Below are 112,833 nucleotides of genomic sequence, written 5' to 3'. Positions count from 1 at the left end.
CTGCCCTGGGCCGGCCACAGCGCGCGCCACGCGCTTCCCGAAATCTACGAGCTGATCAAGGCCAACAGGACCACGCTCGTCTTCGTCAACACCCGCAGCCAGGCCGAGATGCTGTTCCAGAATCTCTGGAGCATGAACGACGACAACCTCGCGATCGCGCTGCATCACGGCTCGCTCGACGTCGCCCAGCGCCGCAAGGTCGAGGACGCGATGTCGGCGGGCAGATTGCGCGGCGTGGTCTGCACCTCCTCGCTCGACCTCGGCGTCGACTGGGGCGATGTCGATCTCGTCGTCAATATCGGCGCGCCCAAGGGCGCCTCGCGCCTGATGCAGCGGATCGGCCGCGCCAATCACCGTCTCGACGAAGCCTCGCGCGCCGTGCTGGTGCCGGCCAACCGTTTCGAGGTGCTGGAGTGCCGCGCCGCGATCGATGCGATCGCCGAGAATGCGCAGGATACGCCACCCTTGCGCACCGGCGCACTCGACGTGCTGGCCCAGCACGTGCTCGGCCGCGCCTGCGGCGAGCCGTTTCTGAGCGATGATCTCTACGGCGAGGTGCTCACGGCCGCGCCTTACTCAGATCTCGCCCGGCAGGATTTCGACGACGTCGTCGATTTCGTCGCCTCCGGCGGCTACGCGCTGAAGACCTATGAGCGCTTCGCCCGCATCAAGCAGGACAAGCAGGGGCGCTGGCGTGTCGCCAATCCAAAGGTGCGGCAGAGCTATCGTCTCAATGTCGGCACCATCGTCGAGGAGCCGATGCTGAAGGTGCGGCTCGTTCGTGGGCGCTCCACCGGCAGCGGCTCGACCGGCGTCATCGCGCGCGGCGGCCGCGTGCTCGGCGAAATCGAGGAATATTTTATCGAGGGCTTGATCGCCGGCGACACCTTTGTGTTCGGCGGCGAAGTTGTGCGCTATGAGGCGTTGGCCGAGGATCAGGTCTATGTCTCCCGCGCCAACGACAAGGACCCGAAAGTGCCGTCCTATATGGGCGGCAAATTTCCGCTCTCGACCTATCTTGCCGAGCGCGTGCGGCGCCTGCTCGACGACCGCCGTGCATGGAATGGTTTGCCCGAGCAGGTGCGCGACTGGCTGTCGTTGCAGAAAGACGTCTCACGTGTGCCCGGCGTGCGCGAGCTGCTGGTCGAGACCTTTCCACGCGGCAACAAGCATTATCTCATTTGCTATCCCTTCGAGGGCAGGCTCGCGCACCAGACGCTGGGCATGCTGCTGACGCGGCGGCTGGAGCGGATGCGCGCCCGGCCGCTCGGCTTCGTCGCCAATGAATATGCGGTGGCGATCTGGGGGCTTGGCGATGCCTCCTTCATGATCCGCAACGGCGAGCTTAATCTCGACGCGCTGTTCAACCCGGACATGCTCGGGGACGATCTCGAAGCCTGGCTCGCGGAATCCGCGCTGATGAAGCGCACCTTCCGCAATTGCGCGCTGATCTCCGGCCTGATCGAGCGGCGCTTCACCAGCGAGGACAAGAGCCGCCGCCAAGTGCTGTTCTCGACCGATCTCGTCTACGACGTCCTGCGCAAGCACCAGGCAGATCACGTGTTGCTGCGCGCCGCCCGTGCCGATGCCGCCACCGGGCTGCTCGACCTGCGCCGTCTCGGCGCCATGCTTGCCCGCATCCAGGGTCGTATCACGCATCGGGAACTCGATCACGTCTCGCCGCTCGCCGTCCCCGTGATGCTGGAAATCGGCCGCGAGTCAGTCTATGGCGAAGCTGGTGACGAGCTCCTGGCGGAAGCCGCCGACGAGCTGGTCAAAGAGGCGATGTCGTAGAGAATTTTACCAGTGGTGCGCGCAACTCCATCCACATCGTCATGCCCGGGCTTGACCCGGGCATCCACGTCTTTGCTTCCGCGGCAAGAACGTGGATGGCCGGGACGAGCCCGGCCATGACGGAGCAAGTGGCACTATCAATCACTTCAACGCTTGCACTGGATATCGCCGGTGTGACCTTCGCAACCGATCTCTCCGGTGCGCTGTTCTGGGAAGAGCAACGCCTGCTCGTCGTCTCCGATCTGCATCTGGAAAAAGGGTCCAGCTTCGCCACGCGCGGTGTGCTGCTGCCGCCTTACGATACGTTGGCAACGCTGAGCCGTCTCGCTGCTGTCATCTCCCGCCATAATCCCCGAACGGTTGTCGCGCTCGGCGACAGTTTTCACGACCGAACCGCGCATGAGCGGTTGTCGTCCGACGATCGCGATGCTGTTGCCGCACTCCAGACCGGCCGCGATTGGATCTGGATCTCGGGCAATCACGATCCGATGCTGCCGCGCGATCTGGGCGGGACCGTCGCCGACGAAGTCGCGATCGGCCCAATCACCTTCCGTCATGAGCCGACAGGTGCGCGCGGCGAGATCGCCGGCCATCTGCATCCGAAGGCGCGCGTCTCCGCACGCGGCCGCTCGATGGAACGCCGCTGTTTCGCCAGTGACGGGATGCGCGCGGTGATGCCCGCCTTCGGCGCCTATGCCGGCGGTCTCAGCATCCGCGATGCCGCGTTCGCAAAGATCTTTCCCAGTAATGGCTTTGTCGCCCATCTGCTCGGTGACCGCCGCGTCCACGCTATTGCGGCCTCGCGCTGTTATTGAGATCCCGGCCTCGCGCGAACCCGGATCCATCGGGCTCGTCAACGGAAAATAGGACAGGACTACGTCCAGTACTTATCCGGAATCGCCTAAGTCCATAGGTACCTCTAACTTGCCAATTGCCGGGGCTGGATTTCATCCCGAACACGATTGCAACCGGCAAAGGGGTCGCTGCGAGGCGGCCCCTTTCGATTCCGCCAGTCGGACTTTGTCCCCAGATCCGGAACAAATTAAGAACACTTTAGCAAGTCTTTGATATATCATTGTGATTCGGCGCGTTGCCGACACAATATCTAGCGTCCGTCAGACTTTGCGAGGACTACATGTCCACCATCGCCTTCGATCAATTTGCCCTCACCCGGATCGCCGATTTCGCGCGCTCGCTGTCGCGGCTGCATCAGGCCGCGCGGCGCTACGCGGTCGATGACGACCAGTTCGACCGCGAGTTCAACGCGGTGTGCCAGTCGATCTGGGGCTACACCATCGACGACGTCAGCGACGATCTGTTCTCGACCGAGGATCATCTGTTCCTCGACACGCTGGACGAAGCGCATGCGCGCATCTTCGCAGCCGAGCAGGGTTACGATCTCATCGGCGAGGCGGGCATGCTCACCGACTGGTGGGGCTTCTGCTGGATGATCCTGGCCGAGAAGCGCGGCCTGCTGACTCAGGAAAACCGCGCCGCCGCGCGCGCGGCGATCGAGGAGAAATATCTGGCGGCCCCGAACGTGATCGGGGTGATCATCGGGAGATGACGCAGCACTCTCCGTCACTGCGAGCGTAGCGAAGCAATCCATAATCTGTTCGCGGTGACAGACTGGATTGCTTCGCTGCGCTCGCAATGACGACTTTGATTCAGTTGGGGCTTAGTCCAGCCCCGCCCGCTTCGCCGGCTTCTGTGCTGGGGTCTTCGGCACCGTCACGTCAGGCAGCGCCTCGCGCACGATCTCGACTGAGGCCGGCGCATCCGCCGCGACCGTCTCCGCGCGCACCGGTGCCACCTTCATCTCGCCGAGCCGCGCGCGGACCTGCGCGGTGAGGCCCGGGTAGGAGGCAACCGGCGTGAAGTCCGCAGCCTGGTCATTGCCGACGCGGATGCCGGTATAGGCGACGAGGCCGTCGCTGGTCGCGATCACGTCGCCGGCTTTCAGCGAGGAATCCAGCGCGAGATCGACCGGGGCGAGGCCGACCGGCTCGCGGCCGTTGCAGGTGCAGTCGGCACGCAGCGCCTTGCGATAGGCGAACGCGTTTTCGCTGTCGGCGTAGCGCTCGCCGGTCTGCGAAGCGGCGCCGTCGATCGAAGAGCCGAAATAGACCTTTGTCGTGGTGGCAGGACAGAACGCCTGACACATCTGGGCGGGCGAGGCGAGGCCGCGCATCAGCGGGAAATATTTGCCGTCGCAGGTGCGCACGCAGAAGGCCGGGCCCGAGCCGCCGGCCGCCGCCGCGCGTGTCGGTGGCACATATTGCGGGTTTGCGGGATTCTGCTGGCTGGCGAAGGGATCGGCAAAGGAGTTCGACTGCTGCGGAACCTCACGCTGCGGCCGGGGCCGCTGCATTCCGCCGAAGAAGAAGTCGAACAGGCCTTCGGCCGAAGCCGGGGCTGGAGCCGCAAGCAGCGGGGCCGCCAGGCTGGCGGCCACAAGCATCGCGCGACGCGCATGGGACAAGGCTGTACGCAATGCTCACTCCGACGCTACTGAACCGGCCGGAACCTTCCGAGGTCTCGGCACATGATTCACCATAGTGCTGGATGGTAAATGAGCAGTTGAGCGGAGGCGATTTCAAGTCGAGGCCGTGACCTCTTCAAGGCCGGGCACAGCTTCCGGCGGATGGTTGCTTCCGGGCAACGCCCGGGCATGGACGGACTGTCTCGCGGCCTTAAGCCTTCAGGAACTCCGACGCCTTGTACAGCGAGCGGAACGGCAGGCCGGCCGCGCCAAACGTATCGGTGGCCCCTTCCTCGCGGTCGACCATGGTCAGCACCAGCACCACCTCGGCGCCGGTCTCGCGCACCGATTCCACCGCCTTCATCGCCGAGCCGCCGGTGGTGGTGACGTCCTCGACGATCACGACGCGCTTGCCTTCGAGCGTCTCGCCCTTGGGCAGACCTTCGATCGCGAGCTTCGCGCCGTGCTCCTTCGGTTTCTTGCGCACGAAGAACGCTGCGATCGGATGGCCCTTGATCCAGGAGATCTGCGCCAGCGCGCCGGCCAGCGGCACCGCGCCCATCTCGAGCCCGCCGATGAAGTCGAGCTGGTCGTCCTTCAGCGCCTCATAGGTCAGCTCGGCGAGCAGCGTCGCGCCCTCGGGGTCGAGCATGGTCGGCTTGAGGTTGAAGTAGAAATCGCTCTTGCGGCCCGACGCGAGCGTGACGTCACCGCGGCCGAAGGAGCGCCGGCGGATGATTTCGAACAGGCGGGCGCGGGAGGCAGATTTCGACACGGCGGTCCCTCGGGGCTTTTTGGAGGTGGCGGAATTTATCCGCGACGGCCGCGACATTCCAGAGGGGACCGGTCGAGTCAACAGGGATCGGCCATCCCGGTCCGCCAGTTGTGGGGGTGCAACCTTCTGGAGTAGTTGGATGCCAGATATCTCGGGGAAGGAAATGCCTGAATGACCATCGAGCTGCACACCTGGAACACGCCGAACGGCCGCAAGATCTCGGTCGCATTGGAGGAAATGGGGCTGCCTTACAAGGTGGTGCCGGTGAACATCACCAAGGGCGAGCAGATGGCGCCGGGCTTCCTGAAGCTCAGCCCCAACAACAAGATCCCCGCGATCGTCGACCCCGAGGGGCCGGACGGCAAGCCCGTCAGCATCTTCGAGTCCGGTGCGATCCTGCTCTATCTCGGCGAAAAGACCGGCAAATTCCTGCCGAAATCGCTCGCCGGGCGCATCCCCGTCTATGAATGGCTGATGTGGCAGATGGGCGGCTTCGGCCCGATGCCCGGCCAGGTGCACCATTTCATCGCGCTCGAGAACGAGCAGGATCGCGCCTATGGCCTGAAGCGCTACATGGCGGAGACGCGCCGGCTCTACGGCGTGCTGGACCGCCGGTTGGAGGCCCACGACTTCGTCGCTGGCGACCTCTCGGTTGCCGATTTTGCCATCCTGGGCTGGGCCTGGCGCCACCCTCGCCACAAGGTTGAGCTGGCCGATTTTCCCAACGTCAAGCGCTGGTATGAGGCGCTGATGGCCCGTCCCGCGGTGAAGCGGGGCATGGACGCGAAGCTGGATTGAGGGGCCTTTTTCCCTCCCCCCTTGTGGGGGAGGGTGGCTCGCCGCGCAGCGGCGAGACGGGTGAGGGGTCTGTCTCCGCGAGTCCAGCTGTCTTCGAATGCGCGGAGAAAGACCCCTCATCCGGCGCTTCGCGCCACCTTCTCCCACAAGGGGCCTGTTGCGTAATTCGTCAATTGTGATTCCCTAGGGCAAAGCCTTGGAGGGTAGCGATGGCGGTCAAGCGGACGGGACAGCCGAGCTTTGTGGAAGCGCTGATGCCGAAGGGAGCCGGCGCCAATGCGGCGCTGGATCGGCTGGCTGGCCTGGTCAAGTGGTACCGGTTCGAGAAGCTGATCGGCCATTTGCGGGATGAAGGGGGGCCCGGTCGACCAGGCTATCCGGTGCTGGTGCTGTTTCGTGCTGTGCTGTTGCAGTCGCTGTATGGTCTTTCGGAGCGCGAACTCGAGGAAGCGCTGGGCGACCGGTTGTCGTTCAAGCGCTTCGTCGGTTTGAGCCTTGAGGATGCGACGCCCGACCACACGGTCCTGAACCGCTTCCGGAACCAGCTCGTTGAACAAGGCCTGCTGGAGAAGCTGTTTGGCGAACTGGATCGTCAGCTTGAGAATGCCGGCGTGATCCTCAAGCGCGGCACGATGCTGGATGCGACCTTGATCCAGGCAGTCTCGGCTCCGCCCAAGGAGGATCGCCCCTCAAACGATCCTGATGCCCGGTTTGCCAAACGGCAGGGCAAAAGCGGCTCGACCTTCGGCTACAAGGCCCATGTCGGTGTCGACGAAGGATCCGGCTTGATCCGCGCGGTGTTGACCACACCCGCTAACGTCAACGATACGACACCGGCGGACGCTTTGATCCGCGGCGATGAAGCCGTGGTCTGGGCCGATGCGGCTTACGACACCCATGCCCGACGGGCCCGGCTGAAGGCGGAAGGCAAGAAGCCCCGCATCGCTCGTCGGCCCAACAGACATCACCCGGAACTGCCGCCCAGGCTCAAACGCTACAACCTCCTCATCGCGCGTCGACGAGCCCAGGTCGAGACCACCTTCGCTACTCTCAAACGCCGCATGCGGCTGACCTGCATCCGCTACGTCGGTCTGATCAAGGCGACCGGGCAAGTCCTGCTCGCCTCGATCGCCTTCAACATGAGGCGGTGGGCCACGATCGCCGCGTGAGCTGCCCGCTCAGGGCGACAACTACAGATCTTGCCAGGCAATTGCCGGGACCAGGGCACTCGCTCCTGACGTCTTCAGCCTCAAGAGCCGATAACGCAACAGGCCCACAAGGGGAGAAGGAAGAAAAATAATCACACCTTCTTCGCTTCCACCGCCATCCGCACCGCAAGCCCGGCCAGCACCGTGCCCATCAGCCAGCGCTGCACCAGCATCCAGCTCGGCCGGCTCGCCAGGAACAGCGCGATCGACCCTGCTGCAAGTGCGATCGTCGCGTTGACGCTGACGCTGATCGCGATCTGGATCGCCCCCAACACCACCGACTGCGTCAGCACGCTGCCGGCGGTGGGATCGATGAACTGCGGCAGCAGTGCCAGATACAGCATCGCGATCTTCGGATTGAGCAGATTGGTGACAAAACCCATCGCGAACAATTTGCGCGAGCTGTCGATCGCAAGCTGCTTCACCTGGAACGGCGAACGTCCGCCCGGCTTCACCGCCTGCCAGGCCAGCCACAGCAGATAGCCCGCGCCGGCAAAGCGCAGCGCGTCATAGGCAAAGGGAATGGCGAGCAAGAGCGCGGTGATGCCGAACGCCGCGCACAGCATGTAGAACACGAAGCCGAGTGCCACTCCGCCGAGCGAGACGATGCCCGCCGCCGGCCCCTGCGTGATCGAGCGCGAGATCAAATAGATCATGTTCGGCCCCGGCGTGAGCACGAGACCAAGGCAGACGAGAGCGAAGCCGAGCAGGGCGGAGGTGTGGGGCATGCGTGAACCGGTGTGGGAGACGACACCGTTCTAATGTGCGCCGCGCGGCGGAGCCATCGCGCAATTGCACGGAGGACAATTCGAGTCCCGCATCTCACCCCAACGTCGTCCCCGCGAAAGCGGGGACCCATACCCCCAGGGAGGAGTTTGAGGCTGGATCGTCATGGGCAATCTTCGCCCAACTCGATCCTGTGGTTATGGGTCCCGGCGTTCGCCGGGACGACACCGTGCTGGTGGAGACATCAATGCGCCTCGTCCCAATTCTTCGCCGCGCGCGCATCGACATGCAGCGGCACCGACAGGTTCACGGCCGGGAACGGCGCGTCCTGCATCACGTGCTGCACCACCGGGAGCGTCGCCTCTACCTCGGCGTCAGGCACCTCGAAGATCAGTTCGTCGTGCACCTGGAGCAGCATCTGCGCCGACAGCTTCTTCTGGACCAGGGCATCCTCCATCCGCGTCATGGCGCGGCGGATGATGTCGGCGGCGGTGCCCTGGAGCCGCGCGTTGATCGCGGCGCGCTCGTTGAAGGCGCGCACCGAGGCGTTCGAAGCCTTGATGTCGGGATAGTACATCTTCCGGCCGAACAGCGTGGTGACATGGCCGTTGCTCCGGCAGAAGTCGCGCGTCTCGTCCATGTAGGCGCGGATGCCGGGGAAGCGCTCGAAATACTTCTTGATGTAGGCGGAGGCTTCCTCGCGCGCGATGCCGAGCTGGTTGGCGAGGCCGAATGCCGAGATGCCGTAAATGATGCCGAAATTGATCGCCTTGGCGCGGCGCCGGATTTCGCTCGGCATGCCCTCGATCGGCACGCCGAACATTTCGGAGGCCGTCATCGCGTGAATGTCGAGCCCGTCCTTGAACGCCTGCTTGAGGACGGGAATGTCGGCGATCTCGGCGAGCAGCCGCAGCTCGATCTGCGAATAGTCGGCGGAGACGAGCTTGTGCCCGGGTGTCGCGATGAAGGCGCGGCGGATCTTTCGCCCGTCCTCGGTGCGCACCGGGATGTTCTGCAGATTCGGCTCGTTCGACGACAGCCGGCCCGTCGTGGTCGCGGCCAGCGCGTAGGTGGTGTGGACGCGATGGGTCTGCGGGTTGACGTAGGTCGGCAGCGCGTCGGTGTAGGTCGATTTCAGTTTCGAAACCTGGCGCCACTCCAGGATCTTCTTCGGGAAGTCGTGGCCTTGCTCGGCAAGTTCGTCGAGCACCTGCGCGGTCGTCGACCATGCGCCGGTCTTGGTCTTGGTGCCGCCGGACAGTCCCATCTTGCCGAACAGGATGTCGCCGATCTGTTTGGGGCTGCCGACATTGACGGGCTCGCCCGCGATCTCCTGGATCTCGGCTTCGACGCGCGCCGCGGTCTGGGCGAAGTCGCCTGATAGCCGCGACAAGACCTGGCGGTCGATCGAGATGCCGCGCCGCTCCATGCGCGCGAGCACCGACACCAGCGGCCGCTCCAGCGTCTCGTAGACGGCGGTCATGTGCTCGGCGACGAGGCGCGGCTTCAGCACGCGCCACACGCGCAAGGCCATGTCGGCGCCTTCCGCCGACAGCGGTGCGGCCTTGTCGATCGGCACCTGGTCGAACGTGATCTTGCCCTTGCCGCTGCCGAGCAGCTCGCTCTCCTTCAGCATGGCGTGGCCGAACCAGCGCTCCGCGAGCGCTTCGATCGCGTGCGAGCCGCGGCCGGCATCGAGCACATAGGAGATCAGCTGCGCATCGTCGGCGTTGCGCAGCGTGATGCCGTGCTGCGCCAGCATCACGGCGGTGAACTTGACGTCGAAGCCGATCTTGAGAATGCCCGCCGATTCCAGCACCGGCCGCAGCGCTTCGATGGCGTCGGCATGCTTGACCTGGTCCGGCGCGAGGCCCGTGTCGAACAGGCCGGCGCCGCCGCCGGACTGCTTGTGCGCGAGCGGCACGTAGCAGGCCTCGTTCGGCGCCAGTGCCAGCGCGATGCCGCACAGATCGGCCTGCATCGGATCGATGGAGTTGGCTCTCGTCTCGATCGCGACATGGCCGGTGTCATGGATGCGCGCGACGAAGGCATCGAGCTCCTTGAGCGTCTTGATCGCCTGGTATTTGCTGCGGTCGACCGGCAGCTTGCGCAGCGCCTCTTCGCGCGCGGCGGCCAGTGAAATCGGCGAGCCCTTGAGACCGGCCGACTTATCGCCCTTGTCGCCGCCCGTTGCGGTCGCGGCTGGAGCGGCGAAAAGATCGCCGGAGATCTCCGACGTTTTTGCCTTGGCGGCGTCGCCGCCGGCCCTGGCGCCGCTGCTGTTCGACGCATCGGCATCGACATTGGCGGGATCGATCTGCGAATAGTCGGCGACGCGGCGTGTCAGCGTGGTGAATTCCATCGCCTTCAGGAAGGCAATCAGCTTGCGCGCGTCGGGCTCGTGCACTGCGAGATCGTCCAGCGGCACCTCGAGTTCGACCTTGTCGTCGAGCAGCACCAGCTGGCGCGAAATCCGCGCCTTCTCGGCATTCTCGATCAGCGCCTCGCGCCGCTTCGGCTGCTTGATCTCGGTGGCGCGGAACAGAAGCTGCTCGAGATCGCCATATTCGACGATCAGCTGCGCCGCGGTCTTGATGCCGATGCCGGGCACACCGGGCACGTTGTCGGTGGAATCGCCGGCCAGCGCCTGCACTTCGACAACTTTCTCCGGCGGCACGCCGAACTTCTCGATCACCTCGGGGATTCCGATACGGCGGTCCTTCATGGTGTCGTACATCATGATCTTGTCGTTCACGAGCTGCATCAGATCCTTGTCGGAGGACACGATGGTCGTGTGGGCGCCGCGGTCGCTGGCCTGTCGCGCATAGGTCGCGATCAAATCGTCGGCCTCGAATCCGCTCTGTTCCAGGCAGGGCAAATCGAAGGCGCGCACGGCTTCGCGGATCAGCGCGAATTGCGGGATCAGATCATCGGGCGCGGGCGGCCGGTGCGCCTTGTACTCGGGATAGATCTTGTTGCGGAAGGTGACTTCCGACTTGTCGAACACGATCGCCAGATGCGTCGGGCGGTTGTCCGCGGGCATGTCGCGCAACAGCTTCCACAGCATGTTGCAGAAACCGAGCACGGCGTTGACCTGCAAGCCATCGGACTTGCGGTTCAGTGGCGGCAGCGCGTGATAGGCGCGGAAGATGTAGCCGGAACCGTCGACCAGGAAGATGTGGTCGCCCTTGCCGGCCACCTTCGCCGCGACCGGTTTGGCAGCAGGCTTGTCAGCAGCGGGTTTGGTGTCGGCTTTGGCGGCGGTCTTCGGGGATGTCGTTGGGGAGCTTTTGGGCATGGCCGCAATGTATGAATTTTTGCGGGCTTTGACAGCCTTGAGCGGGGGATTTTTGGGCCGCTGGTGCCGCTATCCCCACTGTCGTTCCCCACATCCCCGCTGTCATTCCCCGCGAAGGCGGGGAAACCAGTACGCCGCGGCTTCTCGGCTCGATCACTGGCGTCTCGGCGTACTGGGTCGCCCGGTCGAGCCGGGCGACGACACCGAGAGGGCGGCTACTCCGCCGCCTGCAACACTGGCCCCGCCTTCTTCGGCGCGATCCAGAACGTCTGCGGCCGTTCGAACAGGAAGCGGGCATTGAGCCGCAATGCGACGTACCAGATCGCGAGCGATCCGATCACGCCGACGATGGTGACGATCAGCGACACCGTGCCGATGTCGGCAATGATGCCGGCGCGCAGCAGCAGCGTTCGTGTCGCCGCCATCGGCAGGAAGAAGGCGAGGTAGATCACGATCGAATGCTCGCCGCAGAAGCGGAAGAAGTTCAACCACTGTGCGCGCGCGAGCAGCGTGCCCATCGTGATGATGGCGCAGGCGCCGGCGAAGCCGAGCGCGAGCGAGACGATCTTCCATTCGCTGGCGCCGAGCGCGACGAGGCCCGCATTGACCAGCGCCCAGGTCGCAAGCGCCGCCAGCGCGAGTGCGGGATGGTTGCGCGCGCGATCGGACAGCGCGAACACGTAAGGCGCGAACAGATATCCCGAATAGAAATAGACGAAGCGCGCGCAGAATTCGTCGATCGCGGTCCAGCCGGTCGAGATGCGCGCCGTCTCCAGCGCGGCAGCGATGAGCCAGATCGCCAGCGGCGGGACTCGCCGTGTCAATTTTGTGACCACGAAGAAGATCGGCAGCAGGTAGATGAACCAGAGCGTGCCGAACGGTTCGACGAAGGATTCCAGATACAGCAGGCCGGCCTCGCGCCAGCTCGTCTCCGCCGCGAATGCCGGTGCCTTGAAGCCGAACTGGATTGTCACCCAGACGACATAGAAATAGGCGAAATGCACCACCTTGCGGTCGAGATAGGTTCGCCAGTCCCGATCGATCACCAAGGGCAGGAACAGGCCCGAAATCAGGAAGAAGTCCGGCATCCGGAACGGCTTTGCGAAGGCCACGGCGACATGCATGAAACCGGTCTGGCCGGCCGCGATCTCCACCCCCAGCACCGAGTGCATCATCACGACCATGACGATGCAGATGCCCTTGGCATAGTCGACCCAGTCGACACGTGCGGGCGAGGGGGCCTTGGAAAGCCCGCTCGCGGCGATTGTGCCTGATAGTGCCATGGTGTCCCGTTTCGAGGCGCGGTCCGCCCGGCTCTGTGCGGACGTGGCGCAGTGTGAAGCCTTGCGGTTTAAGGTTTCTTTACCGGTACAATTCGCGTGCCGGTTTTTGCATCCGGGCTGTTCTCTCCCCTCAGGAAAATGCTAAACCGCTCGAGTTGGGGTTTCGTTAACCAAGCTGGAACAGGGTTTTTCATGCGAATCGCGATGATCGGAACGGGCTATGTGGGACTGGTGTCCGGAGCCTGCTTTGCGGATTTCGGTCACGACGTCACCTGCGTCGACAAGGACGAGAAGAAGATCGCGGCGCTTCATCGCGGCGAGATTCCGATCTACGAGCCCGGCCTCGACGAACTGGTCGCGACCAATGTGAAGGCCAAGCGGCTCGACTTCACCACCGATTTGTCGAAGCCGGTCGCGGACGCCGATGCCGTCTTCATCGCGGTCGGCACGCCCTCGCGCCGCGGCGACGGTCACGCCGATCTGTCCTATGTCTACGCCGCCGCGCGCGAGATCGCGCAGTCGCTGTCGGGCTTCACCGTCGTCGTGACCAAGTCGACCGTCCCGGTCGGCACCGGCGACGAGGTCGAGCGCATCATCCGCGAGACCAACCCTGCGGCGGACGTCGTCGTCGCCTCCAACCCCGAATTCCTGCGCGAGGGCGCGGCGATCCGCGACTTCAAGTATCCCGATCGCGTCGTCGTCGGCACCTCCGACGAGCGCGGCCGCAAGGTGATGGGCGACGTCTATCGCCCGCTGTCGCTGAACCAGGCCCCGCTGATGTTCACGGCGCGCCGCACCGCCGAGATGATCAAATACGCCGCGAACGCGTTCCTCGCGACCAAGATCACCTTCATCAACGAGATCGCCGATCTCTCGGAAAAGGTCGGCGCCGACGTGCAGGAAGTCGCGCGCGGCATCGGCCTCGACAACCGCATCGGCACCAAGTTCCTGCATGCGGGGCCCGGCTTCGGCGGCTCCTGCTTCCCGAAGGACACCAAGGCGCTGATCAAGATCGCGCAGGACTATGACGTGAGCCTGCGCATCGTCGAAGCCGTGCTGGCCGTCAACGAGAACCGCAAGCGCGCGATGGCGCGCAAGGTCAGCCAGGCGCTCGGCGGTAGCTTGCGCGGCAAGACCATCGCCGTGCTCGGCCTCACCTTCAAGCCCGACACCGACGACATGCGCGATGCGCCGTCGATTCCGCTCGTCACCGGCCTGATCGACATGGGCGCGACGGTCAAGGCTTTCGATCCCGTCGGCATGGAGCAGGCCAAGGGCGAGCTGCCGAACATCACCTATTGCGAGGACGCCTATTCCTGCGCGCAAGGCGCCGATGCGCTCGTCATCGTCACCGAATGGGTGCAGTTCCGCGCGCTCGATCTCGGCCGGCTGAAGGCGACCATGACGCAGCCCGTCGTCGTCGATCTCCGCAACGTCTACCGTCCCGAAGACATGGAAGCCGCCGGCTTCACCTACGAGAGCATCGGCCGTCCGCCGGTGCAGGGCTGACGGTCCACTGCCGCAACGATTTCGTCATGGCCGGGCTTGTCCCGGCCATCCACGTCTGTTTCTAGTCGAAGACGTGGATGCCCGGCACAAGGCCGGGCATGACGAATGGATAGGCCTTGCCCCGCAGCTTCGACACGCCCCTCCCGATCGACGCCGTGCTCGACGACCTCTCGCGCACGCTGGAGGTGCATAACGCCGCTGTGCTGGTGGCGCCGCCCGGCGCAGGCAAGACCACGCGGGTGCCGCTGGCGCTGCTGGATGCGCCCTGGGCCGCGGGCAAGAAGATCATCGTGCTGGAGCCGCGGCGTATCGCTGCCCGGGCGAGTGCCGAGCGCATGGCCAAGTCGCTTGGCGAGCGCGCCGGCGAAACCGTCGGCTACCGCGTCCGCTTCGGCTCGAAGATCTCGCGCGCGACGCGCATCGAGGTGGTGACCGAGGGGATCTTCACCCGCCAGATCCTCGACGATCCCGAGCTCTCCGGCATCGCGGCCGTCCTGTTCGACGAATTCCACGAGCGCTCGCTCGATGCCGACATGGGCCTCGCGCTGGCGCGCGACGCGCAAACCGGCCTGCGCGAGGATCTGCGCATCCTCGTGATGTCGGCAACGCTCGACGGCGCGCGCGTGGCAAAGCTGCTCGGGGAAGCGCCCGTTGTCGAGAGCGAGGGCCGCGCCTTTCCGGTCGAGACGCGCTATCTCGGCCGCAAGGCGGATGCGCCGGTCGAGCGGCAGATGGCGGATGCGATCGCGTCCGCGCTGCGCGCCGACAGCGGTTCGGTGCTGGCGTTCCTGCCCGGCGCCGCCGAAATCCGCCGCACCCAGAATTTCCTCAGCGAGCGCGTCCAGGATGCCAGCATCGAGATCGTGCCGTTGTTCGGCGCGCTCGACGCTGCCGTGCAGGACCGCGCGATCGCGCCCGCGCCGAAGGGCACGCGCAAGGTGGTGCTGGCGACCTCGATCGCGGAGACCTCGCTCACCATCGAGGGCGTGCGCATCGTGGTCGATTCCGGTCTCGCCCGCGTGCCGCGCTACGAGCCCGACATCGGGCTGACCCGGCTCGAGACCGTGCGCGCTGCGCGTGCGGCGGTGGACCAGCGCCGCGGCCGCGCCGGCCGCACCGAGCCCGGCGTCTGCTACCGGCTCTGGGATGAGCCGCAGACGGCCTCGCTTGCGCCCTACACCCAGCCGGAAATCCTCAGCGCCGACCTCTCCTCGCTGGTGCTCGACCTCGCGCAATGGGGCGTCGCCGATCCTTCGGCGTTGTCATTCCTCGATCCGCCGCCGCTGCCCGCCTGGAAAGAGGCGAAAAGCCTTCTCTCCGAGCTCAACGCGCTTGATGGCGACGGCCGCATCACCGCCGAAGGCAAAAGCCTGCGCGCGCTGGCGCTGCCGCCGCGGCTGGCGCGCATGATCGTGGATTCGCATCGCGTGGGCAGCGGCGAAGCCGCCGCCGAGATCGCGGCCATCATCACCGAGCGCGGGCTCGGCGGCGACAGCGTCGATCTCGAGTACCGGCGCGACCAGTTCCGCCGCGATCGCTCGCCGCGCGCCGCGAGCGCGCGCGATCTCGCGCGGCGCTGGGCTTCGCAGGTGGCGGCGTCGGAGAAGGCCGCAACCGGACAGGACGATCTCTCGACCGGCCTGATGCTCGCCTACGCCTTCCCGGACCGTGTCGCGCGCAACCGCGGCAATGGCACCTTCGTGCTCGCCAATGGTCGCGGCGCCGCGGTGGAGCAGACCTCGTCGCTCGCCCGCGCGCCCTACATCGCGATCGGCGAGATGACGGGCACGGCGGCGAGCGGCCGCGTTCTGCTGGCAGCGCCGATCGGCGAGGACGACATCGAGCGGCATTTCGCCGAGCATATCGAGACCGTCGACGAGATCTCCTTCGATCGTGGCGCGATGGCGCTGCGCGCGCGGCGCAAGCGCGCGCTGCATGCGATCACACTGTCGGAGGCAACACTCGCGGTGTCGCCTTCGGAGGACACCGCGCGCATCTTAGCAGATGGGCTGATTGCCGCAGGTCTCGACCGGTTGCCCTGGTCGAAGGCCGCAAAGCAGTGGCGCGACCGCGTGATGTTTCTGCGCAAGGCCGAGGGCGACAGCTGGCCCGATTTGTCCGACGACGGACTGATCGCGCGGCGCGACGACTGGCTGGTGCCGGCGCTCTACGACAAGATCGCACTCAAAGACATCTCGGCCGGCGATCTGTCCGACGCGCTGATGGCGCTGCTGCCCTGGGAGATGCGCGCAAGGCTCGATCGCGAGGCGCCGACGCATTTCGAGGCGCCGACCGGCAGCGTGCTCGCGATCGACTACGAGGCCGAGCAGGGGCCGACTATCGCGGTGCGGCTCCAGGAATTGTTCGGGCTCAACACCCATCCGTCGATCGCCGCCGGCAAGGTGCCGCTGGTGCTGGAATTGCTGTCGCCGGCGCAGCGCCCTGTGCAGGTGACGCGCGACCTCCCCGGTTTCTGGCGCGGCAGCTACGCCGCGGTACGCTCCGACCTGCGCGGCCGCTACCCGCGCCATCCCTGGCCGGAGGATCCGGCGAGCGCGCTGCCGACCCGGCGGGTCAAGCCGCGCGGGACGTGAACCGCAAGTAGACCCTCATGGTGAGGAGCGCGGAACGCGCGTCTCGAACCATGCAGGCCCAACTTTCGCCCGCGGCCATCCTTCGAGACGCCCGCCGTTGGCGGGCTCCTCAGGATGAGGATCTGTCGTACTGGCGACACTGCGCCATTAACCCTCCGCTCATCCTTTTCGTCAAAATAGCGGCGCTCTGACCGCAGCGTCGCTCGCGGCCAGACGTGTCGCGTGGTGAAATCGAGCTTTCCGGCTCGGAAGTGGTGTGATGCGTAACATAATGATCCTCGCGGCCATCATGATCGGCCTCGGCACGTTCATGGCGCAGATGGCGGACAGGATGAGTTCCGCCTCCGCGACGTCAGCGCCGCGCACGACGATCACGGTTGCTGCGACGGCGCCGGCCGGTGGGCGCAGCCTCGCCATCTCCCGCGATGGCCGTGGCCATTTTCAGGCCGAAGGCCGCATCGACGGCCAACGGATCGGCTTCATGATCGACACCGGCGCCTCCGTGGTCGCGCTGAACGAGAGCTCGGCCGCCCGCTTTGGCCTCCGTCCCTCGCGCGGCGAGTACAACGCCACCGTCTCGACCGCCAACGGCACCATCAAGGCGGCGCGCACGCGCATCGCCATGCTCGAGGTCGGCGGCCTCGTCGTGCGCGACGTCGACGCCATGGTGCTGCCGGACGAGGCTCTGTCGGAGAACCTGCTCGGCCTCTCCTTCCTGTCCCGCCTCAAGCGCTTCGAATACGCCAACGGCCAGATGGTGCTGGAGCAGTAAGCCGCCTCAAAGGCGCTCACCGCGCCGACGAACGGTCGTTCGCACGGATTTTTTCAGGACGGCATTGGCGGAAGTCTCGCGCCGGGCCGCGTTTTCCCGTTACCAAACTGCCGCAATTATAAGCCATAAGCTGCCATTCCCGCCTTCCGCTGCGGCCCGGCATTCGCTAAGGCTGCATCAATTCCCGCCATTTTCACGAGACCGTCTCAATGTTCCCCAAGCCGAAATCCGTCTTGTTGCCCAACACCTATGCCTTCGAATCCGAGCCGATGGTGAAGGCCACGGGTTTTCGCGAATACGACGCGCGCTGGTTGTTCCAGAAGGAAATCAACCTGATGGGAATCCAGGCGCTCGGCATGGGGCTGGGCGCGCTGATTGCGGAGCTCGGCGTCAAGCAGGAGATCGTCACCGGCCATGATTTCCGCGGCTATTCGGCCTCGATCAAATATGCGCTGATTTCCGGCCTGATGGCTGCGGGCTGCAAGGTGCACGATATCGGGCTCGCGGTGACGCCGATGGCCTATTTCGCGCAGTTCGATCTCGACGTGCCCTGCTGCGCCATGGTCACGGCCTCGCACAACGACAACGGCTGGACCGGCGTGAAGATGGGCGCCAACCGCCCGCTGACCTTCGGCCCCGACGAGATGACGCGGCTGAAGGAGATCGTGCTCAACGCCGAATTCAAGAACAAGGCCGGCGGCTCCTACCAGTTCCACGAGAATTATCCGGCGCGCTATATCGCCGATCTCACCGGCCGTCCGAAGCTGACCCGCAAGCTCAAGGTCGTCGCCGCCTGCGGCAACGGCACTGCCGGCGCGTTCGCGCCGCAGGTGCTGGAGGCGATCGGCTGCGAGGTGATCCCGCTCGACACCGAGCTCGACCACACCTTCCCGAAATACAATCCGAATCCGGAAGACATGGAAATGCTGCACGCGATCCGCGACGCGGTGCTGCATCACAAGGCCGATGTCGGTCTCGGCTTCGACGGTGACGGCGATCGCTGCGGCGTCGTCGACAACACCGGCGAGGAAATCTTTGCCGACAAGGTCGGCGTGATGCTCGCCCGCGACATGTCGGCGATCCACAAGGATGCGCATTTCATCGTCGACGTGAAGTCGACCGGTCTGTTTGTCACCGATCCCGTGCTGCAGAAGCAGGGCGCCAAGGTCGCCTATTGGAAGACCGGCCATTCCTACATGAAGCGCCGCACCCACGAGACGGGTGCGCTCGCGGGCTTCGAGAAGTCCGGCCACTTCTTCTTCAACAAGCCGTATGGACGCGGCTACGACGACGGCCTGGTGTCGGCACTCGCGATCTGCGACATGCTCGACCGCGCGCCGGGCAAGTCGATGGCCGATCTGAAGAACGCGCTGCCGAAAACCTGGTCGTCGCCGACCATGTCACCGCATTGCGCCGACGAGACCAAATACGGCGTCATCGACCAGGTGGTGAAGCATTTTGAAGGCTTGCAGGCCAAGGGCGCCAAGATCGGCGGCCAGGCGATCCGCGATCTCGTCACCGTCAACGGCGTACGCGTCACGGTCGAGGACGGCAGCTGGGGCCTGGTGCGCGCGTCCTCCAACAAGCCCGAGCTCGTCGTCGTGGTCGAGAGCCCGGTCTCCGAGCAGCGCATGCACGACATGTTCGAGATGGTGAACAGCGTGCTCCGCACGCATCCCGAAGTCGGCGCGTACAATCAGACGATTTGAGGGGCATCAGGGAGCACAACCCGCGCCGCAAATCTCCGCTGTCATGCCCCGGCTTGACCGGGGCATCCAGTACGCCGCAGCTTCTCCGTATCCAATCGCCGCCTCTGGAATACTGGATCGCCCGGTCAAGGCCGGGCGATGACAGCTTCCTTGTGGTGAGACCTGAGAACTAAGCCTCTAAGCCGCCACCACCGCCGGGATCGGCAGCGCGGTGACCGACTTGATCTTCTCCATCGCGAAGCGCGAGGTGACGTTCTTCAGCGGCACGGCGCTGATCAGCTTCTTGTAGAACACGTCATAGGCCTGCATGTCGGCGACCACGACGCGCAGCATGTAGTCGACGTCGCCGGCCATGCGGTAAAATTCCATCACCTCGGGCATGGCACTCACGGCCTCGGCGAACTTCTTCAGCCAGGCGTCCGAATGGTCGGCGCTCTCGACTGACACGAATACGGAGATGCCGAGCCCGATCTTGTTCTGGTCGACCAGGGCGACGCGCTTCAGGATCACGCCGTCGGCCTCGAGGCGCTGGATGCGCTTCCAGCAGGGGGTCGAGGACAGCCCGACGCGGTCGCCGATCTCGGCGACGGAGAGGGACGCATCCTCCTGGAGCACCATCAGAATCTTGCGGTCGATGGCATCGAGGCGGCGGCTGGTCTCGGGGAGTTGCACGGCGAGGTCAGTCATTTGAAGAACTTTGTTCCATTTCAGGGGCTGATTTCCCTGATATAGAGAAAATCTTTCCACGGCAAGCCTATAATCTCGGCGTAACAGTGGAACTTCTCTAGAGCCTGCCTCGTAAAAGCTCTTCAACTTCAACGCGTTGTGGGGCGGCCATGCCGCCACCGTGGCGGGTGCATTTCAGCGCTGCGGCGGTCGCGGCGAATCGCAGCGCCTCCCGCACCTCCGCGCCCTCGGCGAGGCCAAGCGTGAAGGCGCCATGGAAAACGTCGCCGGCCCCGAGCGTATCGACCGCCTGAACCGGGAAGGCCGGGGTCTCCTCCAGCTTGCCCGCCTCGTTCAGCCAGATCGTGCCGCGCGGGCCGCGCGTGGCGGCGAGAAGGGCCGGCGTCAGCCCTGCCAGGCGCTTCAATGCCTCGCCGTCATCGGCGACACCGGCCGTCTCCTGCACCTGGTCGCTGGCGAACAGCACGTGCGAGGCGGCCGTGAGCAGGCCGTCCTGCAACGACATCGCGCGATCGACGCCGACGATGACAGGAATGCCGCGCCGTCGCGCCTCGGCGCAGAGATCGATACAAAGGGCGCCGCAGCGGCTCTCGACGAGGACCGCCCGGCAATCGGCGAGCAGCGCGTCACCGTCCGGCAGCTTCACGCTCCACAGGCCGGGATCGCGATAGATCGTCAGCGTCCGCTCGCCCGAGGGCTCGATCAGGATCGCGGAGACCGGCGTGGTCAGGCCGGGCACGCGCACCACGTGCGTCGTGTCGATGCCTTCACTGGCCATCTGTTCGAGAATGAAGCCGCTCGACGCTTCCCGTGCATCGCCCATCGGTCCTGCGAAGGAGACCCGGCCACCGAGCCGCGCGATGGCGATCGCAGCATTGAGCGCGTTGCCGCCGCAGATCTCGGCGAGATGCGTGGCGTTGGCCTTGCTGCCGCGCGCGGGCACGGCCTCGACGCGAAAGGTGAGGTCGCGCACGGGAATGCCGATGCAAAGGATGTGCGGCGCGGTCCCTGATATGGCCACCGGCGGCCCCAGCTTACGCGCCGGTCTTGTCGTGCACCCAGCGGCCGAGCAGGTGGTGGGCGATCGCGAACGGATGCGGGCCGGCGAGCCCGTCCGGATGCGTCCGCGTCAGCATCAGCGCGGCCTCCTCGCGGGTGAACCAGCGCGCGTCCTCCAGCTCGGAATGATCGACGACGACGTCCTCGTTGAGCGCCCGCGCGCTGCAGCCGATCATCAGCGACGATGGATAGGGCCAGGGCTGCGTCATGTAATACTGCACGTCGGTGCAGCGGATTCCGGATTCTTCGAGGATTTCCCGGCGTACCGCGTCCTCGATGGTCTCGGCGGCCTCGACGAAGCCGGCGAGACAGGAATACATCCCCGGCGGGAACTGCTTCTGGCGGCCGAGCAGGCACTTCTCGCCGGAGGCGACCAGCATGATCACGACGGGATCGGTGCGCGGAAAGTGCTCGGCCTTGCAAGCAGGGCACTCGCGCTTCCAGCCGCCTTCCTTCATCGCGCTCCGCGTGCCGCAATTGGCGCAATAGCCGTGGCGCTGATGCCAGCTCACCATCGACTTCGCCATCGCGATCGCCGAGAGCTCGCCGGGCGGAATCGCGCCCTGCATCGCCATGCCGCGCAGCTCGGTGACGGTGTAGTCCTCGCGGCCGATCAGCTTCTCGGCCGCCGCCTGCGACATCCCCATGCCGAACACCGCGGCGCCGTCGCGCAGGCCTAAGAAGATCGTGCCGGGGTTGGCGCCGCATTTCAGCGCCTCGTCTACTCCCAGCAGCGCGCGCGCCTTGTCGCCCTCGCGCTTCACCAGCAGCGAGTCGCGGTAGACGACATAGGCGCGCGACAATGGCTTCTGCTCCATCGCGAACAGCTTTTCGTCGTCGCGGCGCAGATGCGCGGCGCGATCGAGGACGTTGGTGACGAAGGCCGGCTGTCCCAGCGGAAACGAGTCGAATGCTGACATTTCTTGTTCTCAACCCAACCAGATCTTGCGGCGAAGCGCGCTGATGAAAGTCTGCACCTCGGTGGCGTCATGCGCCAAGGGCTTCATCACGCCCCAGACCGGCCGCGGCCATGCAGCGTCGCTGGTCCGGCGTGCGATGATGTGGACGTGAAGCTGCGGCACGAGGTTGCCGAGCGCGGCGACATTGAGCTTGTCGCATTTGGTGATCTCTTTCAGCGCGCGCGAGACGCGGGAGATCTCCGTCATGAGTTGCGCCTGCTCCACCTCGTCGAGATCGATGATCTCGACCGCATCGGGTCGCCGCGGCACCAGCAGCAGCCAGGGATAATGCGCGTCCTTGATGACCAGGACCTTCGAGAGCGGCAGGTCGCCGATGTCGATGGTGTCCTCTTTCAGGCGGGAGTGCAGCGACCAGGCGGGTTCAGACATATGCGTTTCCGGATGGCCCGATGGGGGCGGGCTTGTTTGGCCGGACCATACGATACGGAGTTAGCTAGGGGAAGGTTAGGGACCGCGGGGGCGGCATGCTCCGCTGTCGTCCCGGGGCGCGCAAAGCGCGAGCCCGGGACCCATAACCACAGAGAGAAGTTTGGCGAAGATGCGTGGTGACCAGCTCGCGCGACAACCCCTCCCTGTGGTTATGGATTCCGGGCTCGCGCTACGCGCGCCCCGGAATGACGAACTCACGCCTCCGCAAGCACCCGCGCATTGGCGCGGACGGAGGCCTCGCTGACGCGGATCCCGAGGCCCGGGCCGTCGGGCACCACGACATGGCCGGCGCGGTTGGCAACGCGCTCTTCCAGCACGTCCTCGGTCAGCACGTGATGCGGCATGTAGAATTCGCAGCCGAGCGAGATGCCCGGCGTTGCCGCGATCAGCTGCGTCCCGGCGGCAAGCCCGATGCCGCCCTCCCACAGCGTGCCGCCATAGCCGGGCAGGCCGGCGATGTCGGCGATCGCCATGATCGCCTGCGCCTCGAACAGGCCGCCGGCTTTCATCAGCTTGATCGAGACGGCATCGGCGGCTTCGCGGCGCACCACCTCCATCATGTCGCGGCGGTCGAAGCAGCTTTCGTCGGCGAGAACGGGTGTTTCCAGCGCCGCGGTGAGCTGCGCCATCACGTCGAGATATTTGCGCGGCACCGGCTGCTCGATGAAGGTCGGTGCGAATTCCTCGATGTCGCGCAAAATCTTGATCGCGCCGAACGGCGCCAGCGCCTGGTTGTAATCGACGCGCAGATCGACCTTGTCGCCGAATTCCTTGCGGATCGCTTCGAGATGATCGAGATCCTCGCGATGCGGCTTCACGCCGGTCTTGACCTTGTAGATGACGTTGCCGTCCGGAACCATTTTTCGCATGCGTTCGAGATCGGCGGCGAAATCGGGATCGGCGATGGAGAAGGAGAGGGGAATCGTGTCGCGCACGCGGCCGCCGAGCAGGTCGGCGACCGACAATCCCGACGACTTGCCGACGATGTCGAGCAGCGCCATCTCGATCGCGACCTTGGCCTCGGCATGACCGACCAGCGCGCGGTCGAGCTCGGTCATCAGCGCGCGGATGCGGCGCACGGGTTTGCCGAGCACGATCGGCCGCAGATAGATGTCGAGCGCGGAGAAGGCCGCTTCCGGCGTCCCCGTGAACACTTCCCACGGTGCCGCCTCGCCCCAGCCGATCACGCCGTCGCTCGCGGTGAGCTCGATCAGCACGCGCTTCACCGTGCCCTTGACGTTGCCGACGCCTTGGAGGCGCGCCATCTTGATCGGGCTCTCGATCAGGAACAGCCTGATGCGTTCGACGGTTGCTTCGGTCATGTCAGGCCTCCATTGACGTGCCAGACCTGGCCGGTGACGTAGGACGCCTTCGGTGATGCCAGGAAGGCGATGATCTCGGCCACTTCTTCCGGCCGCCCGCGGCGGCGCATCGGGATCAGCGCCTCGGTGGTGGCGATCTGCTCGGGCGAGAGCCGGCTCTCGCTCGGCTTGTCCTTGATGATGAGGCCGGGTGACACAGCATTGACGGTGATGCCGTCTTTTGCGAGCTCGATCGCGGTGAGACGCACCAGCGCTTCGAGCGCGGAGCGGCTTGCCGCCGTTGCGGCAAAGGGTGCGAATTCCGGCCGGATCGCATGCGCGACGAAAGAGGACACCGCCACGATCCGCGTATCGCGCCCGGCACGCAGCAGCGGCAGCGCGGCGTCGACCAGCCGCGTGAACGCCAGCGCCGATTCGTCCATCGCCTGCCGGAACTGATCCGCCGGCGTGCCGATCGCGCTGCCGCGGCGGGCATGACCGCCGACCAGGATCAATCCGTCGAGCCGTCCGAAAACGCGTTGCGCGGCGGCGACGGCGTCGGTAACGGCTGCTTCCTCGGCGAGATCGCCGAGGCATTTTGCGACGGCGGCGCCTTTCGCTTCGGCTTCGGCCGCGGCGGCATCGAGACCTTCCGCGTTCGAGCGGGTGTGGAGCAGCAGCGCGGTGCCGGGGGCCGCGAGCAGTTTTGCGGTGGCGCGGCCGATGCCGCTGGCGGCACCGGTAACGAGATAGGCGCGATCGATATCAGGCATCACGGTGCTACGTTGGCCGGCGGCAACGCGCCGGTGCGGTGGAAATGGCTGAGGAAGGCGCGCGTCGCGGCTTCCTGCGGATTGTCGATCACCTGCCGCGCCGGACCTTCCTCGACCACGACGCCGTCGCGCATGAAGATGAGGCGGTCGGCGACCTCGCGGGCGAAGGCGATCTCATGGGTCACGATCACCATGGTCATGCCTTCCGAGGCCAGCCGCTGCATGACGGCGAGCACCTCGCCGACGAGCTCGGGATCGAGCGCCGAGGTGGCCTCGTCGAACAGCATCACGTCCGGCTCCATCGCGAGCGCACGTGCGATCGCGACGCGCTGCTTCTGCCCGCCGGACAGCGTCGCCGGATATTGGTCGGCCTTCTCCGCAAGGCCCACCTTGGCAAGCTGCGCGCGCGCGAGCTTCTCGGCGTCCGCCCTGGCCATGCGGCGCACCGTGACGGGCCCCTCCATGACGTTCTGAAGCGTCGTCATGTGCGGGAACAAATTGAAATGCTGGAACACCATGCCGGTGGTGGTGCGGAATTTGGCGAGTGTCTTCACGTCCGGAAGCTTGGCGCCTTCGCCGAATTGGAAGCTTGTGTCGCCGACGCGGACGCTGCCGCCGTCGGGCACGACCAGCAGATTGATGCAGCGGAGCAGTGTCGACTTGCCGGAGCCGGATGGGCCGATCAGCGCCACCACGCCCCCCTTGGCCACGTCGAGGCTGATGTTCTTCAGAACCTCGTTGCTGCCAAAGCTCTTGCGAAGGCTGCGGATCTCGATCTTCGAAGTGTTCCTGGATGGCTCGCTCATTCGCTGACCGCCAGTCGCTTCTCGCCGCGGCGGACGATGATGGTCAAGGGAATCAGGATCGCCGCATAGGCGACCGCGACCGCGGTGTAGGTCTCGAGCGGCCGGTAGCTGTCATGGGCGGCGACCTGGCTCTGGTAGACGAGGTCGGGCACGGCGAGCACCGAAACCAGCGAGGTGTTCTTGAACTGGATGATCGACTGGTTCATCAGCGCCGGGATCATGCGCTTGATCGCTTGCGGAAGCACGATGCGCCGCATGCTCTGTCCCGGCGTCATGCCGAGCGCGGCGCCGGCTTCCGACTGGCCTTTGTCGATCGAGATGATGCCGCCGCGGATGATCTCGGAATAGAACGAGCCGCCATAGAGCGAGAGTGCGAGCGCCGAGGCCGTGATCGGCGTCATCTCGACGCCGGCCAGGATCGGCAGCGCGTAATAGAACCAGATCAGCTGCACCAGGATCGGCGTGCAGCGGAACGCCTCGATGAAGGTGAGGGCGAGGAGACGCACCGCCTTGAAGCGCGACAGGCTGCCGAACGCGCCGAACAGGCCGAAGACGAGACCGAGCACGACGATGACCACGGTGAAGCCGACGGTGACGCCGAGCCCGTTGAGAAAGAGCCAGCGATAGCTCCAGAGGATGCCGAAGTCCCACTGATACATGCGTGCGTTACTTTTACCCGATGTCAGTTCAGAAACTTGTCGTCATGCCCGGGCGTAGCCGTCCGAAGGACGGCGTCGCTTCCGCTCGCCTATGTCCCGGGCATCCACGTTCTTGGTGCCGCGAGTCAGGCGTGGATGGCCGGGACAAGCCCGGCCATGACGGTGTGGATACTTCAGGCGCTCATCACCTACAGCGAAACGCCCGGCGGAATGTCCGCTTCGGTCACGCCCACCAGCTCCATGTTGGTGATGATCGCGTTGCGGATGAAGCCGAGGCCCTTGTTGAAGTCGATCCAGGTGTTGACGTAGTCGCGGAAGGTCTTGTCGTTCTCGCGGCGGAAGCCGGCGTTCGACGTGGTGGCGAAGATCGGCGTCGGCAGCACGAACTGGCCGAGCGAGGGATTCTTCTTCAACACGGTCAGCGACAGCATGGTGATCAGGCACTGCGCGTCGACGCGGCCGGTTTGCAGCGCGGCGGTGGCATCGTCGGCGGTCTTCAGTCGCGAGATCTGCGCCTTCGGCGTCAGGCGGCTGACGACCTGGTCGTGCGACGAGCCCTGGTCGACGGCGATCTTGACGTCGGGCGAGTTCAGCTCGGCCCAGCTCTTCGGCTTGAAGTCCTTCTTGCAGAGGATGCCGAAGGCGTTGTTGAAGACCGGCACCGAGAAGTCGACCACCAGCGCGCGCTTCGGGGTCGGGTTGAGGCCGAAGAAGATGTCGATCTTGTTGGACTGCAGATCGAGCACCGAATTGCCCCAGGTGGTCTCGGTGATCTCGAGCTCGGCCTCCATGTCGTCGGCGAGCGCCTTGGCGATGTCGATGTAGAAGCCCTTCCACTGGCCGCTGGCGAGGTCCTTCATGTAATAGGGCGCGCCGCCGCCGACCGCGCCGATCCGCATCTTCTTGGTGCGGCGAATGCGGGCAAAGGTCGATTCGTTGGAATCCGCTGCGGTCTGCGCCACGGCCGGTGAGGCCAGCGTGGCTGCAGCCATCGCGCCAAGTCCGACAATCGATGCGACATCACGACGTGTAACCATTTTGAGGAATCGCTTTTCTGGTTGGATGAAGGTGAGTGGTTGATCTCGCGCGAAAAATTCGCCCATCAATCGGCGTCAGCCGGCTGAAAAATGCTCAGGATCGGATTTTCGCGCACCCTTTGTTTCGGTTCCGGCAGGATTTCATAGAAAGGCGCTGCCGGGCGGGCCCTGTCAAGACTCGATTGCCTCAGGGATGTGCGGGGCCTCGAAGATAGGCAGGGAGCCCATCGGCCATGACGCTTTCCGAGGCGAACGTCCGCATCTGCACTTCGCGACGATGCGCGAGGGAAGGCCCGGCGAGCGCGTCGGCTCGAGCTATTTTCGCGAGAAAATTGAGAGGTTTCGGCGGTTCGCTTTAAAAATGCGAACGGCGCCCTGTCGGCGCCGTTCGCCGAAGACGGCGAGAGGTCGGTGCGGATCGACCGACCCTATTCCGCGGCCTTTTCCGTTCCCTTGGCACGAACGGTCGCGAGGCGCGTCAGCGCGTCGCGGACGCCCGCGCCATAGGCGGGATCGGCCTTGGTGCAATTGGCGATGTGCCGTTCCTGGATCGCGATGGCCGCCGCTCCGACGGCGCGCGCCGTGTTGTCGAACAAGGCCTGCCGCTGGGCTGCGTTCATCTTGCGAAAGAGGTCGCCGGGCTGCCGATAGTGATCGTCGTCGATGCGGTGATCCCAATGTGCGGCTGCACCATCGATCTCGAGCGGCGGCTCGTTGAGATCGGGCTGGTCCGTCCACTCGCCACGGCTGTTCGGGAAATAGGTCGGCGTCCTCCCGAGATTGCCGTCGGTCCGCATTGCGCCATCGCGATGGTAGCTGTGATACGGGCATTTCGGCGCGTTGACCGGGATCAGATGATGGTTGACGCCGAGGCGATAGCGCGCCGCGTCCCCGTAGGAGAACAGCCTCGCCTGCAGCATCTTGTCGGGCGAGAAGCCGATGCCCGGAACGACGTGGGCCGGCGAGAAGGAGGCCTGTTCGACCTCGGCGAAGACGTTTTCCGGATTGCGGTTCAGCTCGAAATAGCCGACCTCGATCAGCGGGAAGTCCGCCTTCGGCCAGATCTTGGTCAGGTCGAACGGGTTGAAGGCAAACGCCTTGGCCTGATCGTCGGTCATGATCTGCACGAACATGGTCCAGCGCGGGAAATCGCCGCATTCGATGCTCTCGAACAGGTCGCGCTGGTGAGTCTCGCGGTCCTTGCCGATGAGGGCTTCGGCCTCGGCGTCGGTCAGGTTTTCGATGCCCTGCTGCGTCCGGAAGTGAAACTTCACCCAGGTCCGCTCATTGGCGGCATTGATGAAGCTGTAGGTATGGCTGCCAAAGCCATGCATGTGCCTGAAGCTTCTGGGAAGGCCGCGCTCGCTCATCACGATGGTAACCTGGTGCAGAGCCTCCGGCAGCAACGTCCAGAAATCCCAATTGTTGTCGGCGCTGCGCATTCCGGTTCGGGGATCGCGCTTGATCGCATGATTGAGGTCGGGAAAGCGCAAGGGATCGCGGAAGAAGAACACGGGCGTGTTGTTGCCCACCATGTCCCAATTGCCTTCCTCGGTGTAGAACTTCAGCGCAAAGCCGCGGATGTCGCGTTCGGCGTCGGCTGCGCCGCGCTCGCCGGCAACGGTCGAGAACCGCGCGAACATCGGCGTCTGCTTGCCGACTTCCGAGAAGATCTTCGCCTTGGTGTATCGGGTGATCTCATTGGTCACGGTGAAGGTGCCGAAGGCGCCGGAACCCTTGGCATGCATCCGTCGCTCCGGGATCACTTCGCGATCGAAATGTGCTAGCTTCTCGATCAGCCAGACGTCTTGCAGCAGCGCGGGCCCGCGGCGGCCCGCGGTCATGATGTTGAGGTTATCGCTGACGGGCGCGCCCGTCGCATGGGTCAAACGTTTCGGCTCATCGGCCATGGGATGCTCCTGAATATGGGGTCATTGGCTATTGCTGCCCGCGTGCGAAATCTCAGGCTCGCATGGGTCCACAGCAGTCGATTTCGAGATCGCACTGTCCTTGCGCGAACGCCGGTCAACCGTGCCAATGCGAGTTGCGGATGACGCTGCAGAAATTGCCGCGATGGAAATGCGGCTCCTTGTCGGCGATGACGTCGGCCTTGACGTTGCCGAACGTCGTATCGGGCCGATGCTTGATGCCGTCGTAGAAGGCCTGGATGATGTCTTCCTTGAAGTGCGGCGTGCGCGGAAAGGCGTTCACGACCGCCTCGCGCTCCGCGTCGGAATATTCGTCGTAGGTGAGCCCGAGCACGTCCATCTCGACGCCCGCGGTCACCAGCGCGACGACGGGGTGCATGTGCTGGGGGACGCCCGGCGTGGTGTGCAGGGCGATCGCGGTCCACACCGTGTAGGCGTCGGCTTCCGAAATGCCGTGGCTGCGCAGGAAATCGCGCGCGGCATGCGCGCCGTCGACCTCGAACCGCTCGTGTTGGCTGCCATGGCCCGGCATCAGGCCGATGTCGTGAAACATGGCGCCGGCGTAGAGCAGTTCGCGGTCGAACGTCAGCCCACGGCGGACGCCGGCCATCGCGCCGAACTGGTAGACGCGGCTGGAATGGTTGAAGAGCAGGTCCGTTTCGGTATCGCGGACGTATTCGGTGATGGCGCGCGCCAGCTTGCTGTCGGGAATGACGGCGGCCTCGGTGATTTCTGACATGAGCAGCTCCTGAAATTTTGGATCGCGTCCACTGTAAATCCGGGCTACGTTGTCTTAAATCGACGTAATACGTCAAAAACGGACAAATCCGGATCGAGGCGGACATGGGTGCAAAGCCGAAACCAAGGACGGTTGTGATCGTGGCGCTGCCAGGCGTGCAGCTGCTCGATGTCGCAGGGCCGCTCGATGTGTTCGCCGAGGCGAACGTGCAGGCCGGCTATCCCGCCTATGCCTTGTTCGTGGCGGGCGCGGAGCCAGGGCCGATCCGCAGTTCCTCAGGCGTCCAGCTGATGCCCGACCGAATCGTCGACCGCGACTTCCAGGAGCCGATCGACACCTTGCTGGTGGCGGGATGCCCGAACGCGGCCGAAGTCCCGGCGGACGGGAGCGTGATCGACTGGCTGCGGCGGCGGGCTTCGCGGACCCGCAGATTCGGCTCGGTTTGCAGCGGGGCCTTCTTCCTTGCCGCCGCCGGTCTCCTTGATGGCAGGCGGGTCACGACGCATTGGGCGGTCGCAGACATGCTGGCCAGCAAATTCCCGTCGGTCACCGTGGACAAGGATGCCATCTACGTCACCGACGGCAAGCTCCGCACGGCCGCCGGCGTGACCGCAGGGCTCGACCTCGCGCTGGCACTGGTCGAGGAAGATCTCGGGCGCGACACGGCCATGAGAGTCGCAAGCCAGCTCGTGATGTTCTTCAAGCGCCCGGGTGGGCAGATGCAGTTCACCCGCAAGGGCGAGGCTGTTCCCGCCGGCCGCGCCGCATTGCAGGAGCTGCAGCGCTGGGTCGCCGCCAATCCCGGGCTCGACCACAGCGTTGCGAGCCTGGCGACGCGCATGGAGCTCAGCCCGAGGCACTTTGCACGGCTGTTCCGCGCCGAGGTGGGCGTCACGCCTGCGACCTGGGTCGAGGAAGCCCGCGTCAATGCGGCGAGGCGGCTGCTCGAGTTTGGCAATGAAGCCCCGAAGCAGGTGGCGCTCCATTGTGGATTCGCCGATGCCGATACGCTGCGCCGCGCGTTCAATCGTCACGTCGGCGTGACGCCCGCCGAGTATCGCAAGCGGTTTGCGCGAATCACGTAGGTTCCAGCTCGCCAACACTGAGCCGGCTTCCGCGTCCAAATGGGCCGGCGGGGGCCGCCCAGCGGGGTGTGCGGGACCTACGGATACCCGCTTGCTTTCCCGACCTTTTGGCCCCAAATAGGGACCGGGAGATTGGCGGTGGACGAGCCACTCGCCAACCGGGTCAGGTCCGGAAGGAAGCAGCCCTAACGAGGTCCGGATCGGGTCGCTCGTCAGTCTCCTACCTGTTTTTCCGAGCGAATTGCGCCGGCGGGCTTCCCGTCAGCGCGCTCCTTTCCGCAAAAGCCGGGCGAAAGACATTCCATTGCGGATCGACCGATGACCGACGCTGGCGCCCCTCCCAACCCCGACAGCGCCGGCCAGGCCAGCACGCCCTACCGGGTGCTGGCGCGCAAATACCGGCCCTCCAGCTTCGACGATCTGATCGGCCAGGAGGCCGTGGTGCGCACCGTCTCGAACGCGTTCGAGACCGGGCGCATTCCGCAGGCCTGGATCCTCACCGGCGTCCGCGGCGTCGGCAAGACCACCACCGCGCGTATCCTGGCCCGTGCGCTCAACTACGAGATGCCGGACGGATCGGTGAAGGGCCCGACCATCCACATGCCGACCCTGGGCGTGCATTGCCAGGCGATCATGGAAAGCCGGCACATGGACGTGCTGGAGATGGACGCGGCCTCGCACACCGGCGTCGACGACGTCCGCCAGATCAATGACAGCGTGCGCTACGCGCCGGCCAGCGCCCGCTACAAGGTCTACATCATCGACGAAGTCCACATGCTGTCGACGGCGGCGTTCAACGCCTTCCTGAAGACGCTGGAGGAACCGCCGGAGCACGCCAAATTCGTGTTCGCGACCACCGAGATCCGCAAGGTTCCGGTCACCGTGCTGTCGCGCTGCCAGCGTTTTGACCTGCGCCGGGTCGAGGCCGACGTGCTGATGAAGCACCTCGCCAATATCGCGGCGAAGGAGAACGTCGAGATCGAGCCCGAGGCGCTTGGCATCATCGCGCGCGCCGCGGAAGGCTCGGTGCGCGACTCTCTGTCGCTGCTCGACCAGGCGATCGCGCACGCGGCAGGCACCGTGAAGGCGGATGCGGTCAGGCAGATGCTGGGCCTCGCCGACCGCACCCGCGTCATCGACCTCTTCGATTCGCTGGCGCGCGGCGACATCGCTGCCGCTTTCAAGGAGTTCCGCGACCAGTACGACGTCGGCGCCGATCCGATCGTCGTGCTGTCGGACCTTGCCGAGTTCGTCAATTTCGTCACCCGCGTGAAGATCGTGCCGGCGACCGCCGACAACGTCGCCTATGGCGAGACCGAGCGCGTGCGCGCGCGGGATTTTGCCTCGAAGATCTCGATGCGCGTGCTGTCGCGGATGTGGCAGATGCTGCTCAAGGGCATCACCGAGGTGCAGGCCGCGACGCGCCCCGCAGCGGCCGCCGAGATGGTGCTGGTGCGCATCGCCTATGTCGCCGACCTGCCGACGCCGGACGAAGCGATCAAGATGCTGGAGCAGAACGGCGGCGGCTCGCCGGTCGTGGGCGGCGGAAGTGCCGCGCGCAGCGGCGCGCCGGGTGCGCCGGTGGCCTCCGCGGCGCCGGTTGCCTCGGCCGCGCCCATGCGCGCACCGACTTCGTCACCGTCCGCGTTCGGCGGCGGCGCCGCCCGGCCGCAGATGGCGGCGCCCGCGCCGGATCCGCAAGGAGCCGCGCCCCAGCTGCGCATCACGAGCTTCACCCAGCTCGTCGCGGTCGCCGGGCAGAAGCGCGATCTCATGATCAAGGCCGCGCTCGAAGGCGACATGCGCCTCGTCCGTTTCGAGGAGGGCCGGCTGGAAGTCGCGCTCGAGCCCAACGCCTCCAAGACCATGATCTCCGAGCTTGCGCGAAAATTCGAGCTCTGGACCGGCCGGCGCTGGACCGTGATCGTCTCCAACGAGCAGGGCCAGCCGACGCTGCGCTCGGTGAACCACGCGGCGAAGCAGGAACATGCGCGCTCCGCTGAAGCCGATCCGCGCGTGCAGGAGGTGCTGTCGCGTTTTCCCGGTGCGAAGGTCGTCGAGGTCCGCAGGCTTGCCCCCGAGGCGCCGGAAACCAATATGAATGCGGACTATGGCAGTGACGATCCGCCCGATGGTTCCGACGGCGACGATCTCTAGAGCATGATCCGGACCCGAAGGGCCGCGTAGCGCAAAGTGTGAAGCGGTTTTCCGATTAGATCATGCTCAAACCAAGAGTTAAGGCGCGATGACGAGTCATCGCGCAACCAAGGACAGCACCGATGGTCGATATTTTCGGCATGATGAAGCAGGCGCAGCAGCTGCAATCCAAGATGCAGGAGATGCAGGATCAGCTCTCCAGCGTCGAGGTCGAAGGCATCTCCGGCGGCGGTCTCGTCGCCGTGCGCATGACGGCGAAGATGGACGTGAAGGGCATCAAGATCGATCCCTCGCTGATGAAGCCGGAAGAGCGCGAGGTGCTCGAGGACCTGCTCGTCACCGCCCTCGGCGATGCCCGCCGCAAGGCCGAAACGGCCGTGCAGGAGAAGATGCAGGCGCTCACGGGCGGCCTCAGCCTGCCACCGGGTATGTTCGGCCAATAAGATGGGTTCGGTTGCAGGTCCCGAAATCGAGCGGCTGGTCCAGCTCCTCGCACGGCTGCCAGGCCTTGGTCCGCGCTCGGCGCGGCGTGCGGCGCTGCATCTGATCAAGAAGCGCGAAGCGCTGATGATGCCGCTGTCTTCGGCCCTGCAGGTCGCGCTCGACAAGGTCCAGGTCTGCAAGACCTGCGGCAATATCGACACGCAAAATCCCTGCACGGTCTGTACCGATCCGAAACGCGATGATGCAATCATCGTCGTCGTCGCCGATGTCGCCGATCTCTGGGCGCTGGAACGGGCCAATGCGACCCAGGGGCGCTATCATGTGCTCGGCGCGACATTGTCGCCGCTCGACGGCGTCGGGCCGCAGGACCTCACCATCGACGCGCTGGTGGCGCGCGCGCATGCTGCCGAGGTGCACGAGATCATCCTGGCGCTGAACGCGACGGTCGACGGCCAGACCACGGCGCACTACATCACCGACCTGCTTCAGGACGCCAACGTAAAAGTAACCCGGCTGGCCCATGGTGTGCCGGTCGGTGGCGAGCTTGATTATCTCGACGAAGGTACGCTATCGGCCGCGATGCGGCAGCGGACCTTGTTCTAGCCATCCAGACTTACGGAACGGACGACATGACGAAACTTTTCGCCACACGATCGGCTTTGGTCGCGACGATGATGCTGCTGGCGACCCCGGCCATCTCCGCGCAGCAGGACGACGGGGCGCCGCCGCCGCCGAAGCCCGGCAAGCCAATCAGTGCCGGCGAGGTGCTCTCGGGCGAATTGAACGCAATGAAGGTGCGCGACATCAAGAACGCCGGCAAGCGGATTGCGATGTACCAGATCACCTCCGAGCCGCGTCGACTGCCGGCGCCGAACGGGCTGTGCAATCTCGAGACCGGTCCTGAGACGTTCCAACTCGTCACTTCCAGCGACGCGCAGGCCACGCAGCTGAAATCGTTCGTCGGCAAGGCGATCTCGGTCAAGGTCGACGAAGTCGCCTGCGCCAGCGATCCCGGCCAGATGAGCGAAGCCGTGATCACGAAGTGGAGCTTGATCAGGAAGCAGTAGGGGGCGCCGCTCCAGCCGAGCTACCGTAGGGTGGGCAAAGGCGCAAAGCGCCGTGCCCACCATTCTCCCGGCGACGATTCAGGTGGTGGGCACGCTTCGCTTTGCCCACCCTACGGCATCGCGGGCGTAGCGCGTGCCGAGTTTACACCCTCACCGGCCCCAGCGTCTCGAAATGCCCGCGCTTCTGCAGCCAGGCCAGCAGCACAAGGCTCGGGATCGCCACCAGCACGCAGATCACGAAGAACAGCGGCCAGCCGGTCGTCTCCGCGACATAGCCCGCACTCGCTGACAGATATGTGCGCCCGACCGCGGCGAGCGCGGTGAGCAGCGCATATTGCGTCGCCGTGTGCAGCGGATTCTGGCACAGCGCGGAGAGATAGGCGACGAAGATCACGGTGCCGATGGCGCTGGTAAAGTTCTCGCAGGTGATGGCAAAGGCCAGCGCCCATTGGCTGGTGCCGACGAAGGCCAGCCAGGAGAAGGAGAGATTGGCGAGCGCCTGCACCACGCCGCCGATCCAGAGGCTGGTCGCAAGCGAATAGCGCCGCGCGAGGAAGCCGCCGGCAAAGCCGCCGATCAGCGTTGCCGCGAGGCCGACGCCCTTCACGATCGCCGCGTAATCGTTGCGGGAAAAGCCGAGGTCGATCACGAACGGCGCGGTCATCGTGCCGGAGAAGGCATCGGTGAACTTGAACAGCACGACGAAGGCGAGCGCGGCGAGCGCATCCTTGCGCGACAGGAATTCCGAGAAGGCCCCGATCGCCGCGTGCAGCACGCGCGCGAACGCCGTCTCGGTTTGTGTCGCGGCTTCCGCCCGCACCGATTGCTCGGGCTCTGTCGCGGCCAGCGCGGTGATCGTGCCGATCAGCACCATCGCCGCCATCACCACGTAGCCCCACATCCAGGCCGACGCGCGCGGAATGCCGGTGCCCTCGAAGCCGGACACGATGAACAGCGCGCCCGCGGTCGAGACCAGCATGCCGATGCGATAGGCCGCGACATAGGAAGCCATTCCGGCGGCCTGCTCGCTCTCCGGCAGGCTCTCGACGCGGAACGCGTCGACCACGATGTCCTGCGTCGAGGACGTCGTCGCGACCAGCAGCGCGCCGAGCGCGACGTAGAACGGCGAGCGCGCGGGATCGGTGAGTGCCAGCAGCAGGATCGCGATGATCAGCAGCAATTGCGAGAACAGCAGCCAGCCGCGCCGCCGTCCGAACGCGCGGGTGAACAGCGGCACATGCAGCGCATCCACCAGCGGCGCCCACAGGAATTTCAGCGTGTAGGGCGTGCCGACCAGCGCAAACAGCCCGATGGTCTTGAGGTCGACCCCGGCCTCGCGCATCCACACCAGGAGCGTGGAGCCCGACAGCGCCAGCGGCAGCCCGGACGAGAAGCCGAGGAACAGTACGATCAGCACCCGCGGTTGCAGGTACACGGCCAGGCCGTCACGCCAGGAGGTGGGGGCCGTGTCGGGGCTGGCAGGGGAGGTCGCGTCGGGTGCGGTCATGGGGAGGTGTTAGCAGATTCTGGCTGCCACAAGTGAGGTGTCGTCGCCCGGTCAAGCCGGGCGACGACAGTGTGCCTCAAAACTCACTCCCCCGCCTGGAGCTTCCTCGGGAACAGCTCCGCGGCACCGGTTGCCACCAGATGCGGCCCCTCCGGCGCATCGGTCTTGCTGAAATCGAGCTCCTCGATTCTCCCTGCGCGCTTCTCGATCTTGTCGGCGGAGATCAGCACCTGCCGCACGTCCTCGTTCGCGTCGGCAAAATGCTTCTGGAGCTTCAGCACGCGGTCGCGCAGGCGGCCCAAATCGTCGCCGAGCTTGATCACCTCGGTGCGGATCTGGTCGGCGGCGTCGCGCATGCGCGCGTCTTTCATGATCTGCTGCATCACCTGGATCGCGAGCATCAGCAGCGAAGGCGACACCAGCACGACGCGGGCGCGATAGGCCTTCTGGATCACGTCGTCGAAACCGTCATGGATCTCGGCATAGACCGATTCCGACGGCACGAACATCAGTGCCATCTCCTGGGTCTCGCCGGCGACGAGATATTTGTCGGCGATGTCGCTGACATGCTTCATCACGTCGCCGCGCAGCCGCTGCGTGGCGATGCGCTTCTCCTCGTCGGTGCGCGCATCGTGCAGCGCGGTCATCGCCTCCAGCGGAAATTTTGCGTCGATGCAGAGCGGCCGCTGGTCGGGCAGGAACACCACGCAGTCCGGCCGCTTTCCCGTCGAGAGCGTGAACTGGAACTCGTAGGCGCCCTTCGGCAAGCCGTCCTGGACGATCGCCTCCATCCGCGCCTGGCCGAAGGCGCCGCGCGACTGCTTGTTGGCGAGCACGTCGCGCAAGGTCGTCACCTGCGTGGTGAGGTCGGTCAGGTTCTTGTGCGCGTTGTCGATGATGCCGAGCCGCTCGTGCAGGGCGCGCAGGCTCTCCATGGTGTTGCGCGTCGAGTGTTCCATCGACTGGCCGACCCGATGGGTCACCGAATCCAGCCGCTCGTTGACCGCGCGCGCCATGTCGGCCTGGCGGCCGGCCAGCGCCTGGGTCATGGCGTCGGCTCGGCCGGCAGCCTCGCTCTGGGCGTGCAGCACCTGGCTGAGGCGCTCCTCGAGCTCGTCCGCGCGGATGGCATTGGCCATGGCGAGTTCCGCGCCGCGCCGCCCGGATCGCGCGATCACGACCGCGATCACCACCAGCAGGATGACGACGAGGGCGCCGAAGCCGATCAGCGCATCGATGGTGCGGACCGGCCAGTCGCCAGCCAGGAAAATGATCTCGTTCATGGCGGCCCTTGTAGCCGATTCGACACTCTCCGCGAACGAATAGCGAACGCTTATGGTTAATAGCCCCCTAATTTTTATGGTTAACGAAACCTGAAGTTTTATGGTTAGCGGAGGGTTAACGGAGTTCCTCGCCGCATTGACCGCATCCGGCATGCGGCTTAAATCGCGGCCATGGCCCTCAGAGAAATCATCATCCTGCCCGACAAGCAGCTGCGTCTGGTCTCCAAGCCGATCGAGAAGGTCACGACGGAGATCCGCAAGCTTGCCGACGACATGTTCGAGACCATGTACGACGCGCCCGGCATCGGGCTCGCGGCGATCCAGATCGCGCAGCCCTTGCGGCTGATCACCATGGACCTCGCCAAGCCTGACCCGGACGGCGAGACAAAGCCGGAGCCGCGTGTCTTCATCAACCCTGAAATTATCGCCTCCTCCGAGGATCTGTCGGTCTACGAGGAAGGCTGCCTCTCGATCCCCGAATATTACGAGGAGGTCGAAAGGCCTGCGAAGGTGCGCGTGCGCTTCACCGATCTCGACGGCAAGGTGCACGAGGAGGACGCCGAAGGCCTCTACGCCACCTGCATTCAGCACGAGATCGACCATCTCAACGGCGTGCTGTTCGTCGACTATCTCTCAAAGCTCAAGCGCGACCGCGTGATCAAGAAGTTCGAGAAAGCCGCCAAGCGCGCGGAGTAAGTCATTTGTAAGCGCTGGTGCTGCCGCGAACTCCCGTGCGCTCCCTCCCCCCTTGCGGGGGAGGGCGGGGGAGAGGGGTAGCCCAGCAAAAGGCGCCCGTCGTTTGCGAATGCCAACAATAGGGCGCCCGCGCTAACGCCGAGAGAGCGCGTCGTGTGGCACCCCTCTCCCTAGCCCTCCCCCGCAAGGGGGGAGGGAACATACCGAGTCCTTGTCATGCCCCTCCGCCTCATCTTCATGGGCACGCCCGATTTCTCCGTGCCGACGCTGCTCGAGCTGGTCTCGCATGGCCACGAGATCGCGGCGGTCTATACGCGCGCGCCCAAGCCCGGCGGACGGCGCGGCCTGCAATTGCAGCCGACCCCGGTCGAGGAAGCCGCGCGAAAGCTCGGCGTTCCCGTGCTGACGCCGAAGTCGCTGAAGACGCCCGAAGCGCTCGACGAGTTTCGCGCCTTCGACGCCGATGCCGCCGTCGTCGTCGCCTACGGCATGATCCTGCCGCAGGCGGTCCTCGATGCGCCGAAACTCGGCTGTTACAATCTGCACGCTTCGCTGCTGCCGCGCTGGCGCGGCGCCGCGCCGATCAACCGCGCGATCATGGAAGGCGATGCCGAGAGCGGCGTCATGGTGATGAAGATGGATGTCGGTCTCGACACCGGTGACGTCGCCATGGCCGAGCGCATGGCGATTCCCGACAACATGACCGCGGTCGATCTGCATGACCGCCTCTCCCGGCTCGGTGCCGATCTGATGGTGCGCGCGATGGCCGCGCTCGCCCGCGGCGGGCTCCAGCTCAAGAAGCAGAGCGCGGATGGCGTCACCTACGCCGCCAAGATCGACAAGGCCGAAGCGCGGATCGAATGGACCAAGCCGGCGCACGCCGTGCTGCGCCACATCCACGGCCTGTCGCCGTTTCCCGGCGCCTGGGCCGAGCTTGAGAATGCGCGCGTAAAAATCCTGCGCTGCGAGTTGGCGAAGGGCTCCGGTGCACCCGGCGAGGTGCTCGACGACCAGCTCACGATTGCCTGCGGCGAGGGCGCGATCCGCATCCTCGAGCTCCAGCGCGAGGGCAAGGCGCGGATGCAGGCCACGGACTTTTTGCGCGGCGTGCCGGTGAAGCCGGGAGCCAAATTCACGTAGCGCTGTCATACCCCGCGAAGGCGGGGTATCCAGTACGCCGAGGCTTCTCGGCTGAACAGAGATGTCTCGGAGTACTGGATCGCCCGGTCAAGCCGGGCGATGACACCACCCGGATTGAGATGCCCCGCTACAAGCTCACCATCGAATATGACGGCGCGCCGTTCTTCGGCTGGCAGGTGCAGGACACGCTGCCTTCCGTGCAGGGCGCGTTAGAGGCGGCGGTGAAGGCGATGACCGGCGCGGATCTGCGCGTGCACGGTGCGGGCCGCACCGATGCCGGCGTGCATGCGCGCGGCCAGGTCGCGCATGTCGACATCGACAAGCAGTTTCCGCCGGGCCGTTTTCGCGATGGTCTCAACGCGCATCTGCGCCCGCATCCAATTGCGGTGCTGGAGGCCGAGATCGTCCCTGACACCTTCGAGGCGCGGTTCTCGGCCGTGAAGCGGCACTACCGCTACCGCGTCGTCAACACCCGCGCCAATCTCGCGCTTGATATCGGTCACGCCTGGCGCGTGCCGCGCCGGCTCGATGCCGATGCGATGCATGCGGCGGCACAACGTCTGCTCGGCAAACACGACTTCACGACGTTTCGCGACACCGAGTGCCAGGCCAAGTCGCCGGAGAAAACGCTCGACCAGCTCGACGTGCACCGCGACGGCCGCGAGATCACGATTCTTACGTCGGCGCGCTCCTTCCTGCACAGCCAGGTGCGCTCGATGGTGGGATCGCTGGTCTGGGTCGGCGAGGGCCGCTGGACCGCGGACAATCTCTCAGCGGCGCTCGCAGCCCGCAACCGCGCGGCCTGCGGCATCGTCGCACCGCCTGACGGGCTGTATCTGATGAAGGTGGATTATTAGCGCCCGCTGCCGCCACAGACGTCATGGCCGGGCTTGTCCCGGCCATGACGTGCGCCAACATGCAACCATGCATGGTGGATGGGTCTACATCCTGGCGAGCGCGCCAAACGGCATTTTGTATGTCGGTGTGACGAGCGACATTATTCGCCGCATCTATGAGCATCGAAACGGACTCGTTCCCGGCTTCACCAAGAAGTACGGCGTCAAGCTGCTGGTCTATTTCGAGCGCTATGAGGATATCCAAACCGCTATCCAGCGCGAGCACAACATCAAGCATTGGTCGCGGACGTGGAAGGTCAGGTTGATCCTCAGGGATAATCCCGAATGGAAGGATCTGTACGAGACGATTGTTCAATGAGACGGGCCCGGGCTCTCGCCACATCGTCATGGCCGGGCTTGTCCCGGCCATCCACGATCTTCTTTTCGGCTCGCGAAGAACGTGGATGCCCGGGACAAGCCCGGGCATGACGGCGGAATATTTGGCGAAGGTCGCGGTTTGCTACCCAAAATACCGCGTCAAAATCCCCCGATACACCTTCGTCAATCTCTCCAAATCCACAACCGGCACGCGCTCGTCGACCTGGTGCATGGTCTGGCCGACCAGGCCGAACTCGATCACCGGGCAGTAGCTCGAGATGAAGCGCGCATCCGAGGTGCCGCCTGAGGTCGACAGTTCCGGCTTGCGCCCCGTCACCTCTTCGATCGCGGAGACCGCGAGGTCGGTGAACGGGCCGGGCTTGGTCACGAACACGTTCGAGTTCGAGGGCTCCCAGACGATGCGAGCCTTGATGCGGTTGCCGCAGGCTTTCGTCAGGCGCGCCTCGACCAGCTCGCGCAAGGATGCCTGGGTGTGGTTGTCGTTGTAGCGGATGTTGAATTTTGCGCGCGCCTCGCCGGGGATGACGTTGTTGGCCTTGTTGCCGACGTCCACCGAGGTGAATTCGAGATTGGAGGCCTGGAACTGCGCGCTGCCATGGTCGAGCGGCTCGTCACTGATCGCCACGATCAACCGTGAGATATCAGGCACCGGATTGGATGCACGGTGCGGATAGGCGACATGGCCCTGCACGCCGTCGACATAGAGCGTGCCGGACTGCGAGCCGCGGCGGCCGACCTTGATGGTGTCGCCGAGCGTCTCGACATTGGAGGGCTCGCCGAGCACGCAATGGTCGAATTTTTCGCCGCGCTCCGCGGCCCATTTCAACAGCTTGATGGTGCCGTTGACCGAGACGTCTTCCTCGTCGCCCGTGATCAGGAACGAGATCGAGCCCTTTCCATCGGCGCGCGGCGCGCCGCCATTGGCGGCGAGATGCTCGAGCACGGCTGCCACCGAGCAGGCGATGCCGCCCTTCATGTCGACCGCGCCGCGGCCGTGCAAAAAGCCGTCCTTCACCTCGCCCGAGAATGCGCCGACGCTCCAGGCGTTCTCGTCGCCGGGTGGCACCACGTCGGTGTGGCCGGCGAAGGTGATGTGCTGGCCCTCAGTGCCGATCCGCGCATAGAGATTGTCGACGTCGGCTGTGCCTGCTTCGCTGAAGGTCACGCGGTGGCAAGTGAAGCCGGCAGCGTTGAGGGCTTTCTCAAGCACGCCCAGCGCACCGGCATCGGCCGGGGTTACCGAGGGGCAGCGGATGAGATCGCGGGCAATCGAGAGAGCATCGGTCATGCGCCCCGCTTAACATGCATGCCGCCGGGTGGGCTAGCGCTGGGCGGCACCAATTCGAGCTCGCTTTGCTGGTCCCAGCTTTTTGCAGGGGACGGGCCGTCCTCGGTCTTGGCCAATGGATCAGGACCGAACCGGTTGTCGCCGACGCTGCCTGATACGATGAACATCTCGACAAATCCCCACAGCCACAGGATGGATGCGCCCAGCCAGAACGGAAGCATCCAGGTGGAGTTCGGCAGCAGGTCCGAGAACTGGTTGTACAGGCCGGGCAGGAAGAAGAACGGAACGAGCCACCAGCCACTCCTGTCGCGATCATGCAGCCGCTTGATCGCAGTCGCGAGATAGATCCAAAGGAACAGCGACAAGCCGAACGCCTTCAGGATCAGGTTGGTGCGATCAACGGGCGCCAGCGAGCGATAGGCCCGGGGATCGACCAGCTTGAAGAGGTCGTCGAGGCCGAAGTCGAAATCGAGTTTCAGGGATAGCTTCAACGCCCCCTCGGCGTTGATGAGGTGGATCACCTGAGCAATGATTCCCAGCAAGGCTGCCAGCACCGCGACGATCAGCAGCGCCTGCCACAGCAAGGCGCGATTGATGCGGCCGTCGAAGCGAAAAAGATACCAGGTCCAGTCCATGGCGAAGGTTCCGGGCAGCGGAGGCCGTCCGGTGATTGGTCGCGATGGGGAGAAGGAGGGTTCGATAGGAAAGCCGCCGCGGGCTCGCTTCACCTCGCCCCGCTTGCGGGGAGAGGTCGGATCGCTCTTGCGATCCGGGTGAGGGGGTACCGGTCTCTCGAATATCTCGCGTGTGGAGAGAGGCCCCTCACCCCAACCCTCTCCCCGTAAGAACGGGGAGAGGGAGAGGAGAGAGTCTTAATCCCGCAGCAGCTCGTTGATGCTGGTCTTGGAGCGCGTGCGCTCGTCGACGCGCTTGACGATCACGGCGCAGGCCGTGCTCGGGCCGATCTGGCCGTTCTTCATGGGCTTGCCGGGCAGCGCGCCGGGCACGACCACCGAATATTCCGGCACCTCGCCGATGAAGATCTCGCCGGTCTCGCGGTCGACGATCTTGGTCGAGGCGCCCAAAAACACGCCCATCGCCAGCACGGCACCCTTGCGCACGATCACGCCTTCGGCGACCTCGGAGCGCGCGCCGATGAAGCAGTCGTCCTCGATGATCACGGGCTCGGCCTGCAGCGGCTCGAGCACGCCGCCGATGCCGGCGCCGCCGGAGATGTGCACGCGCTTGCCGATCTGCGCGCAGGAGCCGACGGTCGCCCAGGTGTCGACCATGGTGCTCTCATCGACATAAGCGCCGAGGTTGACGAAGGACGGCATCAGTACGACGTTCTTGGCGATGAAGGCCGAGCGGCGCACCACAGAACCCGGCACCGCGCGAAAACCGGCATCGCGAAAACGGTTCTCGCCCCAGCCCTCGAACTTCGAGGGCACCTTGTCCCACCAGGTCGCCTTGCCGGAGCCGCCGGGAATGACGCCCATGTCGTTGAGGCGGAAGGACAGCAGCACGGCCTTCTTCAGCCATTGATTGACCTTCCACTTGCCATCGGCCCCGCGCTCGGCGACGCGGGCCTCGCCCTTGTCCAGGATCTCCAGCGCCTGGTCCACGGCCTCGCGCACCTCGCCCTTGGTCGAGGTCGAGATGCCGTCACGCGCGTCGAAGGCGCTGTTGATGGTGGATTCGAGGGCGGACAGGGACATCGGGATTTCCTCTGGGAAATGGGAATTTTGACGGATTGGGGCGCTTTTTCGGGATTTGGCGGGGAGGAGTCAAGGCATACTCCGCCGTCGTCCCGGGGCGCGCGAAGCGCGAGCCCGGGACCCATAGCCACGGGCAGTCATTTGGCGAGGATTCGGAGTTATCGATCTCGCGCCACAACCACTCCCTGTGGTTATGGGTCCCGGGCTTGCTTCGCGCCCCGGGACGACGGCGGCTATTTGGGCAACAGTCCCGCCAAAAAACCCGCCAGATCATCCGTGACGTGGTCGACATGGGGCGCGTCCCGGCCCTCCAGTTCCCAGTCCTCCCGCACCACTTCCTTGGTGCCGTCAGGCACCACCAGGACGGTGGTCATGCCGAGCGCGTGCGGGACGGTGAGGTTGCGGGCGAGGTCCTCGAACATCGCGGCTTTGGTCGGATCGACCGCATGGTCGGCGAGGAATTTTTGATAGGTCTGCGGCGACGGCTTCGGCTCGAATCCGGCGGCGATGATGTCGAACACGCCGTCGAAATGCGTTGCCAGGCCGAGCCGCGCCAGCACGGCATCGACATGGTCGACCGAGCCGTTGGTCAGGATCAGCTTGCGCCCCGACAGTTTCGCGATGGCTTCGCCGAGCGCCGGGTTCGGCTCCAGCGGCGAGTGGTCGATCTTGTGGACGTAGGCGAGGTAGTCGTCGGCGTGCACGCCGTGCAGGGTCATCATGCCGCGCATGGTGGTGCCGAAGCGCTGATAATAATCCTTCTGGATCCTGCGCGCTTCCTCCGGGCCGACGTTCAGCCAGTTGCAGACGAACTCCCCGATCCGCGCGTCGACCTGCTGCCACAGATTGACGTGATGCGGGTAGAGCGTGTTGTCGAGGTCGAACACCCAGGTGTCGACATGGGCAAAGGTGCGGGGTGGATTCATCACTGGTCTCTCAATCACGGCATCGCAAAGCGCAGCGTCTTGCCGCCGCTCGACATGTCCACCACGCCAAAACCCGTCGCCGCGAATCCGCGCGCGCCGCAATCGGCCTGCTCGTTGGTCTCGAACTTGGTCTCGCGCGTGCAGAGCTGCCTGTCGCCGCCCCAGTTCAGCGGCTTGTCCTTCAGCTTGATGACGCGGTTGTCGGCGTCGATGGCTTCCGCGAAGCTGAAGATCTGCTTCGGCTGCCCGGTCACATCGGGGTGCAGGCACGTCTTGGGATCGATGCGGTACCAGCCGCGGCTCGTCACGGACTTGCCGTCGTCGGTGGCGACCGCCGCCATCACCTTGTGCGGCGTGTCGTTGCACCAGGTCAGGCCGGTTGCAGAAGGCGTCTGCACCGCATCGACCATGGTCTTGAAGAAGTTCGGCGACGACATGATGTCCGCCGCCAGTCCGCGGCTCTTCAGGAAGGCGGCCAGTGCTGCTTGCGTCTTCGGCCCGTCGACGCCGTCGATCGGCGCTGCGTCGTAGCCCGCGATCACCAGCAGCCGCTGGATGCCGGCGAGGCGCGCCTGCTCGTCGTCATATTCGGAATCCTCGGCGAGATAGGCCGTGAAATTGCCGTCCGCGGCTTGCGTCGGCGTGATCTGGGTGAACGCGGCCTGGGTCTGGCCGCTGCGGCATTGCCGCGCAGCCGCGATGACGAAATTGTCCTGCGCCACGCACAGCATGTCGCTGCCGTTCTGCGGGATCGGCGAGGCGCCGTAGACGCCGAGCGCGCGGGCGTTGAGCAGGATGCGGTCGGCGGAGAGCGTGCCCTGCACCACGACGCGGCAGGTGGCGGGATCGATCCTGAACCAGCCGCGCGTCGCGGTCGCGGCCTTGTCGTCGATGCCGATCGCGGCCTCGACGACATAGGACATGCGGTTGCAGATTTTCAGGTCGGCCAGGGCGGGCGCGGCGGAGAAGACAAACGAAACGGCTGCGGCCGGAAGGGACATCAGGATACGTGTGAGGGTTGAGCGACGATGTCGCCGAGCCCTCAACTCGTCATGCCCGGCCTTGTGCCGGGCATCCACGTTCTTGGCGCGAGATGAGAGGTCGTGGATGGCCGGGACAAGCCCGGCCATGACGGCTTGCTTTGGCCCGCTCATCATCACTTATGGATCAGCGTTCCCGTGCCCGTGTTGGTGAAGAGCTCGAGCAGCACCGCGTGCTGCATCTTGCCGTCGATGATGACGACGCCCTCCACGCCCTGTTCGAGCGCGTAGATGCAGGTCTCGACCTTCGGAATCATGCCGCCGGAAATGGTGCCGTCGGCGATCAGTTTTCGCGCATCCTTCACCGAAAGCTGCGGGATCAGCTTCTTCGACTTGTCGAGCACGCCAGGCACGTCGGTGAGCAGCAGCAGGCGCTTCGCCTTCAGCGCGCCGGCGACCGCGCCGGCAAAGGTGTCGGCGTTGACGTTGAGCGTCTGGCCGTCCTTGGAGGTCGCGAGCGGCGCCAGCACCGGGATCAGCTCGTAGCCGATCAGCTGGTTGAGCAGCGTGAGGTCGACCTTCTCGGGGTCGCCGACGAAGCCGAGATCGATCGCCTTCTCGATGTTCGAACCCGGATCGACGATGGTGCGCGTCGTCTTCGACGCCTTCACCATGTTGGCGTCCTTGCCCGACAGGCCCACGGCCTTGCCGCCGGCTTCGTTGATGTAGCCGACGATCTGCTTGTTGACGGAGCCGGCCAGCACCATCTCGACGATCTCGATGGTCGCGGCATCGGTGATGCGCAGGCCTGCCGCGAACTCCGACTGGATGCCGAGGCGCTTGAGCATGGTCGCGATCTGCGGCCCGCCGCCATGCACCACCACCGGGTTGATCGCGGTCTGCTCGAGCAGCACGATGTCGCGGGCAAAGTTCTTCGCGGTCTCCTCGTCGCCCATGGCATGGCCGCCATATTTGATGACGATGGTTTCCTCGTCATACTGCTGCATGTGCGGCAGCGCTTCGGACAGGATGCGGGCCTGGTCGAGCGGGGAGATGTCGGTCATGAGGCGGATCTCGCTGGCGGGACTGTCGGTGCGCGTTCTATCCGATTGGCGGGCGCGGCGCAAAGTGGGTGTTGCCTCTTACCCTCCCCCTCCAGGGGAGGGTAAGACGGAGCATCACTTCCGCGCCGCCACGGCTGCGAGCGTCACCGCCAGCCAGCTCAAGATCATCACCGTTCCGCCGGTCGGCGCCGCGAATGGAAACAGCGAGTGCCCCGCATATTGCCGCAAGGTGAGATCGCCCGCGAACAGCGCGGCGCCGATCACGAAGCCGAACGCCGCGATGAGGCCAATTCCGCCGTGCAGAAGGCCGCGCGCGAGCAGGGCGACGCCTGCGAGTATGGCAGTTGCGTGAAACAGCAGCATGGCGCTGGCGGAGGCGAGCCGGCTGGCGTCGGCGCCGTGGGCGGAGGCGGCGGCCAGCGCGACGCCGGCGGCGCCCATCAAACCGGCAAGCCCTAGCAACAGGCGGAATGCAGGCGTCACGAGGTTCGCTCTTCCAGCAGCTTCGCCATCGCGGCGCGCAGTTCGGCCATGCCGGTCGAGCTCCGCGACGAGGTCGCGAGCACGTTCGGAAACGCCGCCGGATGTTTTGCCAGCGCGGCCTCGGTCTCGGCGATGCGGGACTGAAGCTCGGACGCCTTCACCTGGTCGGCCTTGGTCAGCACGACCTGGTAGCTCACCGCGGAACGGTCGAGCGTCCCCAGGATTTCGAGGTCGACGTCCTTGAGGCCATGCCGCGCGTCGATCAGCACGTAGACGCGTGCGAGCGAGGCGCGCCCCAGCAGGAATTTGTGGATCAGCTCGGTCCAGGACGCGACTTGCGCCTTCGGCGCCTTGGCGTAGCCATAGCCGGGCATGTCGACGAGGCGCAGGTCCTTCTTGCCGGGGACCTCGAAGAAGATCAGTTCCTGGGTGCGGCCTGGCGTATGCGAGGTGCGCGCAAGCGCGTTGCGGCCGGTCAGCGCGTTGATCAGGCTGGACTTGCCGACATTGGAGCGGCCGGCAAAGGCGATCTCCAGCCCGTCCATCGGCGGCAGCGTCGCAATCGAGGGCGAGGCCCAGATGAACTGCCAGTCGCGGGTGAACAGCTTTCGCCCGGTCTCGATCAGCTTCGCATCTTTGTCGTCGGTCATGCGAAGATCTCACCTCTCGTCATGGCCGGGCTTGTCCCGGCCATCCACGTCTGTCCACACGGTACCCTCCAAAACGTGGATGCCCGGGACAAGCCCGGGCATGACGATGTGGAGGCATTTGCGCCCAACAATGACGGCGCTACGTCGCCTTCTTCGCGAACGTCGCCTTGAGATTGTCGAACAGCTCCACCTTCACGCCGTTGCGGCGCATGATGAAGCTCTGCTGGAGCACCGAGAGCGTGTTGTTCCAGGCCCAGTAGATCACGAGACCCGCCGGGAAGCCCGCCAGCATGAAGGTGAAGATCAGCGGCATCCAGTTGAAGATCAGCTGCTGGGTCGGATCCGGCGGCGTCGGGTTCAGCTTCATCTGGAACCACATCGTGATGCCCATGATGATCGGCCAGATGCCGAGCGCGAGGTAGTGGCCGAACACCGGAATCGTCGTCGGATCGAACGGGATCAGGCCGAACAGGGTGAAGAGGTTGGTCGGATCGGGCGCGGAGAGGTCCTTGATCCAGCCAAAGAACGGCGCGTGCCGCATCTCGATGGTGACGAACAGCACCTTGTAGAGCGAGAAGAACACCGGGATCTGGATCACCACGGGAAGACAGCCGGCGACCGGATTGATCTTCTCCTTGCGGTAGATCTCCATCATCTCCTGCTGCTGCTTCACCTTGTCGTCGGGAAAGCGCTCCTTCAGCGCCTGAAGCTGCGGCTGGACCGACTTCATCTTCGCCATCGAGGCGTAGGACTTGTTGGCCAGCGGGAAGAACAGCAGCTTGACGATCACGGTGACGAGCAGGATCGAGATGCCGAAATTGCCGAAGAAACGGTAGAAGAAGTCGAGGCCGAGGAACATCGGCTTGGTGATGAAGTAGAACCAGCCCCAGTCGATCAGCAGATCGAAATGGTTGAGGCCGAGCTCCTTGTTGTAGCCGCCGAGGCCGGCGAACGGGAACACGCCGACGACGCCGGCTTCCTTGGCGCCGGCGAACAGCCGCGCGTTCGCGGTCGCGGTGCCGCCGATCGCGACGGTGACGGGGTCGAGCAGATAATCAGTCTGGTAGGTGTGGACGTTGCCGACCGGGTTCGACGAGAAACGCGCCTGAAGCTGGGCACTGGTGTCCGGCAGCAGCGCCGAAGCCCAGTACTTGTCGGTGATGCCGAGCCAGCCATTGGTGGCCTTGAAGTTCACCGCCTTGGCTTCGTCGATCTTCTTGTAGGCGTATTCCTGCAAGCCATCGAGATAGCCGATCAGGCCTTCATGCAGGATGTAATAGCCGGAGACCTGCGGCGTGCCGTGGCGCGAGATCAGCGCGAACGGGTAGAGCGTAACAGGCGCGTTGCCGACATTGCTCACCTCGTCCTTGAGCGTGAAGAGATAATGGTCGTCGACCGCGATGGTGCGGCGGAAGGTGAGGCCCTCGCCATTGTCCCACTTCAGCACCACCGGCGTCGTCGGCGTCAGGCTGCCGTTGCCGTCCTGCTGCCAGAGGGTCTGGGCGTCCGGCAGCTTGGCCGTCACGCCCGTCGCCGGCACCCAGCCGAACTCGGCGTAATAGGGTTCTGCGGTGCCCGAGGGCGAATAGAGGATGATCGGCGGCGACTTCGGGTCGACCGTTTCGCGGTATTGCACCAGCGCGATGTCGTCGATGCGGCCGCCCTTCAGCGAGATGCTGCCGGCAAGCCGCGGCGTGTCGATCTTCACGCGCGGGCTGGCTGCAATCGCGCTTTCGCGGGAAACGACCGGCTGGGCCTGGTTCGCGGCCGGTGTTGCCGGCTGGGCCGCGCTGCCGGGCTGCGGCGCGGCGCCCGGCGTTGCGGAGGCCGTCGGCTGCGGCGTGTTCTTCTGGAGCTCGGCCTGCGCCTGCTGCTGGGCGCGCTGCTTCTCCATCGCCGGCACGTTGTAGAAATATTGCCAGGCGATCAGGACGAGGCCCGACAGAATGACGGCGAGGATGGTATTGCGATTGTCGGTCATCACTATTGTCTCGTCATCAATCCGGTTTGCGGCTGGTCGCAGGAGCGGGGCCGGGCCTTGAGCCGTCGGTTCTTGGGCCGCGTCCCTTGTGCGTATGCCGCGCAGGCTTCGTGAACGCTATGCGCAGATCGTCGAGCATGGTGGCGAAGTCGCGCGAGAGCGCGTCCCTTCGGCCGACCAGTACATAGTCATGATGGGGCTGCATCGACACCGGATCGAGCCGCTTCGCCAATTCGCGAAGCCGGCGCCGGATGCGATTGCGCTGGGGGGCGTTGCCGTTCTTTTTGGTAACGGTGAAGCCGATCCGGATCGGGCCGCTGTCGTCGCGGCGGCGGCTTTGCAGGACGAACGCGGGACTATTCGCCCGCGCGCCATTGGCAACGGCGAGGAAATCCGCTCGCTGCCTCAGCCGATCCATGATGAAATCCCAAAAATGGGGGTCCGGCTCAGGCGCTCAGACGCTTGCGGCCGCGGGCGCGGCGGGCGGCGAGAACCTTGCGGCCGCCGGCAGTGGCGAGACGGGCACGGAAGCCGTGACGGCGCTTGCGCACCAGTTTGCTGGGTTGATAAGTCCGCTTCACGGGTTTTTCTCCGCTGACCGGGCAATTTGCCTGTAGAATTGATGATAAAGTCCGGAAGATGCGGCCCAAAACGGGCCCTTTTCGGCCCCAAGAGAGCCGCTCCCGGCGTGCGCACCGGGTCATCGCGGACAATTTGCGCGGCTTATATGCGAGCGTCTTCTTTTCGTCAACGTCGCAAGAGCGCGCTGTTCCGGTGAATATCACTGTTTGTGCGGGGTTTTTAACCCTTGAGGTGGCGACTCGCGATATCAGAGCTTACATCCCACCTTGAGAGATTAGCGATCCGTAATTTGACCGGCCCCCGGCCGGGTCGCATCCTTCATCAGCCAGGCTCTATTACAAAGCCAACAGGGGCGAACTTCGTGGCAGCGACAGACCTCCAGCCGGTCCATGATACGGATCAGCCGGGCCAGCCGGCGATGCGGCCGCGTGGGCCCAGCGGGCTCGGGCTATCCGGCAAGCTGCTGCTGCTCACCGTCCCCCTGGTGATGATCGCCGCCGTCCTGCTCTACGTGCCCGCCATCGCCAACTTCTGGGTCAACCGGCTCAATGACCGCGTCGCGGCGGCCAACACCGCCGCGCTGGTGCTCGACGCCGCCCCGCTCGGCATGGTCCCCGAGTCGCTGTCGCGCGAGATCCTGAAAAGCATCAATGCCCGTGCCGTCGCCATCAAGATGGGGCAGCAGCGACGGCTGCTCGCCAGCGACAACCTTCCCACGGCCATCGAGCATGACATCGACCTGCGCGACATGACGGTGTGGGAGGCGATCACCGGCTCGTTCCGGATGATGCTGGAGACCGGCAACCAGGCCATCCGCATCGTCGGACCCGGCGTCGGCAACGCCCAGTTCATCGAGATCGTGACCGATGAGCTGCCGCTGCGGCAGCAGATGTATCGCTTCTCCCGCAACGTCGTGGTGGTCGCGCTGATCATCGCGGTGCTGACCGCGGGCCTCGTCTATCTCGTGCTGCATTATCTCTTCGTGCGCCCGATGCGGCGGCTGACCGCGAGCCTGGTCGGCTTCCACGAAAACCCCGAAAGCTCGGCGCGGATCATCGTGCCGAGCCAGCGCAGCGATGAAATAGGCGTCGCCGAGCGCGAATTGTCGGACATGCAGCGCGACCTGATGTCGATGCTGCATCAGAAGAGCCGGCTTGCCGCCCTCGGCCTCGCCGTCTCCAAGATCAACCACGATCTGCGCAATCTGCTCGCGTCGGCCCAGCTTCTGTCCGACCAGCTCGCCAGCGTGCCGGATCCGCGGGTGCAGCGTTTTGCGCCGAAGCTGGTGCGCTCGCTCGAGCGCGCCATCGCCTTCTGCCAGTCGACGCTGTCCTACGGCCGCGCCCAGGAAGCGGCGCCCGACCGCCGCATGATCATGATCGAGCCTGTGGTGCTGGAGGTGCGCGAAACCGCGGGCCTCGCCAGCGACGCCTCGATCGCCTGGGTGGCCGCGATCGAGCGCGGGCTCGCGGTCGATGCCGATCCCGACCAGCTCTTCCGCGTGCTGCTCAACCTCGTCCGCAACGCCGCCCAGGCGCTGGAAAGCCATTCGTCGGGCGACGGCGGCGCCCAGCAGATCCGGATCACGGGAAAGCGCGAAGGTGCCGTCGCCATCCTGGAGGTCTCCGACACCGGCCCCGGCGTCCCCCAGAAGACCCGGGACCATCTGTTCGAGGCGTTCCAGACCTCCGGCCGCCCCGGCGGCAGCGGGCTTGGCTTGGCGATCGCCGCCGAACTGGTCCGCGCCCATGGCGGCGAGATCCATCTGGTCGAGGGCACCATCGGCGCCACCTTCCGGATCGTCATCCCCGATCGCCCCGTGGAACTCCTCTCCATCCGCAACGAGCGGCAGAGGGCGTAGTCGGCCAGAGGCCGAGCCGGGAAATCGTCACCTCCCTGTAAAATCTCCCCTTCCCGGACCTTGCCAATCGAGGCAAGAGCGGTTAGTCAGAGCGCTCTTTCGCACCCCTCCGGCGCTGTCTGGAGGCTGCCTGCGGGCTCAGCCCGCACTGTTTGCGAAAAACGCGCCCGTAGCTCAGCTGGATAGAGCATCAGACTACGAATCTGAGGGTCGGACGTTCGAATCGTTCCGGGCGCGCCATTCGGCTTTGATTTCCTTGCGTTTTTTTGCGTCGCTCAGGCGCGTTACCGAGTGTTACCGTAAGCGTTACCGTAGGCTTGCAGACGTCTCTTTCAGCGCGGCTGCGATGTCGATTAGTGCAGCTCGAGCCACTGCCCTGACTTGGAAGAGCCGATGGCCGGAGTAGCGCTCGGTTAGATCGCTGATTTCCGTCCCTCGCACCGTACCATTCCCAGCCGGGCCAAAAATGAGCACATCACTGCGGCCGGTTTGATCGATCCACCTGACGATTGCATAGCGAGCAAGCTTCTCAGCTCCCTTTCCTACTGGCTCGAGGAGCTGAAGGGCATTTTCGGCCGGACGTCTGGAGCCAAACGATTGTTGCCAGGCTGCGCTGCGCCCGATGTCGTGTGGCGGTGGAAGATCGAAGATGAGCTCTTCGATCCGCATTGCCAGGAAGTCTTCAAGTGTATCCGTCGCCCGTCTGCGCGGGCTGATAGGCTTGAGCCCTGAAAAACGCTTCAGCACCTCAAGCGAGTCCTTTGCGAAGGTGCTGCCGACCGACGCGATCAGCAGGCGCGATGCGTCCAGCGCAGTCATGCTCGCAGCGGCCCGTCCGTAGCCTTTAAATGAGATCTCGCCGGCCGCTCTGATCGTTTTCAAGTGGAGCTGGGCGCTTTCGCGCGGAATCCCGATCGCATCGCCCACGACGTCGGCTAGTTCTCGCGATGATACCAATGCTGATCTCCGAATCGCCAATTCGTTAACTATAGCTTCTGTGGACCTATTGTTCCATTGAATATTCAGTGGCATATTTGGTCCACTGGAGGTGTTATGGTGAAGCGGCTGGACTATCGCGCGATAGGTGGAAAGGGACTCATCATCCCGACGCCGCTCTACGTCGATGACAATCTGTTGGCTGAGTGTCATTCGGCCTGCAATATTGACCCCCTAAGCCGGGGGATCGGCGTCCAAAATTGACCCCCTATAGGTTGGTCTGTTGCGCTGCCTGCTTTGGAATGAAGCAGGTGGTCGAGGATGCTGATCGTGGAGACGATTGCGCGGATTCGGCGCGAGCACTTCATCAAGGGCAAGACGATCAAGGAGATTGCCCGTGACCTGAAGGTGTCGCGGAACACGGTCCGGAAGGTGCTGAGGTCAGGAGAGACCTCCTTCGAGTACGAGCGGCAAGTGCAGCCGCGGCCAAAGCTGGGACGATGGGCAGTAGAGCTCGACGGACTGCTGGCGGCGAACGCGGCCAAACCGGCTCGTGAACAGCTGACGTTAATCCGGATCTTCGAAGAGCTGCGCAGCCGTGGCTATGACGGCGGCTACGATGCGGTGCGGCGTTACGCCAGGCGGTGGAGCAAGGAACGCGGGCAATCGACCGCGGCTGCTTATGTCCCGCTAAGCTTTGCCCCAGGCGAAGCCTACCAGTTCGACTGGAGCCACGAGGTGGTCTTGCTGAGCGGCACCACGGTGATGGTGAAGGCCGCCCATGTCCGGCTCTGTCACAGCCGCATGCTGTTCGTGCGGGCCTATCCGCGGGAGACGCAGGAGATGGTGTTCGACGCCCACGACCGGGCGTTCGCCCTGTTCAAAGGCACCTGCACCCGCGGCATCTACGACAACATGAAGACCGCCGTAGAGACGATCTTCGTCGGTAAAGGGCGTCTCTACAATCGCCGCTTCCTGCAGATGTGCAGCCACTATCTGGTCGATCCGGTCGCCTGCACGCCAGCGTCGGGCTGGGAGAAGGGGCAGGTCGAGAACCAGGTCGGGCTGGTCAGGGAACGCTTCTTCACGCCGCGGCTGCGGTTCAAAAACCTCGACGAGTTAAACGCCTGGCTGCTCGACAAATGCATCGCCTACGCCAAGGTTCATCGCCATCCGGAGCTGGTCGATCAGACGATCTGGGAAGTGTTCGAAGCCGAACGCCCCAAACTCGTTCCCTATGCCGGCCGCTTCGACGGCTTCCATGCGGTGACGGCATCGGTCTCGAAGACCTGCCTGGTGCGCTTCGACAACAACAAGTACTCGGTCGCAGCCAGCGCAGTCGGACGACCGGTCGAGGTTCAAGCCTATGCCGATCGCATCGTGATCCGTCAGGATGGACGCATCGTTGCCGAGCACCCGCGATCCTTTGGCCGCGGCGATACCGTCTACGACCCCTGGCATTATGTGCCGGTGCTCGCCCGCAAACCCGGCGCCTTGCGCAACGGTGCTCCCTTCAAAGACTGGGTGCTGCCAGCCGCGATCGAGCGGATCCGGCGCAAGCTTGCCAGCACCGACGACGGCAATCGGCAGATGGTCGACATCCTCAACGCGGTGCTGACTGACGGTCTGCCCGCGGTGGAAGCGGCCTGTGCCGAAGCGCTCAGTCACAGCGTCCATTCGGCCGATGTCGTTCTCAATATCCTGGCCCGTCAACGTGAACCCGCCCCACCGGCCAACATCATGACGCCGGCCGCACTGACGCTCCGTCATGCACCGATCGCCGATTGTGCCCGCTACGACAACCTCCGGAGGACCATCTGATGGAACGAACCCAAATCTTCGACCTCATGGGCGAACTCAAGCTCTACGGCATGAAGGCTGCCTTCGACGAGATCATGGCAACTGCCGTCAAGCGCCAGCACGAACCTCAGCGCATTGTCGGCGACCTGCTCAACGCCGAGATCAACGAGAAGCAAGCCAGGTCGATCAAATACCAGCTCACCATTGCCAAGCTTCCGCTTGCCAAGGACATCGCCGACTTCCAGTTCGACGGCACGCCGATCAATCAGACTCTCGTCAATGATCTTGCTGGCGGCGGCTTCATCGCCCAACAACGCAACGTCGTGCTGGTTGGCGGCACCGGCACAGGCAAAACCCACCTGGCCATTGCCATCGCCAGAAGCTGCATCCGATCCGGTGCCCGCGGCCGCTTCTTCAACGTAGTCGACCTCGTCAATCGCCTCGAGACCGAGACCCGCAACGGACGGCAAGGACGGCTCGCCGAGCATCTGACCCGGATGGACTTCATTGTGCTGGATGAACTCGGCTATTTGCCCTTCGCCCAGTCCGGTGGCCAGCTTCTCTTCCACCTCGTCAGCCGGCTCTATGAGCGCGCCTCCGTCATCGTGACCACCAATCTCGCCTTCGGCGAATGGCCGAGCGTGTTCGGCGACGCCAAAATGACCACCGCGCTGCTCGATCGGTTGACCCATCACTGTGACATCGTCGAGACCGGCAATGACAGCTGGCGCTTCAAAAGCCGCGACGACGATCACGCCACCCGCGCTCGTCTCGTCTCCGCTATCCCGGCCAGCTCCAACGAGCCGAGCGCTACCGTCAAACCGCGGCGCACGAAGGGGTCAAAATTGGACGCCGATGAGGGGTCAAATTTACAGGCCGATTGACAGCGATCAGGGCAAAGATGGCGGCGGCGAGCGTGCAAAAGGCTCTTATGGTCATTGCCCGTCTCCGACGGCACACGAGGACGTGGCTCGCCCCCGCAGCCAAAATGGGGAGCCGGCGCGGCGGCCGCTCCCTTTAAGCAGGGAAGTAGCTTAACAGAGCCATTCTCGATGTGTCGCACAATCGCCGACGCCGCGAGTCGGGATCACTTCCGCCTTTGGTACAAATGCGAAGTGCCGCGATGTCCGCGGTTGCTGTGAGCAGCACTTCGTCCCCGCATACAATCCGCGGACGGTGTTACTGCGCCAGAAACCTATATGTGACAATCAGAGCCACCATGCTCGCGAAAATCAGCAGTGCCGGAAGGGGTTTTCGGATCATTGGCTTCGTCGAATGCACTGCAGCCGATAGACCGGGCTGATTAGGCCGTCTCTGGAGCCGCACGACTTTGCCCTCTGTCATTGGTGTGCGAGCCTTTGGTTCCGGGGGCGCGCCCACGCCTCCCATCTCGCTGTAATAAGCGCTGTAGACCTCGCGAACGGCCAGGGCGGTGGACTCGGCCTTACTCATCGTCTCGAGTCGGGTTCGATAGTTAGTCAGAAAGCTCTGTGCGTTTGACGGAAGGTCATCGAAACCACCGAGCTTGGCCATCATGAGCCAAGTTGCAAAATCCGCCTCGGCCTTCGTGCGAGCTTTCTTGGCGATACTGGTGTTGGAGCTAGAGGATATGATGGTCCGATTGGTCCGTCCGCCCAAACTCGCCGGCGTTCATGGCGATCGTTGGACCGTTGGCAGTCCGGGTTTGGCTCATCCCTTCAGTTGGCGCAGTGCAGCAGTATGTCTGAAGTTGGGGATAGATCGGACGCAGCTGGCCAACTGCAAGAATGTCGAGATTGACCCAACTGAGACATTGGCGCGAGCTTCTGTCTCGCGTTTTGCGTTTAGGACCACGGTGGCTCTTCGCCCGCCCCGGCTGCCTCGTGGTTGATCGTGACACCCGCCGAACGCAACCCGGTCAGCAATACAGTTCTTACAGAGGCAGGATCAAATCCAATATCCTTGGCGTTTGGTGGATGTGCCTCGGTGTCCTTCAATCGGAGCGCCAAGTGCAATTGCTCGCAAAGGTGCTGAACGACGAGATTGACTTGATCGTCAGTCATCATTGGCTACTCCTGCTACCTTTTTATCCAACTAGGTAGCACACATGAAAATTGGGCGGTACGCGATTGGACTGCCCCAAGATTCAACCCCACGCTCATGGGCGGGCGCCCGCCCAATCGTCCGTCTATCGTGGCACACCGGAAGTTACTAGCGGCGACCAGAACGACGCTTCTGCCCCCTTTCGGACAATTGAGTCCGATCAGCGCAATGCGGATGAGCTCGACTAATGTCGTTCGGCTTCGGCTTCTTGTTCCAACTGCAAGATGCGCTCGCGTAGCGCGTCGAACGTCTCTTCGGCTGCCTCGCTGAACAGCGGATCCTCAGGATTGGTCATAACCGAAGCGATCTCCGTCCAATCTTGAGGCTCGAGAGCCTTTAGGGCAGCAGGAAAGAAATCGCGATCTTCCATCATGATGTGGCGCCGCTCGTGCTCTATGAAATCACGAACGATGGCATGCACATCTTGCCGAAGGAGTTCGCGATCCGCGAGAACACTCTCGACCGCATCAGCGACGCGGCGCAAACATTCGGCCCCTGTTTGGTGTTCGCGAGCGAGATCACCGACCTTTGCAGCCGCACCGGGATCGCGAATTTTTAGCTTAGCGAAGACCAGATCTTCCTGAGGGTGGTGGTAAACCTCCGGGTAAAGTTCGAAGTAGCTAATAACCGCGTCAATAACCTTATAGTCGGGGCGGTCGCCCCGGTCGAAAACCTGAAGTTCCCGCTCAAGGATGGCGAGCAGTTTCTCAATATTGCGGTGCTCTTGGCTTAAGCGCTCAATGATCATTGCTGCGATCCACAAGGTGACCGATTGAGAGGCTTTGAAAGCTTAGCCCCAAGTCGCCTCAGCTCTTTGCGCTAAATCAAGTTCCGGACGCAATGATGCGCCATCCGCCTGTTCTATGTCGCCTATTTTGCCACTGGCGGGTCATGAACGGGAGGTCTGGTTTTGGCCCGTCAGCGAAGTGGCTAGCCTTCGCTTTGAGGTCAGCTTAATGGGTCGGAGCGGACTAGATTTGCTCACGCTGAGCTTTTCGGATTTTGACCCGAATGTATGGTCCGGCCGTGCGTAGCAAGAGGTTCATCGATCAGGTGGTGAGTGGTCTTGCATCAATGTATCCGGCCTTTGATTGGAGCATTTGCTCCGGGCCATCATGGATATCAGCGCGCGTGCGTTCTCATTAGCGGACAGGCCTCGATTGGGCCATTTGGGTCACCAGTGTTCGCATGCGCCGGGAAGACCGGACCTCCATCTCGTCTCATCCTCTCGCAGACCTCGGCTGGAACCTGTTGATGGGGTTACGTCATCGCATGCTCCTCCTACCTCGCAGTTCCTGTGTTCGAGCCAGGGGCCGTTCCTTCGTCCCGGCCCGCAGGACGTGCGTCGCGTCGCGCGCACGGGCGGTCAAGGCCGGCCGTTGCGCTTTGCTTGCGGCTGGCTCCGGCGTTGCCAGGCCGCGCCTTGACCGCGCCGAGCACGGCGCGAGGATCAAGCGGGTCGGACGCCTGCATCGTTGGTCCTTGTCAGCTCGAAGGCGCGTCCTTTAGCCAGCACCGCCCAGGCGATGCGGGCAAGCTTGTTGGCGAGTGCGATCGCCAGCACGTTGTGGTGCAATCGCTTCTTGGCGGCTTCGATCCAGGATCTGAGTCCGTAACGTTCCCAGTTCTTGATCCTGACCAGCACCACCCATGCCGCCTGGACGAACAGAACGCGGAGGTAGCGATTGCCGCGCCGTGAGATTTTGCCGAGGATCGTGCGGTCTCCCGTCGAGATCTGCTTGGGCACCAGTCCGAGCCAGGCGCCGAAGTCACGGCCTTTGGAGAAGACGTCTCCAGTGCCGATCGCGGCCACCATGGCGCTCGAAATGATCGGCCCGATGCCAGGCACCGTCATCAGGCGCGAACATGCCTGATCTTGACGGGCCAGTGCTTCGATCTCGCCGGAGAGGCTATCGATGCGCTGATCCAGCTGACGCCAGTCGCCTGTCAACTCCTCGATGACACGCAACATGCGTGGCGACAGGGCATCGGTGCGCGTCGCAAGGATGGTGGGCAGTTCTGTGCGCAGGAAGCCGATACCCTGGCGCACCGCGATCCCGCGTTCCAGCATGAAGGCGCGAATCTGGTTGATGATGCCGGTGCGTTGCGACACCAGCGCGCTCGCGCACCCGATGCAGCGCCTGCAGATCGAGTTGCTCCGCGGTCTTGGTCGCCACGAACTTCATCGTCGGGCGCTGCACGGCTTCGGCAATCGCTTCGGCGTCATTGAAGTCGTTCTTCGGTCCTTTGCTATAAGGGCGGACATATTTGGCCGGCATCAACCTGGCATCGTGACCTAACGATGCGAGTTTGCGGCTCAAATGATGTGCGCCGACGCAGGCTTCCATGCCGATCAGGCAAGGCGGCATATTGGCGAGCCGCGCCTCCACCTGGCCACGCGACCACTTTTGCCGCAGCACGATGGTGCCGCGCGTATCGTGGCCCACGACGTGGAACGAGTTTTTGCCGATATCGATGCCGATCACGGCGATCGCGGTACTGGGTGTCTGGGACATGGCGTGCTCCCTGTCTTGGCGCCCCTGGCCAGCTTATCGCTGGCGGGGCAGGAGCACGGCCGGACCATCCCATTAGCGGACGTTCCGAGTGGCGGGTGATCACGGCATCGATATCGGCGGTCGCCAAGAATGGGATCCGTTTTCGCTCCTGCAAGCTCAACCGCCGGCGTGCTCGGCGGGAACGGTCTTACCCCGTTCTAGCGGGAGGGTGAACTGAAAGACGGCGCCCCGAGGTTCATTCCCAGTGGCCCACAGCCTGCCACCGTGGGCCTGGATGATCGAACGGCAGATCGCAAGGCCCATGCCCAAGCCGCTAGGCTTGGTCGTGTAGAAGGCTTCGAACAGGCGGTCCACACTCCGCGGGTCCAGCCCTGGGCCGAAATCCCGCACGGTGACGAGCACGGCGTTCGAGGCCTCTCTCTCACTGGTGATCCTCACGTCGCGCGTCCCATTGTCGATGCTGCTCATGGCTTCGACCGCATTGAGGATCAGGTTGAGGATTACTTGTTGCAGCTGGATGCGGTCGCCTTCGATGAGCGGCAAGCCCGTCGCGAGCTGGGTCTGCAGGGATACGCCATGCCTCACCAATTCGCTCCGGGTCAAGGCGATGACTTCGAGGACGGCCTCATTGACGTCAACCCGCGCCAGGCGTAGGGGCGCCTTCTTGGCTAGGGCGCGGATCCGGTGCATGATATCGCCCGCACGTTCGGCGTCCTGGACGATATAGCCGAGGGTCGCGCGGACCTTATCCAGATCGGGCGGTTCAGCTTCGAGCCAGCCCAAGCCGGCTGCGGCATTGGTGGCTACCGCCGCAATGGGCTGGTTGACTTCGTGGGCGATCGAGGCCGTCAGCTCGCCCAAGGTCGTGACACGCGTGATGTGAACGAGGTCCGCTTGTGCCTGGCGCAACTCCTGTTCCGCTTGCTTGGCCGCAGAGACGTCCATGATCGCTCCAACGAACTCAACCTTACCCGATTCATCTGCTATGGCGCGAGCCACAACCTTCACGAACTTGACCGAGTCATCAGGCATCTGGAATCGATGTTCGAGCTCCCAGTCCATGCCCTCGCGCGATGCGCGGTCGATTACCCGCCTAACTCGGTCGATGTCCGCAGGATGAACTCTTTGTATGAGCAGCTGCAGTGATGGCTTGGTTGTTCGGTCGTATCCAAGGATTCTGGAGCTCTCCTCCGACCAGAAGAACTCGCCGCAAGAGCTTTTCCAACTGAAACTGCCCGTGAGACTCAATCTCTGCGCTTCGGCCAAATAGGCCTCGCTGAGCCGCAGCGCATTTTCGGCCTGCTTGCGCTCGGTGATGTCGTTATTAGTCTCCATGATCGCGACGGGCCGGCCCCGTCCGTCCGTTTGCACAGACCACCGACTCGCCACGGTTGCTTGCGTGCCGTCTTTTTTCGTGTGGACGAGTTCCCCTTCCCAGCGGCCGTTGCGGAGCAACTTTGCCATGATCTGTTCGAGCGGCATGGGGAAGATCGTCCGCATGAGTTGGTGGGTAATCTTGCCGACGGCTTCACCTCTTTTCCAACCGTACAGTTCCTCGGCGCCGCGATTCCAGTAGGAGATGACATCGTTCATGTCGCGCACGAACACCGTGTCGTGGGTGAGGTCGAGGAGTCCGGCTTGCTCGCGCAGCACCATTTCTCTCGATCGGCTTTGCACGGCGAGGAAGGCCGTAATGCCGATTGCCGCTAGGGTGAGAAGGCCGTTCGAAAGTGCGATACCTGGCGATACATCGTGCTCCGACAGCATGTAGCTTAGCCCCGTCAGAGCCATTAATCCCAACGACGCGAGCACAACTCCACGCTTCTGAAGAAACTTCGCAGATAGCAGCACAACGCCCACGTACAGCACCGCGAGGGCAATCTCTTTTGGGGTAATTGTGTCAAGAATGAAGACAACGATAGCGATGGCAGCGCCAATAGCTGCAAGAGCGCGCGACCTGATTATTGTCGGCCGGGTCGCCGCATATTCCACTTGGTTCTGCTCCGTCCGCATGTCTCGCCTCGCCAAGGACTTGCCGGCGGTCCTGGTGTCGCGATCGGGTCGGCACTTTTCGCTCGGTCAATTGGCAAGCTGACGTTCCCGGTTCGAGAGCGACGGAGCACAAGCCGCTGCCTTGCACCGCCAGTCATCCGCTTTGCCGCATCGGGAGTTTGTCCCGATCTACCTTGCGAGTAAAGCGGCAGCAGCGGAACGTGGCGAAACGGAACAGCATGCCGCAGGCCGACAAGACTACCAGCGGCGCGGGCACTTGATAGCCTTCCCCAGTCCGAGCCTTCCCGCGTGGCCTTCCATTGATGGACTACAGATCAATCCGTCAGCAGATCATAGTCCCGGCGCAAAACAGTTTGGACGTGAACCGCCGCGCGCGCGGCGGTATTTGCATCTGCCGCACCCGCTGCGAGCACACAGAGCGACCAGTTATTTTCAGCGTGCTTTGCAACGCGATTGATCGCTATTTCCAGGACGTTATGACAACCGGGCTGCTTTCTCACTTCTAACAACGCTCGTCGCTGCAATTCCTGGATTGAAACGCGGATCTTGGGCATAGGCTGGCTCGGCAATCTTACTGGTTGGGGGCCCGCGCGCTATACCTAACTGAACAAGCGCAATCCGGGTTCCCCTTGCGAGAGGCACGAACCTTCGATCGCTAGCTCGGCACCCGATATCTTGCGGCAGCGTCACACTCGCGATGTCGGCTCATTGGGATAGCGGACCTCGCAACAGAGCGCGCCTAAGTCCGAAAATGACCCTTACGCGCTAGCTTGTCGCTTTGCAGAGCTACTTTTCCGAGATGCTCGAACTCAGCGGAGGGAGACCTTGTCAAGGCCAGCCATTCCCAGTGCACGCGCGGCCCCGGTAGACAGGTCTATGCAGCGTCCCTTTACGAAGGGACCGCGGTCATTGACTCGGACAGTGACGCTTCGTCCGCTTGAGTGCGAGGTCACTGTGACGTCAGAACCGAACGACCTAGTGCGATGGGCTGCAGTCATCGCGCTTGGATTCATCCGTTCGCCGGAAGCGGTTCGGCCGCTACTCCTACACGACAAGGACGGAGAGACGACCCCGGCTCCGGGGGAGACTAGGGGGTTAGGCCGGGGCCGCTCCGCCAGCTCTTACAGCGAGCCAGCGACGACTCAAATATTCGCCCACCCTTGTGGTTCCTTTGAGCCGGTCGCCCCCAAAAAGGGGGACTGGCCTGTTTCCTAGCGCGGTAGCCTAATTAGGAACGCCACTCTGTAGCTGCTCTTGTCCCTCTATCACCGGGACCGATCAAGGGGCCCCCTGACTGAGAGACACGACTGCGCTCCCGCCCAAACGGAGGAGCGTCTATGCCGCGCTACTACTTCCATATCTTGAACGGAAAAATGCTGATCGATGACGTCGGCGTTGAAGTGGCCGACACCGAGGCAGCGAAACTTGAGGCAGTGAAGTACGCAGGTAATGTCCTGACGTCTGAGCATCCCACCGACATGTGGAAGGGGATACCATGGGAGTTGAAGGTCACGGACGGCCCTTCCCCCGATAAAGGTCGGACTTTGCTCACCCTCACGCTAACCGCTGAAATCAACACCACTTAGGTGTTTTTTGGCGGCTTAATATCCACTCCCTACTATTTCGCGCGTGAAGGCATCGGGCCTCGCACGCGGCTTCAGTTGCGCGCGGCCGCCTCCAGGTCTGCATAGGGTCGTTCTTCGGTGTGCTTCATCGGCGTGTCCCCATGGCCGCCTGGGCGGCGGTAATATGTGCGGGATGCCGGTAGCTCTCCGGCACACGCGCGCCAATCGACCCACAATTTGAGATAAGTCCGTCGAGTTACGAAAAGCAGTTTGTGGCAAGGCACATTTTGCTGTGCGACGTTACGAGTAACCCGTGCCGACTTCGGCGAAGGTCTGTCGGGCCCCGCTGACGTGATTTAAAGAGCCTCAGAATTTGATGACTGAGCGCAATCCGACAACGGTCGCATTCTTGAGATGCTTACCGGGTGACATCCCCAAAGGGTCAGTTGTGCCGCCGGCGTTACCCTCAACTTCACCGCGCTCGACCCGATCAAGGCGCTCTATTGGAGCGCCGTCATCAACGGTGTGCTGGCCGCGCCGATCATGACCGTCATGATGCTGCTTGTGCGCCGTAAGTCCGTAATGGGCGAGCTTGTGGTCCGGGGGCCAGTCTACTGGCTAGGCTGGATCGCCACCGCAACCATGTTTTTGTGTATTGTTGGCATGGCTTGCTCGATAGGGAGCTAATCGGGTTCGCGTAAGGGTGCGGCCACTGCGCCGAGAGTGCCGACAGTTCGGGAGCGGAAACTGCCGGCGCACCCCGCAATAGCGACTGTCCTTCCGCCCGGGAGGGGCCATACAAGAACAGCACCTTGCGAACGTGAAGGGTTTGCCTGGTAATTCAAGCGACCCGGCTGCCGAGCGATGAATAGCGGGTCGGGGCTTGGGACGGGCCTACACTTCCACAGGTGGCGGTCTCGTTTTCTTGGGTCGACGGCCTGCTCAATCCCGCCGCTGCAGCTGAAGCTCCATGAGGGCGATCCGTTGCAACGTTGACGGGTTGCGTTCCCCCGTACCTGCTGTCCGTAGAATTGACTCCGCAATGAGATTGACGTGGCCGGAGTGCACAGGCTCCGGCAGCGTTGCTACAGCGGCCTTTAGGGCCGATGTCATAGCCTCAATCACTTCGGGCGAAAACGACGCGTTGGCGAAATTGTGCATCTGTCCCATTGGGTTTGGTGCGGTCCACCAACGTCGGGGCAATTCGGTAGTTCCATATTCGGAAAATCCTCCAATCTGCTGACGACCCGCTATGACAAAAGGTCGCTCTGCTAAGCAGAACCATCCTTGGCCGCGGGAGCTTCCTTCCTAATCCGGCGGATTAGCTCAACCCGGAAACGTCCAGCAGTCCGATATCGACGAGTGCCACCGGCGCGCTTCTGCAGGAACGCCCGATGCCCTGCCTTCGCGTCGCACGCCTGCCTCTTCAATCTCGACGGAAACGAGACAAACAACGACCGACAGCTCGACACGACCGCCGGAAGGGCATGCAACTTTCATTGCTAGCTCGCCCATCCTCCAAATGCCTGGCGCCGTTCAGTGCAAACCGTCCCTGCGAAAGAAGTCGGGCCCGATCGCTTTTGGTGGTGACTGTGTTGACGAGGCGCCAATGGGCACGAGAGTTCGGTCCGCGGAGTGCGTCGTCAAACATTTGGACCGGATTTCGCGGCGGTGCACGATTAATCCACTGCCGGCTCGGCGTCTGCGCAGAAGGCGGTGGGCTGGAGACCCCTTCTGCGCTCGACGCTTCGCCGAGGCGAGCGTTGTTAAAATCCGTCCCGCTTTTGATGTATTCAACCACTCGTCCCCAGCCGGTAGCGAACCCAATGCTCATGATTCTTGCGGGCGCTGAAGAATCCCGATTTTGGGAATATGTGAGTTTTCCTATGGTTCGGTTAGAGTCCTCAATTTCGTAAAATCGAAGCCCCTATGCTCGTGTGATGCGCTGCAGCGAGATAACTGCTTGCTGCGCTGCGCCCGAACATCTCCGGCACCTCGCATCCGAACCACCGGTATGCGTTCACCTTTGTTCTGCACGAAATGCGTATGCAGGAACACGGGCCGATGAGTTTGCATTGTCCACTAGTTTCATTTGTGCATGAGGCCAATCATGCGACTTCTTTGTAGAATGATCGCGATTGCGCAATCGCAGAACCGAAGCGTCATTGTCACCGTCAATGACCGCGGGCCATGGGTCCGGGGCCGCGTTCTAGACTTATCCTTGGCCGCCGCGCACAGCTTAGGGATTACGGATCGTGGCGTGGCTCAAGTTCGTGCCGAGGTGTTGTAAACACGCAACGGGCGCCGAAGCGAATTTGCCGTGCCTCTCAAGAACCCCGAGGCTATTGCCGTCATCGTGACAGCCCTACGGCTGGTTCACGGTGACGAAGCTGCACGGGCTATGCTGGTGGAGGGGATGACCTTGGCAGCGCTGATAGACGCGATGTTCTCGGCACCGATCGCACGACGCGATGCCGTTCGCAACATCACAAACGCGTTGAACGACTTTGCTATCTCGCCGGACGTCGGGCCGGTTTGGCATCTCAAGTACCTGTATGACAATCAGCCGGGTTCGTTGACGATCGTAGACATGGCAATAGCTACGCCAACCGGTACGCTATCAAGTGTGGAAACCACGTTGCGGCTTCCTGTCTAGAACCGGGGCGACGGTAGCAAAACATCGCGCCCAGTGTGCAAACCAAGGAGGGGAGGGCTCAAGGCTGGCGAGCCCAACGAGCAGATGCAGCGCGATGCGGACAAAGGGATCAAGACCCGCAACTCCGGAGCGTCCGGTTACGTGGCCGAGCGCATTCTCCCGGCCAACCGGGAAGGGAGCAGACCACCGGTTCGGGTAGCCAGACCGGGACACCGAAATAGAGGCGTTCTCATGAGGCCGCCCACTGAGTGGCCTTTATCCACAGCGCCCTCCAACGGCTTCTTCTTCCACTGCGCTCGAGCTTCCCACTCGATGCGCGCCTTGAAACGCGCCCCAATATGTCATGAAAAAACTGGAGACGCGCCGGGTCGATACGGCCGACTGTCCCAACCCTGTTGCACCATAGGTCGTGCTCATGGCGGAATCTCCTGGGTGTTGTTTTTACCCGGACGAGGGTGCCAAGGCATGAGCGAGCGCGCTTGACATTCGGCTTACAATTTCTTTACCGGCGGCTTATTCTTTGCGTTCCAAGCGGTGCTAGAGGCCCCGACGATCGGAGGCCGCCTGAGGGATTGGCAGCTTGCGCTATCTCTTCGAGGAGTACGCAATCGACACTGACCGGCGCGAGCTGCATCGCGGGGCGGACGTCGTCTCCGTCGCGCCACAGGTATTCGACCTGCTCGACTACCTGATCCGCAACAGGGAGCGCGTCGTCAGTAAAGACGACCTCATCAATGCCATTTGGAACGGCCGTATCGTGTCCGATGCGGCGCTGACAACGCGCCTGAATGCCGCCCGCAGTGCGCTCGGCGATTCCGGTGAGGAACAACGCCTCATCAAAACCCTCCCGCGCAAGGGCTTCCGTTTCGTCGGACCAGTGCGGGAAGCGCAGGGAGCCGCAGGCGCGGTAGTCGCCGATAACGCCGTAGACCCGTCGAAACACGCCCTCGCGCTGCCCGATAAGCCTTCGATCGCGGTGTTGCCATTCCACAACCTGTCAGGTGATCCCGAACAGGAGTATTTCGCGGACGGAATGGTAGATGACATCATCACGGCGCTATCCCGGTTCAAGGCGCTGTTCGTCATCGCCCGCAATTCGAGCTTCACCTACAAGGGGCGCGCCGTTGACGTGAAGCAGATCGGGCGAAAGCTAGGGGTGCGTTACGTGTTGGAAGGCAGCGTTCGCAAAGCAGCAAACCGAGTACGCATCACGGGACAGCTCGTCGATACCGCCACCGGCGCACATCTATAGCCGGACCGGTTTGATGGTGGTCTCGGCGACGTCTTCGATCTGCAGGACCAGGTGACCGAGAGCGTTGTCGGGGCGATCGCGCCAGCGCTGGAGAAAGCCGAGATCGAGCGTGCCAAGCGCAAGCCGACCGAGAGTCTCGACGCCTATGCCATCTATTTACGCGGTTTGGCCAGGTTTTATCAGTTTGCTGGCCGGCCCGCGAAGGCTGCTGGCACATAGCGTCAGTTGGCACAGTGCACGGCATGTCCGGAGCCGGGGACAGACGGGAAGCCAACGACTGAGAGGCGAACCGACGCGATTGACCTATTGGTGGAGGCCGCAGCGAGAAGGCTGCCGTTAAAGACGGTATTGCCAACGTTAAGCTAACTATTCTTCGTTTCGGTCGGCAAGCAGTGGCGCGCTACGCCAAGGGCAATGGCCGGGTGCTGGCTCTGTCGGCGGCCTTTGCTGGTCCGTTGGTCGGACCGTGTGCATGAGGGCGGCGGCATCCACTTCAAGGGCGCATCGTCCAGCTTCCTATTCAGATCTCGCAGTCGATTGAGTTCAAAGCCTTACGCAAACCACCGAACGCGCTTAGCCGACAGGGCTCGGTGTCGCCGGCAGCCTTTGAACGCCCGGAAATGGTAGCTCGCTTGATTTCGGTTTCCTTTGACTTCGACTTAGGAAGGGCAGCGGCAACCTTCTTTGATTTGGGATGGTGCCGATGGTGGTCGATCACCTTGGGGGAGTCCGAAGAATCGATACCCATGCCTTCCGATGGAGAAATGCGTTCCTCGACTAGAGAAGGCTGCGCTGGAGTTTCGCTGCTCGCAGCGGCAATTTCTAGTCGATCAGCTTTCGCCAACGCACCATGTGAATCGGAAATGCCTACGGTCGTTTCGGCAAGGGGCTGGACGACCGCTACTGTACTTCGCGCCGGATTTCTGAGTTCCATCGACACCAGAAATCCAACACCCAATAGGATGAGGAGACCCAACAACACCATTCTCAGCATGATGCTTCTCCACCTTAAAATAGTGCCGGTAAAAATTCATCGATCCATGAGGCAACATGGCGGCGGCTCACGTACCACGTACGGGGTGTTTGCCAACAGGGTTAACCGCCGGCCTAGATGTTCCTGACGCGCGACGTCGAATATGCCCGGTGAGCCACAGGGCGACTGGCCGGAGACCATCATTGTACCAAGGTGCAGGCCCGACGACGGCGAACGTGATCGCCTTCATCGGGCCAGAATCGCAGTCACAGACTGATGCCGGTTTCGATTCGTGGAGCAAGAACAGCAATGGAGCCCGCAAAACCCCGCAAATGGACCGAAGAAGAGACCAAGCTGCTGATCGAACTCGCGCAACGTAAGGAAAGAGTGCCAGCGATGGCGCGAGAGATTGGACGTCACATCGCATCCGTTAGGCGACGAGCTCGCGAATTGGGTTTGCCTCTGCTGCCCGGCCGAGGTGAGAGGCAACTTTAGCTCCCTACCCACTCGCCCCTCCGGGACGCTGGGCCTTGAGCTCTGGCTCCTTTGCACCCGTGTCCCGCCGGCGGCCATCAAAATCCGCCGCGTCCGGCTAACGCGCAACCTCCGCAGCCTTAACATGACGGATCGCTTCCTACTCTCGTACTTACAACCGCATGCAGATTGCATGAGGACGAGAGATGGACGATCCCGTGAACTTCGAGCAGTTGGTGCAGTTTCGTGCCCCAGCGAACCTATCAAAAGCGATCGACTGGGCGGCCAGCCAACGTTTACCACGCTCAATGTTGACGGCCTGGGGGCCAAGCCGCTGCGCTCGGCACCTAGCACCGAACTGGTTGCGGGCACCTTGTCGACGCAGCTTTCTACCTTCAGGCTTCTTCGGCAATCCATACAGCATTCCGGTCGGTGGCCTTCTGCCGTTCACCGGCACGACTGCGCCCAACAGTTCGTTTGTGCTGCCTTATGGGCAGGCGGTTAGCCGAGCTGACGGCAAAGATTGGCCGGCCCTCATTCGAAGACCCAAAGTAATGTTACGCTTTCGACCACGCACGCTTCTGGGTAAGACATCTGATCGTGCTTCTTTGACTAGAACTATGGCGCTCGGGGGTGAGAGGGCTCTTCGGGCAAATCTTTGATTTTAAAAGGAAAGTATTCAACCTTGACGGGAATCACTCCCTCTCCGCCATCCCGTCGAAAATCGCCGAAGAATTAGCCTAATCCTTGAATCCCAAGGATCTTCCGGGCAGCCGCCGGTACACAAAGGCGGTACACATGGTCCGTGCAGTAGGCAGGCCCAGGCGGCATCCGGCGACTGGCATTTACAAGCACTGGCTGCGCGAGCACCGCGAGGACGGCTTGCCGCAGGAGATCGGCGCGGCGTTCAAATCGGACCGCTTCTACTACCAGGCAATCCAGAACTAGCGTTTGCCAAATATGCGGAACTGCCGGTCACAAAGCCCGCAGGCGCGAGTGCCGCGGTCGCCGTGCTGGGCGTACGCGGCAATGGCGACCTGAAGGGGCCGCCCCATGAAATCGACGTCGTCGCGATCCAGGGCGACAAGGTCTTCTTTCTCGCTGTCACCAATGCGGTGAAGACGGCCGAGATTCCGGCCTGCGAAAAAGTCTGGAAGCAAATGATGGCGAGGAAGACACCGGAGGATTCCATGGCCAAGGAAGACCGGGCCATGGACGCCTACACAAAATCCTTTGCCAAGGAGGCGCCAGGTCAAAGCTGGTTCGCGGCGGCCGTGAAGAAGGCGCGGGGCCAGTTGGAGCTGCTGCTCGCGCGGTAGGATCCCTCGGAACTAACCGATCCGGAAACGGTGTTCCGGCAGCCCCTGCGCGACGCCGTCAATGGCCAGGAGATGGCCGGCCTGCGGCTCGACGTCAAGCTGCTGCCGATCCAGGAATTTTCTGGCCGTCGTCACATACAGCGCTTTGAGATCGCTTCCTCCGAAGCAAAGACAGGTCGGATTGGTGACAGGCAGGGGAATGACCGTGTCGATCGTCCCGTCAGGCCGATAACGCACCACCCGACCGCCCGAGAAGAACGCCGTCCACAGCCCGCCATCGACGTCAACGCACGCGCCGTCAGGTCTTTCTCCGGAGGCGCTGTAATCCGCAAATAGGCGCCTGTTGCTGATCAGGCCGTCGTCGAGATCGAAGTCGAACGCCCAGGTGCAGTAACGCCGCGTGTCCGTGAAATAGAACGTCCGATTGTCGGGCGAGAACGCGATCCCATTGGACACGATGACGTCGTCGAACAGGCGCGTCACCTGACCGTCTCCGGTGACGCGGTACAGCGAGCCGTTCGGCCGGTGCAATTGATTGTCCATAGTGCCGATCCACAGGCGGCCGCGCGCGTCCACGCGGCCGTCGTTGAGGCGGTTGTCCAGGCCGCGTTCGACCTCGACGACGGTCTGGCGATGGTGGAGGGTCAAGTCCTGCGCGAGCAGATGCGAACCGTCTGACGTCAGGGCCTGGCTGCCGAGGAATTGGCAATCATAGGAGGCTTTGTAATGGGCGCCCGTCGCGGGATCGAAGGATTGATGAAGCCGGCCGTCGATGTCGATCCACCACAGCTTGCGGGACCGGTCGCACCACAGCGGCGTTTCGCCAAGAATGTCCGCGCTGGCGACCGCGGTCTCGACCCTGTGCGCGGGAATCGTTTTCGCAGTCATTCCGGAATCCGGTTCCAGCCGCGCGCGCTATCGCCAAAGGCCTGATAACCATCGGCGGTGACGGCGATGGTATCCTCGAGCTTGATAAAACCCCGTCGCTTGTGAGGCAGCGTGGTTTCAATCGAGATGACCACGCCGGCCTCAAGCGGCGCATTGGCGTCGTCGGCGGGGTAGGGAATGGGTCCGCTCGCCGTCAGGCGCGGCGCTTCGTGGCTGACGATGCCCATGCCATGGGCGACGAAGTGCATGTGCTTGCCGTGAGGAGACCGCGCAAGCGCTTCGTTCGCTGCAGCGTAGATATCGGCGCCGATGAGACCGGCGCGGATCGGAGCGCGGGCCGCCTGCTGGATCAGGTCGATTTCGCCGAGCAGATCGACGAGCTCGCCGTCCGGCGCCCCATGCATGGCCATCCGGCAGAGATCGCCGATATAGCCTTTGTAATTCCCGCCCGAATCCAGTGACACGATATCGCCGCGCTCGAGACGTTGCTCGGACGGCGCCCGGTTGAGGCTCGTTCCCATCGTCACCAGGGCGTATTCGAAGATCATGTCGCGGGACAATTCGGCCTGCCGCAAATGCCCGATGATCTCGCGCTTGCTGTGTCCGGGCCGGGCGTGGTTCACCGCATCCATCATGGAGGCGACCACGCGCTCGGACGCTTCGCGCAGGATCTCCAGCTCGGCTGCGGTCTTGATCGACCGCAGTTTCTCGAGCGGGCGCATCGCCTCGACGAGCTGGCAATCGCGGAGATCCCGACGCAGCACATCGGCGGCATCGACGGGCAGGAACGACATCTCGACGCCGACACGCAGCGCCGGCGTCGCGACCGCCTTCACATGCCTGAGCGCGAGCGCCATCGCCTCGACCGAGGTCGACGATCCGAATACGGCCGGCGGCATCCAGTATCCGGCGCCGGTCCTGTTCTCGACGCTGTCCCGCTCGTTCCGGTTGGCAACATAGGCGCACTTCTCCGGGGCGCCCTTCAAATAGACGAAGATGGGCAGATAGCGGCTGATGCCGATCGCTTCCATGTAATCGAACTGGAAGTGATAGTAACCGCCGAGCAGGTACTGAATGTTGTGCTTCGCGGTGACGATCAGCACGTCGATGCCGAAATCGTCGAGCAGGCCGTCGAGCCTTGCCGTGGAGAACGGAATTTTCGAACTCATTGATCGTTCTTCTTCGCTGACGACTTGATCTCTTGGGCGGGCGAAGGCGGTCAGCTGTCCTTCCAGGAGGACAGCGCATGCGCGACGCAGCCATTGATGTGGTCGCTGAGGACGGCCCTGGCGCTCTTGATGTCACGCTTCAGAGCGGCTTCCAGCAAGGCCTTGTGCTGGTTGATCGTCTCCGTGCCGCGGTAGCGCAGCGCATAGCGGAAGTATTTGTCGAACACGATCGCATGGGTATGCATCAACTCGCGCGACCCGCAGCTCGAGATCAGCGCCTGGTGGAATTCGCCGTCGTAGCGCTTGCGCAGCTCGGGATCGTCGCCTTCCTTGAGGACGGTGCGTTCGGTCGCCGCCAGCTTGTGATGCGCGGACACGACGCGGCCCTCCCACTCGACGTCGCCGGCCCGGAATGACTCGGCCATCGCGTGATGCTCCAGCAGGATGCGCAGCTCGGCGAGCTCGCGCAGGTTCTGGATCGAGATCGGCGCCACCTCGAAGCCGCGCTGGCCTTCGGCGACCACAAAACCCTCGGACGTGAGGCGATTGAGGATCTCGCGCAGCGTCGAGATGCTGACGCCGTAATCTTCCTTCATGGCATCGAGCTTGAGACGCCCGGCAGGCGTGAGCACGCCGAAAATGATGTCGGAGCGAATGCGCTGATAGCCGCTGTCGCCTGCCGACATTGGCCGTTCCTCGAGTGTCGTCATGCGCTCTAGTCCCGCTGTCCGGATCGCCGGCCCGCCGTGCGGCGGCCGAACCATCAATGTTGCCAGCAATATAGCAGACCGACGACACATGACGTCTACTGAAATCTCATATGAAATTGATTTTGTCGTTTGACATGGAAATATATGTATGATGTGTAAATAAACGGAGGGTACGGAAAACAAGGCCTTAAGCCGCCGTTCGTGCCCCGGCGAACAGGGAGGAAACGATGAGCTTGTTGATACGGGCGCTGTCTGCGACGGCGATCTGCGTGGCGCTGACGGTCGGCGCATCCGCCGCTGACGACATCCAGGAGCGGACGATCAGGTGGGGCCACCTCAACAACACCGATCACCCTGTCAGCTTTGGCGTGCAGAAGTTTGCCGAGATCCTGCTGGCGAAGAGCGGGGGCAAGATGAAGGTGCGAGAGTTCGCAGCCTCCCAGCTCGGCAATGAGTTGCAGCAGCAATCGGCACTGCGCGGCGGCACGCAGGAGATGCTGTCGGCCTCGACCACCTCGCTCGCAACCGTCATTCCGGAATTCGGCCTCGTCGACTTCCCGTTCCTCTTCAACACGACCGAGCAGGCCGACGCGCTCGCGACCGGTAAATTCGGCAACGCGATGATTGACACGCTGCCGTCGAAGGGGCTGATCGGTCTCGGCTATTGGGGCCTGGGTTTCCGCAATGTCACCAACAGCACCCGCCCGATCACGAAGGTCGAGGACTTCAGCGGGCTCAAGCTTCGCGTGATTCCGAACCCGGTCTATCTCGAAAGTTTCAGCGCCTTTAAGGCCAATCCGGTCCCGATGGCCTTCGGCGAGCTGTATTCGGCGCTCGAGACCCGCACCGTCGACGGCCAGGAGAATCCCTACACGGTCATTCTCTCGAACAAATTCTACGAAGTGCAGAAATACGTCTCCGCGACCAACCACACCTTCACCCTGAACATCATTCTGGTGAGCAAGGTGTTCTGGGACAAGCTGTCGCCGACCGAGCAGCGCCTGATGCGCGAGGCTTATGCAGAGAGCCGCGACTACCAGAAGGAGCAGACGCGCCTTCAGACCGAAAAGGCGCTGGCGGAATTGCAGGCCAAGGGCATGCAGTACAATGCGATCGCACCTGAAGAGACCGATCGCATGCGTAAGACAGTGCAGCCGGTCGTGGACAAGATCTCGGCCAATCTTCGGTCCGAGACGGTGAAGCTCTTCAACGACGAGGTCGAGCGCATCCGCAAGGACGTGAAGTAGCCGACGTCTCCATCACGCAGGCGGCGGGGCCGGCCACTGGCCGGCTCACACCCCTCATTTGCCCGGACGTCACGCATGGCGCGAGCTCTTGACCTCTACTGCACGTTCCTGAAAGCCGTCATTGCCGCGTGTCTTGCAGTGATGGTGGTGCTGGTGTTCGGCAACGTCGTCCTGCGTTACGGCTTCAACTCCGGCATCACGATTTCGGAGGAGCTGTCGCGCTGGCTGCTGGTCTGGCTGACCTTCCTCGGCGCCATCGTCGCGCTGCGCGAGCACGCGCATCTCGGCGTCGACAGCCTGGTCCGCATGCTGCCGGCTTACGGAAAACGCATCTGCTTCATCATCAACTATTGCCTGATGCTGTTTGCCGATTGGCTGCTGCTCTCGGGCAGCTGGCGCCAGACCATCATCAACATCGACGATCGCGCGCCGGCGACCGGCCTTTCGATGGCCATCTTCTACGCGGTCGGCGTGATCTTCGGCGTATCGGCCGCAGTCATCCTTCTCTACGACCTCGTCCGCGTGCTCACGGGACAGGCCAGCGAGGCCGATATGGTGGCAGTCAAGGAATCGGAAGAGCACTGATGCGGACCATCGGGATCACGCTATGACGATCGCCGTCTTTACCTTATCGCTGCTCGGCGCCATGGCGCTCGGCATGCCGATCGCCTTTGCGCTGATCGTCTGCGGCGTCGCCCTGATGAGCACGATCGACATGTTCGACGCCCAGATCGTGGCGCAGAATGTCATCAACGGCGCGGACAGCTTTCCGCTGATGGCCATTCCCTTCTTCATGCTCGCGGGTGAGATCATGAACAAGGGCGGCCTGGCCAAGCGTATCGTCAATGTCGCGCTCGTTGCCGTAGGCCATTTCCGCGGGGGGCTTGGCTACGTCACGATCCTCGCGTCCTGCATCCTGGCCTCGCTCTCGGGTTCGGCCGCGGCCGATGCGGCTGCGCTCGCGGCTCTGCTGGTGCCGATGATGGTTGCGGCAGGGCACAAGAAGTCCTATGCGGCGGGTCTCGTGGCGGCGGGGGGCATCATTGCCCCCGTCATCCCGCCCAGCATCGGCTTCGTCATCTTCGGCGTCGCCGCGGGCGTTTCGATCTCGAAACTGTTTCTGGCCGGCATCGTGCCCGGGCTGCTGCTCGGCGCTGGGCTTTGCATGGCGTGGGCGTGGGTGGTGCGGAAAGAGAACCTGACGCCGCCGCCGCGAGCCTCGGGGGCTGAGATCATCAAGGCCGTCGTCGATGGTTTCTGGGCGCTGATGCTGCCGGTCATCATCGTGGTCGGCCTGCGTTTCGGCATCTTCACGCCGACGGAAGCCGCGGTGGTGGTCGCCGTCTACTCCCTGTTCGTCGCGACCTGCATCTACCGTGAACTGAAACTGTCGCAGCTCTACGCCATCTTCGTCTCCTCTGCCGTGACGACGAGCATCGTGATGTTCCTTGTCGCCGCGGCGCTGGTATCGTCCTGGCTCATCACCGTGTCCGAGATATCCGCACAGGTCGTGACCCTGCTGAAGCCCTTCATGGGCAACAACACGCTGTTGATGCTCGCCATCATGGTCGTGGTGGTCATCGTGGGGACGGCGCTCGATATGACGCCGACGATCCTCATTCTCACGCCGATCCTGATGCCGATCATCAAGGCGGCGGGCATCGACCCCGTCTATTTCGGCGTCCTCTTCATCATCAACAACGCCATCGGCCTGATCACGCCACCGGTCGGCATCGTGCTCAACGTGGTCTGTGGCGTCTCGAGGATCAGCATGGAGGATATCATCAAGGGCGTCTGGCCGTTCATGATCGCGCAACTGATCGTCCTGTTCGCGATGGTGCTATTCCCGGGACTGGTGACGATTCCGGCGAAATGGTTCGGCGGCTAGTCACATATGTCGACAAAGGAGAGGCGAACAATGGCCGCTAAGATCATGATCCTCAATGGACCCAATCTGAACTTTCTCGGCATCCGGGAGCCGCACATCTACGGCCGGACGACGCTGAAGCAGATCGAGGTCAGCTGCCAGGCCCTGGCCGACCAGCTCGGCGTATCGATCTCATTCCACCAGACCAATATGGAGGGTGAGCTCGTCAATCTGATCCAGTCCGCCCATGGCAAGGCGGATGCGATCATCATGAATCCGGCGGCCTATTCCTTCACCTCGATCGCGCTGATCGACGCACTGAAGATCTTCGAGGGTATCAAGATCGAGGTGCATATCTCGAACATCCATGCCCGGGACGAGCTTCACCGCCACTCGATCACGTCGAGTGCCTGCACGTCGGTTATTTGCGGCTTGGGTCCGTACGGCTATCTCGCCGCGATCCTGGCAGCCGTTCAACGGCTTGGACAATTGCCTGAAACCATTCCGCAGGCCTTGCACGGGCTTGCCGCCGCTGCCACGGCGTAAGGAGGAGAGCAACATGCGCGGTGCAGGATTTCTCGCCATCTGGAGCGACGTCGAGGCGCACGACCTGACCGATTACCGGCACTGGCTGACGCGCGAGCACACCACCGAGCGCGTGACGACCAAGGGCTTCCGCGGGGTGCGCGTCTTCCGCGCGGCAAGGGACGACATCAACCGCTTCTTCATCCTGTACGAGCTCGATGCGCCCGAGGTGCTCGACGGCGAAGCGTACCTCGCGCGCCTCAACGCGCCGACGCCCTGGTCGCAGCGCATCATGCCAAAGCTCGGCAATTTCATGCGGGGCGGGGGCATCATGGTCGCGCGCGCGGGGCGAGGCGAGGGCGCCACGATCATGGCGCTGCGGATCGAGGCTTTGCCCGCGGACGCCCGAAAACTGGCTGAGGCGCTCGTTGCATGCGACGGAATTGCCGCCATTCAGATCGGCGCGACCGACGAGGCGCGCACATCGGTGCCGACTGCCGAAAAGGGCATGCGAAAGGACGAGGGCTTTTTCGCAGGCCTATTGCTGATCGAGGCGCTCGACGTCGCCGCGTTGCAGGCCGCCTTGCAGCAGGCGCGCGCGATTGCGCCCGACATCCTGGGCCGGGCGAGCGAGCCGGAAGTCTACCAAGGCATGTTCGCGCTCGACGCCCGCATCGCGGACTTCGGCTGATGGCCGTCTTCTCGCTCGCTGCCCTGACCGTGCTCGATCTCGCGCCGCCCGAGATGATCGAGCTGGCGGCCCGCTGCGGCTACGAGAAAGTCGGGCTCAGATTGCTGCCCGCGACGCAAGGCGGAATTGCCTATCGCCTGATGGACGATGCGCCGCAGATGCGAGAGACGCTGCAGCGGTTGCAGTCGACGGGCGTGACCGTCGCCGATCTCGAAGTCGTCGCGTTCAGGCCGGCGACGGACGTCGCGTCCTTCACGCCCTTCTTCGAGGCGGGCGCGCGCCTCGGCGCCAAACATATTCTCGTTGCGGCCTACGATCCGGACCTGGCACGGTTCTCGGACCGCTACCGGCAGTTTTGCGAAGCGGCTGCACAGCACGGCCTGACATCCGATCTCGAATTCATGCCCTGGACCAGCGTTCCGGACCTGAAGACCGCGATGCGGATCGTCGCCGATATCGATCACCCCGCGGCCGGCGTTCTGGTCGATGCGCTGCATTTCGATCGATCGCAAAGCGCGCTTGCGGATATCAAGGCTATCCCGGCGAAGCAGCTTCACTACTGGCAACTCTGCGACGGTCCGGCCGAACGCCCGGCGACGACCGAGCAGCTCATTCATGCCGCACGCGAGGAACGGATGTTTCCAGGCGAGGGCGGCATCGATCTCGTCGGACTGACACAAGCCATGCCCGACAGCCTAACCATCAGCATCGAGGTCCCGACCGTTCAGCTGGCGAAGACCGTCGATGCCGTAACACGGGCACGCCGGGCGCTCGCGGCGGGCAGGGCCGTGGTCGAGAGGGCGCGCGCCGCTTCGTAAGAGGGTGGGATGCCGCAAGCCGATCGCGTCTGGGACATCGAGACCGACCTGCTGGTCATTGGCGCAGGTGCGGGGGGCATGACGGCGGCGCTGGTCGGCGCCCTCGAAGGGCTCGGCGTTATCCTCAGCGAGAAGTCGGACATGGTGGGCGGCACGACCGCAACCTCCGCCGGCACCGTCTGGATCCCGGGCAACCGGCAAGGGCGGCGCGCTGGAACGCCTGATACGGTCGAGGCCGCGCGGACCTATCTCGCCGCGATGCTCGGCGAGCACGCGACCGACCAGCGCGTGGATATGTTCCTGAAGGCCGGCCCGATCGTTCTCGATTATCTCGAGCAGAAGACGAGCGTGAAGTTCGCGGCACCGCCGGTCCATCCCGATTACAAGCAGCTTCGTGGCGCTGCGATCGGCGGTCGCGCGCTCGGAGCCGTGCCGTTCGACGGCCGCGAGCTCGGCGACGATTTCGTGCGAGTCAGGCCGCCACGTCGCGAATTCATGGTCCTCGGCGGCATGATGGTCGGGAAGGCGGACATTCCGGCGCTGCTGGCGCCCTTCCGCAACTGGACCAACTTTCGACACGCCGTCGGCCTTCTCGCCCGGCATGCGCTGGATCGGCTGCGCCACAAGCGAGGAACGCGCCTGATCATGGGCAATGCGCTGGTCGCACGACTGCTCGACAGCATCCGCCGCGCCGGCGTCGAGCTGCGATGTGAGACGGCGCTTCGCGAGATCATTTGCGAGGGCGACGACATCGTCGGTGCGGTCCTCACGTCTCCGACCGGAGAGGTCGCCATACGCGCCCGCAAGGGCGTGGTGCTGGCAACTGGCGGCATCGGCTGGACCCGCGAGCTTCGCGAGCGGCTGTTTCCAGATGCCGCGCGCCGCTTTTCGCTCGCGCCCTCATCCAACACAGGTGACGGAATCCAAGCCGCCGAGCGTGTCAACGCCATCATCGAGCGTGACCTCGAGAGCCCGGCCCTGTGGATGCCGAGCTCGGTGATGGCGCAAGCCGACGGCCACGTCTCGGTCTTCCCGCACATCATGCTCGATCGCGCCAAGCCGGGCCTGCTCGCCGTCAACAAATCCGGCCGACGCTTCGTGAACGAAGCGGACTCCTATCACGACTTCGTCGCCGCGATGCTGCGTTCGAACGCATCTGCCTCGTCAGCCACGCCGGCCTTCCTGATCTGCGACAGGGCCTTCATCAAGGATTTTGGCATCGGACTGGTTCATCCCGGGACCAAAGACCTGACCGAGTTCTTGCAAACCAATTATTTGATCGAAGCCGAAACGATCGCAGAGCTGGCACAGAAAATCCCTATCGATCCAGATCAGCTTGCTGAAACGGTCGAACGATACAATCGGTATGCCGAGAGCGGGGTCGACGAAGATTTCGGGCGCGGTTCAAGCGAATTGAACCGGTTCAATGGCGACGCCCGGAGCAAGCCGAACCCTTGTCTGCGCCGGATCGGCCCAGGACCGTATTATGCCGTCGCCGTATGGCCCTCGGACCTCGCCAGCAGCGCCGGTCTACGCACGGATTCCTGCGCACGCGTATTGTCTCGCGACGGCACGGTTCTATTCGGTCTCTACGCCGTCGGGACCGATTCATCCTCGATCTTCCGCGGCACATATCCGGGGCCGGGCACCATGATCGGCTTGTCTTCGGCTGGTGCGCCGCGATGGACGCAGCGGGAAAGCTACGCGGGCTTCTCGATCTGGCGCCGCGCTAGATGCTACCGCCCCCGCCTGAGCTCCTCGGTCGCGCGCCGGAGGACATCGTGAAGCCAGTCGTGCGCCGGCTCGCCCTCGATGCGTTCGTGCCACAATAGCCGCACCTCGACCGGGGTTGTGGCATAGGGCAGTTCGTATATCGTGACCGCGTGCGCGCGTTCGAAGGCGCGTGCCAATGGACGCGGAACGATCGCCGCGAGTTCGGAGTCCGCGAGCGGGGCGGGCAGGGCCAGGAAATGCGGCGGCGAAACAGCTATGCGCGGCGGCCGGTCGCTTTCGGACAATGCCCGTTCGAGGGCCGCGCGGTCATACATTTCCGACCGCCTGGCGAGACCGCGCTCGGAGATGAAGCCTCCGATGGCGCCCTCCTGCTCGCCGCCGAAAGGAGACAACGACCAGCGGCATGCGCGCCAGGGCCGCGTTGTCGATCCGGCGAGCTTGCGCTTTCCGCCCACGATCAGCACGTCGTCATATTCGAACAACAGCGAGGTCCGGAAGCGGCTCGGCGGATCCGAGAAGACGCCGATCGCAACGTCGATGCGACCAAGGTCGATCTGCTCGGCGAGGTCGATCCGTGTCACCGGCTTGATCAGGTCGATCGCCGGCGCCTCAAGCCTGAGTATCTTCAGGAGCGGTGACTGCTCGTCTTCATTGCCGACATTCACAGTCTCGGGCTCCAGAGCGCCCAGGGCTTGATGCTGAGCTCGGCGTTCTATTGGGACCAGAACGAGGACACGCGGGCGTGGTCGAAGCGCTTCATCGCGAAGACCCAGAAGGTCCCGACCATGATCCACGCCGGCACATATGGCGCGGTGATGCACTACCTCAAAGCGGTCAAGGCGGCAGGCACGCTGGATGGTCCGACCGTCGCCGCCAGGATGCGCGATATGCCAGTGAACGATTTCATGACGAAAAACGGCCGAATCCGCGAGGACGGCCGGCTGGGTAACTTTTAAGGGAAGGATTAAGTGCTTGTTGAGCGTAATGTCGAAGGACAGAAAAATCGCAGCGTTAGCTGGAGCAACGCTGTTGTTGTCCAGCCTCTCGCTTTGCGGGTGCGCAACTTCAACTGCTGGCTCTTCACCGATGGACGCGCGGGCTGAGGCACCGGCGCGCCCGAAAGCGAGTGGCAGCTATCCGGCCGTAGAAGACGTGCCGCCGAGGCGGGGGCCTGCCATGACGGCCGACCAGCAATTGAAGCTCCAGAAAGAACTGACCGCGGCGCGAGATCGTCAGGCGTCTAGGACCAAAGGCCAGGCTGCAGGCCCTGAACTCGTGAAACCCTGACACTGCACGCAGGCCCGCGCCATCTCGGCCCGATTGAACCTTTCCGGTGACTGCCTAGACCTAGGTCTAGGATTATCATCCTCAGCGTTCATTTAACCTTTGCAGAGGAGGGGCAAATGAGTTCGCAACAGCAGCACTGAATCACGAAACTAGCCGACACGCTCCTCGGAATTCTCAAGAGGGACATAGCCAGTCTGAGGCGGCAACATAGCCAAGTGGAAAGATTGCGCGACCGGGTGAAACGAGCCGAGCTATCTGTCCAAAATTCGCGGCGCCGCGTGGAAGCCGTAGCCGCAGGATCGCAAGTTCGGCTTGCCGTCTGAGACGGTGAATACGAGGCCCGGCGGTGCACGCCGGCGGCCTTTCAAAGTGGCGCGAGAATTTGCCAGATGACCAGCAGCACCACGATCACAAGCGTGCCCGACCTAAACATCTTCTCGCAACGATTGATCGAGCGTTTAAACGGCGGCTAGCGTTCTGCAATCGCCTCCACGTCAATTCGTAAACTCAACACCGATACAACTGCCTGAACGCCAGATTATACGGCAATTTCTTTCAACACGATCCTTCGCAATCATGAGCTTGAAACGGTCTCTCATATTATGCCCCGCTGATAAGGGCAGCTCGATTGCTGCTCCGTGGTCGGTGAGGTCGACGACGCGGCAACAGATGCTCGATCCGTCGCCGAAGATGTAGGCGACTTCGTTTGTTTCGATGCGCTGTTGTCTGCGACGTTCCTGCACTGTTTCCTTCTGGATTTAGTCCTTCCTAGACGGCCCACCCGTTCTTGCCTTGGGACGCCGACGCCTTCTTGACCTTCGGCTTAGCGTCAGTGGAGATGCAGACTATCACTGCGCCGAGCAGCAAGACTTCGCGGTGTGCCCAACGAAAAACCCGCCAGCCGCGTGGGGCTGACGGGTTTCCGATTGCCCATGCGTACCGCGGTAGTCGTCACCGATCCGCGAGGGCAAATCGTATAGCCATAACGGTTGACATTAGGTTACCCGCTCACGAACTTAACGGCGTCGTGCGGGCCATAGAGCCGCTGGGATAGCCTCGGAGGCCTTCATGTTTCACGCTGCTTATCAATCGTGCCATTGCAAAGTGCGGGCACGGCCGGCCACGGAGCACACGTGCGGCCTTGCGTTGGGGGCGCCCACCAGCGGTCAGCCCGGCGACGCTCTAGGCGCACTTCGGGTGGTTGTTGAGGTGAAGCAAAGCGCGCCGGGCGACTGTCGTAAGTTCGCCTAATGTGCAATGCCCTTCTTCGGCCGCTTGGATCAGTTGCTCCGCGATGTACTTCCGGCTCTCGTGATCGCCGCCGTTCGGGAGCTCGACGCACACTTGTTCTAACACGACGTCCATGCTCGCCGCACCCGGGAGCTGAGTTCGCCCATCGATTGATTTCCTCGAAAGAAGAAGCACACCAGCTTGCCGCTTGCGATGCAAAGCTCAACATCAAAGCTCTCTGAAGGTTAAGAGCTAGCTGGTGACTGAAGGAAGAGCCGTTGAGCAGCGATTGCGCTACCCCTTTCGCGAGCACAAAAGTGCACACAGCGCGCGCGTCGCATCGGCGATTGCTGCGAACCTATAGGAACGTTGCCCGCTCTCCTGCGATTGAATTGCAGCCCGTCAATGATGACGCGGCCAAAGGAGGCTTCGCATGAACCAGAACAATCAGAACCAAGGCGGCCAGCAGAACCAGCAAGGCGATAAGGGTGGCCAGCAGGGCCAGAACCCCAACCAAAAGCCGGCCAGCAGACACAGCACCCCGGCGAACAGAAGCCTGGGCAAGGCGGACAGCAGGGCAATCGCTAAACTTCACAAGGCCCCGGGCATAGCCCCGGGGCCTCTTCATTGAAGGCCTCGGACATACCCAAGCAAGGGCTTAGATGAACGCGGGCATTCGCGCGCATGTTTCGATTATTACAGGATCCTCAGCAGTGAAACCTACGCCAAAGAGCGAGAGGAATTCCGCCTCTTGCTCAGGCGACCACGGACGCGTCGATGTGCGATCGTTCGTGATTTGCGATGGCCGCAACACCTAAATGCGCGGCGGCGCTGGCGGCCGCGGTGGGTCGGGAAAGCGAGCTGGCCGCTCTAAGCGCGACGGGGCCGGCAAGCGACTGGGCTCAGGCGCGCGATTACCGCGCGTCATCCACGCTGCCAGACGAGCGTAGCTTCGCCTAAGAGCCGGAACTAACCAAGCCGCCGATGCGTTCTCTACATCTATGCTCGAAGATTGACTTTTGAGCCATTTAAAAGATTGCCGACTTTTCCCAACCGCGTAACAGATCGTCAATAGAGCGATGCAAACCTATCGCGATCATGGAAACAGACCGCTCGCTTGAGACAATTTTGCAAGACCTCCGCCGTCAGGAAAAGCCAGTGATCTTCAACCAGTATCACCGCCAATTTCTCAATCTTCTGCGGGATGCGATTGGATCGCCTGCACGAAGCTGCCCCGACACCCGCAGAACGACCCTTACCCTTCTGCGAAATGGATGGATCGAGCGGCGCTCAACAAAGATGGCGTCGAATACCGCATAACTGAACTAGGCTTGGCCGAATTGAGCCAGCCACGATAATTGCCATGTCGCACATCGGGGAACGACGGACGTGTCGACTGCTATGCAACTGATCGTCGCTGGCTACGTGAGGGCGCAAGATGAACGTGCCCTGACGGATTTGCTGGCGCATCGCCGAAAGTTGCTCGCTCAGCTGCAAGCCGTGTCTGGCATCAACCCACAAAACACGGTCAAAGCGATCCAAGAAGAGCTGGCGTTGGTCGAAGCCGGCCTAGAAGAGCTTAAACTTCCGCCCGGTTCGCTGCCTGAGAACGAGTGGAGCTAGCGATGCGCGTAAACAAGATCAATTGGGACAAAATCGGCCGGGTGACGGTGCCGGGTCGATACAAGTGTTTCTTCGGATATCTCACGGTCACGCCTGACGACCTCAATGTGTGGGCACGGTATCCGGACGCGACGTTTACTTTGATCACGCAAACGGAGTATGAGCAGTCAGTTGGGGACCTGGGCGCGTTCGACATCGGCAATCCTGAACGGTATGACGGCACGCCGTCGTCGCCTGCGGCACAGCCTCGATGGGCGCCGTCTCCAAGAGGATAGCGATCGGCGCTACCTCGCGGGTCGTAAACGGATCTCGTAACGGTCAAGAACCCGAAGCATTTGACGCCGTCCATCGCGAGCTGCGACTGCGCGGCCCTCTCAATCCAGATCGTTTCGCCACTTCGGCGACGATTAAACCCCGCTCCTGTAAATAAGCCTTCTGGGTCTCGATCAGGGTGTCTAGGACGGAAAGCGCGAGAGCGAGATCACGTCCCTCGCGCTTGAGCTTGGCGATGACCTTCTCTTGCTGACTGATGTGTTGTTCGCCCTCGCGAAGTCGGCGTTCGGCGACGATCAAACGCTCGCGCAAGCGCGAAAGCGGCCGCTCCTGCCTCTGCTCCGGCTCAAAGCGGGCGAGACGCCGTGGACCACACCAAACCTCGACAGGGTCGTTCGCCACCGCGGCAGAGCCCAGCTGTAGAGCCTCTTCGGCGCTATTGCAGTCGATCTCTTGCGCGTTCAGTGTGCTACCGCAGTCGTCGAGCGTGGAGAGATAGCAGCGCATCGAAGTTTAGCAGCTGTTGTTCAGTCAGGAATTCCGACGCAGGCCTAGACGTTCCTTCTTGAGCACTCACCGGCTCGACCTTCCGGTGCGGCTTCTCAGTTCCCGAATTATCTTCCAGCGGGGATATCAAGCTTAATTTGAAACTTTGATTGCGGTGACGCATCGGAGGGGTAGCTTTACGCACCGGACAAATTGTCCCCGTCCGGGTTCACCATGGCGAGGCCGTCGCGCCAAGATACTCGGCGCGGCGGCTTCGTTTTTAACGTCGATAGGCGAGTTCGTTGTGACGAATGAACAGGACGATGACTCGCTTGATCTCATCGGGATGCGACAACAGATCACGGCTTTGCGCTCGCAGCATTCCGACAATCTTCCGGTCACAGCGATATTGAACCGTTTCCTTGTGAAAATAGCTTTTCTCTCAGAGCCAAAAGATGCGGCGCACGTAAAACATTTGCGATCGGAATTCACTCGGACCCTGCGAAGCGTTGAAGCAATCTCGCGGGGCCTATCCGTAAAGCCCGAGTAATACTGACGCACGAAGGCCCCTGCATTCGCCGACGCTGCGCCGATGCTGGATGCAGTTGCGAAGCCGTTCTCGTTTCGCGTATCGAGGCCTTCACGGCGAGGGGCCGTCGCCACAAGCGGCGGCCCGCCCATGAGCGGCCTAGTAAGCACGCCGCACTACTCGGGGCAGAGGCTTCCACCGCGGGCAGACCGTCAGTCAGCACCGCGTTGAGGATGTCGACCATCTGCCGATTGCCGTCGTCGGTGCTGGCAAGCTTGCGCCGGATCCGCTCGATCGCGGCTGGCAGCACCCAGTCTTTGAAGGGAGCACCGTTGCGCAAGGCGCCGGGTTTGCGGGCGAGCACCGGCACATAATGCCAGGGGTCGTAGACGGTATCGCCGCGGCCAAAGGATCGCGGGTGCTCGGCAACGATGCGTCCATCCTGACGGATCACGATGCGATCGGCATAGGCTTGAACCTCGACCGGTCGTCCGACTGCGCTGGCTGCGACCGAGTACTTGTTGTTGTCGAAGCGCACCAGGCAGGTCTTCGAGACCGATGCCGTCACCGCATGGAAGCCGTCGAAGCGGCCGGCATAGGGAACGAGTTTGGGGCGTTCGGCTTCGAACACTTCCCAGATCGTCTGATCGACCAGCTCCGGATGGCGATGAACCTTGGCGTAGGCGATGCATTTGTCGAGCAGCCAGGCGTTTAACTCGTCGAGGTTTTTGAACCGCAGCCGCGGCGTGAAGAAGCGTTCCCTGACCAGCCCGACCTGGTTCTCGACCTGCCCCTTCTCCCAGCCCGACGCTGGCGTGCAGGCGACCGGATCGACCAGATAGTGGCTGCACATCTGCAGGAAGCGGCGATTGTAGAGACGCCCTTTACCGACGAAGATCGTCTCTACGGCGGTCTTCATGTTGTCGTAGATGCCGCGGGTGCAGGTGCCTTTGAACAGGGCGAACGCCCGGTCGTGGGCGTCGAACACCATCTCCTGCGTCTCCCGCGGATAGGCCCGCACGAACAGCATGCGGCTGTGACAGAGCCGGACATGGGCGGCCTTCACCATCACCGTGGTGCCGCTCAGCAAGACCACCTCGTGGCTCCAGTCGAACTGGTAGGCTTCGCCTGGGGCAAAGCTTAGCGGGACATAAGCAGCCGCGGTCGATTGCCCGCGTTCCTTGCTCCACCGCCTGGCGTAACGCCGCACCGCATCGTAGCCGCCGTCATAGCCACGGCTGCGCAGCTCTTCGAAGATCCGGATTAACGTCAGCTGTTCACGAGCCGGTTTGGCCGCGTTCGCCGCCAGCAGTCCGTCGAGCTCTACTGCCCATCGTCCCAGCTTTGGCCGCGGCTGCACTTGCCGCTCGTACTCGAAGGAGGTCTCTCCTGACCTCAGCACCTTCCGGACCGTGTTCCGCGACACCTTCAGGTCACGGGCAATCTCCTTGATCGTCTTGCCCTTGATGAAGTGCTCGCGCCGAATCCGCGCAATCGTCTCCACGATCAGCATCCTCGACCACCTGCTTCATTCCAAAGCAGGCAGCGCAACAGACCAACCTATAGGGGGTCAATTTTGGACGCCGATCCCCCGGCTTAGGGGGTCAATATTGCAGGCCGAATGACAGACCCAGCTTCGGATGTCCGCCTGTGCCCCATTGCGGACTCGCTCCGGTGCAGTTCAGTTTGCCTCCTCGATTGAATATGCTGGGCGGTTCGAACGTAGGCAGTCGGAACTCAAGCGGGCATCAGATTGATGACTCGCATGATGGCGGCCCCATCACCTATGTTCTCAGTGTCCTCCGGTTCACCTTTGACACAGGTCCATACGTCGTTTCTCTTCACCGTGAACGGATGGCCATCGCGATGATCTAGCCGCATTTCGCCGTCGACGCACTGGCAAACCATATCGTTTCGCATGGCATCATCCTTGGCAAATCCGACAAGCTTGCCGGCGTCATCCCGGATGGCATCGATCACGACGTGCGCCCAGAAGGCGGTGCCGTCCTTTCGGACTCGTTGACCTTCATGCTCCCAGCGCCCGTTCCGGGTTGCGGTCTCTAGGCCGATGCGCGGAAGTCCGGCGGCGCGGTCGGCATCCGTGTAGAAGTCGGAGAAGTGCCGGCCAATGATCTCCTCGGGGGCATAGCCTTTGATGTGCTGAGCACCGGCGTTCCAGCTCGCCACGTGGCCTTCGATATCGAGCATGTAAATGGCGTAGTCGATAACGCTTTGAACCAGCAACCGGAACTGTGCTTCGCTTTCGCGCAGTTTGGCCTCGGCGGCCCTGCGCTCAGTCAAGTCGCGAGTGATTTTGGCAAAGCCAACAAGCTCCCCCTCAGGGGAGCGGATCGCGTCGATGACAACATGAGCCCAGAACTGCGTGCCGTCCTTGCGCACGCGCCAGCCCTCGCGCTCGAATCGGCCAGTGCGCTCGGCCTCAGCCAAGGCTAGAGCAGGGACGTTCTGCGACCGCTCAGCTTCGGTGTAAAAGGTCGAGAAATGCTGACCGATAATCTCGTCTGCTTCGTAGCCCTTGAAGCGCTTAGCCCCGGGGTTCCAACTGGTCACACGACCCTCGCGATCCAGCATGTAGATCGCGTAGTCAGTGATTGCCTCAACTAGTAGCCGGTAACGGCCGTCGTTGGTCTGGGCATCTTCAAAGCGGTTTAAGGTTTCCATACCAATCCTATCCCAGCCCCTGTGAGCGTGGGACTCAGCGTACTGAAAACACAGGTCAATCGTTTCGGTTCCATGAATGCCGGCGGAATCTCTATCTCGCCTGAGGAGCAAAGCAGAAGCCAACGGCAACCCTCAAAACGTCTTGTTGATTATCGACGAAACGCCGTCTCCGGACGCGCATTCTTTAGCCGCGGCAGCGACAATCGCTGGGATACGTCCTCGGCGCGATTAACGACAACCGGTTGAAGTAGGTGGTCTCCATGAAGGAATAAGTGCGATGCACAACCATTGCGTCAAAGTTGGCTTTGCTCCCAGAGACCCTTTGGGTCATTAGCCGATAAACCAAGGGCCGAAGGAGCATGTCGGCTTTGCCCGTCAAAGCGGGCTTTGCCCCCTCAAAGCGGACACTTATGATGGGGTGGACGCCGCCCGACGGCATCGAGTGCCAAAGTGGAGGTGTTGAGCACCACTTAAGGGAGGCGTCCTTGTCAGAGCTTATCATAATCGGTCTGGATATCGCCAAGCATGTTTTCCACGCTCATGGAGCAGACGGGAAAGGGCGAGCTATATTCAGCAAACGGATCAGCCGAGGAAAGCTGCTGGATTTCTTCGCAGCCCAGCCGAGTTGCACGGTAGCTCCGGAGGCATGTGGCGGAGCGCATCACTGGGCCCGTCAGCTGACCCAGCTTGGCCATGAAGTTCGGCTGATCCCTCCCGCCTACGTAAAGCCGTTTGTGAAGCGGCAAAAGAATGACGCGATCGATGCTGAGGCGATCTGCGAAGCGGCGCAGCGGCCGAGCATGCGGTTCGTGGCCGTGAAGAGCGAACAGCAACAGGCGGCGGGTCTGGTGTTTCGGACCCGTGACCTACTCGTGCGGCAGCGAACCCAGCTCATCAACGCGATCCGGGGTCACCTCACTGAATATGGTTGGATTGCACCCAAGGGGCCGTCGCATGTGGCGACTCTTGTCGATCTGATCGAGGAAGAAGCGATGGCCAGCTCGCTTCCCGAAGCGGCCCACACCATGTTCCGATTGATGTTAGACCTGCTGACCGACCTCAATGGCAAGATCGCAGACCTCGACAAGGAGATCGCGCGACGCGCTCGCGAGGACGAAGTATCGCGCAGGCTGATGACCGTTCCTGGCATCGGCCCGATCTCCGCCACCGCGATCGCCGCTCTAGCACCGCCGGCCGAGACTTTTGCCAAAGGCCGTGACTTCGCGGCCCGACCTCCACCCGAAAGCCTTCCGGCATGCGCGGCACTTCACCTTCGCCAGCAGCGTTGCAGGCCGGGCAGAGGGCGCCAGCGCCGCCACAGCTGCAGGCGTGCGGGCCGTCCCAAGGGCGGTCCGGGTGGTTCTCGCAAACCCACCCGAGATCGTCGCAGTTGGTGCACGTCGTGGCGCGTCCGCCGGCCAGCGGCTTACCCTCGCTGGACATCAGACGACCCCGCGCAAAGGCAGCGCGAGCTGCATGTCGAAGCGCCTTGTGGCGTTAGCAGCGATGAAGTCTTGCAATGAAGACGAGATCTCGGCGTCGGTGTCGGCCGCGCGCCGAACCAACGCGTCGGCGACGTCGGAAGTCGCGTCCCGCGACCACCCCTCGACGGGATTGAAGGATACAATCCGGACCGGATAGGCGTAATGGCCGGAAAGGAGATTTTGCAGGACGCCCTCGAGGTCAGTGTCAGCCTCATCCGTCTCGCGCCAGGCGCAACCGGCGCGCGCGCCGAAGTCTTCAAGCACCAGATAGATGTCGCGGTCGAGGCGGTCGGCTGGCACGATCGAGGGCGAGGAACGCATACGCTACTCCGACATGACAAGGGGGAGAGACCGCCCCGACTGCGGGGGGATCAAGGGGGTAGGCCGGAGCCGCTCCGCCAACTCTGGCAGCGAGCCAGCGACGACTCAAATATTCGCCCGCCGTTGTGGTTCCTTATGGTCCCAGCGTGGAAAGTTCGCTTCTCCTCACCGGCGAGATTCACAAATGTTAGTGCAGTAGCTGAGATGGTCGGGAAAACTCGGCAAACCGGGGAGGCTGGCAAATTTCATTTCGAAAATTTTGAAACCCGGAAAGTTAGGGCCGCTGTACGAAAGCAGCGGCCCTTGTCTTGTGCCACGCCGCACGCGCTTGTTCTGCCCGGGAGGGCACCTCTCGTGCGAGAAGATCCAGTCGCCTGGCAGACGAGGACTTGATTTCTGGAAGACGCCGAATTTTGATTTTGGCATCGCCGGGGCTGGTTTTCATTTGCGAACAATATTGTGACCGGCGGGAGGGGCCGCCGGTACGCGGCCCTTTCTCTTTAGGTGGAATGGGCAGAAGGCCCAGTCCAGTTGCCGCTGCTTCGGAGCGCTACTTGACTTCCAAGGCCCCACGTTCCGCATGCCCGGGCGCTGGACAGACCTCAGTGACCTAGTTTGAAATCTGTGTGGCCTGATTTGATTTTCCCAACATTTGTTGGTGGCGAGCCGAACGAGGCTGGCTAAATTTCTTGCTGCAAGCCCAACGGTTAGGACCCGTATGCACGAGGCCAGTCATGATGAAACGCCGCAGGTTTAAGCAGACCACCACCCTCGAAGAACGTCTCGCCCAAGAAGCCCAGCGATTGAGAGAGGAAGCCAAGAGGCTCCCGCACGGCCCTGAGCGCGAATTCCTCCTCCGCAAAGCCAGACAAGTTGAGACTGGCTGTCACATCAACGATTGGCTGAGATCGCCCGGGCTACAGTCGCCGGAGTAGGAACGGGCGAACATTTCTTCTGTTGCTCTCCCTCGAATGAGGGCGGCGCATGACCCGGTACTACTTCGACATCCGGGACGACACCGGTCTGTACCCGGACGAGGAAGGCCTGGAATTCGACACTCAGCAAGAGGCCGAGGTCGAAGCCGCTAGGTCGCTTGCGAACTTGGCAAAGGACTTTGCCACGATACGGCAGGACGTTTCCGTGGAAGTGAGAACAGACGTTGAGCGGGTGTTTCAAGCCGCGTTCATTTTCGACAGAAGTAGGACGAAGCAGTAAGGGCGCTTCAGTTGGCGGCCTCGGTGTCGCGAAGAGGGAGCAAGCCGCGGGCGGCTTTGGGATGCACCTGTCTTACCCCACATCCGAACCGGCTTCTCCTGCGTGCCAACCCTTCTCTGTAGGTTGATAACGCTCTCCGTATTTCACCAGCCAGCCGCCTTCAACCATCTTCTCTGCCAAAGCCTTCGAGCATGCCGCCTGGTTGCTGCCGGGGTAATACAGGCCGTCTCTGCGCTCGACAATAAAGCCGTAAACGCGCACCAGGCGAAGGGCGTTCAGCATGCCGGGAATGAGAACTACGGTCGTGCTCGTCATTGCTCTCCAAGCAACGCCAGCACCGAACGTTCCCGAAGCCACTCGTTAAAACCTGCGTCAAAACCTGGCGGCGCGGAACGAGCTCGAGCTACTGCCCGTCGTGGTGTGGAAAAGGTGTCGCTTAGGTCTGCCTAGCGTTGGAATCGCTTAGGCTGCCTACGGCGACGGAATCCAGCTGGGACTGGACAGTTGCACCCGAGGGCGGCGCGGCTTAGATCCCGCGTGCTCTCGGAAAGAGATAGGAAGTAGCGGAGATTAAGACTTGGGCTGGGAACGTCCGGATGCTGGCCGGCTTGTCTTTCCGGTGACGGTCTCTGTCCCACAAGGTCAGAGCCTGTCCGGAGGCCCCAGCATCATCATGCCCCCCGGCCGATGCTGGGGCCGTTTTTTTGTGCGAGGCATCGATTGGATGAGACTTGGAGAGTTGTGTTCGCGATTAGTGCGACGGCTATTGTCGCCGCCGGCTCCTTCTTTGCCATCCGGTTTATCATCGGATTTAACTTCTGACCTTCGATCTGAATGGATCGCTACTTCTGCGCGCCAATCCAGTGGTCCACGATGGCAAGTCGCCCATCGCCACGCTCGAAGTCGGGCGGGATCTCGGCGCCGCGACTGCCGCAACCCTGGCAGACGAACCGCGGCTCGAAATCGGACAGCCGCAGATCGTCCGGCCGGCGATCTAGTAGCAGACGGCGGGCCTTCATGGAAACGCGCGAGGACTACCTGCTTCGAATAGCGAGTGTTTTGGATGTTATCGCGATGGACGAGCGGCTGATAATTCGCGACCGATACATTGAGCGCACGTTCGGCGGCACGCGTGCCCTCGCGATTGCAGAGGCGGGAGTCTTTGCCCGCGCTCATGGCTGCACGTTTCGTTACGACCGCATCAAGCGCCAAGGAGAGTTCACCCGTGCATATCCGGCAGGCGGCAGGGCGTGAAGTGGCTCGTCGAGAGCGCGTGAGTGTGGGGAGCCGCCAGCTAGCGCACAGGGGCGCCAGCTGGCGGCATACCGCCGGCAGTTGAAGCGGAGGCACGAGGCCCGCCGGCTCACGCTGGCGAGCCTATCACGTCGTACTAAAACGCCACGCCTTTGACAGTCATTGGTCCCTCTTCGGCCTCGGGGGTCAGATACTTGCGATTGATAGCCGCCGCCTTGCACCAGCCATTTCCTTTGCCGTCCCGACCGCGGTCCAGCGCCGGCCTTCGCGTGCGGAGGCGGGCTGGCACTAGGGAAATAACCGTTCCGCCGCTGGAACCACTCCCACCGCAATATTGTTTCCCTAAAAACATTGGAGGAACATCATGATTTCCAAATATCTTGCAATAGCCTTCCTGGCCACCGCGTCGATGACCGGCGCGGCGGCGGCTCAAACAGCTACAAACCAAGCGGCCTCGGCTACCAGTGCTACCACGCACAAGGAGGGTGAATGGCGCGCGTCCAAGCTCGCCGGCGTCGATGTGTACAATGAAGCAAACGAGAAGATCGGCGACATCCACGACGTGATTTTGGATAGGTCAGGCAGGGTGGCCAATGTCATTCTGGGTGTGGGCGGCGTTCTCGGCCTGGGCGAGCATTACGTGGCGGTCGCCTTCGATAAGCTGAAGTGGGTTGACCAGCCGGTGACCTCGACAACTGCGTCAACAACGTCCCCACCGGGGAATGCGCCTGCAACTACTTCCGCTCCAGACAGCACCACGCGAACCACCACCGGTGCCGCAACTACCACCACTACAACCACCACAACCAGCGCCAGTGCGCGTTGGTATCCCGATCACGCGGTGTATAACGCCACTAAGGACGAATTGAAGGCCATGCCGGAGTTTAAGTACTAACTTTGGTACGGGAATGCGCCTGATACGGCTACTGATCGCTCGTTACTGAGACAAAGGGCCCGCCGGTTCACGCTGGCGGGCCGTTCCGGCAGGCTCGTGCGTTTATGGGCGCCGGCAGTCCCGAGTGCGCCCAAGGGGATGATCAAAATTGCTCAGGTTTGGTCTGCCACAAGTGTTAACAACCTTTATCACCGTCCGGCTCATGGCTTCTATCGGTTGTACGAGAACGCCCATTGCGCTCCCGCCCAACCGAACAGGGAGCACCCATGTTCAAGCAATCATCGATGTTTCAATACCGCTTAGAGGACGAGACAATTGACTTGCGCAAGCAGGCTGAGGGTATGCCTGATGGCATTCGACGCGACGAACTTCTACGGATGGCCAGCCGGATCGATAACTCGGTTACCCTGTGCTGGATTCACCCGGTCTGCGCGCTTCGACATAAGCCTCCCAGCGCAGAGAGGCCGCCTCAGTGATTGCAAGCCGTGAGTTGCCCCGATCGAAGTTGGGTCGGACGTCGGCACCTCGGCTCCCGCACCCCTGACAGACAAACTGTGGCTCGAGATCGGAAAGCCTTACGCTGTCAGGCCAAAGGTCGGCGTCCAGAGCGATGTGATGGCCACAATGGCAATCGATCAAGACGCCACGCAAGCCCATCTCGCGCATCTCACCGAAGGTGATTTTGAGCGGTCGCCCGTCGGTGTGCGTGGGCGTGTGACGGCGGACAGGGCGAGGCATGCAGCCATCAAAGCGGCACCGGAGCGGCTCGCAAATTATCAATCCCTTGGGCCTCGAAACGCGCGCGAGCTACTGCGCGTCGTGGGTGTGGATAGGCGCCGCGCTTTCGCCTGCGTCAGCAGCGGCAGCAGGGTCTCGACGGCGCGCGGGATCTCGAGCGGATCGCGCTGGCGCAGCCATTGCGCACGGTCTGCGGGCTGATCCAATGAAACTTTTGGTCCCAGCGGAAATTGTGCTTCGGGCCAAATCTTTCGTTTCGGAGGATCGGCATATGGCCAATTCTGTTCGCCACCCATGGACCTTAGAAGACCTCGAGAAGCTCAAGGCGATGGCCGGGAATCACCGCCGCGAAAAGATAGCCGCTGAATTGAACCGAGGCGTCTCGTCGGTGGCTGTCAAAGCGCATCAGCTCGGTATCTCTTTGCGATACCATGCGCTGCCAAAGCGTCGACCTTCAACAACCGAGTCAGCGCCGGGCCATTGACTCGATTGTTTTCGAACCTGCGTTGCCCTCTTCGACCTGGAGCGGAAGTTCGCCACCGTCAGGCGACACCGCGCAAGGGCAGAGCCAGCTGCATGTCGAGGCGCTGTGTGGCGTTGGCGGCGATGAAGTCTTGCGGCGCAGATGAGATCTCAGTGTCGGCTGCGCGCTGAGCCAGGACGTCGGCGACGTCGGAAGTCGCATCGCGGGACCACCCCTCGACGGGATTGAAGGATACAATTCGGACTGGGTAGGCGTACAGGCCGGACAGGAGCTTTTGCAGGACGCCCTCAAGGTCGGTGTCAGCCTCATCCGTCTCGCGCCAGGCGCAACCGGCGCGCGCGCCGAAGTCTTCGAGCATCAGATAGATGTCGCGGTCGAGGCGGTCGGCACGATCGAGGGCGAGGAACGCATCCGCTACTCCGATACGACAACGGCGGAGAGGCCCCGGCTGAGAGGGGGTCAAGGGTAGGCCGGGGCCGCTCCGCCAACTCTGCCGGCGAGCTGGCGACGACTCAAATATTTCGCCGCCCTTGTGGTTCCTTAAGCGCTGGTGCCGATCAGCCGGACATACGTCGTGCAGCTGGAGCCAGCCGCGCTCGATCGCGTGTTTGAGCCCGGCGCCGAACTCGCCGCCACTGCCCTTCAGGTTGAACAAGAAGGGCGCGTTGATCCGCTCGATGTAGATGCGGCCGTCCTGTACGGCTTCGATATTGGCTGCGAGCTCGACGAGCTTGCGCGCGGCCATTTCCGGGCCCGCATAGGGGCGTTCTGCGGCGTGCTTCATCGGCGTCTCCCGTTGGCCGCCTGCGCGGCGGTGATGTGGATAAGCTCTCCGCCGGATTCCAGCTGTCGAATGTGGTTCCACAGACGCTGCGCATCAGGGTGTTCCTGATCTCGCTGTCGTGTTTGTCGCCCCGCGCCCGCTTTGCATTCATTTCGGCGCTTTCGCGATCGTGCCGTGGATTGATGGCCGCGGCGAGCACGACAGGTTTGTGCGTTTGGTGAGTGCCATATGAGTGCTACTGAAGAGACGATACCTAGCCCAATCCAGCAAGCCCGGGTGGGTGCTGACACGTGGCGTTCTTAATAGACTCCAGTAACCGTCGATCGCTCCGGGGTAACAGAGGCCGCAGGCGAGTCGGCTGCCTTGCGTGGAGAAATCTCGACGTTGCAGCTCTTCGGCCTTTATTCACGTTGCGGGGTACGTGGGGGGCTGCTCCCAAAAATACGTGCCGCCGCGGCCAGCGCGTATTGTTGTCTTTTCGCCCGCGCCTTTCGGCAAGCTCTGGAATCTTCACGAATGCGAATCCGGCGACCATTGTGTCCCAATACACTAAGAATATATCGGAGCAGTCTCTAGGTACGCCGGCATACGATCCGCAGCGAAGCAATAGTAGCCTAACCTTTGTTATCCTCGTCGGACTGCTTTTCCCCCAAGCGCCCGTCATGCTTTGTGCGTAACTTGGTAAGCTTCGAGACGAGGGTCTCTTCACGTGGCACTTTTCCGTTCTCGCCTACAGTTCGTCCTCTGAAGCGGAGGAAGCCGCGGCGAAGGGCGTCGTATGCTTCGAGGAGTGGCAGTGTCAGCGAGAAGAAGGCGCCAAGCGCAACCGCGATGATCACGTGTCGAAGCGAGAGGGGCGGGTCGTCAGCAGGGGGGGCATCGGCCCGGACGGGTAGCCTGGAGTTGGGCGCCCGGCGCTTCCGCGGAGCTATCAACACCACGACGGCCAATACATTGATCAACAGCCAGGCGCCGAGAATGATGAGAATTGTGCGCATTAAAAATCCCGAGCGCGCGTCGCCTAAATCCGCAGCATTCTAATTATTTGGTTCTAAAACTTACTATCTTTATCGGGATTTTGCACTAACGCAAAATCGCCGGCCGACGCAGGCCAATCCGTCGTAACCTATTGCGGGTGTCTGCGCAGGTAAGCTCGGGCACCGCAGGCTCGACCAAATGGCCGCTGGCGCGGCGCTTCTTGGACAGGCCCGCGTAGCAAACAGGGGCTCGGCTGAGCGATGGGCTTACCTCTTCGGGACTAGCGCCTCCGGGGTAAGGAAGAACAAACAATTCTTCGGTTTTAAAGATTATGCCGCGATATTTTTTCATGTGGTTCACCACCGCCGCCGGATTGATCAAGAGGGTGAAGACCTGCTCGATAGGCACGCCGCTTGGAAAGCAGCCGCCGAAACGGCAGGACAGAGGTTGAAAGGCCTCGATGGCAAGCTTAAGCCCGAATGCGACTGGCGGATGGAGGTCACGGACGAATTTCAAAACACCCTATACATTCTGCACATCGGCGCGGAGAGGCCGAGATAAGGCCGCCTCAGTTGTTCGGCCGGTACGTTCCTAGTTGCGAGTCAGCCGACCTTCACTGAGCATCAGCTTCACGTAAGTGCCGCTCTCGTGCTTCGACAACCGGCCGTGTTCGACCGCGAACTTCATGCCCGCGCCGAACTCGCTGCCGCTGGCTTTAGCTTGAACAGGAATAGTGCATAGAACTTGTCGATATAGATGCGGCCATCCTGAGCTACGTGCGCGCTTGGCCCTCATTTCGCCGCGCGAGTCGCGATCGTGCCTCCGTTCGGCGAAGGGCGCTGTCGGGGATGGTGGGCCGCAGCTCCTCCACGCGGACTCGAAGACCTTGCGCGGCTTCGAAGGTGGCGGCAATGCCTCTTCAGCCGGTGCCCGGCCCCAAGCCCGTAGAAGCCAGTTGCCCATCCCCATCGATCGGCATGTATCGGCTCGCCTGCGCGCACGCCAATGGCCCCGACACAGACATCGGTGAGTAGATTTGGTAAGTCTTCTCGTGCGGATTGTTATTGCGACAACCGGTGAGGGTGGTGTCATTGGTTATGGCGAGAGGATATGCGCTAGCATGGCGCCGAGCCAGCCGCTGGGCTTGCAGGCCGATTTCTAGCGGGCGCAAGGGGTTGGTCAATTTGGCTGCGGTTGATGGACGCGGCGATCACGGCAGGTTTTGTGTTCCGGGGGCGGGGGTAGAGTTTTCTGTGGTAGCTTGTGCGCGTCTAAACTCTACGGCTAAAGCCAAATACTTGAACCCCTATTGCGCCGCCGGGCTGTTCCAGTAGTCTACGCGAGAAACATTTGCGCGTTTGGACATCTAATATCCCGCTCGGCATCATCTATTTCGCCCACCGAGCGCCATTTCGAGAGCTTTTGGCAACCCATTCTTGGCGTCGAGGACCCGATGCTGTATGGGCCGATTTGTTGACGTCGTTTATTTCTACTACTTATCGTCGCGATGTTCGATTGCCCGCGAAATGTCGGTTTGCCGAGACGAACATTAATTCGAGCCGGTCCTTCAGTCACGCTTTATAAGTAGGATTAATCATTTGGGACAATCATCGACATCTCGCTTGGAGTTTATCGGTATCCAATATTTGAGAGGCGCGGCTGCTTTGATGATTGTCGTCTTTCATTGCGGAGCGCAAATAAGCCGCGGAGGTGCTCCACTTCCTAATCATCAATGGCTCACCATGGGAGTTGACGTCTTCTTCGTAATCAGCGGCTTCATAATGTGGGTCTCTACTGCTCCGCCAAGTGATGTCAGCCCTTGGCGCTTCTGGTGGCGGCGTGTGCGTCGTATCGTTCCGCTGTATTGGCTTGTCACCTCAATTGCCGTTGCCGCGCTCGTGTTGACGCCATCATTAGTTAAGTCCGGAAAATTTGATCTCTGGCACGCCGTGAGTTCGTTCCTGTTCGTTCCCTCGAGTCATCCCATCACAGGGAAGATGGAACCAGTCGTTATTCCTGGTTGGTCACTGAACTACGAAATGTTTTTCTATTTCATTTTCGGCGCATGTTTGTTCTTGGGAAGACGCTTTCGATTGCTCGTGCTCTTGATTGCATTGGTGGTGCTCATTGCCGCCGGTTTCGTTTTGAAATCTGAGAACAAGACAATTGCGTTTTACACGTCGCCATATCTTGCTGAATTCGCTATCGGCGTGCTGCTCGGCTTCTATGTGACAAGGGGAGGGCGCGCGCCACGAGCCGCGTGTATAGCGCTCTTGCTTCTGGGCGCGTCTTTGTCGCCTGCGACTGAATCTGGTCTGATCGGCGCGCTAATCGCGTCCACGGCAGTCGTTGCTGGAATCGTGCTTCTGGATGTCTCTCAGCCAATTGAATTCTACTGGTTGCCATGCTTGCTGGGAGATGCGTCCTATTCGATTTATATCACCCACTCCTTGGTGATATCCGCGTTCGGGCAGTTGTATCAGCGAGTGGGTCTGTTCGAACTAACTCACGGAGTTCAGTTGTATCTCGCTGGCGCAGTGCTGACTGCAACGGTTGTCGGAGTGATCGTCCACCAAATGATTGAATTGCCTATTTTGGGTAACGCGTTTTTCCGTCGAGCGGAGCCGTCGTCTGCCTAGAAAGCGTGCCGATCGCCGCGCTTCTGCAACGCCATGAGGCCGTCTTCGATAATACGAACGAGCGATATAATCGGATAAGTCGCTTCGGCCGCAAGGCGAACGGTGGCTCAGCTCCAATTGTCACTACCTGCGGGAGGCAAGTATGATGCAACGCGGTTAACGGTATCGCTTCATCGACGAAAGTGCAGATGGTAGTTACTACCCCGCCGTGCATCGACGCGGCGGCAATCTGGTGGTTCGAAGCGTCGCCTGCCCGGGGCAGCGCGAGTAGTAGATAACACCAGCGAGTTTTGGCGCCGTCGGTCATAACGGAGAAATTTTCATGAGGGACGTGAACGGATTCTCCGTAGTGCGTCATCCCATCGAAGCGACTTCCGCGCGCAGACCGCCAATACCCTGAAGAGTCACCATCAGGGTAGAGGGGAGGCGAATTGCGTTGAAGCGTCCGAGTTACCGATGTCGTAGACCTCTCGCGAGACGCTTGCTCGCTTGAGAGGGGCGACAACGGCCTAAGCCGCCTGGAACAGGCGGACTGCGCGGCAGCGAGCGGTCTGCCCCACTGCGCCCAAATTGCGACCTTCATCGTCTGTGATCACACGCGGGTCACCATCCTTGCGGCCGGCGCAGGATATCCAGAGAAGCGCTCGAGACTTCAAGAAATCACGCACTTGAGCCGCGCGATCATTGCTTGTCTTGAACGGAGGAGCAACTCTGCTACCTCTGACTGAGAATTCCTGGAGATCTCGATAGGCTTAAGAGCTCGATCGACGGTTTACCGGAAGCGGATCGTTGAGCGCGAGATCCTCAAGCGGCCAATAGGAAGGCGGCGTTCGTCTGCGCCAGTTGAAGAAGGTCCGCTCCCGAGTGCATGGTGGAATCCACGTGATAGTTCAGGAGGGTGTGAGCGGCGTCATACTGAGCCACAAGCACCGAGCCGTCGTCCTTTTGTATCAGACCGGTGACGCCGAGCGCGTTACCCGCTGCATCGCTGTGGCTGACAAATACGTCTCCGTTAGGGGCATGCTTGATGCTATCGACAAATGCGAGCGACTTGTTGAAATCGAACAATTTGATGAGCGGATCACCTACGTCGTCGGTCGAGACAAGTTTGTAACCGGTGAACGTTCCATTCGGATCTGTAATCGCTTGGTAAGGAGTGTTGCCGGCTGCCTGGCCGTGGGCATCGTATTGAACAACCGTTTTTGTGCCGTCGGCGGCTGTGGTCTCGATAGAGCTTCCAGTGACGCTGCCTGTGCTCGAATAGTAGACGGTCGTGACGTCTCCGGCGCTGCCGGTTTTAGATATCTCCCATCCTGTCAACGCGTGCGACCCACTGTAGTGCGCCGTTAGGGTTGACCCGTCGGCGTTTTGAATGACGCCGGTCAGGCTCTGAAAATTGCCATTAGCGTCGTGTGTCTCAGTAAAGACATTTCCGTTCGAAGCGGTGTTGATCGATTCAGTAGTGAGCAACGTTCGCTCGCTGTCGTACGTCCGAACAATTTGATTGCCGGCAGCGTCGGATGTCGTCTCGTGGTAACCGGTGAGGACTCCCAAAGAATTTGTTATGGGCTGAAGGTCGTCCGCACTCCCTCCGACAATCATTGTGCCGTTGCCTGATATCTCCTTGTGGGTGCCGTCAGTCGTCGTCAGCGAAAGATCAAGATTGTTGACGGTTAGAGATCCAGAACCTGAAATTACCTCGGATCCAAAATCGACGGAAGCGAGCCATTCCTTGTCGGAAACGACATTGAGGCTTTTGAGGCTATCGAACACCGATTTGATATCGATCGTACCCGCAGGGACATCTTTGTCCAAAATGAGCGCCGTATAGGTGCCCGTATGGTAGAATGTTCCCGAATACGCCCCATTGGAGTATTTGCCTATGGCATCTCCCCAGGGTTGGAAGCCATTGCCATGGGTCCATATCATGATCTCGTTTGTGACGGTTGATCCGTCGCCATTCGGCGCACTGGTCAACCAGATATCGAACGAGACATTGAAACCGGTTGTATCTCCCGAATAGGTCGTACTGTAGTCGGCGGTGAGAGCTGCGATGTTCCCCAACTGCATCGGAAAAGTGTGTGTCGTATCGGTCGCATTAACCGTATCGCCGTAAGGCGCGACGCCAAAAATGATGTCCGGATAGGCGCGGACCGGCGAGTACAGATCGGTGACGGTTGGGAACGACCATTGAAACGTGGTCCCTTCCGTCAGGTTATTCAAGTTGGACGTACTCTGAATCGTGTAGTCAACGCCATCAACGAGAGAGCCTGGATTCCAGGCATTGTTCGCAACATATACGCCATTCTTGACGATGGTCTTCTGACCACCGACCATATGGATCTCGTAACTCGAGCTTGGCGCGTCCATGAATCAAATTCCCACAAATGATGTGGGTCAACTTTTAGGACGAGGCCTGTTTCTGTCACTTTAAGCTGAAAGATAAAAGGCGGCAGGTCGCGCGGCAAAAACACGCTGGGGTGGCGCTTTCTTCAAGCAAACGTCCACCACGAGTTTACATTAATGATGCAACTGGACGAAAAATACTGGCACATGCAATACATGTTGAAATAAGCAGGAGTAGTTCAAGGTCGTCGGTCGTTAATTTCTAACGAATTCGAGGCCGATCGGGGCCCATCCCAAGTGATTGCGTTTTCAGTCGTAGTTGAAGACATCATCCCCAGCGGTTACCACCGATCCGATGTCCATCGCAGGCCGCCGTCGGCGCAGCTAGATTTCGTGGCCCTTGATCAGATCGAGACTGACGCATGAGCACCTTTTCCTGGAGTTCGACAAAGCTGTTGCGCTACGCGATCGCCGTCGTCGGGCCCGTCAGCGTGGCAGCGATCCATCTCGCGCTTTCCTTGCTTATGCTGCGAGTATTGTCACCTGCCGAATTCGGCGTTTTTACATTTTTGCTGGTAGCAGCTCAATTCAGCTGGGGCATTTGGAGCGCGTTGTTTTGTGCGCCTTTGCCAGTACTCTTGCTGGAAACTTCGATCGCCGAACAGCGCATCGGGATCAACGTTCTTAGGTGTATCAGTTGGATTGCCGCAGCGTTTTCGATCTCCGTTTTCTTTGTGGTTGCGGAGCGGCTCGGGCTGAGCACATCAGCGTCGATTTGTTTTGCCCTTTATGGCGCGGTCGCGCTTATTCGCTGGTTTGGGCGTTCTTTCGCCTATGTCCGCTGCCAGCAGCTAAGGGCGGTGGCGTCGGATCTGGCGTACAGCGTCAGTCTTCTCGCGATGCTTGCGGTCACGATCAGACTGCTTGGCTGGCCCCCCCAGATCGCCTGCTACTTTTCGATGTTGGTTGGCGCCATAATCGGGGTGGTGCCGATCGGGAAAGCGTATTTTTCGCTGCACGTCGGCGAGGGGTGGGGCGATGCATTTGCCCGGTACCGGCTGATTTGGAAAGATCAAGCCAGATGGGCATTATTGGGTGTGTTGACAACCGAGGCCACCGCAAATGCACATGTCTACATCGTCACTTTGTTGCAGGGGCCCTCTGCATTTGCACCAATTGCCGCAAGCTCTCTGTTGATGCGCCCGATTAACGTCGCTCAGAATGCACTTACCGATTTTGAGCGCCCACAGATGGCACGATTGATCGCAGGAGGACAATTTTCCGCCGTCAGACCGTCTCTTGTGTTGTTCCGTGCCGCGCTTGCGGCGATTTGGATTGCCACCGTTCTGATCAGCGTCGTCATCTTTCTGTGGTTGCCACGTCTATTGTTCCCGCCGACCTATGATTTGGATTACGTAGCAACTGCAACCGTGCTCTGGACCGTATTCGCCGCACTTCGTCTCCTGCAAACGCCGGAGAGCGCGCTCCTCCAGGCCGCGGGAGAATTCAAGGATCTTGCAATGGCTAGCGTTTATTCGTCGATCGGGAGCGTCGGAGCCGTTTGGATGTTGGTGATGTTCGCCGGCCCTCTGTGGTCCATCGCCGGCCTGTGTCTTGGAGCAATCATTTATCTTGGAGCAACCCTCTATTTTGCTCGAAAATGGTTGAGAGAAGCCAGTCGTTTAGAGAGAGCGGCCGAATGCAACGGATAGTTATGATTGCCCCCCATTTCCCGGAATACTCTTATTTGCTGTCTAGGGCCCTGTCGGAACAATCCGACGTTCGATTGATGATCGATCAGGCTGCCCTGATTTCCGAGTATGAAGGACGATCGCGTCCCGCTGCGCCCCGGGTCGAGGTCCAGCAAACCAACCTCGTCTCAATTCGCGATTTGTGGACGCTCCTGATCGGCATCATTCGGTTTAGGCCTACGGTGATACACTGGCAGGAGCCAAGCGGATTTCGGAAGGCGGTCTTAGCCGCTATTGTAGTAACGCTGGCGCGACGATTTGCGGTTCTCGCGCTTACCATCCATGATCCTGTCCCTCACATGGGTGGGGATCACGCGATCGCTAGGAGACTAGCGCCGCTTCGTCGATATACGCGACGAAGTGTTCACCATATCTTTGTCCACGGCCTCTCATGCCGCGAGCAATACCTTGAGGAGTACCTCCCGGCACCGCATCGCGATGACCGGGTTCATATCACGGAGCATGGGATCATCCTTGCGGGAGAAAAAATTTCCAGCCCAACAGGTCCGTTTTCGATGCTGATGTTCGGTCGAATGGAGGCCTACAAGGGATTGGAGGTACTGTGCGAAGCCATGGAGATTTTCCTCCGGGAGGGCGGAGAGGGTACATTGCATATCGCTGGTGCTGGCCCCGAACTGGATCGACTCGAAGGGCGCTTCCGTTCTCTGCCTTCAGTCGATGTGACCAATCGCTTCCTTCCGGCTGCCGAGATTATCGTCAAGATGGGCGCGTGCGACGGCTTGGTGTTGCCATACCTCAGCGCGACCCAAAGCGGCGTGCTGTCAGCCGCCTTCGCGAACGGGAGGTTTGTCGTCGCAAGTCGCGTTGGCGGCATTGTTGATGTGGTTCAGGATGGCGTCAACGGGCTCCTGGTCGAACCGAACGACGCCGGTTCTTTGGCGCGGGCATTGAGGCGCCTCTCAGGAGACCCTGGATTGCGCGAGCGGCTACGGGCAGGGGCGCTGGAAACCGCCCGTGCCCGTCTCGATTGGTCCAAAATAGCTGCGAAAATGATCGCTGAATATCAATAACGCCATCAGCACGAACGGGTTGTGTCTGCTGAAGTTTCTTTCCACTCGGCCTACGAGCACGCTTCTAAGTTGGGCTCCGTGTGGGTTGCAGTGATTCGAGCAGTAGCATTGCTGCCGAGGGCCACGCAAAATCCGCTCTCACTTGTCCGGCGTGCGCCGCTGCGCGGGATCTGATGTCAGCCAAGGTGCAGGTGGTTAGATGTGCGACGGCGTCTTCCACGGGCTGTAGGCGGCTCACAAGCAACCCGTCATAGTCCGAGATCATGGATCTGGCGCCAGCCAGATCCAGCGCTAGCGGTAACGTGCCCGAAGCCAACGCCTCAAGGACGATGAGCGGATAGGAATCCACTTGCGAGAGGTGCACAAGCACGTCCGCGTTGCGGAGTTGGCCCATCAATTGTTCAGGCGTGGCCCACCCAAGCAGGCTGACATGCTCGGAGAGGCTCTTCTCCTCAATACTTTTTCGCAGCGAAACGCGCGTTTCCTCGTCTGCACTGCCGACGATCTGCGCCGAAAAAGTCACGCCAGCCTCTCGAAGACGCGCACAAACATCGATCATCAAAAAAGTGCCCTTCGCAACGGAAAGCCTGCTCGCATGTATGAGCCGCAGTTCACCCGACGGAAGCTCTAAGTTGTCGGTGTTGGCTGGCGCAGAGATCGGCTCAAGGACCTCCGGCGGTAAGAAGGTTCGGATGAGCGACCGTTGGACGTTCGATGGGAGAGCTATTTCGCTTTCCTGGGTTCGCGATAGCAACGCAATCCGATCGGCTCTTGACAGAATTAGCCGAGATATCGTCCGCAAGGTCGAATTGCGCTGTGACTTCCAATTCAAGCCCAAATGCGGGGTCACGACGGTTTCGTAGCCCAGTGCCTTGGCAACGAGAATGTAGATCAGATCGGGGAGATTCACATACTGGATCCAGGCCACAGCATTGCCCCGAGCGCGGGAGGTGATGAGGCGCAACACGCCGAGCACAAATGCAGGAAGCCGCCGCAATGACAAATATGCCGTGCTGGTCCACAGACGTTCGATCCGGAGTTCGGGGCAAATTCGCTCCATCGAGATTTTGGCTCGATCGCAAAACGCCTCGACGCCTCCCAAGTGATCGCACGTGCCACCAATGACGAGAATTCTCATCGCGGCAGCGCCTCAGCCGCGGGTTGGTTCGGCCTACTAAATGCAAGCTTCTGGTGCGGAAAACTCATGTCATGTGCCTAAAAATATCTTTAAAGTGCCGCATTTTTGCCCTCCGCGGGCGATTGACGTACGAATCGCCGATTGTTATCAGAAACTTTAAAGATTTATTACTTTTCTCTTTTGTGATGGTGAAAATTTGCATTCAATCAGCTTGCTGGAAAAAGTTCGCGTATTCGGCAACGGCAAAGATTGTATAGATTGTCTGAATTCAGTCAGAGCCAGCCCGGCAATTGTTTCATTCTTGAATGCGCACGCTTTCAACTTGTCCTGCCGTAATCCCGCGTTTTATAGCGCGTTGATGGCTTCGGAGATCGTGCTGCGAGATGGCATCGGTACCGAATTGATCATGCAGGCGGCCGCACTGAAGGCGGGTGTTAATACCAATGGCACTGATCTAATTCCTGCGGTTCTTCAGTCTCGGCCGGGAGCGCGAGTTGCCGTCATAGGAACCAGAGAGCCTTGGCTTTCAGCGGCTTGCGCGCGAATCGAGGAGTTTGGCGCAAACGTCGTGCTTCGCATCGATGGCTTCAAGGATGTCGGCGCCTATGTCGAGGAGGTTGCGTGCGCGGCTCCGGATATCATCTTGCTCGGCATGGGAATGCCAAAGCAGGAATTCGTCGCCGTGGAACTCGTCAAGCACCTCGATCGGCATCCGTGTTTGATATTGAACGGCGGAGCGATACTTGATTTCCTCGCCGATAGGTTTCCACGCGCGCCTGAAGGCCTCAGACGCTTTCGCATGGAATGGCTCTTCAGGCTGCTTTTGGAGCCAAGGAGGTTGTGGCGCCGCTACATCGTCGGCGGCGTGATCTTCTCTACAAAGATAGTTCAAGTTGCTTGGGTTAGCCGATTAAACCTACGGGCTAAGGTCAGCGGCTCATCAGAGATCGCAAGCAGTAACCCTGATCATGCTAATTCTAACTCCCGCGGACAAGGCCGTGGCATAGAGCCGGGCAAATCCGAAGCCGCGTGAGAATGTAATGTCAGAAGGCAGGGTGAAGTCCGGCAATTCGATCCAATCCGTCCAGGTCATGCGCGGGTTAGCTTCCGTGAGCGTGGTGGCGTTTCACGTAGGTCTTATCATGGCCCATGCTGAATATGGCGGATTGCACCCGTTCGGATGGATCGAGGCGGTCGCGAGCCGCGGATGGTTTGGCGTGAATTTCTTTTTCGTGCTGAGCGGGTTTATCATCTTTCTCGCTCACGCAAGCGACATCGGCAAGCCGCGTCAACTGACGACGTATCTGTGGCGGCGGTTCTCGCGCGTCTATCCAGCCTATTGGGCGTTTCTGACCTTGTTTATTGCCGCAGCTGTCGCTGGCGTGGGAAAGATCAACTTCGGCATCACTTGGGGCGACCTTCTCTCGTCCTACACACTTCTGCGATGGGTAAATGAGCCATCGCTGCCGCTGAAGGTCGCCTGGACCCTCCTGTTTGAAGTCTTGTTCTACTGCATTTTTGCAATTGCGATCTTGAACAGGGCGGCCGGTGCCGTCGTACTCGCCTGCTGGTTCGTCGCGATCATGATATCGTCTTTCTTGCTGCACAGCCTAGATATGGGCTGGATGAGCATGTGGAACATCAACTTCTTCTTCGGGATGCTGGCCTATCTTGCTTACAGGCAGCTTCCGGATTGGTTGGGTTTGCCGATCGGCACACTGGGAATCTTCCTGCTTGTCGCACTGGCCCCGCGAGCGGCATACGAATCCATCGAGGCTCAGCAGGGGTTGCCCAAGGATTTGATGGCGCTCGGAGTTCCGTTTTTTCTAATCCTGCTCGGCTTCGCGCTGGCCGAGCGAAGGCATGGCTTTGTTCCGAGCTGGCCCCTATTGGTGCTTGGCGAGGCATCCTATGCAATCTACCTTGTTCATTCGGCGGCCATATCGATTCTTTGTCAGATATTCTTTCGTTTTCAGATCGGACAATCGTCGCCCAATCTTGTTTTCTGGTTCATATTTCCGGCCGCGGTCGTTGCCGGTGTGTTGGCGCACTTCTTGATCGAGCGGCCTCTGACCCAACTCATTCGTCGCGGAAAGCCTGAAGGCGCTCAGCTAGCTGCAGGCTTCAGGTGACGTATCGGCTCGGGTCTCGGTCCCGCGGCCCAATGCATCGGCCAGCGCTGGACCAAGACGGCACGAAGCAGAATGACATGCGTGTAACCGGCAAAATTCATCACCTGCAGGCGCTCCGTGCGATCGCGGCTTCGCTCGTCGTCGCCGATCATGCCTTGGAGTATCCCATACGCAGGCAACTTCTCGGAGAGCACAACTACGCGCTTGCCTGGATGCTAGGCTGGGTCGGGGTTGCTGTTTTCTTCGTGATCAGCGGGCTCATTATGGTCCGTAGCTCGTACGATACATTCGGCGACATCCAGCAGGCGAGGCGGTTTGCTGTTCGACGCGTCCTGAGGGTCGTACCGCTATACTGGCTGGCGACCTCGGTCTTTCTGGTTGTTTCCGTGGTGCGGACGAATGCTTTCAACCCCGTAGAGCTCGTTAAGAGTCTGCTCTTCGTTCCATATCTATCGCCGGGGGCGTCGGGCATGAGGCCGATGGTAGGACAGGGATGGACTCTCAACTATGAGATGATGTTCTACGCGATATTCGCTCTCTCGTTGACACTCAGAAGAGGCTTAGGCCTCGCCTGGATATTCGTCGTCTTCGTCGCCTTGGTGGTTTGCCATGTGATCTTCTGGCCGCCGTTCCCCTATTCGGACCCGGTCACTCCTGTTCAGTTCTGGAGCGATCCCATCATTCTGCTGTTTGCTCTGGGAATGGTCATCGGGCTGCTGGAGCAGAGCGCGCTTCGGCGGCGTGCAGTGCCTCATCCCATCGCTTGCTCTCTAATTCTTATAGTCGCCTGCGGAGGCGCGTTCATAGCGCTCGGTGGAGCCTTCCCATTGCCGATGTCCTGGCAGATTCTTTTTGCCGCGATGGCGGTGTGTACTGTCTATATTTGCACCAACGCTGTCACAGCCGCGCCTGGCAGGGTCGAACAGGTACTTGAGACCGCCGGCGATGCGTCTTACAGCACCTACCTCATTCATCCACTCGTCCTGATGGTTTTCGCGACCGTCTGGGGCCTGCTGCCGCGTTCGATGCAACATCCGATGGCGTTCTTAATCGCCTCTATCTTACTGTGCAACTTGACGGGATATCTGGTGCATCTTTCGATCGAGCGCCCTTTGGGCGAAAAACTCCGTCATTTTGCGGAGCGCCCGCGAGATTTGCCGAAGCGTGCCCGACTGTTAGCCTAACCGGAGGGCGCTTACCATTTGCAGAGACCGTTGTGGCTCCTCCGGTTGGGGCATGGTAAATGCATGGGCATGATGAATTGAGAAATCCGGGCTAAACTCCAACCCGCAAGTGAGAGGCGATTCCTGGGATTTCCTCACTCTAACTCAAAGCTTATCGAGCGATCAATTTCGTAAACGTCGTAACGACGCGGGGCAAGTTCCCGACAAATTCGGCAAAGGTTGCAGCATGGATATAGGTCAGTTTGACAGGATGATCGGACAGCGCACATCTGGCCTGTTCAGCCTCGTTTGGCGCAATTTCGTTCTGTTTATTGCCCTATCGGCAATTGCTTTTGCTGGTCTTTTGTCGGCAATTTTTGCCCTACAACCAAAGTACGAAGGATTAGCGCTCGTCTTTGCCAGTCAAAGCAGCACACAAGATGCAAGCGGGACGCCCCAGAAGGTTCCCACAAAGGGCGCGTCTCTCGTTCGGATAGCTGAGAGTGACGAGGTCATCCATTCCGCGATTGAATCGGTCGGAATGGACACGCTTTTCGATCACACGCCGACGATGCCGGACTCAATTTTCACTCGCCTGAGGCAACATTTCTTCGCAGGTGACACGTTACCGCCGGCAAGCCTCGATAAGCTCGATGCTGCTTCGTTCCAACTTCGGAATGGCTTGTCCATCCAAGCTGAGCCCAACAGCGATGTGCTGCGAATCTCGTTCCGGGATAGACGCCCGCTCGTGGCCGCGGCTTTCGCAAACGCGATTGCGCGCTCGCTGATCGATCGTTATCTGGAATTATACAGCAGCCATAGCGCTTCGGAATTCTTCACGCGACAGAAGCAACGCTTCGACGATCAGCTGAAGGAGGCTGCGATGTCTGTGAATGAATTCGCGGAACGGACACAGACCTATTCGGCCGATGAGCAGCGCAAGTTGCTGCTGCAGCGTCAAAGCGACTTGTTGAATTCGATGGCTAGCACGCGCGGATTAATCGCACAGAAAAACGGCGAGCTGAAAGACATGCTCGATCAACTTCGAAAGCTCGCTCCCGTCACGCGTTCTCCCTACCTCTCATCGCTGGTCGATAGCTTCAAACCGGACCGCCCGCAGGTTGGGCCAGCGCAGCCGCCGGCATCGAGCCAATTGAGTGCTCCTCGTTCCGGTTCCGACGTCAGCGATAATCCGCCGCTTTTGATGATCCAGGTCTACCAGCAGTCGATGGTCAATCTATTCAAGATAAACTCGGAACTCGTAGGCGCAGTAACCCTCGAGAAGCAACAGGCGGCGGAAGCCGTGGCGATGACGGAACAATTGAACAAACTATCGGATAATGAACGGGAGTTTCTGGTGAGGAGGCGCGCGCTCGATCAAGCGGTGGCGAACTCGGACCTATATTCGCGCCGAATGGTCGAAGAGCAAATCAATGCCGAACTCTCAGCGGCGAAAATTTCGCCGCTGAAAGTTTTGCAACTAGCGACGGTCCCGCTTCGTCCGATATTTCCAAAGTACACTCTGGCCATCGGGTCGGCTGCAATCGCCTCGCTCTTGCTCGGCTTTGCGGGCATCCTGCTGTTTGGAAGGAAGGGCCTCAAGCTCTCGGGTAATAAGTCTGACCGCAACCAGGTCTTCAACCTCGAATCGTCAGAGGAATTTAGCCTGACGTCGCTGGATCGCGTGCGAGACAAGGTGTCTTGAGCTTGTCAGCCGCTCGTAAATTCGAAGTCGCTCCGTCTTTTTGGGGACAATGGATTGTCTGCGCCGCATTGTTTGTGGCCTGGGTCGGCTTTACTCCGGTCTTCATTTTCGGCGAAGGCGATATTCAACTTGCCAGCCTTGAAGCGGGGGGCGGTGACCTCGCCAAGCAATGCACTTTCGCGGCTCTTTTTGCCCTCGTCGTGTGGAGGGTGTGGTACGAGGAGGGAGTGGAGAGCCTTGGCAGCGTGCCGGCATGGCTCGCCATGGTTTTGTTGTGGTGCTTGGTAAGCGTCGTCTGGGCCGTTGACCCGATGATCGCGGTGAGACGCGTCCTGCTGCTCGTAATGGTTACTGTAGCCATTTCGCTCGTTGTTCGGCGCATGACTGCCGCAGAGTTTCTGAATGCGCTCTTCATGATTTCGGTAGCCATACTATTCCTGGACTGGGTCGCATTGCTGGTGTCACCCAATGGCGTTCACACAGCGGCAGGGCCAGATGTTGGATTGATCGGAGACTGGCGAGGGGCTCACATTCACAAGAACGAGACCGGCGCGTTTACCGCGATCGCGACCATTGTGTTCATCGACAGAGCCATGCGAGATCGATCGTTCCTGGTCTGCCCGCTGCTTGCATTGCTCTCGGTCTGCTTCCTGATCGGAACGGGATCAAAGACCTCTCTTGGCCTGCTCTTCGTGGCGATTGCATTCGGTGTTCTCGCCGCGATGACGTGGCCATACCGCCGGCTTCGGCTTGTTGTCTGCTCTTTGGCCATCGTCTGCGTGCTCGGATTTCTGAATTTCTACAACCGTGAGATATCCGAACTGCTGAGTAAACTTGACGATCCTGGCGCCTTTACCGGCCGGCCTCAAATATGGGCCATCGCCTCATCCTATTTTGTTGATCACCCGTTTCTAGGGGCTGGCTACGGTTCGTTTTGGGCGATCGGCAAAGCCAGTCCGGTTTTTCAATACGCCGACGGTTGGGTCGCTGAGCAGATTGACCACACCCACAATGGCTATCTCAACATCGCGATCCAAGTCGGCGCCGCAGGCCTTGTTTTGACATTAATCGCTGCGGTAATAATGCCAGCGAAGGAACTTTTTTCAGCCGAACGCCTGGGAAGAGACCGATTTGTTCTGACTGCGTTGTTGTTCTTTATCGTTTTTCGTGACTTTCTCGAAGATTCGATCGTCGATCGCTCCAACCCATGTTGGATCATCCTCGTCGGCGTCGTGGCTCTCGTAAACCGCGAGACAGTAGTTGAGACTTATAGAGCAATCCAAGAGCGTTACCGCCGCTTGCGTGTGGTGCAAGCTATTCCGTAGCGCGCGGGGCGCCTCATCTCGTATACGTCACCTCGATCGAATGAAAGAGCGCGGAACCTGATTTTCTTACCGGCTCGACACCCGTAGCCAATCCATTGAAATACTCTTCGCCCGTCAGATAGATCTTCCCTGTTGTCTGATTCACCGACCTGAGCCAGTTGAGAAGAGCCTTCACATCGAAAGTTGAGGCCAGTTGATCCGATCCGTCGCTCGGACAAAACAGGTAGTAGGGAGTTTTGAAGAAATTCGATTGCTGACGTGTGACTGCCCACCTGACGGATGGACTGCTTCCGATGGCGGCGGACTCATAGAGTCCCAATGATTCCAAAGTCGCCATGAAACGCCGTGCCGATGGCGTGGCGTGGAGGAATACTTGGATTTCGCACGCCATCGTCGCTTCGGTCGATGAGCCGGATGTGTAAAGAAAGAGGTCCAACGCCACGTTCGCGCTGTCCGAAGGTGCCGAGTAGCCGATATCGGCTTCGTGAATTAGTGCCGATATCGCTTTTATCCTGCTCGGTGGGACTTGGGCGGGTGTAATCGTATTGAGGTAGTTTCCGTAATCGATGGCGTTCCAGCTCTTTACGCTGTCGTTCGCATTGTCAGGCCATTTCCATCGCAGAATCGTGCCTTTGGGAAAGCTTTCGGGAAGAAGCGTGATTGTCTGAAGTCGATCAGCCGACGCGTCGTTCACTGCCTGAAAGGCCAAAAAGTGACCCGAACTGTATTCCTGCTTGCTTGCCCCTCTTAGATCGGTCAGCGTGATTTCACCGAGCTGGGCCGGTGGTAAGCCTCCGGAAGACACCTCGGCGACTACTCGACCGGGGCGTGCAAGCAGGGGGCTAGTCGCTGCCCCCAGGATGATCGAACGTCTATTAAATAGGGGGCACATCGCGCGGTCATTCTTTTGAATTTGGATGCAATCCGAGATCGAACGCTGACAAATCCGAGCTCCTGAAACTAGAATCCTTGCTTAGCTAAGGTGTACTGCGCACTCAAGCGTTCGGTCTACCGAAGGGCTATCTACGAGTATCATCTCTACTTCCGGCCTCGGAAGCGCCGCCAATGCGCTCTCCATTGCCCACGCAATGTGCGCTTCCTGATAACTAATCATCCTGGCGCGCGTCTCGAGAAATTCACTGATTGGCGGGCCCTGACACGTCGCGATGCTCAATAGGCGTTTCGCGCGCCCGCAACCTCAAAGGCTGTCTTGAACAGAATCTTCAGGTCCAACAACAGGTTCCAGTTGTTGATGTACCAGAGATCGAGTTCCACTCGGCGCTGCATTTGTTCGATTCGAGGCGTCTCGCCCCGAAATCCATTCACCTGAGCCCAACCGGTGATGCCGGGCTTGACGTGGTGGCGAAATGCGTAGTCTGACAGTATTTCGCCATACTGGATATCATGCACAAGAGCATGCGGTCGTGGTCCGACCAGCGACATTTCACCCTTCAGAACGTTAAAGAGTTGCGGAAGCTCGTCGACGCTCGACTGGCGCAAGTGGCGACCTACCCGCGTTACTCTCCGATCGAATCGCGTCGCCTGGACAACCTTGTCGCTGTCTTCGACCACGGTCATGGTGCGGAACTTCAGTATCCTGAATTGCTTCGTGTTAAATCCGTTTCTCCGCTGTCGGAACAGAACCGGTCCTGCCGAATCCAATTTGATTGCAATCGCAGCTAAGAGCATAGGCGGCCATAGCAACACGAGCAGCGCCACGGCACCGACGATGTCCAATGCGCGTTTCAAGAACTGCTCGAAGTGGCGGAGGGGCCCGCGTTTGATTTCAATCGCGGAGTAGGGCTTCGCGGCTAGGGTCAGGTCCCGTGTGATGTCTCGAACAACCCGGTCCGGGATCAATTGAACGGGAAGCGGGGAGGCCCGCATGCGGTCGCGTACGAGTTCAAGCCTCCGCGACTCATTCCAGGCAATTGCCAGTACAATCCTTTCCGCTCCTTTCTGCCTCGCGCTCTCCATAGCCTGATTGAGCACGCTCATCTCACTGAAGCTCAGCTGCATCATCGAGAGGCTGTGGCTTGGGAGAGTTAAGCGGTCGATCTCGGTTAAGCCGAAATCCCTCAAGAGCTGATCGCCGTCCAAAGTCGCCAACTCATCCCGTGATCCAACGAGGACAGCTCGACGACCAGCTAGCAGACCTCCGGTCACGGCCCCCCTAACGACGCGCGTGACAGCCCAGCGCGCACCCATTAACAGCGTCGCCGACAAAGCGACGAAGCTGATAATCGACCCCCGCGAAAAGATCGCGCCAACCTTGAGCAGGAACGCCAGAAAGGTGAGCAGAAGCCCGACGATAAGCCAACGATTGATGATTCTTCGATAAGCGGGGCGCGACGAAACGATTGAGCCGAGTTGGTAGAATCCAGCCGCGTGCGCCATCCACAAATAAAGGATCGCCGCAATGCTTCCCGACAACGCAAAGGCATCGAAATTATTGACAGCGCGGCTTGAGAACGCTTGATAAATTGAGCAGCCTAGAATGCTCGACGCCGTAATGACTAAAAAATCGACTGCGGCGCAAAAGCACCCTGCTGCCGCTGGGGGAAATCGGAGTCGAAACTCCCTGGTTGCAAAGCCAATTTGATCAAGAGAGG

100 protein-coding genes, 1 tRNA gene, 1 other RNA gene and 9 pseudogenes (2 of these 111 only partly in view) are annotated in these 112,833 nt (G+C 61.9%); 55 read left to right on the top strand and 56 right to left on the bottom strand.

Going from position 1 to position 112,833, the window contains the following annotated elements:
* The 3 genes from AB7G19_RS40985 to AB7G19_RS40975 form a co-directional block, all read left to right on the top strand.
* Nucleotides 1–1,794, top strand: partial view of a ligase-associated DNA damage response DEXH box helicase gene (locus AB7G19_RS40985; protein WP_354080244.1) — the 3' portion only. 783 nt of this gene lie to the left of the window's left edge; only the last 1,794 of its 2,577 coding nucleotides appear in the window; its start codon lies off the left edge, out of view; it ends in the stop codon at nucleotides 1,792–1,794.
* A 116-nt stretch (nucleotides 1,795–1,910) separates the two neighbouring features.
* A complete protein-coding gene (gene pdeM / locus AB7G19_RS40980; RefSeq protein WP_085398435.1) occupies nucleotides 1,911–2,609 on the top strand; it encodes a ligase-associated DNA damage response endonuclease PdeM in 699 nt (232 codons plus the stop codon).
* A 320-nt stretch (nucleotides 2,610–2,929) separates the two neighbouring features.
* A complete protein-coding gene (locus AB7G19_RS40975; RefSeq protein WP_014491352.1) occupies nucleotides 2,930–3,361 on the top strand; it encodes a hypothetical protein in 432 nt (143 codons plus the stop codon).
* 111 nt (nucleotides 3,362–3,472) lie between these two features.
* Here the strand turns inward: AB7G19_RS40975 and AB7G19_RS40970 are convergent, their stop codons facing one another.
* Both AB7G19_RS40970 and pyrE read right to left on the bottom strand, forming a co-directional pair.
* Nucleotides 3,473–4,255, bottom strand: a complete 783-nt coding sequence (locus AB7G19_RS40970; protein WP_071909165.1) for a DUF2865 domain-containing protein — start codon at nucleotides 4,253–4,255, stop codon at nucleotides 3,473–3,475.
* 232 nt (nucleotides 4,256–4,487) lie between these two features.
* The gene (gene pyrE, locus AB7G19_RS40965) at nucleotides 4,488–5,051 is read right to left on the bottom strand and encodes an orotate phosphoribosyltransferase (RefSeq protein ID WP_014491354.1); all 564 of its coding nucleotides are present in this window, start codon (nucleotides 5,049–5,051) and stop codon (nucleotides 4,488–4,490) included.
* Between the two features lie 171 nt (nucleotides 5,052–5,222).
* On the opposite strand from pyrE, the gene AB7G19_RS40960 reads away from it, so the two are divergent.
* Together AB7G19_RS40960 and AB7G19_RS40955 are read left to right on the top strand one after the other, a co-directional pair.
* Nucleotides 5,223–5,849, top strand: a complete 627-nt coding sequence (locus AB7G19_RS40960; RefSeq protein WP_038959906.1) for a glutathione S-transferase family protein — start codon at nucleotides 5,223–5,225, stop codon at nucleotides 5,847–5,849.
* A gap of 209 nt (nucleotides 5,850–6,058) precedes the next feature.
* Nucleotides 6,059–7,018, top strand: a complete 960-nt coding sequence (locus AB7G19_RS40955) for an IS5 family transposase (RefSeq protein ID WP_085398127.1) — start codon at nucleotides 6,059–6,061, stop codon at nucleotides 7,016–7,018.
* Nucleotides 7,019–7,149: 131 nt separating this feature from the next.
* On the opposite strand, the gene AB7G19_RS40950 is transcribed toward AB7G19_RS40955, so the two are convergent.
* From AB7G19_RS40950 to AB7G19_RS40940, 3 genes are all read right to left on the bottom strand, one after another.
* On the bottom strand, nucleotides 7,150–7,785 hold the full coding sequence (locus AB7G19_RS40950; RefSeq protein ID WP_085398437.1) for a LysE family translocator: 636 nt from the start codon (nucleotides 7,783–7,785) through the stop codon (nucleotides 7,150–7,152).
* A gap of 242 nt (nucleotides 7,786–8,027) precedes the next feature.
* Nucleotides 8,028–11,081, bottom strand: coding sequence for a DNA polymerase I (gene polA / locus AB7G19_RS40945; RefSeq protein ID WP_085398438.1), 3,054 nt, complete (start codon nucleotides 11,079–11,081; stop codon nucleotides 8,028–8,030).
* Nucleotides 11,082–11,296: 215 nt separating this feature from the next.
* Nucleotides 11,297–12,364 carry an acyltransferase family protein gene (locus AB7G19_RS40940; protein ID WP_085398439.1) on the bottom strand — a complete coding sequence of 356 codons (1,068 nt, stop codon included), beginning with the start codon at nucleotides 12,362–12,364 and terminating at the stop codon, nucleotides 11,297–11,299.
* 192 nt (nucleotides 12,365–12,556) lie between these two features.
* Between AB7G19_RS40940 and AB7G19_RS40935 the strand changes: the two genes are divergently transcribed.
* The 4 genes from AB7G19_RS40935 to AB7G19_RS40920 all read left to right on the top strand — a co-directional run bounded on the left by AB7G19_RS40935 (nucleotide 12,557) and on the right by AB7G19_RS40920 (nucleotide 18,948).
* Nucleotides 12,557–13,873: a UDP-glucose dehydrogenase family protein gene (locus tag AB7G19_RS40935; protein ID WP_354080250.1), complete on the top strand. Its 1,317-nt coding sequence runs from the start codon at nucleotides 12,557–12,559 to the stop codon at nucleotides 13,871–13,873.
* Nucleotides 13,874–13,989: 116 nt separating this feature from the next.
* The gene (hrpB, locus tag AB7G19_RS40930) at nucleotides 13,990–16,467 is read left to right on the top strand and encodes an ATP-dependent helicase HrpB (protein WP_085398212.1); all 2,478 of its coding nucleotides are present in this window, start codon (nucleotides 13,990–13,992) and stop codon (nucleotides 16,465–16,467) included.
* 259 nt (nucleotides 16,468–16,726) lie between these two features.
* Nucleotides 16,727–17,239: a TIGR02281 family clan AA aspartic protease gene (locus AB7G19_RS40925; protein WP_085398211.1), complete on the top strand. Its 513-nt coding sequence runs from the start codon at nucleotides 16,727–16,729 to the stop codon at nucleotides 17,237–17,239.
* Between the two features lie 209 nt (nucleotides 17,240–17,448).
* Nucleotides 17,449–18,948, top strand: a complete 1,500-nt coding sequence (locus AB7G19_RS40920) for a phosphomannomutase/phosphoglucomutase (RefSeq protein WP_085398210.1) — start codon at nucleotides 17,449–17,451, stop codon at nucleotides 18,946–18,948.
* Nucleotides 18,949–19,125: 177 nt separating this feature from the next.
* Here AB7G19_RS40920 and AB7G19_RS40915 read toward each other — a convergent pair whose 3' ends face one another.
* From AB7G19_RS40915 to AB7G19_RS40865, 11 genes are all read right to left on the bottom strand, one after another.
* Nucleotides 19,126–19,635 carry an Lrp/AsnC family transcriptional regulator gene (locus AB7G19_RS40915; RefSeq protein WP_014491365.1) on the bottom strand — a complete coding sequence of 170 codons (510 nt, stop codon included), beginning with the start codon at nucleotides 19,633–19,635 and terminating at the stop codon, nucleotides 19,126–19,128.
* Between the two features lie 97 nt (nucleotides 19,636–19,732).
* Nucleotides 19,733–20,656, bottom strand: coding sequence for a sugar kinase (locus AB7G19_RS40910; protein ID WP_439037604.1), 924 nt, complete (start codon nucleotides 20,654–20,656; stop codon nucleotides 19,733–19,735).
* Nucleotides 20,657–20,669: 13 nt separating this feature from the next.
* Nucleotides 20,670–21,614, bottom strand: coding sequence for an NAD(+) diphosphatase (gene nudC / locus AB7G19_RS40905; RefSeq protein WP_085398524.1), 945 nt, complete (start codon nucleotides 21,612–21,614; stop codon nucleotides 20,670–20,672).
* A gap of 9 nt (nucleotides 21,615–21,623) precedes the next feature.
* The gene (locus AB7G19_RS40900) at nucleotides 21,624–22,043 is read right to left on the bottom strand and encodes an HIT domain-containing protein (RefSeq protein WP_085398523.1); all 420 of its coding nucleotides are present in this window, start codon (nucleotides 22,041–22,043) and stop codon (nucleotides 21,624–21,626) included.
* A 254-nt stretch (nucleotides 22,044–22,297) separates the two neighbouring features.
* Complete coding sequence (locus AB7G19_RS40895; RefSeq protein ID WP_085398522.1) at nucleotides 22,298–23,425, bottom strand: muconate cycloisomerase family protein; 1,128 nt, start codon at nucleotides 23,423–23,425, stop codon at nucleotides 22,298–22,300.
* Complete coding sequence (locus tag AB7G19_RS40890) at nucleotides 23,422–24,177, bottom strand: SDR family NAD(P)-dependent oxidoreductase (RefSeq protein WP_085398521.1); 756 nt, start codon at nucleotides 24,175–24,177, stop codon at nucleotides 23,422–23,424. The genes AB7G19_RS40895 and AB7G19_RS40890 overlap by 4 nt, the downstream gene beginning before the upstream one ends.
* Nucleotides 24,177–24,983, bottom strand: a complete 807-nt coding sequence (locus tag AB7G19_RS40885; protein WP_085398520.1) for an amino acid ABC transporter ATP-binding protein — start codon at nucleotides 24,981–24,983, stop codon at nucleotides 24,177–24,179. Before AB7G19_RS40885 ends, AB7G19_RS40890 begins: the two co-directional genes overlap by 1 nt.
* Nucleotides 24,980–25,642: an amino acid ABC transporter permease gene (locus AB7G19_RS40880; protein WP_008131668.1), complete on the bottom strand. Its 663-nt coding sequence runs from the start codon at nucleotides 25,640–25,642 to the stop codon at nucleotides 24,980–24,982. Before AB7G19_RS40880 ends, AB7G19_RS40885 begins: the two co-directional genes overlap by 4 nt.
* Before the next feature lie 188 nt (nucleotides 25,643–25,830).
* On the bottom strand, nucleotides 25,831–26,679 hold the full coding sequence (locus tag AB7G19_RS40875; protein WP_085398526.1) for a transporter substrate-binding domain-containing protein: 849 nt from the start codon (nucleotides 26,677–26,679) through the stop codon (nucleotides 25,831–25,833).
* Between the two features lie 428 nt (nucleotides 26,680–27,107).
* Nucleotides 27,108–28,589 carry a catalase gene (locus AB7G19_RS40870; RefSeq protein WP_441268801.1) on the bottom strand — a complete coding sequence of 494 codons (1,482 nt, stop codon included), beginning with the start codon at nucleotides 28,587–28,589 and terminating at the stop codon, nucleotides 27,108–27,110.
* Nucleotides 28,590–28,704: 115 nt separating this feature from the next.
* Nucleotides 28,705–29,346, bottom strand: a complete 642-nt coding sequence (locus tag AB7G19_RS40865) for an HD domain-containing protein (protein WP_085398518.1) — start codon at nucleotides 29,344–29,346, stop codon at nucleotides 28,705–28,707.
* Nucleotides 29,347–29,450: 104 nt separating this feature from the next.
* On the opposite strand from AB7G19_RS40865, the gene AB7G19_RS40860 reads away from it, so the two are divergent.
* From AB7G19_RS40860 to AB7G19_RS40835, 6 genes are all read left to right on the top strand, one after another.
* Complete coding sequence (locus AB7G19_RS40860; RefSeq protein ID WP_085398517.1) at nucleotides 29,451–30,431, top strand: GlxA family transcriptional regulator; 981 nt, start codon at nucleotides 29,451–29,453, stop codon at nucleotides 30,429–30,431.
* 127 nt (nucleotides 30,432–30,558) lie between these two features.
* An RNA gene (ffs, locus tag AB7G19_RS40855) (signal recognition particle sRNA small type) lies at nucleotides 30,559–30,655 on the top strand.
* Between the two features lie 94 nt (nucleotides 30,656–30,749).
* The gene (locus AB7G19_RS40850; RefSeq protein WP_439037606.1) at nucleotides 30,750–32,588 is read left to right on the top strand and encodes a DNA polymerase III subunit gamma/tau; all 1,839 of its coding nucleotides are present in this window, start codon (nucleotides 30,750–30,752) and stop codon (nucleotides 32,586–32,588) included.
* A gap of 122 nt (nucleotides 32,589–32,710) precedes the next feature.
* A complete protein-coding gene (locus AB7G19_RS40845; protein ID WP_085398515.1) occupies nucleotides 32,711–33,031 on the top strand; it encodes a YbaB/EbfC family nucleoid-associated protein in 321 nt (106 codons plus the stop codon).
* Between the two features lies 1 nt (nucleotide 33,032).
* On the top strand, nucleotides 33,033–33,635 hold the full coding sequence (gene recR, locus AB7G19_RS40840) for a recombination mediator RecR (protein ID WP_063979823.1): 603 nt from the start codon (nucleotides 33,033–33,035) through the stop codon (nucleotides 33,633–33,635).
* A 26-nt stretch (nucleotides 33,636–33,661) separates the two neighbouring features.
* Nucleotides 33,662–34,099: a hypothetical protein gene (locus AB7G19_RS40835; RefSeq protein ID WP_085398514.1), complete on the top strand. Its 438-nt coding sequence runs from the start codon at nucleotides 33,662–33,664 to the stop codon at nucleotides 34,097–34,099.
* A gap of 142 nt (nucleotides 34,100–34,241) precedes the next feature.
* On the opposite strand, the gene AB7G19_RS40830 is transcribed toward AB7G19_RS40835, so the two are convergent.
* Together AB7G19_RS40830 and AB7G19_RS40825 are read right to left on the bottom strand one after the other, a co-directional pair.
* Nucleotides 34,242–35,606 (bottom strand): AmpG family muropeptide MFS transporter, encoded by a 1,365-nt coding sequence (locus tag AB7G19_RS40830; RefSeq protein WP_085398513.1) that lies wholly within the window; start codon nucleotides 35,604–35,606, stop codon nucleotides 34,242–34,244.
* An 83-nt stretch (nucleotides 35,607–35,689) separates the two neighbouring features.
* On the bottom strand, nucleotides 35,690–36,889 hold the full coding sequence (locus AB7G19_RS40825; RefSeq protein WP_085398512.1) for a DNA recombination protein RmuC: 1,200 nt from the start codon (nucleotides 36,887–36,889) through the stop codon (nucleotides 35,690–35,692).
* A 171-nt stretch (nucleotides 36,890–37,060) separates the two neighbouring features.
* On the opposite strand from AB7G19_RS40825, the gene def reads away from it, so the two are divergent.
* The 4 genes from def (at nucleotide 37,061) to AB7G19_RS40805 (ending at nucleotide 39,940) form a co-directional block, all read left to right on the top strand.
* Complete coding sequence (gene def / locus AB7G19_RS40820) at nucleotides 37,061–37,585, top strand: peptide deformylase (RefSeq protein ID WP_063979819.1); 525 nt, start codon at nucleotides 37,061–37,063, stop codon at nucleotides 37,583–37,585.
* A 216-nt stretch (nucleotides 37,586–37,801) separates the two neighbouring features.
* Nucleotides 37,802–38,725: a methionyl-tRNA formyltransferase gene (gene fmt / locus AB7G19_RS40815; RefSeq protein WP_441268800.1), complete on the top strand. Its 924-nt coding sequence runs from the start codon at nucleotides 37,802–37,804 to the stop codon at nucleotides 38,723–38,725.
* Between the two features lie 119 nt (nucleotides 38,726–38,844).
* Nucleotides 38,845–39,582, top strand: a complete 738-nt coding sequence (truA, locus tag AB7G19_RS40810) for a tRNA pseudouridine(38-40) synthase TruA (RefSeq protein WP_085399970.1) — start codon at nucleotides 38,845–38,847, stop codon at nucleotides 39,580–39,582.
* A gap of 49 nt (nucleotides 39,583–39,631) precedes the next feature.
* Nucleotides 39,632–39,940, top strand: a complete 309-nt coding sequence (locus tag AB7G19_RS40805; protein WP_439037607.1) for a GIY-YIG nuclease family protein — start codon at nucleotides 39,632–39,634, stop codon at nucleotides 39,938–39,940.
* A 141-nt stretch (nucleotides 39,941–40,081) separates the two neighbouring features.
* On the opposite strand, the gene dapE is transcribed toward AB7G19_RS40805, so the two are convergent.
* From dapE to rpmH, 11 genes are all read right to left on the bottom strand, one after another.
* Nucleotides 40,082–41,248 carry a succinyl-diaminopimelate desuccinylase gene (gene dapE / locus AB7G19_RS40800; RefSeq protein ID WP_085399972.1) on the bottom strand — a complete coding sequence of 389 codons (1,167 nt, stop codon included), beginning with the start codon at nucleotides 41,246–41,248 and terminating at the stop codon, nucleotides 40,082–40,084.
* Nucleotides 41,245–41,883 (bottom strand): DUF805 domain-containing protein, encoded by a 639-nt coding sequence (locus AB7G19_RS40795; RefSeq protein WP_085399974.1) that lies wholly within the window; start codon nucleotides 41,881–41,883, stop codon nucleotides 41,245–41,247. Before AB7G19_RS40795 ends, dapE begins: the two co-directional genes overlap by 4 nt.
* A gap of 237 nt (nucleotides 41,884–42,120) precedes the next feature.
* Nucleotides 42,121–42,966, bottom strand: a complete 846-nt coding sequence (gene dapD / locus AB7G19_RS40790; RefSeq protein WP_063979813.1) for a 2,3,4,5-tetrahydropyridine-2,6-dicarboxylate N-succinyltransferase — start codon at nucleotides 42,964–42,966, stop codon at nucleotides 42,121–42,123.
* Nucleotides 42,967–43,199: 233 nt separating this feature from the next.
* A complete protein-coding gene (locus AB7G19_RS40785; protein ID WP_085399976.1) occupies nucleotides 43,200–43,892 on the bottom strand; it encodes a pyrimidine 5'-nucleotidase in 693 nt (230 codons plus the stop codon).
* Nucleotides 43,893–43,906: 14 nt separating this feature from the next.
* The gene (locus AB7G19_RS40780) at nucleotides 43,907–44,893 is read right to left on the bottom strand and encodes a DUF1036 domain-containing protein (protein WP_085399977.1); all 987 of its coding nucleotides are present in this window, start codon (nucleotides 44,891–44,893) and stop codon (nucleotides 43,907–43,909) included.
* Nucleotides 44,894–45,048: 155 nt separating this feature from the next.
* Nucleotides 45,049–45,936: an acetylglutamate kinase gene (gene argB, locus AB7G19_RS40775; RefSeq protein ID WP_063979811.1), complete on the bottom strand. Its 888-nt coding sequence runs from the start codon at nucleotides 45,934–45,936 to the stop codon at nucleotides 45,049–45,051.
* Nucleotides 45,937–46,050: 114 nt separating this feature from the next.
* The gene (locus AB7G19_RS40770) at nucleotides 46,051–46,419 is read right to left on the bottom strand and encodes a DUF423 domain-containing protein (RefSeq protein WP_094183983.1); all 369 of its coding nucleotides are present in this window, start codon (nucleotides 46,417–46,419) and stop codon (nucleotides 46,051–46,053) included.
* Entirely contained in the window at nucleotides 46,416–47,069 is a 654-nt protein-coding gene (yihA, locus tag AB7G19_RS40765) for a ribosome biogenesis GTP-binding protein YihA/YsxC (RefSeq protein WP_085399980.1), read from the bottom strand. Before yihA ends, AB7G19_RS40770 begins: the two co-directional genes overlap by 4 nt.
* Nucleotides 47,070–47,208: 139 nt before the next feature.
* Nucleotides 47,209–49,050 (bottom strand): membrane protein insertase YidC, encoded by a 1,842-nt coding sequence (yidC, locus tag AB7G19_RS40760; protein WP_085399982.1) that lies wholly within the window; start codon nucleotides 49,048–49,050, stop codon nucleotides 47,209–47,211.
* A gap of 16 nt (nucleotides 49,051–49,066) precedes the next feature.
* Nucleotides 49,067–49,468 (bottom strand): ribonuclease P protein component, encoded by a 402-nt coding sequence (rnpA, locus tag AB7G19_RS40755; protein WP_085399984.1) that lies wholly within the window; start codon nucleotides 49,466–49,468, stop codon nucleotides 49,067–49,069.
* 28 nt (nucleotides 49,469–49,496) lie between these two features.
* Complete coding sequence (gene rpmH, locus AB7G19_RS40750; protein WP_008542748.1) at nucleotides 49,497–49,631, bottom strand: 50S ribosomal protein L34; 135 nt, start codon at nucleotides 49,629–49,631, stop codon at nucleotides 49,497–49,499.
* 362 nt (nucleotides 49,632–49,993) lie between these two features.
* Between rpmH and AB7G19_RS40745 the strand changes: the two genes are divergently transcribed.
* Together AB7G19_RS40745 and AB7G19_RS40740 are read left to right on the top strand one after the other, a co-directional pair.
* The gene (locus AB7G19_RS40745) at nucleotides 49,994–51,493 is read left to right on the top strand and encodes an ATP-binding protein (protein ID WP_094183985.1); all 1,500 of its coding nucleotides are present in this window, start codon (nucleotides 49,994–49,996) and stop codon (nucleotides 51,491–51,493) included.
* Between the two features lie 163 nt (nucleotides 51,494–51,656).
* Nucleotides 51,657–51,733 (top strand) — tRNA-Arg (locus AB7G19_RS40740).
* Between the two features lie 66 nt (nucleotides 51,734–51,799).
* Here AB7G19_RS40740 and AB7G19_RS40735 read toward each other — a convergent pair.
* A complete protein-coding gene (locus AB7G19_RS40735) occupies nucleotides 51,800–52,642 on the bottom strand; it encodes a hypothetical protein (protein WP_439037614.1) in 843 nt (280 codons plus the stop codon).
* A gap of 108 nt (nucleotides 52,643–52,750) precedes the next feature.
* On the opposite strand from AB7G19_RS40735, the pseudogene istA (AB7G19_RS40730) reads away from it, so the two are divergent.
* Nucleotides 52,751–54,241 (top strand): annotated as a pseudogene (istA, locus tag AB7G19_RS40730) (IS21 family transposase); the annotation flags it as partial.
* Between the two features lie 8 nt (nucleotides 54,242–54,249).
* Entirely contained in the window at nucleotides 54,250–55,113 is an 864-nt protein-coding gene (gene istB, locus AB7G19_RS40725; RefSeq protein WP_039183785.1) for an IS21-like element helper ATPase IstB, read from the top strand.
* Nucleotides 55,114–55,408: 295 nt separating this feature from the next.
* Here istB and AB7G19_RS40720 read toward each other — a convergent pair whose 3' ends face one another.
* The 7 genes and pseudogenes from AB7G19_RS40720 to AB7G19_RS40690 all read right to left on the bottom strand — a co-directional run bounded on the left by AB7G19_RS40720 (nucleotide 55,409) and on the right by AB7G19_RS40690 (nucleotide 61,895).
* Nucleotides 55,409–55,840 carry a hypothetical protein gene (locus tag AB7G19_RS40720; RefSeq protein WP_439037753.1) on the bottom strand — a complete coding sequence of 144 codons (432 nt, stop codon included), beginning with the start codon at nucleotides 55,838–55,840 and terminating at the stop codon, nucleotides 55,409–55,411.
* Between the two features lie 212 nt (nucleotides 55,841–56,052).
* Nucleotides 56,053–56,274 carry a hypothetical protein gene (locus AB7G19_RS40715; protein WP_439037615.1) on the bottom strand — a complete coding sequence of 74 codons (222 nt, stop codon included), beginning with the start codon at nucleotides 56,272–56,274 and terminating at the stop codon, nucleotides 56,053–56,055.
* 221 nt (nucleotides 56,275–56,495) lie between these two features.
* A complete protein-coding gene (locus AB7G19_RS40710; protein ID WP_439037616.1) occupies nucleotides 56,496–57,059 on the bottom strand; it encodes a hemerythrin domain-containing protein in 564 nt (187 codons plus the stop codon).
* A 702-nt stretch (nucleotides 57,060–57,761) separates the two neighbouring features.
* Nucleotides 57,762–58,827, bottom strand: a pseudogene (locus AB7G19_RS40705) (IS110-like element ISBj4 family transposase).
* A gap of 156 nt (nucleotides 58,828–58,983) precedes the next feature.
* Nucleotides 58,984–60,840, bottom strand: coding sequence for a PAS domain-containing sensor histidine kinase (locus AB7G19_RS40700; RefSeq protein WP_439037617.1), 1,857 nt, complete (start codon nucleotides 60,838–60,840; stop codon nucleotides 58,984–58,986).
* Nucleotides 60,841–61,154: 314 nt separating this feature from the next.
* Nucleotides 61,155–61,394, bottom strand: a complete 240-nt coding sequence (locus tag AB7G19_RS40695; protein ID WP_439037618.1) for a hypothetical protein — start codon at nucleotides 61,392–61,394, stop codon at nucleotides 61,155–61,157.
* 255 nt (nucleotides 61,395–61,649) lie between these two features.
* Nucleotides 61,650–61,895, bottom strand: coding sequence for a septal ring lytic transglycosylase RlpA family protein (locus tag AB7G19_RS40690; RefSeq protein WP_439037619.1), 246 nt, complete (start codon nucleotides 61,893–61,895; stop codon nucleotides 61,650–61,652).
* Nucleotides 61,896–62,177: 282 nt separating this feature from the next.
* On the opposite strand from AB7G19_RS40690, the gene AB7G19_RS40685 reads away from it, so the two are divergent.
* The 5 genes and pseudogenes from AB7G19_RS40685 to AB7G19_RS40665 all read left to right on the top strand — a co-directional run.
* Nucleotides 62,178–62,426 carry a DUF6894 family protein gene (locus AB7G19_RS40685; RefSeq protein ID WP_135217071.1) on the top strand — a complete coding sequence of 83 codons (249 nt, stop codon included), beginning with the start codon at nucleotides 62,178–62,180 and terminating at the stop codon, nucleotides 62,424–62,426.
* A gap of 450 nt (nucleotides 62,427–62,876) precedes the next feature.
* Nucleotides 62,877–63,092: pseudogene (locus tag AB7G19_RS40680) on the top strand (divalent metal cation transporter); the annotation flags it as partial.
* A 1,411-nt stretch (nucleotides 63,093–64,503) separates the two neighbouring features.
* Nucleotides 64,504–64,695 carry a septal ring lytic transglycosylase RlpA family protein gene (locus tag AB7G19_RS40675; RefSeq protein ID WP_135217070.1) on the top strand — a complete coding sequence of 64 codons (192 nt, stop codon included), beginning with the start codon at nucleotides 64,504–64,506 and terminating at the stop codon, nucleotides 64,693–64,695.
* A 30-nt stretch (nucleotides 64,696–64,725) separates the two neighbouring features.
* A complete protein-coding gene (locus AB7G19_RS40670; protein WP_135217069.1) occupies nucleotides 64,726–65,061 on the top strand; it encodes a hypothetical protein in 336 nt (111 codons plus the stop codon).
* Nucleotides 65,062–65,641: 580 nt separating this feature from the next.
* A pseudogene (locus AB7G19_RS40665) lies at nucleotides 65,642–66,490 on the top strand (winged helix-turn-helix domain-containing protein); the annotation flags it as partial.
* A 343-nt stretch (nucleotides 66,491–66,833) separates the two neighbouring features.
* On the opposite strand, the gene AB7G19_RS40660 reads toward AB7G19_RS40665, so the two are convergent.
* Entirely contained in the window at nucleotides 66,834–67,307 is a 474-nt protein-coding gene (locus tag AB7G19_RS40660; protein WP_439037620.1) for a hypothetical protein, read from the bottom strand.
* A 1,290-nt stretch (nucleotides 67,308–68,597) separates the two neighbouring features.
* On the opposite strand from AB7G19_RS40660, the pseudogene AB7G19_RS40655 reads away from it, so the two are divergent.
* Nucleotides 68,598–69,079: pseudogene (locus AB7G19_RS40655) on the top strand (hypothetical protein); the annotation flags it as partial.
* Between the two features lie 12 nt (nucleotides 69,080–69,091).
* Here AB7G19_RS40655 and AB7G19_RS40650 read toward each other — a convergent pair.
* Genes AB7G19_RS40650 through AB7G19_RS40640 form a run of 3 tightly spaced genes read right to left on the bottom strand, consistent with a single transcriptional unit; the run spans nucleotide 69,092 to nucleotide 71,846 of the window.
* Nucleotides 69,092–69,967: an SMP-30/gluconolactonase/LRE family protein gene (locus AB7G19_RS40650; RefSeq protein WP_439037621.1), complete on the bottom strand. Its 876-nt coding sequence runs from the start codon at nucleotides 69,965–69,967 to the stop codon at nucleotides 69,092–69,094.
* Nucleotides 69,964–71,136 carry a M24 family metallopeptidase gene (locus AB7G19_RS40645; protein WP_439037622.1) on the bottom strand — a complete coding sequence of 391 codons (1,173 nt, stop codon included), beginning with the start codon at nucleotides 71,134–71,136 and terminating at the stop codon, nucleotides 69,964–69,966. Before AB7G19_RS40645 ends, AB7G19_RS40650 begins: the two co-directional genes overlap by 4 nt.
* 50 nt (nucleotides 71,137–71,186) lie before the next feature.
* Nucleotides 71,187–71,846: a GntR family transcriptional regulator gene (locus tag AB7G19_RS40640; RefSeq protein ID WP_135217137.1), complete on the bottom strand. Its 660-nt coding sequence runs from the start codon at nucleotides 71,844–71,846 to the stop codon at nucleotides 71,187–71,189.
* Between the two features lie 227 nt (nucleotides 71,847–72,073).
* Between AB7G19_RS40640 and AB7G19_RS40635 the strand changes: the two genes are divergently transcribed.
* From AB7G19_RS40635 to AB7G19_RS40605, 7 genes are all read left to right on the top strand, one after another.
* Nucleotides 72,074–73,093 (top strand): TRAP transporter substrate-binding protein, encoded by a 1,020-nt coding sequence (locus AB7G19_RS40635; RefSeq protein WP_208088271.1) that lies wholly within the window; start codon nucleotides 72,074–72,076, stop codon nucleotides 73,091–73,093.
* A 75-nt stretch (nucleotides 73,094–73,168) separates the two neighbouring features.
* The gene (locus tag AB7G19_RS40630) at nucleotides 73,169–73,678 is read left to right on the top strand and encodes a TRAP transporter small permease (protein WP_071915797.1); all 510 of its coding nucleotides are present in this window, start codon (nucleotides 73,169–73,171) and stop codon (nucleotides 73,676–73,678) included.
* A gap of 22 nt (nucleotides 73,679–73,700) precedes the next feature.
* Nucleotides 73,701–74,981: a TRAP transporter large permease gene (locus AB7G19_RS40625; RefSeq protein WP_071915796.1), complete on the top strand. Its 1,281-nt coding sequence runs from the start codon at nucleotides 73,701–73,703 to the stop codon at nucleotides 74,979–74,981.
* 30 nt (nucleotides 74,982–75,011) lie between these two features.
* On the top strand, nucleotides 75,012–75,506 hold the full coding sequence (locus AB7G19_RS40620) for a type II 3-dehydroquinate dehydratase (RefSeq protein WP_071915795.1): 495 nt from the start codon (nucleotides 75,012–75,014) through the stop codon (nucleotides 75,504–75,506).
* A 13-nt stretch (nucleotides 75,507–75,519) separates the two neighbouring features.
* On the top strand, nucleotides 75,520–76,176 hold the full coding sequence (locus tag AB7G19_RS40615) for a hypothetical protein (RefSeq protein ID WP_071917613.1): 657 nt from the start codon (nucleotides 75,520–75,522) through the stop codon (nucleotides 76,174–76,176).
* Nucleotides 76,176–76,994 (top strand): sugar phosphate isomerase/epimerase family protein, encoded by an 819-nt coding sequence (locus AB7G19_RS40610; protein ID WP_135217134.1) that lies wholly within the window; start codon nucleotides 76,176–76,178, stop codon nucleotides 76,992–76,994. Before AB7G19_RS40615 ends, AB7G19_RS40610 begins: the two co-directional genes overlap by 1 nt.
* 9 nt (nucleotides 76,995–77,003) lie before the next feature.
* Nucleotides 77,004–78,779 carry an FAD-binding protein gene (locus AB7G19_RS40605; RefSeq protein WP_439037623.1) on the top strand — a complete coding sequence of 592 codons (1,776 nt, stop codon included), beginning with the start codon at nucleotides 77,004–77,006 and terminating at the stop codon, nucleotides 78,777–78,779.
* On the opposite strand, the gene AB7G19_RS40600 is transcribed toward AB7G19_RS40605, so the two are convergent.
* Nucleotides 78,731–79,393, bottom strand: a complete 663-nt coding sequence (locus AB7G19_RS40600) for a LysR substrate-binding domain-containing protein (protein WP_439037624.1) — start codon at nucleotides 79,391–79,393, stop codon at nucleotides 78,731–78,733. The genes AB7G19_RS40605 and AB7G19_RS40600 overlap by 49 nt on opposite strands.
* On the opposite strand from AB7G19_RS40600, the pseudogene AB7G19_RS40595 reads away from it, so the two are divergent.
* Nucleotides 79,367–79,672 (top strand): annotated as a pseudogene (locus AB7G19_RS40595) (ABC transporter substrate-binding protein); the annotation flags it as partial. The gene AB7G19_RS40600 and the pseudogene AB7G19_RS40595 overlap by 27 nt on opposite strands.
* Before the next feature lie 837 nt (nucleotides 79,673–80,509).
* Here AB7G19_RS40595 and AB7G19_RS40590 read toward each other — a convergent pair.
* Complete coding sequence (locus AB7G19_RS40590) at nucleotides 80,510–80,758, bottom strand: PilZ domain-containing protein (RefSeq protein ID WP_439037625.1); 249 nt, start codon at nucleotides 80,756–80,758, stop codon at nucleotides 80,510–80,512.
* Between the two features lie 920 nt (nucleotides 80,759–81,678).
* On the opposite strand from AB7G19_RS40590, the gene AB7G19_RS40585 reads away from it, so the two are divergent.
* From AB7G19_RS40585 to AB7G19_RS40575, 3 genes are all read left to right on the top strand, one after another.
* The gene (locus AB7G19_RS40585; protein ID WP_439037626.1) at nucleotides 81,679–81,876 is read left to right on the top strand and encodes a hypothetical protein; all 198 of its coding nucleotides are present in this window, start codon (nucleotides 81,679–81,681) and stop codon (nucleotides 81,874–81,876) included.
* A gap of 770 nt (nucleotides 81,877–82,646) precedes the next feature.
* Nucleotides 82,647–82,868 (top strand): hypothetical protein, encoded by a 222-nt coding sequence (locus tag AB7G19_RS40580; RefSeq protein WP_439037627.1) that lies wholly within the window; start codon nucleotides 82,647–82,649, stop codon nucleotides 82,866–82,868.
* 2 nt (nucleotides 82,869–82,870) lie between these two features.
* The gene (locus AB7G19_RS40575; RefSeq protein WP_439037628.1) at nucleotides 82,871–83,143 is read left to right on the top strand and encodes a hypothetical protein; all 273 of its coding nucleotides are present in this window, start codon (nucleotides 82,871–82,873) and stop codon (nucleotides 83,141–83,143) included.
* Between the two features lie 43 nt (nucleotides 83,144–83,186).
* Here the strand turns inward: AB7G19_RS40575 and AB7G19_RS40570 are convergent, their stop codons facing one another.
* The 3 genes and pseudogenes from AB7G19_RS40570 to AB7G19_RS40560 all read right to left on the bottom strand — a co-directional run.
* The gene (locus tag AB7G19_RS40570; RefSeq protein WP_441268799.1) at nucleotides 83,187–83,648 is read right to left on the bottom strand and encodes a hypothetical protein; all 462 of its coding nucleotides are present in this window, start codon (nucleotides 83,646–83,648) and stop codon (nucleotides 83,187–83,189) included.
* Nucleotides 83,649–84,343: 695 nt separating this feature from the next.
* Nucleotides 84,344–85,669: pseudogene (gene istA, locus AB7G19_RS40565) on the bottom strand (IS21 family transposase); the annotation flags it as partial.
* A 416-nt stretch (nucleotides 85,670–86,085) separates the two neighbouring features.
* Nucleotides 86,086–86,838, bottom strand: a pseudogene (locus tag AB7G19_RS40560) (PAS domain-containing protein); the annotation flags it as partial.
* A 485-nt stretch (nucleotides 86,839–87,323) separates the two neighbouring features.
* On the opposite strand from AB7G19_RS40560, the pseudogene AB7G19_RS40555 reads away from it, so the two are divergent.
* Nucleotides 87,324–88,067 (top strand): annotated as a pseudogene (locus tag AB7G19_RS40555) (IS110 family transposase); the annotation flags it as partial.
* A 213-nt stretch (nucleotides 88,068–88,280) separates the two neighbouring features.
* Here AB7G19_RS40555 and AB7G19_RS40550 read toward each other — a convergent pair.
* On the bottom strand, nucleotides 88,281–88,643 hold the full coding sequence (locus tag AB7G19_RS40550) for a hypothetical protein (RefSeq protein WP_439037630.1): 363 nt from the start codon (nucleotides 88,641–88,643) through the stop codon (nucleotides 88,281–88,283).
* Between the two features lie 734 nt (nucleotides 88,644–89,377).
* Between AB7G19_RS40550 and AB7G19_RS40545 the strand changes: the two genes are divergently transcribed.
* On the top strand, nucleotides 89,378–89,578 hold the full coding sequence (locus AB7G19_RS40545; protein ID WP_439037631.1) for a hypothetical protein: 201 nt from the start codon (nucleotides 89,378–89,380) through the stop codon (nucleotides 89,576–89,578).
* Nucleotides 89,579–89,627: 49 nt separating this feature from the next.
* Entirely contained in the window at nucleotides 89,628–89,858 is a 231-nt protein-coding gene (locus AB7G19_RS40540; RefSeq protein WP_135217240.1) for a DUF6894 family protein, read from the top strand.
* Nucleotides 89,859–89,930: 72 nt separating this feature from the next.
* On the opposite strand, the gene AB7G19_RS40535 is transcribed toward AB7G19_RS40540, so the two are convergent.
* Nucleotides 89,931–90,173 carry a hypothetical protein gene (locus tag AB7G19_RS40535; protein ID WP_439037632.1) on the bottom strand — a complete coding sequence of 81 codons (243 nt, stop codon included), beginning with the start codon at nucleotides 90,171–90,173 and terminating at the stop codon, nucleotides 89,931–89,933.
* Between the two features lie 527 nt (nucleotides 90,174–90,700).
* A complete protein-coding gene (locus tag AB7G19_RS40530) occupies nucleotides 90,701–90,877 on the bottom strand; it encodes a hypothetical protein (RefSeq protein WP_439037633.1) in 177 nt (58 codons plus the stop codon).
* Between AB7G19_RS40530 and AB7G19_RS40525 the strand changes: the two genes are divergently transcribed.
* On the top strand, nucleotides 90,876–91,112 hold the full coding sequence (locus AB7G19_RS40525) for a hypothetical protein (RefSeq protein ID WP_439037634.1): 237 nt from the start codon (nucleotides 90,876–90,878) through the stop codon (nucleotides 91,110–91,112). The two genes, AB7G19_RS40530 and AB7G19_RS40525, sit on opposite strands and share 2 nt — an antisense overlap.
* Before the next feature lie 364 nt (nucleotides 91,113–91,476).
* Entirely contained in the window at nucleotides 91,477–92,007 is a 531-nt protein-coding gene (locus tag AB7G19_RS40520) for a PRC-barrel domain-containing protein (RefSeq protein WP_439037635.1), read from the top strand.
* 402 nt (nucleotides 92,008–92,409) lie between these two features.
* Here AB7G19_RS40520 and AB7G19_RS40515 read toward each other — a convergent pair whose 3' ends face one another.
* Entirely contained in the window at nucleotides 92,410–92,745 is a 336-nt protein-coding gene (locus AB7G19_RS40515; protein WP_439037636.1) for a hypothetical protein, read from the bottom strand.
* A gap of 271 nt (nucleotides 92,746–93,016) precedes the next feature.
* On the opposite strand from AB7G19_RS40515, the gene AB7G19_RS40510 reads away from it, so the two are divergent.
* Nucleotides 93,017–93,229, top strand: a complete 213-nt coding sequence (locus AB7G19_RS40510) for a hypothetical protein (RefSeq protein WP_439037637.1) — start codon at nucleotides 93,017–93,019, stop codon at nucleotides 93,227–93,229.
* Between the two features lie 58 nt (nucleotides 93,230–93,287).
* Here AB7G19_RS40510 and AB7G19_RS40505 read toward each other — a convergent pair whose 3' ends face one another.
* A complete protein-coding gene (locus AB7G19_RS40505) occupies nucleotides 93,288–94,013 on the bottom strand; it encodes a hypothetical protein (RefSeq protein ID WP_439037638.1) in 726 nt (241 codons plus the stop codon).
* Nucleotides 94,014–94,627: 614 nt separating this feature from the next.
* Nucleotides 94,628–95,011 (bottom strand): hypothetical protein, encoded by a 384-nt coding sequence (locus AB7G19_RS40500; RefSeq protein WP_439037639.1) that lies wholly within the window; start codon nucleotides 95,009–95,011, stop codon nucleotides 94,628–94,630.
* A 178-nt stretch (nucleotides 95,012–95,189) separates the two neighbouring features.
* Here AB7G19_RS40500 and AB7G19_RS40495 point away from each other — a divergent pair, with 178 nt between their 5' ends.
* A complete protein-coding gene (locus tag AB7G19_RS40495; RefSeq protein ID WP_439037640.1) occupies nucleotides 95,190–95,552 on the top strand; it encodes a DUF6894 family protein in 363 nt (120 codons plus the stop codon).
* Between the two features lie 1,061 nt (nucleotides 95,553–96,613).
* The gene (locus tag AB7G19_RS40490; RefSeq protein WP_439037641.1) at nucleotides 96,614–97,630 is read left to right on the top strand and encodes an acyltransferase family protein; all 1,017 of its coding nucleotides are present in this window, start codon (nucleotides 96,614–96,616) and stop codon (nucleotides 97,628–97,630) included.
* An 804-nt stretch (nucleotides 97,631–98,434) separates the two neighbouring features.
* Here the strand turns inward: AB7G19_RS40490 and AB7G19_RS40485 are convergent.
* A complete protein-coding gene (locus tag AB7G19_RS40485; RefSeq protein WP_439037642.1) occupies nucleotides 98,435–100,000 on the bottom strand; it encodes a GH12 family glycosyl hydrolase domain-containing protein in 1,566 nt (521 codons plus the stop codon).
* A gap of 398 nt (nucleotides 100,001–100,398) precedes the next feature.
* Here AB7G19_RS40485 and AB7G19_RS40480 point away from each other — a divergent pair, with 398 nt between their 5' ends.
* Nucleotides 100,399–101,688, top strand: a complete 1,290-nt coding sequence (locus tag AB7G19_RS40480; protein ID WP_439037643.1) for a hypothetical protein — start codon at nucleotides 100,399–100,401, stop codon at nucleotides 101,686–101,688.
* A gap of 77 nt (nucleotides 101,689–101,765) precedes the next feature.
* Entirely contained in the window at nucleotides 101,766–102,758 is a 993-nt protein-coding gene (locus AB7G19_RS40475) for a glycosyltransferase family 4 protein (RefSeq protein WP_439037644.1), read from the top strand.
* A gap of 64 nt (nucleotides 102,759–102,822) precedes the next feature.
* Here AB7G19_RS40475 and AB7G19_RS40470 read toward each other — a convergent pair whose 3' ends face one another.
* Nucleotides 102,823–103,896, bottom strand: a complete 1,074-nt coding sequence (locus AB7G19_RS40470) for a glycosyltransferase family 4 protein (RefSeq protein WP_439037645.1) — start codon at nucleotides 103,894–103,896, stop codon at nucleotides 102,823–102,825.
* Between the two features lie 196 nt (nucleotides 103,897–104,092).
* Here AB7G19_RS40470 and AB7G19_RS40465 point away from each other — a divergent pair, with 196 nt between their 5' ends.
* The 5 genes from AB7G19_RS40465 (at nucleotide 104,093) to AB7G19_RS40445 (ending at nucleotide 110,221) form a co-directional block, all read left to right on the top strand.
* Nucleotides 104,093–104,929 carry a WecB/TagA/CpsF family glycosyltransferase gene (locus AB7G19_RS40465; protein ID WP_439037646.1) on the top strand — a complete coding sequence of 279 codons (837 nt, stop codon included), beginning with the start codon at nucleotides 104,093–104,095 and terminating at the stop codon, nucleotides 104,927–104,929.
* Nucleotides 104,930–104,936: 7 nt separating this feature from the next.
* Nucleotides 104,937–106,028, top strand: coding sequence for an acyltransferase family protein (locus tag AB7G19_RS40460; protein ID WP_439037647.1), 1,092 nt, complete (start codon nucleotides 104,937–104,939; stop codon nucleotides 106,026–106,028).
* 77 nt (nucleotides 106,029–106,105) lie between these two features.
* Nucleotides 106,106–107,212 (top strand): acyltransferase family protein, encoded by a 1,107-nt coding sequence (locus AB7G19_RS40455; RefSeq protein WP_439037648.1) that lies wholly within the window; start codon nucleotides 106,106–106,108, stop codon nucleotides 107,210–107,212.
* 109 nt (nucleotides 107,213–107,321) lie between these two features.
* Entirely contained in the window at nucleotides 107,322–108,896 is a 1,575-nt protein-coding gene (locus AB7G19_RS40450; protein ID WP_441268798.1) for a hypothetical protein, read from the top strand.
* The gene (locus AB7G19_RS40445) at nucleotides 108,893–110,221 is read left to right on the top strand and encodes an O-antigen ligase family protein (RefSeq protein ID WP_439037650.1); all 1,329 of its coding nucleotides are present in this window, start codon (nucleotides 108,893–108,895) and stop codon (nucleotides 110,219–110,221) included. Before AB7G19_RS40450 ends, AB7G19_RS40445 begins: the two co-directional genes overlap by 4 nt.
* Before the next feature lie 13 nt (nucleotides 110,222–110,234).
* Here the strand turns inward: AB7G19_RS40445 and AB7G19_RS40440 are convergent, their stop codons facing one another.
* Together AB7G19_RS40440 and AB7G19_RS40435 are read right to left on the bottom strand one after the other, a co-directional pair.
* A complete protein-coding gene (locus AB7G19_RS40440; protein ID WP_439037651.1) occupies nucleotides 110,235–111,026 on the bottom strand; it encodes a hypothetical protein in 792 nt (263 codons plus the stop codon).
* Nucleotides 111,027–111,391: 365 nt separating this feature from the next.
* On the bottom strand, nucleotides 111,392–112,833 hold the 3' portion of the coding sequence (locus AB7G19_RS40435) for an undecaprenyl-phosphate glucose phosphotransferase (protein ID WP_439037754.1). It continues 52 nt past the right edge of the window; 1,442 of the gene's 1,494 nt are visible here — the last part of the coding sequence; its start codon lies beyond the right edge, outside the window — the gene reads right to left on this strand; it ends in the stop codon at nucleotides 111,392–111,394.

This window comes from Bradyrhizobium sp. 215_C5_N1_1 (assembly GCF_052075935.1).
In the GTDB taxonomy this organism is placed as follows: Bacteria; Pseudomonadota; Alphaproteobacteria; order Rhizobiales; family Xanthobacteraceae; genus Bradyrhizobium; species Bradyrhizobium barranii.
This window is presented reverse-complemented; position numbering and strand designations above follow the sequence as displayed.

What these genes read in the sequence shown, in the direction of transcription:
- pdeM (WP_085398435.1), top strand. Translation starts at nt 1,911, where the DNA reads ATGACGGAGCAAGTGGCACTATCAATCACTTCAACGCTTGCACTGGAT.
- AB7G19_RS40975 (WP_014491352.1), top strand. Translation starts at nt 2,930, where the DNA reads ATGTCCACCATCGCCTTCGATCAATTTGCCCTCACCCGGATCGCCGAT.
- AB7G19_RS40970 (WP_071909165.1), bottom strand. Translation starts at nt 4,255, where the DNA reads ATGCTTGTGGCCGCCAGCCTGGCGGCCCCGCTGCTTGCGGCTCCAGCC.
- AB7G19_RS40960 (WP_038959906.1), top strand. Translation starts at nt 5,223, where the DNA reads ATGACCATCGAGCTGCACACCTGGAACACGCCGAACGGCCGCAAGATC.
- AB7G19_RS40955 (WP_085398127.1), top strand. Translation starts at nt 6,059, where the DNA reads ATGGCGGTCAAGCGGACGGGACAGCCGAGCTTTGTGGAAGCGCTGATG.
- AB7G19_RS40950 (WP_085398437.1), bottom strand. Translation starts at nt 7,785, where the DNA reads ATGCCCCACACCTCCGCCCTGCTCGGCTTCGCTCTCGTCTGCCTTGGT.
- polA (WP_085398438.1), bottom strand. Translation starts at nt 11,081, where the DNA reads ATGCCCAAAAGCTCCCCAACGACATCCCCGAAGACCGCCGCCAAAGCC.
- AB7G19_RS40940 (WP_085398439.1), bottom strand. Translation starts at nt 12,364, where the DNA reads ATGGCACTATCAGGCACAATCGCCGCGAGCGGGCTTTCCAAGGCCCCC.
- AB7G19_RS40935 (WP_354080250.1), top strand. Translation starts at nt 12,557, where the DNA reads ATGCGAATCGCGATGATCGGAACGGGCTATGTGGGACTGGTGTCCGGA.
- AB7G19_RS40925 (WP_085398211.1), top strand. Translation starts at nt 16,727, where the DNA reads ATGCGTAACATAATGATCCTCGCGGCCATCATGATCGGCCTCGGCACG.
- AB7G19_RS40920 (WP_085398210.1), top strand. Translation starts at nt 17,449, where the DNA reads ATGTTCCCCAAGCCGAAATCCGTCTTGTTGCCCAACACCTATGCCTTC.
- AB7G19_RS40915 (WP_014491365.1), bottom strand. Translation starts at nt 19,635, where the DNA reads ATGACTGACCTCGCCGTGCAACTCCCCGAGACCAGCCGCCGCCTCGAT.
- nudC (WP_085398524.1), bottom strand. Translation starts at nt 21,614, where the DNA reads ATGTCAGCATTCGACTCGTTTCCGCTGGGACAGCCGGCCTTCGTCACC.
- AB7G19_RS40900 (WP_085398523.1), bottom strand. Translation starts at nt 22,043, where the DNA reads ATGTCTGAACCCGCCTGGTCGCTGCACTCCCGCCTGAAAGAGGACACC.
- AB7G19_RS40895 (WP_085398522.1), bottom strand. Translation starts at nt 23,425, where the DNA reads ATGACCGAAGCAACCGTCGAACGCATCAGGCTGTTCCTGATCGAGAGC.
- AB7G19_RS40890 (WP_085398521.1), bottom strand. Translation starts at nt 24,177, where the DNA reads ATGCCTGATATCGATCGCGCCTATCTCGTTACCGGTGCCGCCAGCGGC.
- AB7G19_RS40885 (WP_085398520.1), bottom strand. Translation starts at nt 24,983, where the DNA reads ATGAGCGAGCCATCCAGGAACACTTCGAAGATCGAGATCCGCAGCCTT.
- AB7G19_RS40880 (WP_008131668.1), bottom strand. Translation starts at nt 25,642, where the DNA reads ATGTATCAGTGGGACTTCGGCATCCTCTGGAGCTATCGCTGGCTCTTT.
- AB7G19_RS40875 (WP_085398526.1), bottom strand. Translation starts at nt 26,679, where the DNA reads ATGGTTACACGTCGTGATGTCGCATCGATTGTCGGACTTGGCGCGATG.
- AB7G19_RS40870 (WP_441268801.1), bottom strand. Translation starts at nt 28,589, where the DNA reads ATGGCCGATGAGCCGAAACGTTTGACCCATGCGACGGGCGCGCCCGTC.
- AB7G19_RS40865 (WP_085398518.1), bottom strand. Translation starts at nt 29,346, where the DNA reads ATGTCAGAAATCACCGAGGCCGCCGTCATTCCCGACAGCAAGCTGGCG.
- AB7G19_RS40860 (WP_085398517.1), top strand. Translation starts at nt 29,451, where the DNA reads ATGGGTGCAAAGCCGAAACCAAGGACGGTTGTGATCGTGGCGCTGCCA.
- AB7G19_RS40850 (WP_439037606.1), top strand. Translation starts at nt 30,750, where the DNA reads ATGACCGACGCTGGCGCCCCTCCCAACCCCGACAGCGCCGGCCAGGCC.
- AB7G19_RS40845 (WP_085398515.1), top strand. Translation starts at nt 32,711, where the DNA reads ATGGTCGATATTTTCGGCATGATGAAGCAGGCGCAGCAGCTGCAATCC.
- recR (WP_063979823.1), top strand. Translation starts at nt 33,033, where the DNA reads ATGGGTTCGGTTGCAGGTCCCGAAATCGAGCGGCTGGTCCAGCTCCTC.
- AB7G19_RS40835 (WP_085398514.1), top strand. Translation starts at nt 33,662, where the DNA reads ATGACGAAACTTTTCGCCACACGATCGGCTTTGGTCGCGACGATGATG.
- AB7G19_RS40830 (WP_085398513.1), bottom strand. Translation starts at nt 35,606, where the DNA reads ATGACCGCACCCGACGCGACCTCCCCTGCCAGCCCCGACACGGCCCCC.
- AB7G19_RS40825 (WP_085398512.1), bottom strand. Translation starts at nt 36,889, where the DNA reads ATGAACGAGATCATTTTCCTGGCTGGCGACTGGCCGGTCCGCACCATC.
- def (WP_063979819.1), top strand. Translation starts at nt 37,061, where the DNA reads ATGGCCCTCAGAGAAATCATCATCCTGCCCGACAAGCAGCTGCGTCTG.
- fmt (WP_441268800.1), top strand. Translation starts at nt 37,802, where the DNA reads ATGCCCCTCCGCCTCATCTTCATGGGCACGCCCGATTTCTCCGTGCCG.
- truA (WP_085399970.1), top strand. Translation starts at nt 38,845, where the DNA reads ATGCCCCGCTACAAGCTCACCATCGAATATGACGGCGCGCCGTTCTTC.
- dapE (WP_085399972.1), bottom strand. Translation starts at nt 41,248, where the DNA reads ATGACCGATGCTCTCTCGATTGCCCGCGATCTCATCCGCTGCCCCTCG.
- AB7G19_RS40795 (WP_085399974.1), bottom strand. Translation starts at nt 41,883, where the DNA reads ATGGACTGGACCTGGTATCTTTTTCGCTTCGACGGCCGCATCAATCGC.
- dapD (WP_063979813.1), bottom strand. Translation starts at nt 42,966, where the DNA reads ATGTCCCTGTCCGCCCTCGAATCCACCATCAACAGCGCCTTCGACGCG.
- AB7G19_RS40785 (WP_085399976.1), bottom strand. Translation starts at nt 43,892, where the DNA reads ATGAATCCACCCCGCACCTTTGCCCATGTCGACACCTGGGTGTTCGAC.
- AB7G19_RS40780 (WP_085399977.1), bottom strand. Translation starts at nt 44,893, where the DNA reads ATGTCCCTTCCGGCCGCAGCCGTTTCGTTTGTCTTCTCCGCCGCGCCC.
- argB (WP_063979811.1), bottom strand. Translation starts at nt 45,936, where the DNA reads ATGACCGACATCTCCCCGCTCGACCAGGCCCGCATCCTGTCCGAAGCG.
- yihA (WP_085399980.1), bottom strand. Translation starts at nt 47,069, where the DNA reads ATGACCGACGACAAAGATGCGAAGCTGATCGAGACCGGGCGAAAGCTG.
- yidC (WP_085399982.1), bottom strand. Translation starts at nt 49,050, where the DNA reads ATGACCGACAATCGCAATACCATCCTCGCCGTCATTCTGTCGGGCCTC.
- rnpA (WP_085399984.1), bottom strand. Translation starts at nt 49,468, where the DNA reads ATGGATCGGCTGAGGCAGCGAGCGGATTTCCTCGCCGTTGCCAATGGC.
- AB7G19_RS40735 (WP_439037614.1), bottom strand. Translation starts at nt 52,642, where the DNA reads ATGACACTCAGCCAACAGATTGTCATCGACGTAGAGCGGCGTCGGGAT.
- istB (WP_039183785.1), top strand. Translation starts at nt 54,250, where the DNA reads ATGGAACGAACCCAAATCTTCGACCTCATGGGCGAACTCAAGCTCTAC.
- AB7G19_RS40715 (WP_439037615.1), bottom strand. Translation starts at nt 56,274, where the DNA reads ATGATGACTGACGATCAAGTCAATCTCGTCGTTCAGCACCTTTGCGAG.
- AB7G19_RS40710 (WP_439037616.1), bottom strand. Translation starts at nt 57,059, where the DNA reads ATGATCATTGAGCGCTTAAGCCAAGAGCACCGCAATATTGAGAAACTG.
- AB7G19_RS40700 (WP_439037617.1), bottom strand. Translation starts at nt 60,840, where the DNA reads ATGCGGACGGAGCAGAACCAAGTGGAATATGCGGCGACCCGGCCGACA.
- AB7G19_RS40695 (WP_439037618.1), bottom strand. Translation starts at nt 61,394, where the DNA reads ATGCCCAAGATCCGCGTTTCAATCCAGGAATTGCAGCGACGAGCGTTG.
- AB7G19_RS40685 (WP_135217071.1), top strand. Translation starts at nt 62,178, where the DNA reads ATGCCGCGCTACTACTTCCATATCTTGAACGGAAAAATGCTGATCGAT.
- AB7G19_RS40675 (WP_135217070.1), top strand. Translation starts at nt 64,504, where the DNA reads ATGAGGCCAATCATGCGACTTCTTTGTAGAATGATCGCGATTGCGCAA.
- AB7G19_RS40660 (WP_439037620.1), bottom strand. Translation starts at nt 67,307, where the DNA reads ATGCTGAGAATGGTGTTGTTGGGTCTCCTCATCCTATTGGGTGTTGGA.
- AB7G19_RS40650 (WP_439037621.1), bottom strand. Translation starts at nt 69,967, where the DNA reads ATGACTGCGAAAACGATTCCCGCGCACAGGGTCGAGACCGCGGTCGCC.
- AB7G19_RS40645 (WP_439037622.1), bottom strand. Translation starts at nt 71,136, where the DNA reads ATGAGTTCGAAAATTCCGTTCTCCACGGCAAGGCTCGACGGCCTGCTC.
- AB7G19_RS40640 (WP_135217137.1), bottom strand. Translation starts at nt 71,846, where the DNA reads ATGACGACACTCGAGGAACGGCCAATGTCGGCAGGCGACAGCGGCTAT.
- AB7G19_RS40635 (WP_208088271.1), top strand. Translation starts at nt 72,074, where the DNA reads ATGAGCTTGTTGATACGGGCGCTGTCTGCGACGGCGATCTGCGTGGCG.
- AB7G19_RS40630 (WP_071915797.1), top strand. Translation starts at nt 73,169, where the DNA reads ATGGCGCGAGCTCTTGACCTCTACTGCACGTTCCTGAAAGCCGTCATT.
- AB7G19_RS40625 (WP_071915796.1), top strand. Translation starts at nt 73,701, where the DNA reads ATGACGATCGCCGTCTTTACCTTATCGCTGCTCGGCGCCATGGCGCTC.
- AB7G19_RS40620 (WP_071915795.1), top strand. Translation starts at nt 75,012, where the DNA reads ATGGCCGCTAAGATCATGATCCTCAATGGACCCAATCTGAACTTTCTC.
- AB7G19_RS40615 (WP_071917613.1), top strand. Translation starts at nt 75,520, where the DNA reads ATGCGCGGTGCAGGATTTCTCGCCATCTGGAGCGACGTCGAGGCGCAC.
- AB7G19_RS40610 (WP_135217134.1), top strand. Translation starts at nt 76,176, where the DNA reads ATGGCCGTCTTCTCGCTCGCTGCCCTGACCGTGCTCGATCTCGCGCCG.
- AB7G19_RS40605 (WP_439037623.1), top strand. Translation starts at nt 77,004, where the DNA reads ATGCCGCAAGCCGATCGCGTCTGGGACATCGAGACCGACCTGCTGGTC.
- AB7G19_RS40585 (WP_439037626.1), top strand. Translation starts at nt 81,679, where the DNA reads ATGAACCAGAACAATCAGAACCAAGGCGGCCAGCAGAACCAGCAAGGC.
- AB7G19_RS40580 (WP_439037627.1), top strand. Translation starts at nt 82,647, where the DNA reads ATGCAACTGATCGTCGCTGGCTACGTGAGGGCGCAAGATGAACGTGCC.
- AB7G19_RS40575 (WP_439037628.1), top strand. Translation starts at nt 82,871, where the DNA reads ATGCGCGTAAACAAGATCAATTGGGACAAAATCGGCCGGGTGACGGTG.
- AB7G19_RS40570 (WP_441268799.1), bottom strand. Translation starts at nt 83,648, where the DNA reads ATGCGCTGCTATCTCTCCACGCTCGACGACTGCGGTAGCACACTGAAC.
- AB7G19_RS40550 (WP_439037630.1), bottom strand. Translation starts at nt 88,643, where the DNA reads ATGCGTTCCTCGCCCTCGATCGTGCCAGCCGACCGCCTCGACCGCGAC.
- AB7G19_RS40545 (WP_439037631.1), top strand. Translation starts at nt 89,378, where the DNA reads ATGATGAAACGCCGCAGGTTTAAGCAGACCACCACCCTCGAAGAACGT.
- AB7G19_RS40540 (WP_135217240.1), top strand. Translation starts at nt 89,628, where the DNA reads ATGACCCGGTACTACTTCGACATCCGGGACGACACCGGTCTGTACCCG.
- AB7G19_RS40535 (WP_439037632.1), bottom strand. Translation starts at nt 90,173, where the DNA reads ATGACGAGCACGACCGTAGTTCTCATTCCCGGCATGCTGAACGCCCTT.
- AB7G19_RS40525 (WP_439037634.1), top strand. Translation starts at nt 90,876, where the DNA reads ATGGAAACGCGCGAGGACTACCTGCTTCGAATAGCGAGTGTTTTGGAT.
- AB7G19_RS40530 (WP_439037633.1), bottom strand. Translation starts at nt 90,877, where the DNA reads ATGAAGGCCCGCCGTCTGCTACTAGATCGCCGGCCGGACGATCTGCGG.
- AB7G19_RS40520 (WP_439037635.1), top strand. Translation starts at nt 91,477, where the DNA reads ATGATTTCCAAATATCTTGCAATAGCCTTCCTGGCCACCGCGTCGATG.
- AB7G19_RS40515 (WP_439037636.1), bottom strand. Translation starts at nt 92,745, where the DNA reads ATGCCTCGCCCTGTCCGCCGTCACACGCCCACGCACACCGACGGGCGA.
- AB7G19_RS40510 (WP_439037637.1), top strand. Translation starts at nt 93,017, where the DNA reads ATGGCCAATTCTGTTCGCCACCCATGGACCTTAGAAGACCTCGAGAAG.
- AB7G19_RS40505 (WP_439037638.1), bottom strand. Translation starts at nt 94,013, where the DNA reads ATGAAGCACGCCGCAGAACGCCCCTATGCGGGCCCGGAAATGGCCGCG.
- AB7G19_RS40500 (WP_439037639.1), bottom strand. Translation starts at nt 95,011, where the DNA reads ATGCGCACAATTCTCATCATTCTCGGCGCCTGGCTGTTGATCAATGTA.
- AB7G19_RS40495 (WP_439037640.1), top strand. Translation starts at nt 95,190, where the DNA reads ATGGCCGCTGGCGCGGCGCTTCTTGGACAGGCCCGCGTAGCAAACAGG.
- AB7G19_RS40485 (WP_439037642.1), bottom strand. Translation starts at nt 100,000, where the DNA reads ATGGACGCGCCAAGCTCGAGTTACGAGATCCATATGGTCGGTGGTCAG.
- AB7G19_RS40480 (WP_439037643.1), top strand. Translation starts at nt 100,399, where the DNA reads ATGAGCACCTTTTCCTGGAGTTCGACAAAGCTGTTGCGCTACGCGATC.
- AB7G19_RS40475 (WP_439037644.1), top strand. Translation starts at nt 101,766, where the DNA reads ATGATCGATCAGGCTGCCCTGATTTCCGAGTATGAAGGACGATCGCGT.
- AB7G19_RS40470 (WP_439037645.1), bottom strand. Translation starts at nt 103,896, where the DNA reads ATGAGAATTCTCGTCATTGGTGGCACGTGCGATCACTTGGGAGGCGTC.
- AB7G19_RS40460 (WP_439037647.1), top strand. Translation starts at nt 104,937, where the DNA reads ATGTCAGAAGGCAGGGTGAAGTCCGGCAATTCGATCCAATCCGTCCAG.
- AB7G19_RS40455 (WP_439037648.1), top strand. Translation starts at nt 106,106, where the DNA reads ATGCGTGTAACCGGCAAAATTCATCACCTGCAGGCGCTCCGTGCGATC.